This window comes from Gemmatimonadaceae bacterium (assembly GCA_016720905.1).
In the GTDB taxonomy this organism is placed as follows: Bacteria; Gemmatimonadota; Gemmatimonadetes; order Gemmatimonadales; family Gemmatimonadaceae; genus Gemmatimonas.
The window spans coordinates 57,672-173,014 of sequence record JADKJT010000008.1 but is presented as its reverse complement, the minus strand read 5'-3'; the positions used below and the strand labels follow the sequence as shown (position 1 = coordinate 173,014).

Below are 115,343 nucleotides of genomic sequence, written 5' to 3'. Positions count from 1 at the left end.
GGCGCAGAATCCCGACCAGCCGAATCTCCGCCAGGTGCACGTGGTGCATGCCGAGTTGTTCGAGGAACTGGCGGCCAAAGGATTCGTGATTGCCCCTGGAGACATCGGTGAGAATATCACCACCCGCGGCATCGACCTGTTGTCGCTGCCGGTCGACACCGAACTGCAGTTGGGTGCCACCGCGCGTGTTCGTATCACCGGGCTGCGCAATCCGTGTCATCAGCTCAATGACTTTCAGGACGGGCTGACCAAGGCCGTGCTCGAAAAACGTCCCGATGGCTCACTGATCCGCAAGTCGGGGATCATGGGTGTGGTGCTCGCCGGCGGCGAGGTGACCGCCGGCGACGCCATCACGGTGTACCTGCCTCCCGAACCGCATCGGCCGCTGGATCGCGTGTAAGCCGGCCGGGCGGAGAACGGCCGTTCGGCTACGGCTTGATCGTCGCGATCGCCGCCGCCGCTACCTGCTCGTCCTGCGCGCTGGTGGCTCCACTCACGCCCACCGCACCAATCACGCGCCCTCCGACCGCAATGGGCAGCCCGCCCTGCAACGCATACAGTCCTTCCACCGACAGGAAGGTCAGCGTGTCGCTCAATATCCGATCAGCATAGACCTTGGTGGGTCGACCGAATCGCGCCGCCGTGCGCGCCTTGCCCTGCGAAATCTGCACGGTCCCGACGCTGGCGCCGTCGAGCTTGAGAAACCCCACCAGATCGCCGCCGGCGTCGACGATGGCGATGGACACGTTCCACCCGTTCGACTTCGCCGTGACCTCCGCGGCGGCCAGCATCGATTTCACGGCCGCAACGGTAAGCACCTTGGTATCCGCCAGCTGAGCACCGGACTCGCGCGGCGCGACCGCCAGCAAGAGGGCGGCGACGAATGTCATGATGTGAACGACGCGCGATGGGAGCAAAGTCATGGTGTGGGGACCGGGGGGAGGTTGGGCGCGACCAGCGAGTCAGAACGTGCGGACCTTGGTGGACGACGTCAACATCGACGCGGTCCTGATCACGCCCCACCTAGCCGTCGCGATGCAGGCCCTGCTCCCGCGCCAGGTCGCCGAGCGCGGTGCGGTCCCGAATGCCGACCTTGTCGAAGACATTTGCCAGGTGCGTGCCAACCGTCCGTGCGGAGATGTCGAGCCGCACGCCGATTTCCTTGTTGCTCAGGCGTCGCGCAATCAGCCGCACGATCTCCTGCTCGCGTCCGGTCAGTCCGTCAATTCCCGGCGTGATGCGTCGTGTCGGCAGGCGCGCGCCCATCGTGCGAAGGAGCGCGCGGGCTTCGTCGACGGCCGGCCGCGCACCGAGACTCTCGAACACCTGCAACGCCGCGCGTGCCTCCTGTGCGGCCTCATCGGGTTCACCGTGCGCCTGCAGCACGCGCGACAGCCGTAACCGCGCCCGCGCGGCATCGAAGGGAAATGGCACCGCCTCCAGTATCGCAATCGCCTGCTGGAACGCTGCGATCGCGGCGTCCAGTGATCCGGCGCGATGCGCGAGGTCGCCCTCGACGACACTCGCCCAGCCACGACCGACGGTATGCGCGAGTAGTGCGGAGTCCCGCGTCAGGCGCGTTCCCATTTCCGCAATCGTGTCGCGGTCGTCCAGTGCCAGCGCGGCCTCCGCAATGGCGGGGATCAGTCGATAGACCGCCCACGCCACATAGCCCGTGCGATCCGCTACCGCGAGCGCCGCGCGTCCGACCGACAGGGCGCGCGCATGGTCACCGATCGCACCCAGCCACATGACGCGCGCGCTGTACGCCGGCAGCACACCGTGCACCTCGAATGGTTGGTCCAGATCGACGGCATCCGCGCCCGAGACAATCCACGCCTCATCGAACAGGCGCTGCGCCTCTGCCGTTTCGCCACGGTACAGATACACGCTGCCCACCCAGTACAGCAGGCGCGCCAGCAGGGTGGTCTGGTCGAGGGCCCGGGCGTTGGCTATGGCGAGTTCTCCCTCCACCAGCGCGCGATCCCAGTTGCTGGTGCCCGAGTGAAACTCGATTGATATCTCCACCGTCCGCAGCTGCAACAACGGTGAGCGCAGCTCGTCGGCCAGCGACGTGGCCCGCGCCAGATGATGCTGCAGTGCCGAGATATTGGACGTGAATCCGCCCAATACCGCTGCGGTCCAGTGTGCCGACCACGCGAGGTTGCGCGCGCCGCTTCGCTCGGCCAGTTCAACCGCGCTGCGCGCATGCGCCCAGGCCCGGTGTGCCGGACCCGACCACGTATGCAACTTGAGCAGCGACCGATGCGCCCGCGCAAGCAGTTCCACGTCGCCGCGCTGCTCCGCCAATTCAAGCGCCTGGGCAATCTCGCGACGCGCGTCGTGCGGTTGTCCCAGGGCTTGCAGTGAATCGCCCTTGGCCAATCGCAAACGCGCCAACAGCATCGTGTCGCTCGCCGCCCGCGCGATCCCGGCGTCAAAGTGCTGGACTGCTTCGCGCCGACGTCCCAGCCCTTCATTGGCGAGGCCCAGACGCCGCTCGGCGATTGCCACCCCGATGTCATCGTGACGACGCGTCGCCAGATCCCGTGCGCGAGTGCACATGGCGATCACGTGATGATACTCGCCAAGACGTCGGTACAGTCGCGCCAGTTCATCAAGCAGTACCGGCACGATGTCGGCGTCGACGGCCTCAGGGTATTCGTCGGCGCGGTCGAGGGCGGCCTGCAGCGCGGCGGCCGCCTCGCGTCGTGCAAGGCGCTCCATCGCCTGCCGACCCGCCAGGAGCAGCCAACGCACCGCATTACGCGTGTTGGCCGCCGGGTCGGCCAGACGCCAGTGCGCCGCGATCTGTTCGGCGTAACGGTCGGCGTGCTCCGCGTGCGCCGACTCGAGTGCGGTCGCAATGCGCGCGTGCATCGTGCGTTCACGAGCCAGCCCCACGGCGTCGATGAGTGCCTGCCGAAGCATGGGGTGCGCGACGTCGTAGGTGATGGCCCCCTGCACGACCTGTTCGACGACAATCCCGTGCAGCCGAAGCTCGTCCAGAGCGGCCAACAGTCGCGTGTCGTCCATCCCGTCGGTTGGTGACTCGAGATCGCGCACCGCGACCCGCAGCACCTCATGCCCGATGGCCGTGCCGCTGACGGCGATGACATCGGCGAGTCCGCGCGCATCCGCACGCAGGCGTTCAAGGCGTGCCTGCAGCACATCGCGCACTGAGTGCGGCAACGCCATGTGTTCGAGGTGCCATCCAACCCACACACTACCGGAGTGCTTCAACGTGCCACGCGAAATCAGCTCTTCGAGCATCTGTTCCACGAAGAACGGATTGCCGCGCGTTGCATCGTGCAGGGCGCCGACAAAAGGGGCAACCGACTCGAGACTGACGTCAAAGCGCTGCGTGACGAGCTGGCCGAGCGCGGCAGCGGTGAGCGGTTCGAGTCGCAGGTCGCGGGCGACGCCCAGCGCGCGCACCGATCGCACCATGGTGCGCAGCGAGTCGGGGAGAGGCCGCTCGGTCTCGTTCCAGGTCCCGACCAGCAGCAGGCGATGCGGCGCGACCTGCCGCGCAAGGAAATGCAGCAGTTCCACCGACGAGTCGTCGGCCCACTGGAGATTCTCCAGGACCAGCAACAGCGGCTGTCGTTCCGACAGGCGCGTGAACAGTTGGAGGATGCCCGCATGGAGGCGCAGGCGCTGCTCCGCGGCACTGGCACCACTGGCACGCGCCTCTGCTGTTGCGCTGCCGCCGCGCGATGGCGCCAACGCGGTCAGCACCGCGCGGTCGCCGCGGGTCAGGCGAAGCAACAGGTTGCCGTCCATGGCCGTCAGCGCTGGCTCGCAGGCATCGGCAAACGGCGCGTACGGTATGGACGCTTCCAGCGCGTAGGCCCGGCCAACCATGACGTGCCACCCGCTTTGCGCGGCGGAGCGGGCGAGCTCGGAAACGAGTCGAGTCTTTCCGATGCCTCCGTCGCCGCTGACCAGCAGTACGACACCTTCACCGCGCGCGGCCTGCAGGCGCAGTTGTTCGAGCGTCTCGAGTTCGCGCTCGCGGCCAACGATGGGTGTTGCGCGCGGCGCGCCGGGGTGCATGACTGGACTCATATTCGCGCTAGGGTTTCTAAAACGCCTGATTGAATCCGATGTACAGTCCCGACGCCGCAGACCGTCCCCGACCATAGTCAACGCGTATGCCGGTGCGCTGGCGTTGATCAATCTGCACGCGGACGCCGGCGCCGTATGTGGGAAGCAGTCGGCGACCACCAAGGGCATCGATTGCGGGTGCCGACAGGCCGGCCCCCGCGAATACCACGCCTCCCACCCGGCGACGAATTGGCGAGCGATACTCGCTTTGCGCGGCGACGAGCCAGCGATCGCGATAGCGCCCGCGCGCGTAACCGCGCAGGATGTCGCTGTTGCCCACCAACGCCAGCTGATCGAACGGGGCGACGCCGTCGATGCCAATGAGCTGCACCTGGGTGGCAACGACATGTTCCGTGGCCACTGTTGCATAGGCGCGCGCGTCGACGCGCACGGTGCCATAGGCATAGTCTGACCACGCGCCGTCCACGCTGCGCGCGTAACTGAGTTGCATCCAGTGACCCGAGCGCGGCGCAAAGAGATTGTCGCGCGTGTCGGTCAGAATACCGGTCGTCCACTCGGTGATCATGCCGCCGGCACTGCCCGGAATGCGCCCGGCGCGCAAGACGCCACTGGTATCGGCGACGATGCGTTGATCGACATGGCGCACACCACCCGTGGCGTACCACGTGCCGGTCAGGCGTTGCTGCAGGGTGAGCGTCATTTCCGTGCCGGTCGGTGTGAAGATCTCCTTCGCCGTCTCGGGCGACCGGTCGCCGATGCCATAGAAAGGCAGTGGAAACTCCTGCCACTGCAGAGTCCCGGCGATCCGGCGTGTGTTACCGCGAGCCCAGTGCTCAGCCTCCATCCGCACGCGTGTCTGGTGCTTTCCCGTGCGTAACGCCGAGGCGAGCAACGACGACGGCCGCGTGGATAGACGCGCCGCCGGTTCCCAGACCGCGAGCACCGTGGCACCGTACTGGAGACCGGTCTCGGGCGCGGACGCCAATGCCGGCAACGGCTGGATTCGACGACGGCCGATCGAATCGACTCGGCCCTCACGGTCGGCGGTGTTCGAGCTCTGACCGCGGGCCAGACCGGTGGTCAGCGAGAGAGCCATGACAAAGCGAACAGCGCGAAGGCCGGCGTAGACAAGGCGAGACATGGTGGCACCTCTGGGAAGAACGTCAGAATCATCTGCCTCATCATGTCCACTAGTCGTATACGTCAGACATACGTCGCATGACGTAGATATTCAACAAGAATGACTCAAGCGTGGGTCCGCTACGTCGCCCGACCTGTCGCGCGGTCGCTACCGGCAGGCTTTCTTTCGCCCGCCATGTCAGTCACGCTTGTCCCGATCATCATCCGTTGGATCAGCCGGAGGGCCCTTCGCTGGTGCTATCGGGAAATCCGGTACATCGGCCGCGAGCGCGTACCCGCCGAGGGCGCGACGCTGATGTTCGGGAACCACCCCAATGACCTGCCAGATGTTCTGGCCGGCTTCTTCACCACGGAACGGCCGCTGCGCTACGTGGCCACGATCTCAGCTGTCACGCTTCCGCTGGCGCGGGCGACCTATCAAGGGATGGGAGTCATCCCGGTCACGCGGGTTCGTGATGCCCGGAAAATGCGCGCGAAAGGTGTCGATACCGCCGCCGTGAACCGCTCGGCGTTCGCGTCAGTTCAAGACGCGTTCGCCGCCGGCGACCTGGTGGGCGTTTTCCCGGAAGGTGGAGTACACGATTCGAGTCACATCGGAAAACCGCGCTCAGGTGTCGCTAGAATGGCGCTTGAGGGAATCGATGATGCTTCGAAAAGCGACGTAACGCTTATTGGATTCGGTCTTCAGTATGAAGCCGCTCAAACGCCCAGAAGTGACCTGATCGTTGTGCTTGGAGTTCCCTTCTCGCTCCGGGCCTGGGTCGAATCGCAGAGCGACTCGTCGGCGGTCGAGCTGTCTGTTCGCCTTCACCAGGAGTTGATGGACGTCGCGCGATCAAGCAGCAGCTGGTCGCATGCTGACGCGCGAGATCGACTGGTAGCGGCGGTTTCGGCCAACCAGGCCAGCGCGTCGATACCGATCCTTGAGACGGCGGCCTCGGTGCAAGGGCGCTGCGGTCGGCTGGTGGAGGAGGGTGAACATCGTCATTCGGGAGTATCTGATGAAGTTCACTGGCGAACGATCGCCGACGACTTCGCCGGTTGGATGCGCAGGGTCGGCGGCACGCCAACCTCAGCCCGGGACGCGGTCAGAGTTTTGGATGCGGCTGGTCGAAAGAACGCACAGGCGTCTTGGCCGACCTGGACGTGGATGGGCGCACTGGCCATCCCGGCTGTCGTTGGCCTCGCGCTGCACGCGCCACTGATGTGGGGCGTGTGGCAGTTCGCCAAACGAACGGCCAAGGTGCGCACGGATGTGATCGCGAGGGCAATTATGCCGGGCCTACACCTTATCTTGTTGGGGTACGTGGTCCTGGGCGGCCTGATCGCGCTGGGCTTTCGCGCGGCATCAGTCTCTGGGTGGTGGGCCGTGCCCGTGGTCATGCTCTTTCCTCGACTTGGCGACCTGGGCCTCGCGTGGCGCGATGGCGCACGTGCTCTTCGCCTCCGTGCGCGCGTTCGGCGGTTGTCCGAGGCCGAGCGCGCCACCGTGCTGGCCGCCGCCGAACGCGTGCGGTCGGCGTGGCTGACCGTCACCACTCTTCCTTCTCCGTCGTCGTGATCGTTTCGCTATGCCACTCGCTTCGCGCAGCACCCTGAGGTTTGCATGACCCTGATTTCGATCGGCAACGCCGTGGTCGAATTCGGTGCCAGTGAGATTTTTCGTGATGTGTCAATCACCATTGGCGAAAACGATCGGTGGGCGGTCGTGGGGCGCAACGGTACCGGAAAAACCACGCTGGTCCGTCTGCTGACGGGCGATCTGCAGCCGACGCGCGGCTCCGTGGCGCGGACGCCGGGATTGCGAGTGGCGCTGATGGATCAACATCGGCGCTTTCCGGAAGACCAAACGCTGTGGGACATCGTCGCCGATGCGTTCGGACCGCTGCGCGTGTTGGAACGTTCGCTGGCCGAACAGGCCGCCAATCTCGAGCATGATCATGGCGAGATCGCCATGGAAAAGTACGGTCGTGATCTGGAGCGTTTCGAGCGCGATGGCGGCTATCAGATGGCCGCGCAGGTGGACAGCGTGCTGATGGGCGTCGGATTCGACCCGGATGCGGCACGCGTCACCCGCATTGGCACGCTCAGCGGTGGTGAGCGCGGTCGCGTGGCGCTCGCCCGTCAACTGGCCACGCCCGCTGACCTGATGATTCTCGACGAACCGACCAACCACCTCGATCTCGACACAACGGCGTGGCTGGAGCAGCACCTCAAGGTCATTGATCGCGCCGTGTTGTGCATCAGTCACGACCGGGCGTTTCTGGACGCGTTCGCCGATCACGTGATGCATTTCGAGGGCGGCAGCGCGTTCACCTATACCGGCGGGTACGCCTCGTTCATCACGCAGCGCGAAGAACGCCGCCTCACCTTGCAGCGTCAGTTCGATCAGCAGCAACGAAAGATCGCGTCGGAGTCCGACTACATCGCGCGCAACCTGGCCGGCCAGAATACGCGTCAGGCCAAGGGACGACGCAAACTGCTGGCGCGCATGCCGCGCCTCTCGGCGCCCATTGGCTCCGATGGCGTGATGGCTATCCGGCTCAGCGCCGGCAATCGCAGCGGCGATCGTGTGATTGAAGCCGAGCATGTGACCGTGGCCGTGCCGTCACATGATCATGGACACACCGTGACGCGCGAACTGGTGCGCGACTGCACCGTGGTGCTCGAGCGCGGCGAAGTGGTGGCACTGCTGGGGCCCAACGGATCCGGCAAGAGCACGCTCATCAAGACCTTGCTGGGCGAGCATCCCCCGGCCAGTGGCGAGGTGAAAGTGGGCCCGTCCACGACGGTGGCGTACTATCGACAGGATCTCGCGCACCTGCCGCTGGAGATGTCGATCTACGAGGCGATCGCCACGCAGCGTCCACTGTGGGAACGGCGCATGGTGCAGGGGCATCTGGGGCGCTTCGGTTTTTCCGGCGATGAAGTGCAGCGCACGGTGGGGACGCTGTCGGGCGGCGAGCGCGCGCGTGTGGCGCTCGCGTTGCTCACGTTGTCCACGGCCAACCTGTTGATTCTCGACGAACCGACGAATCATCTTGACGTCGAGTCGATTGAGGCGATCGAAGACGCCATCGAGGATTTCGAGGGGAGCGTGCTGATCGTGAGTCACGATCGCGCCGTCCTGCGCGGCCTGGCCACATTGGTGTGGGAGTTGCGCGATCAGCAACTGCTGCAGTTTGCCGGCACGTTCGTGGAGTGGGAAGCCGTGCGGGCGGAAACGAAAACCAAGGCGGAACGCGACGCGCGGGCCGTGACCGTTGCGGCGTCGGAGAAGGCCACCGCGGCGCGTGTTGCCTCACAGAAGGCGCAGAAGGCGAACGAGGCGAAGAGTGGCCAGTCAGGGCGCGCTGGCAAGGCCGATGCCAAAGCGTCTGGTAAGTCCGATGGCAGGAAACCGGCGACAGACCCTGACGTACGGAAAGCCGCTCGTCAGGCCGACAAGGCGTTGGCGGACGCTGAACTGCGCGTGAACACCCTGGAAGCACGCATCGCGGAACTCAGCGGAATGCTCGAGGACACGACGCTGTATGAAACGCCCGATGGCGTGCAGCGCGCACAGCAGATGGGCAGGCAGTTGGATGAGGCGCGCGATCGGCTCGATGAGGCGATGCACGAGTGGGGACAGGCGGCGGAGCGCCGGCAAGCGGTCAACTGAGAAGACGGGAGACGGGAGAATGGAGACGGGAGACGCGCGGGTGACCCGACCGTGGTCAGTTGACTGGACGTCTCCCGTCTCCCGTCTCCTGTCTCCCGTCGTCTGCGCAACGATGTTCCTCGCGTCGCTTCACGTCCCGCTTCCTGCGCAGACTCCGCCGCGCGACAGCACAGTGTCCGTTCCCCTCCGCGCGTTGGCCGAACTGCTGGCCGACGCGAGCACACGCAACGCGTTGCCGGCGGACCTCATCGCCTACAAGTCACGGGTCGAAACCGAGATTGCCGTGCTGTTGCGGCGAGAAGAAGGGACCGAGGCCGTCGCGGCGGTTGAGCAGGTGGCCAGCACCATGCGATGGACGCGCAGCGGCGCCTACGATCAGCATGTGATTGGCTATCGTGCGCAGCAATCGGGACCGAATGTCTCGATGCTCTCCGTCTTCCAGACCGGCTGGCTCAATCCCACCTTGTATGGCAATCGATTGCGCATCCGCACGCGCAGCTCGCGATCGGTGGCCCGTTCCACCCTGCGGGGTGATGGCGCCGATACGCTGCCGGCCGTGCATCCACTCGCTGCCGATCGCGAGCGCTACTACACGTACTCGGGTGGTGACACCATTGTCACCATCCGCGTTGGCGATCGCACGATCCCCATTGCGCAGGTCCGGGTCACGCCGCGTTCGGACATCACGTCCCCGGTGGTGTTGTTCGATGGCGAGCTCGATCTCGATGCGTCGCGTGGCACACTGGTGCGTATGCGGGGCACGTTCCTGCGCGCCGGCGGTTCGCCTCGCCGGTTTGGCGGCGCCTTGGGCGAGGCCGTGGCGTTCATAGAATACGAGCAGGGTGAACGACTGGGACGTTTCTGGCTGCCAGCCCGGCAGCGCATCGAATTGCAGGCCACCCTTCCGGTCATCGGTGATGGCCGTGCGGTCGTCCGCATCGTGTCGCGTTTCAATGACATGATGGTGAACGATACGGTGCTCAGCGAGGCGACCCTGGCGGCGGCCGACTCCCTGCGCGCGATGAGCCGTCGCAAGCTGACATTCGCCCCAACGGATTCCGTCAATCGCTATGACGCCTGGATTGCCGCGGTCGGGGCGTTGTCGGACGGCATGCATTCCGACGACTTCCTGGATGTCGCTCCGGATCGCTGGCGTCCATACGGGTTGCCACGACTCGATTGGGTCGCGCCGCGGGCAGCCGATATCTTTCACTTCAATCGCGTCGAAGGCGCGTACACGGGATTGGGTCTCAAGTGGTCATTGCGCGATGCGGCGCCCGGGGTGGTGGTGCGCGCCAATGCCGGCTGGGCGTGGAATGAGCAGACCGTGCGTGGTCGGCTGTCTGTGGATCGCACGCGCGGCCTGTGGACCATGGAAGCGCGCGGCGGTCGCGCATTGGACAACACCAACGACTTTCGCGTGCCGTTCGACTCGGGCAACTCGATGGGCGCGCTGTTGGCCTCACAGGACCCATACGACTATGTCGATCGGCGTAGTGCGACATTGGCGGCGGTTCGTACGACGGCCAAACGCGGTGTGTTGCTGCGCACCGAATTCGGTGTCGCCGATGATCGATATCGACCCGCGACGTACCTGCGGGGGCCGCTCAAGGGCGGCAAGGCGTATCGGCCCAATCGCGGGGTCGATGAAGGACGCTATGTGCGCACCGCCGCACTCATCGAATGGCACCCAGACGTGAGCGCGGAATTCGTGAAGCCGGGCGTAAGCGCCCGATTCTCGTATGAGCGGGGCGATGGGACGCTGGCCTTTCAGCGTGTGGAAGCACGCGTCGTGGCGCGCCGTCCATTGGGGCCATTCGTGGCCATCGGCCGCGGCGACATCGGCACGGTGCTGGGGGGACATCCACCGGCGCAGCAGCTGTTCGAACTGGGGGAGCAGCAAAACCTGCCTGGCTATCTGGACAAGGAGTTTGCCGGGACGCGCGCGGCGGTGCTGCGCGGTTCGCTGCAGTACACCAGTCCGTTCCTGCGACAGCCCATTCGCGTGCGACGGTTCTTTCTGCCCGCCGTGGCACCGGGCCTGAGCGTTGGTGTGCAGAGTGGATGGACCGAAGCGCCCACCGCGGCGGCGCGCGCGGCCATTGACCGCCTGGCCGTGATCGACCCGTCGTCGTTGGCGCTGTGGGCCCCCGTATCGCGGCCCAGCGCCGGTATTCGCGCGTCGGTTACCGCCGGATTGCGATTGTTCTCGGGCGGCGCGTTCCTTGGGGTCACCCGCCCCGTGGACCAGTCAGCCCGGTGGAAAGCGCTGATCACGTTCGGTCAGCAGTGGTAGGAATTCGCGCGCGCACTTGACGAACCCTCCAGACCCGTCGTTCTCATGATGCCTCCGTCGATACTCAGTGCCGCCATCATTCGGTGGGTGGTGGCCGCTGTTTCCGGCACCATTGTCGCGTCGAACATGGATGCGCACTCGGTGAGTATCGTTGATGTCGCGAGCGGGGCCACCATCGCCACACTGCAAACCGGTGAAGGCCCGCATGAGGTGGCCGTGTCGCACGATGGCCGACGCGCCGTCGTCTCCATCTATGGCAATCGCAGTGCGGTGGGCAGTTCACTCATGGTGATCGATCTCACGAATCCAAACGCGCCGCCGCGCATGGTCGAGCTGGGCGCCGGCAACCAGCGTCCGCACGGCATGGCATTCCTTCCTGACGACAAACGCCTGTTGGTGACCGGTGAACGCGCGCAGCGGGTGCTGGTGGTGGACCTTGAGAGCGGCATCATCGATTCGTCGGTGACCACCGGACAGGCCACCACGCACATGGTGGCGTTGACACGCAATGGCACGCGGGCGTTCACCACCAACATTGCGGCGATGAGTGTCAGCGCGATCGATGTCGCAACGCGATCAATCCGCGCCACGTTTCCGGTGGGCGCGCGCATTGAAGGCATCGCGGTCACTCCAGACGGTCGGGAAGTCTGGGTGGGCGGAAATGAGTCGAAGAAGGTGTACGTGCTCAACGGCGAAACGGGCGTCATCATGCACACCCTCGACGGATTCGGCATGGCCTACCGTATTGGCATCACGCCAGACGGGAAAACCGCCGTGGTGTCAGATCCTGGCGACGAGAAGATCCATCTGGTCGATATCGCCTCTCACTCCGTGCGACGTGTCATTGCGGTGCCGGCGATGGCGCCGGCCGAGGGCGCGGCCTTGGTGGCGGCCTCACCGCAAGGCGTGACCGTGTCGCGCGACGGGAAGAACGCATTTGTGACGCTCAAAGCCGTGGGGCGCGTGGCGCTGGTGGATATTGCTGCCGGGAGCATTGTCGGGACACTGCAAGTCGGCGCCGGTTCGGACGGCGTGGGGTACTCGCCCCTCGTGATCAAGCGATAGAGGAGAACGCCCACCTCTTCTATCGTTTCGGCACCGCCACCTCAACCGGCACCGCGCCAGTCTGGTCGTACATCGCCAGCGTCAACCGGCCCTCCACCAACGCGCGACGTTCCGTTCCGCCAAGCAGCATCGAGCCGCTCGCGGCGCGCATGCCGGGTCCGAGCAGTCGCGCCACCACGCGACGCGTCGGCGCGGGAGTGGTCCCGCCCAGGTCTTCCGTGGTACGACGAAGCACGACGGCCACCACCTCATCAGGCGATGCGCCGGTGAGCGCCACGGACCAACGCAACACACTGCGTGGTGCATCGTAGGTGAGTCGAGCCGTGGCGGTCGCGCGTGATGAGATGGCGCGCACCGTCATGGGCAACGCGACTGGCACCGCGCCGCGCACAAGCGCGGGCGTGGTGGACGGTGCGCGACGACGCGGTCCCGACTGCTCGAACGCGTACGCCAGCGCCACCAGCCGGACATCCGTCAACGCGCGACCCATCAGTTCAATACCCACCGGCAATCCCTCCGCCATGAAACCGGCGGGGATGCTGATGGCCGGCAAGCCGGACTGCGCACTCAGGTTGCAGGTGCCGCCAAGTTGCGGTTCGCCCACCAGTGTGGGTTTCTGGCGCATCGTGGGATAGGCGAGTGCGTCGAGCGACAAACTGTCCATGATGCGCTCCATGCGCGAGCGCAACAGGGTCTGACGACGCAACGTGGTGCGGTAGCGATCGGTGTCGAGTGACTGCACGGTGTCGATAGAGCGGAAACGCGCTTCCAGCGCCCGGTCGAACAATCCCTGGTCGAGAATCTCGCGCATGGAGTGCACAGGCGCGTTCGGCACACCGCGCAGGTAGTTGATCAGGTCGAACTTCGTTTCATACGGAATGACCCCGGTGTTCGCGATCAGCGAATCGAAATCAACCACGGGCACTTCGACAATCGTGGCACCCAGCGCCTTCATGGCGGCAATGGCCGCGCGCACCGTGTCGGCGATTTCGGCGTCGGTGTCGCGAAAGTACGGCTGGAACACGCCAATGCGCGCACCGCGCAGTGCGTTCTTGTCCAGTGCCGCTTCAAAGTGCGGGAGCGGTTTGTCACGCAGGACAACGGTGACGGAGTCGGCCGCATCGTATCCAACACTGACATCGAGCGCGATCGCCAGATCGGTGGCGGTGCGCGCCAAAGGCCCGCCGATATCCTGCGTATGCGAAAGCGGGATGATTCCCGAGCGACTGATCAGTCCCTGCGTCGGACGCAACCCGAACAGGCTCCCGTACGCACTCGGAATGCGAATCGACCCGCAGGTGTCCGATCCCCAACCCACCGTCGCAAAACTCGCCGCAATGGCGGCGCCCGTGCCGCCACTGGAACCACCAGGGCACCGCGTCGGATCGTACGGATTGCGTGTCTGTCCGCCCAGCGAGCTGATGCTCGTGATGCCGGCGGCAAACTCGTGCAGGTTGGACTTGGCCAGAATAACCGCCCCCGCGTCGCGCAGCTTCTTCACCACGAACGCATCCTGCGCCGGCTGACTGTTCGCCAACGCCAGTGAGCCGGCGCTGGTGGGCATGTCGCCGGTGTCATAATTGTCCTTGATGATGATGGGAATGCCGTGCAACGCGCCTCGCAGGCGACCCTGACGACGTTCCGCGTCGCGTTGAGCGGCCTCGGCGCGCGCCTTGGGATTGAGCCGAATGAGCGCATTGAGACTGGGGCCCGCATGCTCGTAGGCCGCAATGCGCGCCAGATAGGCGTCAACCAGTTGCACGGAGCTCACGCGTCCGCTGGCCATGGCGGTGCGCAACTCGGCGATCGTGGCTTCCGTGACTTCGACGGTGCCACGGCTCGCGGGCGCCACAGGCTGCGCCGTCGTCGTGGATGCCAGCGTCGCCGACGCCAGCAACAGCACCCCGACCTGCACATGCCGTCTCATGCCGGCATCTCCCACTGCGCCGGCGCCGGAAACGCCGCGCGGTACTTGGTGCTCCGACGAGGCTCGGCCATCATCGCTTCCACCGTCTCGCGCCAACGGGCGTAGTGTGCGGTGGCTTTGTGTTCGGCGGGAGCGTCAGCCGAGCGATAGATCTCGATCAGCTGAAAGCGGGTTGCATCGTCATCTTGCTGCAGTACGTCAAAACGCACGACGCCCGGTTCCTGCACGCTGTGTCGCGCGTTGTCGAGCGTGGCGGCGCGAAAGGCGTCGATAGCGTCGGGAAACACGTGCACAAACACCTGAACGATGAGCATAGGTCAACCGTGTAAGCGTGAACTGCGCCGGGAATGCCGATCCTGCCCCATCATAGCGCCTCGCGCGTCCTCTTGCCGATGGGGCGAGTCGACGACAGCGTTGGAGATGCCAACAATCAGGAGTCCGATACCGCGCCGCATCGTTGGCCGGCTCACCAGCCTGTTGATCCTGTCCATGCCCGTGCATGGTCAGGCCGCACCCGCATCGTTCTCGCTCCGGACGTGCTGTACGTGAACGGCCGCATATGGACGGGCGACGCCGCGCGCCCTTCGGCGCAGGCGATGGCCATTCGCGCGGACCGCCTGGTGGCGGTTGGCACCGATTCGGCAATACGCGCCCTGCGCGGACCGAATACGCGCGTGGTGGACCTGACCGGTCAGCGCGTGGTGCCGGGATTCATCGATGGCCACTGGCACCTGCCAACGTCGGCGCGGGCCGATCTCACCGATGCCGGGTCACCGGCGGTGATTGTGCGACGGTTGCAGGAGTGGGCGCGCACCCTGCCACCCGGAGCGTGGATTGTTGGACGCGGATGGACACCGTCCGATTTTCCGGGCAATGCACCGGACAAGCGATTCCTCGACGCCGCTTTTCCCGATCGTCCGGTGCTGCTCACCGATCGCGACGGACATCAGTCATTGGTGAACACGGTCGCGCTGGCCAGGGCGAGCGTTACCCGGACCACAGCGGATCCGGCACAGGGGCGCATCGAACGCGGCGCCGACGGCTCGCCCACAGGCCTGCTTAAGGAAGCGGCGTCTGGACTGGTATCGAAACTGGTGCCGGCCCCGACGGCCGCCGATATCGTGCAGCGACTGAATGAACAAACGCGCCGCGCGGCCTCGTTTGGCTTGACCATGCTGCAGGAAGCCTCGGCGCGCGAGCCATCGGGGGCGGTGTTCGACGCGCTCGAGCAGGCGAACACCACGGGTGGGCTGCGGGTGCGGTTCTACGTATCGGTGCCCTTCAATCCCAACGCCACCACCGACGCGCTGCGGCGATATCTCACGGTGCGAGACGCGCATACCGGCACCATGCTGCGCTATGGTATCGCCAAAGGCATGCTGGATGGCACGGTGGACGCGAAGACCGCCGCGATGTTGGCACCCTATGCGGGCACCGATGACACCGGGCTTCCCTTCTGGCCAGCGAATGTGCTCAATCGCGGCGTTGCCAAATACGACTCGGCCGGACTGCAAGTGGAGCTCCACGCCATTGGAGACAAAGCTGTGCGCATGGCGCTGGATGCGTATCAGGCGGCGGCCCGTGCCAACGGGACGTCAGGACGCCGGCATCGCGTGGAACATATCGAAGTGCCCGACGCTGCCGACCTGCCGCGTTTCAAGCAATTGGGTGTGATCGCTTCTACGCAGGCGATCTTCGCGTCGCCCGACGAGACCACGCTCAACAATTACGCGCCGCTGCTGGGTCCAGCCCGCGCGGCGCGGTCCAACGCCTTCAAGTATTTCGACGACGCGGGCGCGGTGCAGGCGTTTGGCAGTGACTACCCGGTGTTTCCCATGGACGTGCTGCGTGGGATCTACACGGCCGTCACGCGACAGATGCCCGACGGAACGCCGCGCGGCGGCTGGTATCCGGCCAGTCGCATTACCGTGGAGGCAGCGGTGCGCCACTACACCCGTGACGCCGCGTACGCGGCGTTCATGGAGAAGGAAACGGGCACGATCTCCGCGGGCAAACTGGCGGATTTTGTGGTATTGTCGAAGGACATATTTAGTGTGCCGCCCGCCGAACTCCTGCGCACGAAGGTGATGCGCACGGTAGTGGGCGGCCGTGAGGTATTTCAGCAGGTGGTTTCTCCCACAACCCCCAAGGACCCGTGAACCGTTCATCCTTTCTCGCTGCCGCCGTCGTTCTGGCGCTCGCCGAGCCGACGATACTCTCCGCGCAGGGCCGAGGTGGTCGCGGTGGCGGTGGCGCCCAATCCGCCGACACCAGCTTTGGCGTGTCCTGGCGCAACATTGGCCCCAATCAGGCCGGTCGCATGGTCGCCGTGGCCGGTTCGACGGCGCGCCCGGATGAGTACTACATGGGCACCACCGGCGGTGGCGTGTTCAAAACCACCGACGGCGGCAAGACCACGTTGCCTATGACGGACAAGTACTTCGGGGGCACGATTGGTGCACTTGCGGTGCAGCAATCCAATCCCGATGTCGTGTGGTCGGGCGGTGGCGAGACCCCCATTCGCGGCAACGTGTCGCATGGCGACGGCGTGTGGAAGAGCACCGATGCCGGCAAGACGTGGGCCTACATGGGACTCAAGGAAACCCAGTACATCGCCCGCATTCGCATCAACCCCGACAATCCCGATGTCGTGTACGTGGGCGCGCTGGGCCATGTGTTCGGGCCCAACAAGGAACGCGGTGTGTTTCGCACCACCGACGGCGGCAAGACGTGGAAGAATATTCTCTTCCGCAACGACTCCACCGGTGTGGCGGACATGATCATGGATCCGTCCAATCCAAAGATCATCTACGTCTCATTTTGGCAGGCGGGTCGCACGCCATGGATGCTGGTGAGCGGTGGTATGGGCAGCGGCATCTTCAAGACCACCGACGGTGGTGACACGTGGACGGAGATTTCACGCAATCCCGGTCTCCCGCAAAGCGGGCCGCTGGGCGCGATCGGGATTACCGTGTCGCCGGCCAAGCCGAGTCGTTTGTGGGCGATTATCGAGCATGAGCCCAATGGCGGCGTGTATCGCAGCGATGATGCGGGCGCGACGTGGACGTTCATGTCGGGTGATCGCAATCTGCGGCAGCGTTCGTGGTATTACTCCAAGCTGTACGCCGATCCGAAAGACACGAACCTGGTGTATGCGCCGCAAGTCGGGCCCATGGTGTCAAAGGATGGCGGCAAGACGTTCGGACGCGGTTTTGGCGGTGGTGACAATCACGACATGTGGATTGACCCGACCAACCCCAAGCGCATTGCCGTCGCGCATGACAACGGCGTGATCATCACTACCGACGGCGGGACGACGTCCACGCGAGTCGTTGCGCCCACAGGGCAGTACTACCACGTACACCTCACGAACGCATTTCCGTATCATGTGTGCGGCGCGAAGCAGGACGCGGGATCGTCGTGTGGACCGGTGCGGGCCGCGACGAACTTTGGCGGTCGTGGTGGTGGCGGCGGGTTTGGCGGCCCCGGGGGCGCGCCAGCGGCGCCGGCGTCTCCGTACGCCGAGTTCTACGGCGTGGCCGGTGGCGAGTCGGGATACATCTCGTCCAATCCGAAGGACCCTGACATCATGTTCGGCGCGAACTATGGTGGCAGCCTCGATCGGTTGAATCGGCGCACCGGCAAGTCGGAAGCGCTCGATCCGTGGCCGCTCAATCCTATGGGCCATGACGCCAAGGATTCGTATTATCGATTCCAATGGACGTACCCCATCGTGCACTCGCCGCATGATGCGAATACCATCTACGTCGGTTCGAACGTGGTATTCCGGAGCACCAACGGCGGCAACACATGGACGCCCATCTCGCGCGATCTCACGCGCAACGATCCGCGCACGCTGGGTGCATCGGGCGGACCGATTACCAAGGACCAGACCAGTGTCGAGTACTACGGCACCGTGTTCACGATTGCCGAGTCGAAGATCACGAAGGGTGTGATCTGGACGGGGTCTGATGACGGCCTCATTCACGTGACGCGCGACAACGGTGTGACGTGGAAGAACGTGACGCCCAAGGGACTGCCGGAGTGGATGCGCTGGTCGATCATCGATGCCGGTCAGCATGCCGCCGGTACCGCATGGGCCGCCGGCAACCGCTATCAGATGGACGATTTCACGCCGTATCTCTATCGCACCACCGACTACGGGGTGACGTGGACCAAGATCACCAGTGGCATTCCGGCTGACTATTTCACACGCGCCATCCGTGAAGATCTGCATCGTCCCGGCATGGTGTACGCGGCGACCGAACGCGGGGTGTTTGTGTCGTACAACGCCGGTGACACCTGGCAGAGCCTGCAGAAGAACCTGCCGCCGGTGCCGGTAAGCGACATGATGTTGCGCGATGACGATCTGGCCATCTCCACGCATGGTCGCGCGTTCTGGGTGATGGAGAATCTGACGCCCCTGCGCTGGGCGCCCGAGCAGGAGAAGGCGGCCAACGCCCCGTATCTGTACAAGCCGGTACCGGTGCTGCGATTGAACGGACAGGCGGCGCCGACCTTTGTGTATCGCCTGCCGGCCGACTCGATGGTAGTGAAGTTCGAGTTCATGGACAAAGCTGGTAAACTGCTGGCGACGGTCGCCTCAACTGACACCGCGCCGACGCCGGAAGCAGGGCGTGGCGGCGGCGGTTTTGGCGGCGGTGCGCCTCCGGTGTCCAAGCCTACCAATCGGAAGGGCATCAACCGCTACACCTGGAACATGCGACACGAGAGTGCGACGGTGTTTCGCGGCATGATCAACTGGGCGGGACGTGGTGGCGCGCCGGCCATGGCGCCGGGCACGTACACGGTAAAGATGACTGTCGGCAGTAACGCGCCGGTGTCGTACCAGTATGTGGTGAAGCCCGATCCGCGCAGCGAGGCTACGGAAGCCGACCTGGTGGAGCAGACGCGTTTCGCGCTGCAGGTGCGCGATCGCGTGACCCAGGCGAATGAAGGTGTGATCGAGATCCGCAACCTCAAGAAGGATCTCACCGACCGCACGCCCAAGATGACGGCGAACGCCTCGTTTGGTCCGCTGGTGAAGAAGTTCGCCGACTCGTTGAGTGCGGTGGAAGACTCGTTGTACCAGACGAAGAACCAGAGCGGTCAGGATCCGCTGAACTATCCGATTCGCCTGAACGATCAGATTGGCGGCCTGATGAGTTTCATCGCCAGTGGTGAACGGCGACCGCCCAAGCAGGCGTACGAGGTGTACGGTGTGCTGGGACCCAAGCTGGACGTGCAGATGGCGCGCATGGAACGCATCATCATGAACGACCTGCCGAAAGTGAATGCGGCCCTCAAGGCGGCGGGACAACCGCAGATCACGCGGTCGAAGAAGGAAGTGGGAGGATCGGGACCGGCAGCGCCGGCGTTCGTGCCGTAGCGCCGTCCAGCTTGGCGAGATGACATCGGTTGCCTGAACAATCGCTCGGCCAACAGAACCCGTTGGCCGGGCGATTGTGTTTGGGGGTGGCAGGGTTGACAACTAACGTGAGTAGCGGTAGTTATCGGCATGCCACTCTTTCACACGGCCGATGCGGACGCGATACTCGAGCAATTCCGCCACCAGCACTCCGCCTTGGGGCGGGCGCTGGGGTGCGCGGAAAACGCCGCCGAGCCGTCTGACGCTGCCGCGAGCCCGCTGCACCGCGACCTGATGCGGCTGATCGGCGTGGCCAACGGGTCCTATGACCGCACCGACACCAACGTCCGCCGCGCAGAAGTGGCGCTGCAGCGCGTGACGACGCTGCTGCGAGCCGGTGCGCCGACACCCGAGGCCGTGCTTTCGGCGGAGTTCTGGTCCACGCCGTTGGGTGTGTTGATGGCGCGCACCCGGTGGTGGGTGTCGGTGGACGATCTCATCACCATCAGCAACGCGGCCGCGCTGGCGTTTGGTGACAACACGCAAGCCAATCGCATGAAGATCACGCGCGCGGTGGAGCGCGGCGAACTGGAGTGGGTGCCCGATCCATCCATGGCCAATCCACAGCACAACACGCGCGTGCTGCGCCCGCAGGTCGAGCGACTGCGCCTGCTCCGCGGGAAACCCGAGTCCAAACGATGACCGAAAACTCCCTGGCGTTGGACACTGAGCCGCAGACTGCGCCATTCGCCACGTTTCCCGACGCCATTCGAGCGCCAGCCAACGATGCGATTCGTCATGCGTTTCCCGACGGGGTGCTCCAGTCGGTTGACCGCGTGAACAACGGCATGTCTGGCGCGCTGGTGTATCGGCTGCGCGTGGACGATCGCGCGCTGGTGCTACGTATTCCGCAGCCGGGATCGTCGTCCCGCGACGTGCATCGGCAACTCCTATGCATGCAGGTTGCGGCTGGCAGCGACGTCGCGCCACCCGTGTTCTACGCCAATGCCGACACCGGTGTCAGTCTCAGCGCCTTCGTCGCGCCGCCCGTGCGTCCGGTGCCACGCGACGCCGCGCAGCTGGGGCAGCTGTTGCGTGCGTTGCACGGTGGTCCGCCATTTCCGGTGCACCGCACCGCCTTCGAGGCCATCGACGGCGCCGTGATTCACCTCGCGCAGTCGGGCATCGTGCTGCCATCGTTGCTGCAGGAGGTGCTGGCGGCGTACGAGCAGATCAAGCGGGTTATCACGCCGCATCTGACGCTGGCACCGTGCCACAACGATCTCAATCCGGGCAACGTCTTGCAGGACGGCACGCGCCAATGGCTGGTGGACTGGGACAGCGCCTGCATGAACGATCCGATGTTCGACGTGGCCAGCACCATCCACTGGTTTCGCCTGGATGATTCGCGAGAGCGCGACTTGTTGCGGGCATACTTCGATCGCACGCCAGCCGCCCATGAGCTGGCGAAGCTGGAACTCATGAAGCAGGTGGCGTGGTGCTATTACATGCTGGTCTTCCTGCTCATTTCCCTGCCGGACGGCGGCGTGGGCGCGATGCATGCGGTCGATCGCGACCGCCTGATGAGTTTCGCAGACTTTGTTGACGGCATCGGTCGCGGTGAACAGCATCTGCACCAGGCAGACACTCGACGGCATTTGAGTCTGGTGCTCGGCCACTCGGCGCTCAAGGCAATGCGCCGCAAGGAATTCACGGAGGCATTGGCGCGACTCAGTTCGTGAGCACCGGCGCTGCGCCTGATGCCGGCGCGGTGTTCCGGTCTGAGCGCTGATAGTGTACGATGTCGAACTCGGGCGTGGTGATCAGCGTGGTCCCAGGCGAAAAGCGCGCTTCAAACGGCGGAAAGAACACATCGCCCTCAACCACACGCTTCACATGCGTGAGATACAAGTCCGAGCAGTGCGGCAAGGCCAGCGCATAGATCTGCGCACCCCCACAAATGAATACGTCACGCTCATCCGCGTTCACGTCGATGGTGTCGAGACTCGACACGGTGCGCACGCCAGGGTACGTGTAGCCGCTACGACTCACAATGATGGTCTCGCGATTGGGCAGCGGGCGCCCGATCGACTCGAATGTCGTGCGCCCCATGACGACCACATGGCCGGTGGTCATCGCCTTGAAGAACTTGAAGTCCTCTGGCAGGTGCCACGGAATCTTCGGCCCGTTGCCGATGACGCGATTCTCCGACATCGCGGCAATCGCCTTGAACTGCTTCATGGGGTCCTAAACCGCGATGGGCGCCGAGATGGCTGGATGCGGATCGTAACCCACGAGTGCGAAATCCTCGAACACGAAATCGTGGATGTTCGTCACCGCGGGGTTGATGTGCATCTGCGGGAGCGCGCGCGGCGCACGGCCAAGCTGCAGCCGAGCCTGTTCCAGGTGATTGCTGTACAGGTGCAAATCGCCAAATGTGTGTACGAACGTGCCGGGCGTGAGGCCTGTCACCTGCGCCACCATCATCGTCAGCAGCGCGTACGACGCGATGTTGAACGGCACACCCAGAAACAAATCGGCGCTGCGCTGATACAACTGACAGCTCAACGTGCCGTCCTGCACGAAGAACTGGAACATGGCGTGACAGGGCGGCAACGCCATGTCGTCCACTTCGCCCGGGTTCCACGCGGTCACGATGTGGCGACGACTGTCGGGCTTGGTGCGAATCTGCTGGATGACCTTGTCGATCTGATTGATGGAGCGACCGTCGGCGGTGCGCCAGTCACTCCACTGCGCGCCGTACACACGACCCAGGTTCCCCTGGGCGTCGGCCCACTCGTTCCAGATGCTCACCCCGTGATCGGTGAGGTACTTGATGTTCGTGTCACCCTTCAAAAACCACAGCAGCTCGTAGATGATGGACTTGAGATGGAGCTTCTTGGTGGTGACCATCGGAAAGCCGTCGGCCAGCGGATAGCGGGCCTGCGCGCCGAACACGGCGTACGTGCCGGTGCCGGTGCGATCGGGCTTGAAGGTGCCCTGATCGAGGACGAGGCGTAACAGCTGCTGATACTGGATCATGATAGGTCGAATTGTAACGCCTCGCGTATCGCGAGCGCGATTGGCGCCGTGACCCCTCGACCGGACTCGTCCTTTGCGCCCACGGCCGGCGGCGGACTAAGTTGGTCCATGGCCAACATCCTCCAGAATCTCCCCGTCGGCGAAAAAGTCGGCATCGCGTTTTCCGGCGGTTTGGACACCAGCGCCGCCCTGCATTGGATGCGGGCGAAAGGCGCGGTGCCATACGCCTACACCGCCAATCTTGGTCAGCCCGACGAGACGGACTACGACGAGATCCCGCGCAAGGCGATGGGTTATGGCGCCGAGAAGGCCCGATTGATTGAATGTCGCGCGCAGCTGGTGGCCGAGGGACTGGCCGCGCTGCAGTGCGGCGCCTTTCACATCACCACAGCGGGCCAGACATACTTCAATACCACGCCGCTGGGTCGCGCCGTTACCGGCACCATGCTGGTGGCCGCCATGCGCGAAGACGACGTGAACATCTGGGGCGATGGCAGCACGTTCAAGGGCAATGATATCGAACGGTTCTACCGCTACGGACTGCTCACGAATCCCAACTTGCGTGTGTACAAGCCGTGGCTGGACCAGCAGTTCATCGACGAGCTGGGCGGTCGCACGGAAATGTCGGAGTACCTGATTGCGAACGGTTTCGACTACAAGATGAGCACGGAGAAGGCGTACAGCACCGACTCCAATATCCTGGGCGCAACGCACGAAGCGAAAGACCTGGAGTTCCTGAACAAGGGCATGATGATCGTGCAGCCCATCATGGGCGTCGCGGCATGGCGCGATGACGTTGCGGTGGCGCGCGAAACGGTGTCCATCCGTTTTGACGAAGGGATGCCGGTGGCGCTCAACGGCCAGACGTTTGCGTCGGCGCTGGACCTGTTCATGGAAGCGAACGCCATTGGTGGTCGACATGGACTGGGGATGTCGGACCAGATCGAGAATCGCATTATCGAAGCAAAGAGCCGCGGCATTTACGAAGCGCCGGGGCTGGCGCTGCTGTACATCGCTTACGAACGACTGGTCACGGGCATCCACAACGAAGACACGATTGAGCAGTACCGCACGAACGGTCGTCGGCTGGGTCGACTGCTGTACCAGGGTCGCTGGCTTGATTCGCAGTCCCTGATGCTGCGTGACTCGGCGCAGCGCTGGGTGGCGCGCGCGATCACTGGTGAGGTCACTGTGGAACTGCGTCGTGGTAATGACTACACGATCATGGATACGTCGAGTGCGAATCTCACGTACAAGCCGGAGCGTCTGACGATGGAACGGGGGGAGGCGTTTTTTACGCCGCTCGATCGCATTGGGCAGCTGACGATGCGGAACCTCGACATCATGGACACGCGCGAGAAGCTGATGCTGTACACGGAGACGGGGTTGCTGAAGGCGGGAGGAGGGAGCGGGGTGCCCCAACTGCCGTCTGGGGACTGAGGCCGGATCGGCGTTCGAACGGCGGAGCACTAGCCGCGGCACAAGGATTCCCGGTAGGTTCGTCCGCATGCGAATCGCAATTGTCGGTGTTGGCGGCGTGGGTGGCGCGTTCGGCGCACGCCTCGCGCACGCGGGTCACGAGGTTACGTTCATCGCGCGCGGCGCCACGCTGGCGGCCCTGCGTTCCTCGGGACTCATCCTTGAGAGCGTGGATGGGGATCTCCACCTGCCCAGCGTGTCGGCCACCGATGACCCGTCCACCGTTGGCCCGGTGGATGTGGTGCTGGTGTGCGTGAAATCCACGCAGATCGAGGCCATCGCGCCCAAACTGCGTCCCCTGATTGGGCCGGGCACGGCGGTCATCCCGTTACAAAACGGTGTCGAGGCCAGCGCGCTTCTCGCGGCGGTGCTGGGCGATGGACATGTACTGGAGGGACTGGCGCGACTTATCGCCGAGCAGTCGGCACCCGGTCGCATCTCCCACACGGCGGTGACGCCAGTGATGGAGTTTGGCGCACGCAGCGCTACGCCCGCCAATGCGCCAGCGCGGGCGCAAATCGCGCCGTTCGCCGCCGCGCTTGAGGAAGCTGGTCTGCACGCCGTCACGCCGGAGCACATGGACCTGGCGCTCTGGGAGAAGTTCTTGTTCATCGATCCGTTCGGCACCGTGGGAGCGGCCACCCGCGTGCCCATTGGTGTGATGCGCTCGGTGCCGGAGACCCGCGCGCTTTTGGACGCGTGCGTGCGCGAGGTCCGCGCCATCGGCATCGGGGCGGGCGTGGCCTTGGGTGACGACGCAGAGGCGCGCACCTGGAAACGCTACGACACGTTGCCCCCGGACAGCACGGCGTCGATGCAGCGCGACATCATGGCCCAACGGCCCTCGGAGCTGGAGCGGCAGACTGGAGCCGTAATTCGGCTTGGAAAGCAACACGGGGTCCCGACGCCGGTGCATGACGTTCTGTACGCGGTGCTGCGGCCCTCCACCATGCGACCTACCTGATCAACCTCTGCGCGGCTTCGTGCATGTGGCGGTATGACGCTTCGGCCGGGGCCGCAGTGTTGGTGGTGTTGAACACGGCGATCACGGTGGCGCTGGTGACCGGGTTGAAGTAAAAGAACGCCCGGAACCCGGCCTGGGACCCTGTGTGGCCGATGATTCGGTGATCGCCAGCGCCCTTCACAAAGAACGACAATCCCATATGCTGGTCGGCCGCCGCCTCGTAGCCAGCCGCCATGGGAACCACGGGCTTCCACATCTCTTCGAGGCTGCTGCGCGATAGCACGTGATGGTAGTTCGTTTGAGAACTACCATTCTGGATATTCGTCAGAAAAGCAGAGTAAATAGCCAGGTCGCTCAGTGGAGCGTTCCAGCCACCGTTCGGTGTGGTGATACCGGGGTCGAAATCGGCGCCGTTATCCACCGTGCGGATGGCGCCTGAGGCGCTGTCCCGCTGGACGGCGAAGTTGTGTGACCGAAAGGCGGCCAGATAGTACGGGGTGGTGCGAAAGTAGCTGTGGTGCATGCCCAAGGGGGCGAAGATGTTCTTCTGCACGTAGGCATCCCAAGGGTCTCCCGACAGCTGTTCCACCACGCGCGCCAGGTATACGAAGGCCGGGTTGGAGTAGCTGTATCGCGAGCCGGGGCGAAACAGCAGTTCCTGGTATGGCATCATGGCTACCAATTGATTCCATGACGTCGGCTCGAACGGCTCCCAGGGCTTGCCGTCACCGTATGGCCACGTGCCATTTCGAAAACCCGCCGAATGCGACAGCAGCATGCGGATGGTAATACTGTCAAGTGCACCGAACGGGTCATGTAATTGTCGTAGTTCGGGTACGAAGCGTACGATCTTGTCGTCGAGTGACAGCTTGCCCCGATCACGCAGTTGCATGATCGCAATAGCCGTGAGGGTCTTGGTGATCGAGCCCCAGTGAAAAATGGTCTGGTCGGTCACCGGCCGGTGCGCCGACCGATCCTGGTCGCCGACGTCGAGGCGGGCGCTGATGCGACCATCGCGCATGACCAACACGCTGGCGCCGACAATGCCGTCGCTGGCGACGTAACTGCGGAATTCACTCGCGAACGCGTCCCACCCGGAGGGGGGCTGCGCGCGAACCGGCGCGGGGAGAGCCGCCATGGTCAAGACCGGAAGGGCGAATACGGTGAGGTGAAGGCGCATGTCGGGATCGCCGGGGACGGGGTTACGAAGTCTCGCGAATCGAGGACTTGCTCGCCTTCACGACTCCGCCGAAAAAACCCGCCACGTCGTTGCAGCGTTCGGCATGATTCCCGCGTAATTTAATCGTCAGCAACTATATAGGCCCGATCCGGTCTCCTTCCCACCGGATACGGAACGTGCGGCAACCCGTGGCGTGGTCCAGCGCCTCATTCCCTGCGGAGTGACCGGTAGCATGAAGCGTCTGCTTGCGTGTCTCAGCGTGTTTGGTGCAGCCTCGATGGCGAACTCGCTTTCGCCGAGTCTGGTCTCATCGCAATCGTCGACGCGACTGTCGCCGTGGCGTGCGACCACGACGTATGCGAGTCATGCGGTGAACACACCCGCCGCTCCCCGATCGGCCAACTCCGTCATTGGTGCGCGCGGTATCAGCACGACGGCGCTCACTGAGGTGGTGCAGAAGTACTGCGTGAACTGTCACAGCCCCACGATGCGCCGCGGCAATCTCAACCTGAAGAGCTTTGTCGTCGACAGCGCGACTGAAGACGGCGAGGTCACGGAAAAGATCATCCGCAAGATGCGCGCGCAGATGATGCCGCCGCCAGGTTCCCGGAAGCCCGCCGGTGACACGCTGCTTGCGCTGACGGAAACGCTCGAGAAAGTCATGGACGGGGCGCCCATCAATCCGGGCAACCGCACGTTCCAGCGACTCAATCGCGCCGAATACGAGCGGGTGGTGCGAGATCTCTTCGGTTTGCAAATCAACGCCGGCGATTGGCTGCCGCTCGATACCAAGAGCGCCAACTTCGACAACATTTCCGACGTGCAATCGCTGTCGCCGATGCTGCTGGACGGGTATCTCAATGCGGCCGCCTCCATCAGTCGCATGGCGATCGGTGACCGTTCCGCCGGCGCGGTACAGGCGCTGTACAAGACGTCTCCGTTTGGTTCGCAGCATCCGTGGGATCATGTGGAAGGCACCCCCTACGGCACGCGTGGTGGCATGGTGTTCACCAACAACTTCTCGGCCGATGGTGAATACCAGTTCCGCCTGAACGTGGGTGGTGGCGTGGGTCGCCCTATCGAGGATCTTGACGTGTCGGTAGACGGCGTGCGGGTCGCGCTGCTGCATTATGACCGCGGCGTATCCCGCAATGGCGAGTCGGCCGACTTGCCCGCTGGCGCCGACTATATCAGTACGGAGCCCATCCGCATCAAGGCGGGACAGCGCAAGGTGTCGGTGGCGTTCGTGCGCCAGGCGGAAGGGCCCTATGAGGATCTGATCAAGCCACACGATTGGTCGCGCGCGTCGGGTGGCACCGGTTCCGCCGGCACCACCGAACCGCCGCCGCTGATGGAGGTGTTGATCACCGGCCCGAAGAATGTCACCGGATTGTCCAGTTCCCCCAGCCGTGATCGCATCTTCACCTGCCATCCCACCGCGAAGGCCGCCCAGCGTGCCTGCGCCGATCAGATCCTGTCGCGTCTGGCGGCTCGCGCGTATCGCCGCCCGGTGACCGCCCGCGACCGGGAGAGCTTGATGAAGTTCTACGATCAAGCGGCGGCCGATGGATCATCCGATGGTTTCGAGACCGGCGTCCGCATGGGTGTCCAGGCGATGCTGGCCAGTCCGTACTTCGTGTTCCGGTTTGAGAAGGAGCCGGCGAATGCCGCGGAAGGAACGGATTTCCGCATCAACGATTTCGAACTCGCTTCCCGCCTCTCGTTCTTCCTGTGGAGCACCATCCCCGACGAGCGCCTGCAGTCACTCGCAGAGCGCAAGCGCCTGTCCGATCCCGCCGTGTTCAACGCCGAAGTCAAGCGCATGCTCGCCGATCCGCGCGCTGAAGCGATGTCCACCCGGTTCGCGGCGCAGTGGTTGCGGTTGCAGGATCTTGAAAAGGTGCATCCGGATGCCTTCCTGTTCCCCGACTTCAATTCGGCGTTGGCCGAGTCCATGCAGCGGGAAACGGAACTGTTCTTCCAGGATATTGTGCGGAACGATCGCAACATCCTGAGCATGTTCACCGCCGATTCGACGTATGTGAACGAGCGGTTGGCGAAGCACTATGGGATTCCGAATGTCGCCGGCCCGCAATTCCGCAAGGTGGCGTACGCCGATGCGGCGCGCCGCGGCTTGCTGGGGCACGGCAGCGTGCTGGTGCAGACGTCGCTGGGCAATCGCACGTCGCCGGTGTTGCGCGGCAAGTGGGTAATGGAGGTGCTGCTGGGCACGCCGCCGCCCGCGCCACCGCCAAACGTGCCCGATCTGGAGCAGACGGCTGGTGCGAAGGACGGCAAGCAGCTGACCACGCGCGAGCGCATGGAGATGCACCGCGCCAATCCCGCCTGCAAGAGCTGTCATCTATTCATGGATCCGATCGGGCTGGCGCTCGACAACTTCGATGTGACCGGCAAGCTGCGCTATCGCGAGAACGGCGCGCTGCTGGACACCCGCGGCGAGTTGTACGACGGCACGCAACTGCTCACCACCGCCGACCTGACCAAGGCGTTGCTGGCGCGGCCGATTCCGCTGGTGCGCAATTTCACGGAGAACTTGATGGCGTACGCGCTGGGTCGTCGTGTCGAGGCGTATGATCAAACCACGGTCCGCGCGATCTCGCGTGATGCCGCGGCCAAAGACTACCGGTTTTCGACGTTTGTGATGGGCGTGGTGAACAGCAAGGCCTTCCGTAGCAAGCGCGCTGAGCCGGTGTCGGCTGACGCGTCTCACAACTGACCTTTCGAGGAGCTCGCCCGATGGAGTTTCTGACCCAGAAGAGCCTGCACCGCCGGACGTTTCTGCGCGGACTGTCGGCCACGATCGCACTGCCGTATCTCGACGCCATGGAACCGGCCGGCCGATTCATCGCCAAGGTCGGTGGCGCCGCCGAGGCGGCCAAGCGGACGCGGCTGGTGTGCATCGAGTCGGTGCACGGTGCGGCCGGCTCGAATGCGTGGGGCGCGTCCAAGTACCTGTGGGCGCCACAGGGGCTCGGCCGCGACTTCACGCTCAATCCCGAGGGGGCACTCAGCTCGCTCGAGCCGTGGCGCAAGTACGTCAACATCATCAGCAACACCGACGTGCGCATGGCCGAAGCGTTCGACGCGCCGGAAATCGGCGGTGATCACTTCCGGTCGAGCGCGGTGTTCCTGACGCAGTCGCACCCCAAGCAAACGCAGGGGTCCGATCTGTTTGTCGGCAACTCGTTCGACCAGATCGTGGCGCGCCATATCGGGCAGGACACGCCGATCCCGTCGATGCAGCTGTGCATCGAGAATCTCGATCAGGCCGGCGGCTGCACGTACAACTACGCCTGCGCCTATACCGACACCATCAGTTGGGCGTCGCCGACGCAGCCGCTGCCGATGATTCGCAATCCCCGCGCGGCGTTCGACCTGCTGTTTGGCGCCGGCAACAACAACGCCGATCGCAATGCACGCCGCCGCGACAACGGCAGCATTCTCGACTGGGTGATGGGCGAGATGTCGTCGCTCAAGCGCGATCTGGGCGCGACCGATCGCAAACGCGTCGAGCAGTATCTCGAGAATGTGCGTGAACTCGAGCGGCGCATCCAGCAGGTGGAAGCGAAGAACAAGAGCGGCGAAGAGCGGCTGTTGCCCGAGGCACCGTCGGGTGTGCCCGATTCGTTCTCCGAACACATGAAGCTCATGTTCGACATTCAGGTGCTGGCGTTCCAGTCGGATATGACGCGCGTGTTCTCGTTCAAGACCGGACGCGATGCGTCCAGCCGCACTTTCCCGGAGAGCGGCACGAACAAGGGATTCCATCCGGCGTCGCATCACGGCGGTCGCGAGTCGGCCATTCTTGAATTCAACAAGATCAATCAGTATCACGTGAGCATGCTGCCGTACTTCCTGCAGCGGCTCAAGGATACCACCGACGGCGACAGCAACCTGCTTGATGAAACGCTGATCGTGTACGGTTCGCCGATGGCCGATGGCAACATCCACAATCACCGTCGTTGCCCGTTGGTGCTGATGGGCGGTGCCAGCGGCATGCTGCCGGGCAACGTGCATCTCAAGGCACCGGATGGCACGCCGATGGCCGACGTCATGTTGTCGCTGTTGCACAAGTTCGGCGTCGATGCACCGGTGTTCGGTGACAGCGTCAGCCCGTTCGCGCTCACGGTGTAAGGAGATCAACGTCATGACGTCACGTCTGGGAATCCTCGCGGCCGCCCTCGTGGTCGGACCGTGGAGTGTGTTGGCCGCGCAGAACACGCCACAGAATGCCCCCCGTCCGGCGACGGGTGATCGTGCGCGGTCGACCACGACGCGGGTGGCGAACACGCGCACGAATCTCGGCACGGCCATGGTGGAGGCCGCCGAGCGTGGGGATCTCGCCACGGTGAAGTCGTTGTTGGCGCAGGGCGCTGACGCGACGGTGGCCCGTGGCGATGGCATGACGGCGCTGCATTGGGCGGCCGATCGTGGCGACGCCGCAATGGCGACGGCGTTGCTGCGCGCCGGTGCGAAGCTGGATGCGAAGACCAACGTTGGCGGTTACACCCCATTGCACGTGGCCAGCAAGTCGGGTCGCGGAGCGGTGGTGAAGGCGTTGCTGGAGGGTGGCGCTGACGCCGGCACGATCACCGGGACCGGTGCCACGGCGCTGCATCTGGCCGCGGCTTCGGGAAGCGCCGAAGCGGTGGATGCCCTGCTCAAGCACAAAGCCAATCCCAACGCGCAGGAGACCGCGTGGGGTCAGACCCCGCTGATGTTTGCGGCGGAGAACAACCGGGCCGATGCGATTCGCGTGCTGGTGAAAGCGGGCGCCGATCCGTCAGTCAAGACACGGTCGGTGAATCTCAACGAGGAACTGGCCCGCACGCAGGCGGCGGCGAAGAAGCGCAATGAAGTGCTGTTGGCCTCGCTCCCCGAGAAGCAGCGGGATTCGATCAAGGCCGTGATGGCGAAAGCCGCTGCGGATGCGGCGGCGCGCAACTCGTTTGCGCCCGCCGCGCCAGCGGCAGCACCTGGTGTCGCGGCAGCCCCGGATACGAACCGCGGCGGCGGTGCCGGTGCGGGCGCGCAATTCGTGGCACGGGGCGGCAGTCCGACGCCGCCAACCGACCTCTTGAAGCCGTCGCAGATTCAGGACGCGATTCTGGCTGGCCGTGCGGTGTTCAGCGCGCCGGTGGCGGCCAAGGCACCAGAGCAGGGCGAGCTGTTGGAAGGCAACGTGGCCGGTTATGAAGGCACCGTGGGCAGCATGGGTGGCATGACGGCGCTGCACCATGCGGCGCGACAGGGGAACATCGCGGCGGCCATGGCACTGGTGGATGGCGGTGCGGCGATCAATGCGCCCACCTCCACCGACAGCACGACGCCGTTGGTGATGGCGGCCATCAACGGGCAGTTCGACCTTGCCATGCAGCTGGTGAAGCGCGGCGCCGACGTGAAGCTGGCCACGACGGCCGGCCTCACCCCGTTGTACGCGGTCCTCAACACGCAGTGGGCGCCGCGGTCGCGGTATCCGCAGCCGCAGGCCGTACAGACGCAACAGGTCACGCACATCGAGTTGATGCAGGCGATGCTCAAGGGCGGCGCCGACGTCAATGTGCGACTCAAGAAGAATCTGTGGTTCTTTGCCTACAACAATTGCGGCAACGCGAACTGCGGCCTGGAAATGCTGGATGGCACGACCCCGTTCTGGCGCGCGGCGTACGCGGTCGACTTGGACGCCATGCGGATGCTCAAAGCGGCGGGGGCCGATGATACCATGCCGTCATTCCGCGCGGCGGGCGCTGGCGGTCGCGGCGGTCGCGCTGGCGGCGGAGGGGCAGTTCCTGGTGCGGGCGGCCAGGTGACCGGTGCGGCCGGTGCGGCGGCGTTCGCGCGCGGCGGTGGCGCCGGTGGTGCGGACGGTCCTGGTAACGCGGGTGTCGGCCCTATCGATGCGGCGACGGACTCGGCGATGAAGGCGGTGCCACCTGGTACTGGCACGTACCCTATCCATTCCGCGGCCGGGGTGGGATATGGCAACGGCTTCGCGGGCAACTCCCATCGTCATGCGCCCGACGGATGGATGCCCGCCCTCAAGTATCTCGTTGAGGAGCTGCATCACGACGTCAACAAACGCGATCTCACCGGCTACACGCCCTTGCACCACGCGGCAGCGCGCGGTGACAACGAGATGATCCTCTATCTTGTCAGCAAGGGAGCAGATGTGAAGGCGGTGGCGCGCAATGGACGGACCACGGTCGATATGGCCAACGGACCGGTGCAGCGTCTCCGGCCGTTCCCGGAGACGATTCTGTTACTCGAGAAGTTGGGTGCGAAAAACAGCCATCGGTGTGTGAGCTGCTAACAGCTCACGAGCACTGCTTCAGGGCTTCTTCTCACCGGCGAGCAGCAGGTTCATGTGGTCCTGAGCCTGCTGCAGCCCGCCCTCTCCGTCGCCCCATCCAATCTTGCCGTCGGCATTGAGATCGATGCCGGCAACGAGTTCATTGCACAGCGACGTGAGCTGACCCACCAAGGCGGCGGCAGCGGTGGCCGTGGTCGCTGATTGGATCTTGCGGGCGATGGCGATGACCTGATCGGCGCGCTTCGACGTACTGCGGGCAGCGGCGATGATGTGCGGCGTGTGGGCCTTCACATTGGCCGACGCCCCCACCGTGGCCGCGGCCAGATCGGAATACGCGATCACGCCGTCGAGGGCACGCTTCACTCCATAGCCTTTGCCGGGTGCGGTGGCGGTTGGCATCGTGCCGGGATCTATCGCGTGCAGCACGTGGCCGGCATGCATCTGCAGTGTTTGCAGATTGTCCAGCGCTCGCGCCATGAAGCCGGCGTGCTGCACGGCCACACCGGCCTCGGTGCGCGCCATGGCCAACAATCCCGCCTTGCCGGGCGTGTCGAGGTAATTGGCGGCCACGTACCCCACGGCGATGCCGACCAGCCCGGCCGGAAGCGCGATGACCGGCGCGGCAGCTGCGGCGACGACCGTACCGGGCAACGCCTGCCCGGTGAGTCCGGCCACGATCGAGTCGAACTGGAAGCGCATCGCCGTGTTGTTGCTCACCAGATAACGCCGACGCTCGAACTCGTCGACGCTCATGCCCTTCTTGGTCAAGGCGTCGGCCACCAGCTTCTTCCGCTTGGCCTGCATCTCGACCTGCGCCTGCGGCGTCTTGTTGCGCACCTGTGCCAGTTCGGCGCCGCTGGAATCGAGCACGACCGCGATGGCCACCTGCGCTTCGGCCAGTATGCGCAGTTCGGCGAGTGACAGTCGCTGCCCTGCGGCGGCTGGTGGTGTGGCAGACGCGGGTGGCGTGGGCGGTTGCTGCGCAGCCAGCGGGCCGGCAATCAGCAGCGCGAACAACGGGGCGACAGCGAAACGGGCGGGGAAAGCCATGGCGGTACACGGGAGAAAAGTGAACAACGACGCACTACCACAAGTACGTCGCACCCCGGGGGAAACGCTGCGCGGCGGTGCCGACGACTCTCCGTACAGTCGTGCCAACGCCGCAAGAATGCAAATGCATAAGTCGGATTGTGGTCGATACTGGCGCCTCGCGCGCCGAGACGGCAACGTCCACGGGTCCCATCCCACCGCCCACCACACCTGGAGATCCATCCATGACGTCCCCCTTCTCGATTTGCACCGCGTTGTCGTGGAGGACCGTCGCCGCCGGCCTCGCGTTCGCGCTGGTCGCCTCACCACTGGGTGCCCAGGGTGCGCCGCCCGCCGCCGCCGGCCGGAACATGGGTGGCGGCAACTGTGCCAACAATCCGTACAACTGCGCCGACGCGGTGAATCCGATTCCGTCGCCCAATACGGTGTGGCTGGAAGAGATGACCTGGATGGACGTGCGCGATGCCATGAAGGCGGGTAAGACCACGGTCATCATCTCCACCGGTGGTATTGAGCCGAATGGCCCGTGGATTGCGCTGGGCAAACACAACTTTGTGTTGCATCAGAATTGCGAAGCGATCGCGCGCAAGCTGGGCAACGCGTTGTGCGCACCCATCGTGAAATTCGTGCCGGAGGGCGGCGTGGAACCGCCCAGCAGTCACATGACGTCGCCCGGCACCTTGAGCATGCGTCAAAGCACGTTCAACGACATCCTTACCGACCTCGTGACGAGCCTCAAGGCCCACGGATTCACGCAGATGTTTCTGATCGGCGACAGCGGCGGGAATCAATCCGGTCAGCGTTCCGTCGCCGATTCGCTGAACAAGCTGTGGGGCGGGATGCCGCTGGTCGCGCACATCCAGGAGTACTACGACTACGCGGGAGTCGCCGCCTATATGAAGAACCATGGCATCGTCGACGGTGCCTCGGATGGTCTGCACGACGATCCGATCATCGCGTTGAACATCTATGCCGACGACCCCAAGGCCATCCGGTTGGATGAACGTATCAAGGTGGGCAAGGCGTCGATCAACGGCGTGTCGTTGGCCGACAAGAAGAAGAACACGGCGTTGGCGAAAGAGATCATTGAGTTCCGCGCCGCCACCACCGTCGACGCGATCCGGAAAGCCATTGCCAACAAGGGCACCTTGCCGGCACCGCCGCGCGCGGGTCGGGGCGGCTGATGCGCGTCTGGACGCGGACGGCGTGTGGCGCCACACTGCTGGCACTGCCGGTCATGGTGGCGCAGGCACAAGCGACCGATGTGACGGCGATTGCCGACCGCGTCTTTGCGGCCTGGAACAACACCCATGGTCCGGGCTGCGCCGTTGGCGTATCGCGTGGCGGTCGCACCCTGCTTACGCGCGGCTACGGCATGGCCGATCTGGCCGGTGAGCGGCCCATCACGCCGAGCACGATTCTCGAGTCGGGCTCGGTGGCCAAGCAGTTCACCGCCACAGCGGTGTTGTTGCTGATGCAGGATGGCAAGTTGTCACTGGACGACGACGCCCGGAAATACCTGCCCGAACTGCCGGTGTACGGACGCCCCATCACGGTGCGCCATTTGCTCACGCACACCAGCGGGCTGCGCGAATGGAGCAACCTGGTGGAGTGGCAAGGGTGGCCGCGCGGCACGCGGGCCCACACGCAAACCGATGTGTTCGAACTGATCACGCACCAGAAGTCCCTCAATTATCCGGTGGGCGACTATTACTCGTACACCAATTCCGGATTCCTGTTGCTGCGCAGCATCGTGGAGCGGGTGAGCGGAATGCCGCTGGCGCGCTTCACGGCGGAACGAATCTTCACGCCGCTGGGCATGACGCATACCCAGTGGCGCGACGATTTCACGAAACTGGTACCGGGTCTCGCTCAGGCGTATTCGCGAAAGGTCGATGGATGGCATCTCGACATGCCATTCGACAACATCATCGGCGCGGGTGGGTTGCTGACCACGGTGGGAGACTGGTTGCTGTGGAACGAGGCGCTGACGAAGAAGTCGCTGGGCAGCGCCGCGGGGGATTCCATCACCCGACAGATGAAGCTCACCAGTGGCATGGAAATTCAGTACGCGCTGGGGCTCACGGTCACCCGTTATCGCGGCACGCGTGAAATCGGGCATTCGGGCTCAACGGCCGGATACAGCACGTTCCTGGCGCGCTATCCCGATCAGGACAATCTGTCCATCGCGGTGATGTGCAATGCGGCCGGCGCGGCCGCGACCGCGTACACGCATGCGTTGGTGGATGCGCTCGTGCCCGGACTGGCGCGGGCGGCGGTGCCCGATACCATCGTCGCCGATGTCGCGGCGAACGCGCGACTGCGCGGTGTCTATCGCGATACGCGCACCAACACGGTGATGCAACTGGACACCGCGAAGGGACAGTTGCAGCGCATTGGCGCCGGCGTGCTGCGGCCGTTGCGTGATGGGACGTACCTGATGGGTGCGTCGCGGGTGCGGTTCACGCTGGGCAGCGACGGTCGGCCAACCGGTCTGCGTCAGCCCACGGCCGACGGGGACACGGTGGTGTTCGCGTACATGGCGGAGTCGGTCTGGGTGCCGACCGCGGCCGAGCTGGCGTCGGTTGTGGGGCGATATCGCAACGACGAGATCGGCGTGACGTTTTCCGTTGCGGCGGCCAATGGCACGCTCACGGTGAGTCCGCGCGTTGGCGCGGTGGATACGCTGACGGCGACCTATCGCGATGCGTTTGCGAATGGCGGTGGGACGGCGTGGTTTACGCGCGACGGCAAGGGCCGCGTAACGGCCATGCACTTTGGCAGCGCGCGGGTGTGGGATTTTGTGTCGGTGCGAGTGCCGTAACCGCCACTTTTGAACCGCAAAGGACGCGAAGGACGCGAAGTACCACCTATGTCCTTGGCGCCCTTCGCGCACTTGGCGGTTCAAAGTCACGGCCAGGGGTGACGCCGGAGTCGTTGAATGTCGTCGTCGTCCTTGAAGGCGATGTAGATGGAGCGCGGACCAAAGCCGATGATATCCGCGCGCGCGCTTACGACAATTTCGCCGTCGATGGTGCCGGCGCGATTGATGACGAGATAGCGCACCGCCGGATCGGCCTCGCTGGTGCTGCGGCGAATGAGCAGTCGGCCATCCGGTGTTTCGCGCAACACCACCGAAATTGCCATCACCGGAATCGACGTGGGCAACGGCGGAAATTGACGTTCCGGCATGCCCATCTTCCGCGTTTCTTCCCGAGACTGCGCGCGACGTGCTTCAATAGCCTTCCGTTCGCGGGCATCTACCGCCATCGGCCGGAGCGGAAAGGGCGCGCCCTGCGTCCAACGCCTATCCGGCGAACGCCAATCCACACGCAGCGGTTCAAGGCGGACCACCGCAATCCATCCATCGGCAAAGAGGCGCGCAATCTCCTCCTGCGCGTTTGGTTCGCTCGGCTCTAGTACCCGGCCGCGGGCTTTCCCGTCCGACCCGAGTATGACATTCACGCGACGTGGTCGCTGTCGCAGTTTCGCGACGGTATCGAGGCGGCCTGTGGACAGTGCCACCAGCACCAACGCGCTGGAATCGGCACGCGTGAACTCCAGTTTGGCGGCGTCGGCGGGGTCTTCTTTGCGACCGAGCAGATGTCCGAACCGATCCGCGCCCGACATCGATGACAATGATATCATCGCAGACGGATGATCCGGCGGCACCAGTCCGACAATACGCGCTCCGTCGAACAACAGCATGCGCCCGTTGCCAAAGTCACCCATGATGGATGAATCACCTGACAGTGCCTGCACAAAGCCGACATTGAGCCACTCACCCGGCCCCTTGCCCTTGCGCCCCAGAACTGACGCGCTGTTGCCCTTGAAATCCGCCAGATACAACTGCTGATCGCGCCCATCCGTGACGATCACGCGTCCATCGGCGACCTCGCGCAACGATGTGATGCCAACGAACTCGGCGTCGAGCGTGGCGTTCGCCGGCTTAAGCGGCATACGCCGCACCGGTTGCGCTGATGCCGTCGCTGCACCGATCGCCAGCAACACCACGGACGCCACATCGCGAACACGTGCACGCATAACCGCCTCCACATATCAGCCATCGGGTGACTTACCTCGCGCCCGCCTTGCCTCCAACGTGCGCCCACAACGCACGTTCCACCATCGGCGGGGTCCAGCCATTCGGCAGTTGCAACGCCCGCTCGCGAAGCGCCTTCGCGTACTTGGCGTAGTAGCCGAGTGTCCATTCAATCTTGCCGAGCGTTGGAATCTGTGCGGCCACCAGCTCATCAAAGAACGGATAGACCGCTGGGTGATACGCGGCGACCACGGCTGACGCGGTGGCGGGACCGACACCCGCCAGGGTGGCGACGGTGGCGACCGGATACGTGGGATGCGGCACCAGCGCCAGTGCCGCGGTGCTCACCTCGACCACGCGCTCCGGCGCATTCCCGCGCACCAGCACCAGGTTCGGCGCGCGCCACACGCCGCGCGCCATTTTCCATTCGGTGAGCTGGACCAGTTCGACGTGTGTGAGGTGCGGTGCAAGACGCGAAGAATATCGCGTCCGGAAGTTCCTCGTGATACCATCGGTCCAGCGCTGGTAGTCGTGCGACCTTTTGTCGATTGATCACGTCATCGTAGCGCGCAAGGTCGCGATGCCAGTCCTCGGGGACGGCAGAAGTCCAGAGCGCAGTTGTCACGAGAGGCCTAGGGGTTACCTGACCCGCGCGCGCTCGAGGCGTGTCGATGTCCCCTCCACGCGCGCCAGGATCACCACGCCGCCGGGCCCAAAGCCGGCAATGGAGCGACCCACCGGGATCTGCACCCGATCGATCACGTCGCCGTTACCGTTGATCACGTCGTAGATCGCGCCACCAGGAATCATCCTGGTGTTGATGGTGCGGATCCACACATTGCCGTCGGCATCCGGTTTGGACGACGTCGCAAAAAACGGGGGCTGATAGTCCGGCAATTCACTTGCCAGCACCGATGTGATCTGGATGGATACCTGTGGCATGCCACCGCCACCGCCGCCCGCACCGCGTCCGCCACCCGCGCCTGGCCCGCCGCCAAATCCCGCTCCCATGCTTGCCATCATGGGCGCTGCGGTCGCGGCGCTCCCGCCAAAGATGGTGCTGAACGCCTGTGCGATCTGACTGGCCTGACTGGGATTCGCTGCGGCGAATCGTTCGCGCTGCACCTTCACGGAATCGAGGAACGTCGCCTTGTCGTCATCACTCATGCGCTTCCAGTCAAACGGCATCTTGGGCGAAGTCTTCCGTGTGCCATCTGGCGACATCCAATCCACGTGATAGTCCTTGCCGCGAATGATCGCGATCTGGCCGGTGGATGTGACGGCCCATTCGTCGATGACGGGCAGCGGGTTCGTTTCGATGGACACGCTGAACTTGCCATCGACATTGCCGATGCTGGTATTCACCTTGGGAATCCTGACGAAACCCACCGTATCCATCACACGCGTGCTCAGATTGACGCGCACCACCGCCATGGTATCCGCCACCGAGGGCATGCCGGGCGAACCGTTGGCGCCCATGCGCATCTGGAAACGCGGTGCTGCCCGATACACGAGATGATTGCCACTATAAAACGCGCCAGCGCCCAGGCCGCCCGCCACCAACATGCCGGCGTCCTGCGTTCGCGGCACCGACATCACGCGCGCGATCTTGCCCGACGGATCGATCACCAGCATCGAGAGCGACGCCGCGTCGATGAACAGCGTGGAGTCTCCGCGAAATGGGATCAGGCTGGCACTGCTGGGTCCATAGGCATTGGCCGTGCTGCTGGTGGAATCGGCCACGATGGCGAGCACGGTGAACGTGCTGTCCACCAACAGGACCCGACGACTCATCACGTCATTGATGAGCAGGCGGCCGTTGGGCAACGCGCGCACGTTCATGGTCGCGCCAAGCGAGTCGGTGCTGGAGGACTGCACGGGACCAAGCGGACGAATGGGGGGACGGTCTTGCGCCCGGAGTGCGAGCGGGGCGGAGCACGACAGCAGCAACACGGTGCGAAGTGATCGCATGAATTCGCCGAAGAAGGAGATGAGAGGGCTAGCGCGCAGACGCACTGTTTCCGCCGGCCGTCCCGGAACGAATATTCGAGAGGTAACGTCGGTCGAGCGCGCTGGCGACGTATGGGGGCAGCTTGCGCCGCTGTTCCCTGGTGAGCAGCGCCTTTACCGTGGGTGCCACACTGATGAGCAGGTCGATGGACGCCTCACGCGCCTCCCGGTACAGCGCATACGCTTCGTCGTGGCGGTAGTTGTCCGGCAGCGCGGCGAGTCGCTTGGCCACCGGTGCCCAGATCGAATCGATGCGCACAATGAATCGCCGGTTGAGCGACGCCAGCGAGTCGGCCTGTGCGGCCGACAGCTTGAGTGTGTCCTGGTCGCGCAGAATGGTAGCCAGCGGATTCGGGATGCCGGCGCTGCTGAACTGCGCCTTGACTATCGACTCGATAGCCTTGACGCCATCGGTGCGGCGTCCGCGGTCGAGCGATTGGGTGAGCACCTGCCGCTCACGCGTCGGTGCGATGTCGTAGCGCAACATCATGGTGAGCGTGACCGGCGTACGAAATGTGTTGAAGGCCGGATTCGTGTTGCCGAACCGCTGGTTCACTTCGTACGTGTAACGTCCCGTGGCCGGATCGAAGCCACGCACATACAGCAGCGACGGATCGGCGAACACGGTCTGCCCCCAGCCCTTGCGCTTGTTTTCACCGTGCAACATCAGGTCGGCCGCACCCAGCGGGTTGGAGATGTTGAACGACAAGGTGGCGCGCTGTGGCATGCGCACCTTGAGCGGGTTGAGCGAAATGCTGAGGTTGGCCGTGGTGGTCCATGGTCCCTGACAACTATTCCGACCGGCCAGGCGACCGAGTTGCGACTCGAGGCACTCGCGGGCGCCGCGCGAACCGCCTTGCAGCAGGGAGCGCATGCCCGCTGCGACGGCGCCGTCGGTCGCCACCGCCGGATTGAACACGAACGCCCGATCATTGCCGAAACCATCGCCGTTCACGTCGCCGCCCACCACCGGCGTGTACGGCGTGCCGGAGCGCACCGTGCCGAACCAGTTGATGCGAATCAGGTCGAATGCATTGTAGCCGAGGTTGTAGGTAATCTGATGACGCGAGTCGAAGGTGGAGCGACCCCAATCGATACCCCTGGGATCGCCCGCCGTGCTGTTGAATCCGCGAAACTGCTCGCGGACGTTTGCATAGGTGTAACTCCCTCCCCAGCTCAATCCCGAACTGAAGTTGAGCGGCGAGATCCGCACGCTGATTTGCCGACTCACGGAATTGAGATCGGCCCGCTGTTCCGTGACGCGGGCGAACTGCCTGGCCACACGCGCATCGCCGCTGGCGATACCGCCAGTGAATGGAAAGATGCTGGACGGCAGCACGTACACGGGTCGATTGGCTTCATCAGCGAGCACGAATCGCTGCACGCCGGCGAAGTTGCGATCGACGAAGCTGCTTTGGTTGGTGTTGTACGAGTACGTGGCGTCGATTGTCGCCAACAGCCGGTTGTTCAGCACGGCGCCGCCCCACTGCAGGTTGGAGCGGATACTGCGTGGCGCGCGGTAGTCCTTCGCGAACAACACCACGTTGGGCGCACCGTTGGCGAACACGGTCCCCGTGCTGCCGTCGGCGCATCGATCGGGAATGGCGCTGGGATTGGTGTACGCGCTCCAATTGGGAACCGGGGTGGCTGGACCCGCACACACGAGCTGCTGCACGGCGCCGGGCAAGCCGGAGTTGTCGATGGCACTTCCCACCAGCGTGGCCTGCGGGGTGCTCTGGAACACGCCGATCCCACCACGCACCACGGCTCGCGGCCCGCGAAATGCGCCCGCGAAGGCGCCAATCTGTGTTGAGGTGCCGTAGGCCCAGGAGAACCCCGCCCTCGGGCTGACGAACACTCGATTGGGCACCAGATCGTTGCGCACACCAAGCAACTGCTCGACGCTGACATTGCGGGCGGGTGCGTCGGAAAACGCGTTGCCGTCGAGTCGTACGCCGTACTGAAATTGCACGGTGCTGGTACGTCGATACGAATCGCCCAACGACAGCGCACCCACCACAATACCCGCATCGCGCCGCCGGGGCACCAGCGAGCGCGTGTACGACAGCGGCAGCCCGGCCTGCAGGTCGGCCAGCGAGTTGTACGAAAAGGTGCCCAGTCGGTTGACGGTCTGATCCTGCGTGTTGCCGTCGCGACGCAGTTCACTGGTAAGCTTGAGCCGATGTTTGTTGTTGGCGCTGAACCAGGACAGCTGATTCATGCCACTGAAGCTCGTGGCCGACTGCGAGAGCCCCAGGAACTGATTGCCACCGAAGGCCAGTGTTTGCACGCCCGTGGTGCCATCGGCGAATGACGAATTCACCCGAACACGCCCCCCGGGCAGTGCCACGTACGGGGTTCCGTCGTTGTGCGAGGCGTTCACGCCAACTGATGTCTCGGTGAGAATGCCGATGCCGCGCACGGTGAGATAGGCACTCTGACGACCCTGCACACCGCCATTCCATCCGGTGCGCTCACCACTGGCCGTGGGAAGCGACGTGTTAAGTCCGGTGGCTGGATTCGCGCGATTCCAGCTGCCGTTGAAGGCGACGTTGAACGACTGGCCGCTGGTGGACGACGGCGGCGTGATGTCGACGGCGCCAAAGAGCGATCCCTGATCACCAATTCGGCTGCCGGGCAACGCCGAGTACGTGGTGGGCACATTGGCGGCTTGCAGCAACGACACCAGGCGACGCACCGAGTCGGCCGCGATGCCTGAGGCTTGCAGCCCCGTGGCATCGGTATTGAGCAGCGTCTGCAAATCGTTGCTGCGGCGACCCAACTGATAGGCCACGTTGTAGAAAGCCTTGTCATACACGAGTGGACCCGACACCGAGCCGCCCAGCGACAGGTTGGTGTACTCCTGGCCCAGCGAACGGGCGGCACGATCGGCCCACTGCATTTGCGGGGCATCGACGGTGCTGCTCAATCCCCGCACACTGAAGTTCGAGCCTGGGCGCGTGCGCAGGCTGAACTGCCCGCCACTGAATCCGCCGCGCGACACATCGTAGGGCGAGGTGATGAGCGAACTGATCACGCTGGCATCGCGTGGCAGGCCCGCGCCGCCAAAACTCATGCCGTTCAGGGTGGTGTTGTTCTGATCGGCACCAAGTCCCAGCACCGAAAACCCATTGGCGCCACCATCCTGTCCCGGCACCAGTTGCACCCCTGGCAACGTGGCCGCCATCGCGGCAAGATCGCCAAGCTGGTCCGGTGGCAACGCCAAATTGTTGCTGATCCGCTGCTCGGTGCCACTGACGTCGGGCTGCGTCTGATCATTGCGGCTCACCTTGTCGCGCGCGGCGGTCACCTTCAGCGCATCGAGCACCGTGCCCACTTTCGACAGTTTCGCGTCGGCGATGAGAATGTCCTCGTCGGCGGCGCGCTTCACCTCGAATCGCTTGAGTCCGTATCCCAGCGCGGTGAGGGTGACGAGGTAGTCGCCATCCCCGCCGGGGAAGGTGACGGTGAAGCGCCCCTGTTTGTCGCTGCGCGCGGTGCGATTGACGTTGCCGGAGATGGAGGTCACCACGACGGTAACATTTTCCAGCGGGGCGTTGTCGGGGCCGGTGATGCGGCCGCGGATGACGTCGACCTGCTGCGCCTGCACTACGTGCGGCGAGGCAACGAGTGAAAGCGCGAGCAGCAACCGGAAGGGAACAAGACGGCGAAGGGTCACAACGACAGATTCGGGTGGAAGGGCGCTCGATCGATATACGCCTGACCCGTCATACCCGTTTCGACCACAATCGCTCTAGAACTCGCCGATGAATCCGATTTCCGGTTCCAGATGATATCCGAAGCGCTCCAAAACCGCCCGTTGGGCGTGCGCAATAAGTGCCCGCACATCCGCCGCCGTGGCCTGGCCCAGATTCACGAGGATATTGGCGTGGATGTGGGAGATCTGCGCGTCACCCACGCGAAAGCCCTTCAGCCCGCACTGATCAATGAGTCGGCCCGCCCCCACGCCCTCGATCTTCTTGAAGATCGAGCCGGCACTGGGGTGAATGGCCAGCCACGGATGCCGGGACCCGCGCCACGAGAGGTTTTCCTGCAACACGCGGTGCAGATCGGCGGGATCACGCGGTTCCAATTGGAAGCGCGCCGACAACACCACGTCGCGACGATGATGAAACACGGACTCGTCGTATCCGAATTGCACGTAGTCGGCACCCACGTCGCGACGCGACTCGTCCTCACCAAGGATTTCGCACGACACAAATCGTTCGGCGATGAACATGGTGCGATCGCGCTCGGGGGCCGGCGAAAGAAAATGCAGGTTCTGCCACAGCGCACCACCAACCGTACTTGGAATGCCCACATAGTGCTCAAGCCCCGACCATCCCTGACGCACGGTCTCAAGCACCAGATCCTGCACAACGGCCCCACTCTCTGACCACAGCAGGCCATCGGTGCCCAGGGAATGGGCCACGGCGCGGTTGCGGATTACCAGACCGCGCACGCCCTGGTCACCCACCAGGATGTTGGCCCCAAGTCCCAGCACGAACCACGGAATCCCAATGGCCCGCGCCTGCGTCACCGCGGTCGCGAGGTCATCGGCCGATGTCGCTTCATAGAACACGTCCGCCGGCCCCCCGATGCGAAACGTGGTGTAGGGAGCGAGCGGCTCGCGGATGTATAGCCGGCTATCGTCGAGCGGTGCGCTGAGGGCGTCGGCGATCTGTTCCGGGGTCACTTTCGCTTATTGATGGTGGTCACTTCGATCACACCCAGTTCATGACCTGGGCCGCGCATTTGAATGGCACGATTCTGGTCGAGAAACTTCATTTCGACGATGGTGGCCGCCTTCACCGTCTTCAAGTCTTCGGTCGACGGCTGTCTGATGTCGTCGATATACACCACGACCTCAGTGGCGCCACCGCCAGCGCTTGAGGCGTTCGAAGACGCCGTGCGGCCCATCATCGGAGTGAGCCAATGTGCGCGCATCGTGCGAATGGCGTCGAACGCGGTATTGACGCTCGACGGTGCCTCGGCCAGATCATCCCGGGTAATGCGGGCACGGTCACCCCGCTGCTTCTTCGCCTGCGCCTGGAGCGCCTCCGGAAAGACACAGCAGACGAGGGCAAGCAGCAGCACGACAAATGTCGATCGGCGCATCGGAAGCCTCAGCTCAGGCAGGTCGGGAGGGAAAGTGGTGTCGGTCACGGCACAGGAAGCGCGCGCAGTGGTTGCGCGGTAATGAACTGCTGGAGCTTGGCGTTCACTATCGCCGCTTGCTCAATATGAGGCAGGTGTCCGGACGAATCGACCGGGAAGAAGTCCACCAACGGAACGTTCGTGCGGACCACCTCGGACAGCGCGATGGGAACGGTCTGATCCTGCTTACCCCAGATCAGGAGCACCGGCACGCTGGTCTTGGCGACACCGGCGAACAGCGCTCCGAAATCCGTGTGACTCATGGTGACGGCACTGCGCAGCAACGATCGACCGAAACCGTTGTACCGCATCTGGGGACGGTATTGATCCGCCCAGGTGGGATAGTGTTCGGGGTGCAAGAAGTCCGAGTACTGACCCTCGGCCTTGCCGGGAATCTGGGTGACTTGCCAGATCCAGGGACCGAGAACCGGCAGGGTCAGGAATCCCGGCAATGGCGAAGAGGACGCGGCAGGATCAACCAGCGTGAGCGTACGTACACGCCGCGCATGGCCCGCGACATAGTGCGCTGTCACGAATCCACCGAACGAGAGGCCCACCAAATTGACGGGCTGCGTGACGTGCAATGAATCGAGCAACTCATCGATCTGGGCATCGTACATCGGGCCGTCATACGCGGCATCGGGACGGTCGGACCACCCACGGCCATAGAGATCGTAGCGAATGACCCGATAGCCCGCTGCTCCAAGGGCCGAAAAGGTGGAGTCCCAGATGTACATGGGAACCGAGAAGCCGTGCACCAGCAAGACGACGCGCCCGGTGTCCGGCCCGGACACGTCGTAGTGTGTCGCACCGCGTGAGAGCGTGACGAAGTGTCCGGGCACGCCTGCGCGGGCGGTGGCGTCCATGGCACCCCGTTCGGGATTCTTCCACGCACCGTACCCAATGACACCGACGCCGAGGAGCGCGAGGGCAAACGCGGTGATACGGAGGGTACGGGGCATTGCGGGTCTCGTCGTCGGAAGAACAGAGATGGGACTTCCACAATATCGCGTACGCTGGCGGCATCGTCCATCATGGTGTCATCCTACAGGATGCCGACCGGACCCCGACTGCCTGCTACGGGGTATCGAGCCCACGCCCGTAGCTGTCGCCACTCACCCACTCGTCCTCGAATGTCCGCTTTCGCACGCGTCCGTACGCGACGTCTCCCGATCCGAGCACGGCATCTCTGGTTGGCCGCTTTGATGATCGCCGCCGTTTCAGCCGCCCTGCCGCGTATGCTACCGGCCCAGTCTCGCGCCGAGCTCGACAAAGTGCTGCGCCGCAGGGTGCTGGTGAACGGCCTGGAGGTCATTGTCGTGGAGAATCACGGCGTGCCGATTGCCACGCTGGAGATTGACGTGCGCAATGGGGCGTTCACCCAGGCGCCCGAGTACGCCGGGCTGGCACACATGTACGAGCACATGTTTTTCAAGGCCAACAAGGACCTGCCCGAACCGGACATGTTCACCGATCGCGCGGCAGAACTGGGCGCGGTGTTCAACGGCAGTACGCGAGAAGAGGTGGTGAACTACTACCTCACCCTGCCGGCTGACTCGCTCGAAGGCGGCCTGCGCTTTTTAGCCAGTGCGCTCCGCAATCCGCTGTTTCGCGAGGATGAACTCAAGCGCGAAAAGGTGGTGGTTCTGGGCGAGTATGACCGTAACGAGGCTGAGCCGGGGTTCGAGCTGATCCAGAAGTCCACCGAGTTTCTGTATCCCGGCCAGTCGAGTCGCAAGAACACCATCGGGGATCGCGACGTGATTGCCAACGTCACGCCGGAAAAGATGCGCTACATCCAGAAGAAGTACTACGTTCCCAACAACAGCACGCTGATTGTCACGGGCGATGTCGATCCCGACAAAGTCTTTGCGCTGGCCGAGCGGATCTATGGCGACTGGCCGCGTGGCGCCGACCCCTTTGTGGCCGACCCGATTCCGCCTATTCCGGCGCTGGAGGGCAACAAGGCGCTGATTATTGAGCAGCCCATCAATGCCGTGGCGGTGCTCATCCAGTGGCAAGGGCCAAGCGTCGGCAAAGATCCGGCCTCCACGTATGCGGCCGACGTGTTCAGCGACGCGCTCAACACCCCGGGTTCAACATTCCAGAAGAATCTGGTCGATACGGGCCTCTGGCAGGGCATCGGCGTGAACTACTACACACTCAATCAGGTGGGGCCGATCTCCATCAGCGGGCAGACCACGCCTGACAAGTTGCGACCAGCGCTGGCCGCCTTGGAGCGCGAGATTGCGCGCTTCACCGATCCCACCTACGTCACGCCGCGTGAGCTTGAGGCCGTGAAAGCGCAGCGCACCACCACCAGCGCCTTTGGCATCGAGAAGGCGTCGGAGATTGCGCACACCATCGGGTTCTGGTGGAGCGTGGCCAGTCTCAACTACTTCATGGGTTACACCGACCAAATGGCGCAGCAACGCATAACCGATCTCATGCGCTACACGACCACGTATGTCAAAGGCAAGCCGCGCGTGACGAGCATCTTGCTGTCGCCCGAAGCACGGAAATCCATCAAGCTGACCGAACAGGAATTGCTGACGCCGGCGACCCGCCCCGTGGTGCGCCCGTGAACCGCGCCCACAGGCTGGTGACGATGCTGACATTCTTGCCGACGGCGCTTGTCGCGCAGGCCACGGCAACACGCCCCGCACCCGCTCGGCCCATCGCGGCCCCGGCGGTTTCCGTGGCAACCGGAGCAGAGGATACGCTCACGACACGCTTCGATGTCGCCGGGATCCCGGTCATCCTGCGTCGCGTGTCGGCCAACAATGTGGTGGCCGCCAATCTGTATTTGCTGGGCGGCGTGCGACAGTTGACGCCAGCCACCCAAGGCATCGAGAACTTCCTGCTCGAGGCCACCGAGCACGGCACGGCCAAGTACTCGCGTGATGTGCTGCGCGGCAAGATGGCGTTGCTGGGCAGCGCGATTGGCGTCAGCCCGGGTGTCGACTGGACGGCCATCGGGCTGCGGTCAACCGTGACCAACTTCGATTCCACCTGGGCCATTCTCGCCGATCGGTTGCTCGCGCCAACGTTGGACCCTGCCGAGGTGGAGTTGGTGCGCGAGCAGTACGTCACCGGGGTGCGGCAGCGGAAGGACAGCCCCGACGCGCTGCTCGACTACCTGGCCGACAGCATTGCGTTTTCGGGGCATCCGTATGCGTTGGACGCGGTGGGTACCGAGGCGTCGCTGACCAAACTCACCGTGGCCGATCTCAAAGCGTATCGTACGGAACAGCTGGTGACGTCGCGCATGCTGCTGGTGGTGGTGGGCAATGTGTCGCGCACGCGTGTGGAGAAACTGGTGCGCGAGAGCATCGGTCGCCTGCCGCGAGGCGGCTATGTCTGGTCGCTCCCGCCGGCACCAAAGGAACAGAAAGGCGCCTACGTAATCGAGAAGCGTCCCCTGCCCACCAACTACCTGCAAGGGTATTTCCTGGGGCCACCGGCCAATTCAAAGGACTACGCGGCGTTGCGCCTGGCCTGCGCGGTGGTCTCAGGGCGCCTGTTCGCCGAAGTCCGTTCCAAGCGGAACCTGACCTATTCGGTGAACGCGCCGTTCGTGGAGCGCGCGTTGTCGATGGGCGGTTTGTATGTGACCACCACGTCGCCCGACGAAGTGCTGAACATCATGCTGGAGCAGGTGCAGGCGATGAAGAACGGCGAGATCACCGAAGACGGTCTTGAGCGTTTGGTGCAACAATTCATCGTCACGTACTTTCTGGACAACGAAACGAATGCCGACCAGGCCAACATGCTGGCTCGTGCGGAGTTGTATCAGGGCGACTTCCGGCGTGCCGGCAAGTTTGTCGAGGAATTGCGCGCGGTCACACCGGCGGACATCCGGAATGCGGCGCGCACCTATATGGTGAACGTCCGCTGGGCGTATGTGGGTGACCCATCGCGTGTGACGCCGGCCCGCCTGCTGCGCTTCTGACGCTGGCGGGAGGGGCTGACTGGGCGTAGAGTAGGGGGCGAATCTCTCCCCCTTTCTCCGCGATCCCATGTCCTCTCCCGTCTCGCGTCGCGATTTTGTTGCCGGTTCGACCACCCTCGCGTTGGGCGCCATGATTGTGCCGCGCTCAGTGCTGGGTGGCGTCGGCTACCGCGCTCCCAGCGCCAAACTGAACATCGCCATGGTTGGCATCGGCGGCATGGGCATGAGCAACATGTCGCAGTTGCTGTCCGAGAATATTGTGGCCATCTGCGATGTGGACTTTCCCTACGTCGAGCGATCGCTGCAGGGGCGCATCAAGCCGCGTACTGGAGAGCCGACACCGCAGAACGTGCAGCTGGGTGAGGCCTATACCAAGGCCACGAAGTACGACGACTACCGCAAGATGCTTGAGCAGAAGGACATCGATGCGGTGCTGATCGCCACACCAGACCATATGCATGCCACCATCGCGCTGGCCGCGATGCAGCTGGGCAAGCATGTGTACGTGCAGAAGCCGTTGGCCTATTCGGTGCACGAAACCCGACTGCTGTCCAAGGCGGCGGCGGCCAATCCGAATCTGGCCACGCAGATGGGCAATCAAGGTCACTCCATGGAGGGGTCGCACCGCATCAGCGAGATCATCAATTCGGGATTGCTGGGCAAGATTCACGAGGTGCACGTCTGGACTGACCGCCCGGTGCGCTACTGGGCGCAGGGCATCCCGCGTCCGCGGGCGGCCAATGCGCCCGCACCAACCACGCCACCGAATCCGCGTCCGCAGTGGAACATGGGTACCGTGGACAACGCGGTGCGTGCAGCCATGGCCGCCAACGATCAAACGCCACCGCCGGGACTGAACTGGGATTTGTTTCTGGGATGCGCCCCGGAGATTGCCTACCATCCGTCGTATCATCCGTTCGCCTGGCGCGGGTGGCTGGACTTCGGCGTCGGGGCCATCGGCGATATGGGTGCCCATCTCATCGATCAGCCGTATACGTCGCTGGGACTCACCACGCCCACCAGCATCGTCGCGTCATCGAGCCCCTGGGGCGGCGGCGAAAAGACGCCGGCGACATACCCGATGGCCACCTTCGTCCAATACGACTATCCGGCGGTTGGCAAACGCGGACCGGTGAAGCTCTACTGGTATGACGGCGGTCTCATGCCCCCGCGTCCGGCGCTGTTGCCCGATGATGCGCCGATGGCCAACCCCGGCAGTGATGGCGGCGGCGGGGTTTTTATTGGCGAGAAGGGCATCATGTTCTACGAGACCTATGGCAATAAGCCGCGCATCTATCCGGAGTCGCTGGCACAGAAAGCCGAGAAGTTGGCCGTGACGCTGCCCCGCATTACGGTCTCGCACGAAATGAACTGGGTGGCTGCGGCCAAGGGCGAGGCCAAGTCCAGTTCGCCGTTCTCGCTCGCTGCACCACTCACGGAAACCATGCTGCTGGGTATCGCGGCACTGCGAGCCGGTCAGGGTCGCAAGGTGTTGTACGATGGCCCCGCGATGAACATCACCAACATCCCCGAGGCCAATCAGTTCCTCACGCGCCAGTACCGCAAAGGATGGGAACTGTAGCGCGCGCCTAAGGCGCTTGGATATCCCGCTCGAGGCGCGTCACCCGCGCCTCGAGCGCGGTGATCCGTGCGTCTGCTGTCACGCCCGGCGCCATGGGCGCGGGAGCGGCCACACGGCGGGCCGGGTTCGATATCGCCACTGCACCCGATATGCCAAGAATCCGCCGTCCGACTGGTCCGAGCCATATGCGTCGGAAGAACCGTTCGTCGGCTGGCGCCTTGAGTGGATTGCGCACGAATAGCACCATGCCGAAGCCGAAACTGATAATGCCCGAGAAGATCAGGACGATGCCCAATGGCGGCGTGATGTCCCGACCGTCCACGACGTAGCGAGTGGCGAGTCCGCCGACAAACATCCCAACGGCACCCAGAAGCAACACGATGGCCATGCGCGCCGTGTAGCGACGCTGGCGCACCACGATCGCATTGGCGCGCAATTGCTGACGGCGTGCCTCCCGCTCGGCGAGTACTGCCACCAATCCGCGGTGGATCTCCTGAGACGTGAAGCCATCGGCGCGAATTCGACGGATCTCGGAGCGGGACTGCAACACACGGCCCGCCAGAACCGCCATCATCGCCAGACTTGGCAGGAGTGGCGTGAGATTTCGCTGCGCACGCGACAGCACGCCCAGCGAGGTCAAGCCGAACAGTGTTGCAAAGAGCAGCACTAAGAGCAGCATGTTGAGATCATTGGCGAACAGACGAATCGCGAGCGGGATCTCGGGGGCGGCGGCCTGCGCCGCATCGAGCGCCTCGATGAGCGCAGCCGCACTGGCGTATCGTTGAGTGCGTTCCTTCGTGAGACAACGATCAATCGCCGTGGCCAGCGCCGGTGGCAAATCACCACGCACCGAGACCATCGGTGGCAAGGCCTCGGTGAGTTGGCGCACCAGCACGCGGGCCGCGCTCTCACCACCAAACGCCACCGTGCCGGTCACGCCAAAATGCGCCACCAATCCCAGCGAATACAGATCGCTGCGACCGTCCAGCTCCTCGCCAGTGGCCTGCTCGGGGCTCATGTACTCCGGGGTGCCGACCACTTCACCCACGCGTGTCATTCCGGGTTGCGAAGCGGGCGCGGCGCCGATCGATCTCGCTACGCCAAAATCCATGAGGAGCGCGCGCCCCGTTGCGCGCTCGATCATGATGTTATCGGGCTTGATGTCGCGATGGACCACGCCGCGTCCGTGCGCATACGCCAGCGCGTACGCGACGTCCAGCAACAGCCGAACCGTCTCCCGCACGGACAACGGTCCGGCGCGCCGGACGCGCTCCGCCAGACTTTCCCCCTCCACAAATCCCATCACGAAGGCCAACGACTGCCCGTGCTCCTCGACCGCATACACGGGCACAATATTCGGATGCGAAAAGCTCGCCGCCACCTTCACTTCGCGCAGGAACCGCTCGCGCAGCGCGGGATCGTTGGCGAACTCCTCCGGCAGTTCCTTGATCGCCACCAGTCGATCAAGCTGCAGGTCGCGGGCCAGATACACGGCACCCATGCCGCCCCGTCCCAGCAATCGTTCAACCCGATAGCGACCGGACAGTCGGGTTTCCAGTTCCGAGGGGGCGGGAGATCCGGGCATGGCGCCTATCTTACGGCATGATGCCGTGCCCCGCGAGGCACCTGCCCCAACCACATGATTCGTGGCCGCCCATGATTCCCACGGAGTTCCCGTCACTGCACCTCAGGTCGCCCGATGGCGCCCACGCCACCATTGCGCTCGACGGCGGACATGTCACCTCGTGGGTTCCCGCCACTGAACACGAAAACCGCTTGTTCGTCAGCGCGCGCTCCACCTATGGTCCCGGCAAGGCCATTCGCGGCGGAATCCCTGTGATCTTTCCGCAGTTCGGGGCATTCGGATCGCTGCGCCAGCATGGCTTCGCTCGGCTGTGCCGATGGACGGTGGATGGGTCCAGGACCTTCGCTGGTGCCGGTCGCGGTCAGCTGCATTTGTCAGACTCCGACGACACGCGGACACAGTGGCCGCACGCGTTTTCTGCCGACCTGTCTATCGTGGTCGAGGGCGTCGCACTGGCCGTGGCGATGACCATTCGCAACACGGATACCTCACCCATCGCGTTTACGGCCGCCTTTCATCCCTACTTCGCCGTCCGCGATGCGTTCACAACGCGCGTTGAGGGGCTCTCAGGCTGTCGCTATCGCGACAGCCTGTTGGAAGGACAAATGGTCGTGGAGGCGGCACCAGTGCTTCAGATCACCGGTCCGCTGGACCGCATTTACTCCAACGCACCAGACCGACTGGTCATTCGCGATGGAGCGCGGTCCATCATCATTGAGAAGAGCGGATTCCCCGAAGCGGTCGTGTGGAATCCGGGTATTGAAGGTACTCGCTCGCGTGCCGACTTCGCCGAGGGCGAGGAACAGGGGATGCTGTGTGTCGAAGCCGCCGCTATTCAGCATCCGATTGTCCTCGCCCCGGACGAGTCGTGGACGGGCACGCAGCGAATGACTACGGCGTGATCGGAGTCTTGCGCGGAAACAACCCCGCGCGATTCGCCGCGTGATACACAAATGAGGCGATGACCGCCGAGTTGAGTTTCATGTCGGCCTCCTGCACGCGCTCGTAGGTGTCCATGTTGGAGTGGTGTGTCCGGGTGCCGTATTCCACTTCATCCTGAATGAACTGGAAGCCGGGCAGACCAATGCCGTCAAAAGACAGGTGATCGGTACCACCGGTGTTGGACAACGTCACGGTTGTCACGCCCTTGTCTTCGAACGGCTTCATCCAGGCGTTGAAGATGGGAGCCGCCGCCGCGTTGCCTTGCTCGAACACGCCGCGAATGGCGCCGGTGCCGTTGTCGAGGTTGAAGTACGCCGAGAACTTCGCAGCGTCGGCCTTCAGCGAGTCGCGAACCCCATAGTGCTCCCTGACCCACGCACGCGACCCCAGCAGGCCCTGCTCCTCGCCGGTCCAGAGTGCGATGCGAATGGTGCGTTTCGGCTTGAGGCCGCTGGCCGTGAGAATGCGCACGGCTTCGAGCATGGCGGCCGAGCCGGCGGCGTTGTCCGTGGCTCCGGTGCCGGCGTGCCATGAATCAAAATGCGCGCCCAGCATCACGACTTCGTTCTTGAGCACCGGATCGGTGCCGGGAATCTCGGCGATGATGTTAAACGACGTCAGATCGGCATCGTAGAACGTGTTCTTGATGTCGAGTTCGATGGCCACCGGAATGTTCTTCTCGAGCGTGCGCAGCATACGCCCATAGTGTTCGATGGCCACGGTGATCACCGGCGTCGTGGCCGGCTTGAGCGGATCGCGCGACGCGCCGTTGGGCGTGAACACCGTGCCTCCGTCTCCGCGACCCGGCTCGAGAATAGCTCCGACATGTTCGTCGTCAATGAATGCGCGACGTCGCACGGCGATGGCCTGTTGTGCCTGCAACTGGCGTTGCGCCAGACTATCGGCCGCTGTGCGCGGTCCGGACTGCCGTGGGCCCTGGGCATTGGGCGTCGGCACGGGCGCCGCCGCCATGCGCGCCAGGTCATCGTCGCTGCGACGGGACGCGAGCGGCACGAATCGCGGATCGACCGCCCGCATGGGGGCGAGCATCACGACCTTGCCGGCCAGCTGTCCTCGGTACCGCGCGAAATCTGCTTCGCTGTCAATACGAACGTACACCACGTTCCCCTTCAGCAGCCCATTGGTGCCTGGTGTCCAGGCCTGTGGGTAGCCGATGACCGAGAACGCGACGGGGCCGGTGACCTGTGCGTAAAACTTGTCGTTGGTCCAGCCGCGTCCAAACGGAAAATTCTCGAGATGGGTGTTGGCAAGTCCCCACCCTTTGAGTTGTGACATCGTATAGTCGGCGGCACGGCGCGCCGTCGGCGAACCTGTCAGTCGCGGCCCATGCACGTCAGTGAGATACGACATGAGCGACATCACTTGCGAGCGATTGAACGCCTCGTCACGGATTCTGGCGACGGCTGCAGCGTCGACGGGTTCGCCCTGCGCCGACAGGGGCACAGCAGACAGTGCGCTCAGCGCGCACAGCAGAGACAGCGTCGCGCGCCGTCGGACCATGAGACGGAAGACTGCAGACGACATGTGAACTCCGGTGGGAAGGCGCCGGCCGGTGGCGCGTGGGAAAGCCTGTCGTGAAATTAACGGTGAGGGGCACCCGCTCGCTGTGCCAGCACCCGCCGAACGTCGTCCAGCGATACGCCCAATGCGCGCACGGCCACGAGCGTGTGGTAGATCAGATCTGCCGCCTCTTCCGCGCCACGGGCGGAGTCGCCGTCTACACAGGCCACAGCTAGCTCGACGGCCTCTTCACCCAGCTTCTTGAGGCGGAGGTTGCGGTCGGTCAACAGCCTGCTGGTGTAACTCGCGCCGACATTGTCGGGTGCCGCGGCCAGGGAGGCCGCCCGCGCGGCGAGCGTGCGATCGAGCACCGAGAGCGCATCGGCCTTGAGCGCGTCGTCGCGGAAACAGGAGACGGTTCCTTCATGGCAAGCGGGTCCGGCGGGACGCACGCGGGCCAGCACGGCGTCGTGATCACAATCGGCAGTGAGCGACACGACCCATTGCACGTGGCCGCTGGTCCCACCCTTGTGCCACAGTCCACGCGTGCGCGAGGTGTAGTGCATCTGGCCGGAGGCGATTGTGCGCTCCAGAGCCTGGCGATCTGCGTGCGCCACCATCAGCACAACGCCTGTGTCCGCATCCTGGGATACGATGGTCACCAGGCCGCCGCTCTTGGTGAAATCCAACCGGTCCAGATCAAAGGCGATGGTCATGGGCGCGCCGCACCGAGCGCGCCGCTCGAACGCTCATGCAGCAGCGAACGTGTGGCGTCGGCAACACCTGCGTTGGTGGCGATGGCGCTGCCCCCGAATGCCGTGACGTTGCCGTTCCAGGCGGTGAATCGCCCGCCGGCTTCCGTGATGATCGGCAGCATCGCGGCGATGTCCCAGGCATTCACGATGTCGTCCACCATGATCTCCGCGCGTCCGGTGGCGACGAGCAGGTAGCCGTAACAGTCGCCCCACGTGCGCGCAACGTTGACCTGTGACGCCAACGCGCGCCACTGTCCCCCGCGTGACGGATGCTCCATGAAACAATCATCGGTGATGAGCGCGGTTGCGTCTTCGAGTCGGTCGACGTGTGACACGCGAGCGCGCGAGCCGTTCCACCAGCAACCCTCTCCGGGCGCCGCCACGATCAGCTCGTCAACCGCCGGAAAGCATGCCGCGCCCGCGAGCACCGTCTCACCCTCGCAACAGGCCACCAGTGTGCCCCAGAGCGGCACACCACGCACAAACGCTTTGGTACCGTCAATCGGATCGAGAATCCAGCGACGGCGCGCGTCCGGCCGCTCGATGCCGAATTCCTCACCATGCAATCCATCGGATGGGAAGCGCGCGGTCAGCCAGTCGCGCGCGACGCGTTCCGCTTCACGGTCCGCAATGGTGACCGGGGAGCCATCACCCTTTGTTTCCACGGTGACGCCGGTGCGATACCATTGCATCGCGGTGCGCGCCGCCAAGTGCGCCACTTCAGCGGCCGCCTGCATCACCGACGCGGGCTTCTCGACCTGGCTCATGCGGCCACCTCGCTGGTGATATCGACATCGCGCACAGACAACCCGGCCACGCGCATGTCGTGCTTGAGCGCGCGCACCGTGGTGACCCCGTCGTGCAGGATTCCCGCCACGAGCACGGCATCAGCGTGCCCCAACACAATGGCATCCACCAGGTGTGACGCGCGTCCGGCGCCACCACTGGCAATCACCGGCACCGGTACCGCATCGGCGACCGCGCGAGTCAGCGCAAGATCGTACCCCGTGCGCGCCCCATCCCTGTCGATCGAGGTGAGGAGCACCTCACCCGCGCCCCGCGCGACGCACTCCTGTGCCCACGCGACCGGCTCCAGCGGCGTTTCCTCGCGTCCGCCCTTCACCCACACACGCCACGCTCCATTGGCGCCCCGCTTTGCATCAATACTGGCCACCACGCATTGCGCGCCAAATCGATCGGCCGCTTCCGTGAGCAGCTGGGGGCGCAGGACGGCGGCAGAGTTCAGTGCCACCTTGTCGGCGCCGGCCCGCAAGACGCGCGCGACATCGTCGGCCGATCGGACGCCACCGCCGATGGTGAGCGGGATGAACAGGCGCTCGGCGGTTCGCCGCGCCACATCCAGTAGCGTGGAACGCGCCTCGGCGCTGGCCGAGATATCGAGAAACGTGATCTCATCAGCCCCTTCGCGCTCATATCGCGCGGAAAGGGCGACCGGGTCGCCGACGTCCCGCAGATCTTCGAACTGCGCGCCCTTGACCACGCGCCCACCTTGCACATCGAGACACACGATGACTCGTTGCGTCAGCACGGTGCTATCCCTCCCCTATTTCGAGGTGTACCGATCCCTTCGTGCTGAACACCGCGCCGGTTTCCGCCAGCGCATCACGCAATGCCATGCCAAGCGCCTTGATGGCCGCCTCGACGACATGATGCCGGTCGCGACCGCGCAGTACGCGCACATGCAGCGTGGCACGCGCGTTGTCGGCAAATGACCGGAGGAAGTGATCGTACATCGAGGACGGCAGCGGTCCACGGTAGTATGGGCGCCCTCCGATATCGAGCACCACGTGCACGAGCGCGTCGTCCATGGGAATCGTGCGCTCGCCGTACCGTGCGCAGCCGACCGGTGCAAAAGCGAACACGGCCTGCCCCAATACGATCGCCACATCCTCGATGAGGTGATGACGCAGGTCGCCGGTGGCCTGCAGGTCCAGGTCGATCCCGGCATAGCGTGCAAACGTGACCAGCATGTGATCGAGGAACGGCTCGCCGGTGCTCACCGTGGCGGCCCCGGTTCCCCGGCGCAGTGCGAGTCGAATCTGTGTTTCCCTGGACGAGCGTGTCACGACGGTCATGCTCCGAACTCCTCGACAATGCGGCGTGCATCCAGCGCGCCTGTGTACAGCGCCATCCCCAGCACCGCGCCCGCTAGGCCGCGGTGCTCGAGGGCGCGAAGGTCCTCCAAGCTCGAAATACCACCGGAGGCAAACACCGGCCACGCGCTCGATTCCGCGACCGCCTCCATCAACGGCAGGTCGGTTCCCTCCATGCGGCCTTCCTTATGCACGGCGGTGACCAGAAGTCCGCCTAACTCCAGGGTCCCCAACGATTCGACAAAGTCCATTACGTCGACGTGGGACGTTTCGGACCATCCCGCTGTCACCACGCGGCGTTCGCGAACGTCCGCCGCCACAATCAGGCGCCCCGGAAATCGTCCGGTCATCTCGCTTAGCCAATACTCGTCGCGCACGGCGCGCGTGCCTACCACCACCCACGTGGCGCCGTCATCCAGGAGCCGTTCGATCTGCATGTCGTCGCGGATTCCACCACCCACCTGCGCAGGCACCGTCGCGTCGCGAAGGATCTCGCGAATCACGCTGGCATTCGAACCACGCGCTGTCGCGGCGTCGAGATCAACGACGTGGAGCCGGGCGAAGCCCAGACGCGCCCATTCACGTGCCACCGCGGATGGATCCTCCAGGCGGACACGTTCATCGGCGTAATCTCCGCCCACCAGCTGCACGCAGTGGCCGCCGCGCACATCGACTGCGGGTATCACGATCATGGCTGCTCCCCTGTGGCTCGGTTGCGGAAATCGGCATGAGCGGCCGCGTCGAGAAATGCGTGCACGAAGCGCACACCCGGGGCGGACGATTTCTCCGGATGAAACTGGGTGCCAACAACCGCGCCGCGTCTCACCACCGACGGATACCGATCGCGCTCGTGCGTACTCCACGAGACCACCTGGGTGAGCGATGCCCCGGTCGGCCGGCAGACGAAACTGTTGGCAAAGTAGGCGACACCGAGTTCGGCGCGTGCGGCCAGCGGATCATGGACATCCTCCAGTTGATTCCAACCAATCTGCGGCACGCGGTGCGCGTGAAGTCTCGTGACATGTCCCGCGAAGATGGAAAGGCCCGCTCCAGGTCCTTCCTCGCTGGAGTCAAACAACAGTTGCATACCCAGACAGATGCCAAGACAGGGCAACCCGCCCAGCAGCGCCTCCCGCATGGCGTCGCGCCCCGACGCCAGACGTTCCGCCGCTGGTGCGAATGCGCCCACCCCAGGGAGCACCAGGGCGTCGGTGTGCTGCACGGCTCGCGCAGGATCTGTTTCCACCCGCACGATGGTCGATGCGGTTTCGAGGGTCTTGATCAGCGAGTGCAGATTGCCGGCACCGTAATCGAACACGGTTACGTAAACTCGCTGCGGTCTCACTGCGACCGTCACGGGTTCACCTCGCGCATCGCGGATCCCAAGACCGACAGGAATTGTTCCAACATGGGCCACGGACCCACGCTGATGCGCAACACATCGCCGACATGAGGAAGTGCCGGGAATGGTCGGGCGGCTACACCCCGGGCCCGCAGCGCCTCACCGACGGCGACCGCGTTGGACATCGGCACACACAGGAAATTGGCCGCCGATGGTAGTGGCGCGAGGCCCATCGCCCGAAGGGAATCGGCAAGCCGTTCCCGCAGCTCAACGGCAAGGGCCACGTGGGTATCGATCCACTCGCGGTCATGACGCAGCGCGGCAAGTGCCACCCGCTCGGCGATTGCGCTGACCTTGTACGGTCCACGCGATTTTTCCACCTCGGCCACGAGCGATGGATGCCCGACCGCATAACCAATACGGAGACCGGCCAGACCAAACGCCTTCGACAACGTGCGAATGACCAGCACGTTGGCGAATCGCGCGACCAGATCGACCGATGACACCCCGGCAAACTCCGCATACGCTTCATCGATGAACACCACGCCGGTCGCCTCGCGCACCACCCGTTCGATGTCAGCGCGCGCGATCAGCGCACCGGTCGGGTTGTTGGGTGAGCACAGGTAGGTGATTCGCGCGCGCGTGGCGAGTAGCGCGCTGATGTCGGGCCGGGCCATCGCACCACCGATGGATTCGGAAACGGGCAGTTCCGCGACCGACGTCCATCGCAGCGCATTCATCCGAGCAAAAATCGGAATCATTGCAAACGATGGATCTGAACCGGCCACCAGATCACCCGGCTCGCCGAAGGCCCGCATGGCCGAATCGAGGAGATCGTCCGATCCACACCCCGTGACGATCATGTCGGGTGTCACGCTCATATAGTCAGCCAGCGCCTGCTTCAATTCACCGCCGTACAGCGACGGGTAGCGCGTCACGGCCTGTACCGGCACGTCGCGCAACGCGCGCTCGGCCGTTGGCGGGAGCCCCCACAGATTGGTGTTGTCGGTCAGGTCGAGGGCAACCGGCGCGCGGTGCGGATCGTAGAGCGACACGGCGTCGTACGCCGCGCGGGAAAAAACAAGTCGTGGTGTCATGATGACGTACCGTTCGCGCTCCACGCGCGCGCGGCCGCGGCATGCGCGGGCAGGCCCTCGGCATCGGCAAACAGGCCCACATCGTCAGCCATCGCGGCTGCGGCAACCGGAGTCACGGACTGCCAGGTGGTCCAGCGAATGAAATCGAGCGTTGAGAGTCCTGAATAGCGACGGGCCGCTCCCGCAGTCGGCAGCACATGATTCGCACCGGTCATGTAGTCACCGAACGCCACGGAACTGCTGGCGCCCACGAAAACCGTGCCGGCGCTGCGCAACGCCGCGAGGGTCGTCTCCTGCATCTCGTCCGCGACGAGGAGCAGCAGGTGTTCCGCCGCCCACCCGTTGGCAATGGCAATCCCACGAGCAAGCGACGGCGCCGACACGATCGCCCCGCGTGCCTTGAGTGCCGCGCGCGCGATGTCGGCACGCGGGGCAACTACCAGCAAGTTCACGAGCTGCCACTCGATGTCTGCCGTCAGCTGCGCGGTATTCGGGCCGCAGAGTACCGCGATCACCGCAGCATCGGGATCATGTTCAGCCTGGGCCAACAACTCGCGCGCGATGACCGACGGATCGGCGCGGTCATCAGCCAGCACCAGCAGTTCGCTCGGCCCCGCCGGCGCGTCGATCGTGACGCGCGTAACGAGTTGCAGCTTGGCCTCCGCGACATAGGCATTCCCGGGACCGACGACGCGTTCGACGGGTGGTACCGTTGCTGTACCGAAGGCCATGGCGGCAATTGCTCCCGCGCCGCCTATGGCAAAGACCCGGTCGACGTTTGCCAGTGCTGCCGCGGCCAGCACCACCGCGGAGGGGAGTCCGTCCGGCCCTGGCGGTGAGCACACGATCACCTCGGCCACGCCCGCCACGCGAGCCGGGATGGCCCCCATGAGCAGCGAACTCGGATACGCGGCGCGGCCACCGGGAGCGTACACCCCCACGCGCGTCAGCGCGTCGGGTCGTCGCGCCACCATGATGCCAGGTTCGGGCGAGACGTACGTTGCGGTGGGCAGAAACGCCGTGTGGACGGCTGTGATGTTGCGCGCCGCGCGCTCAAGCGAGGCTCGAAGCATCGGCTCCAGCGTCGCCAGCGCCTGTTCCCAGCGCGCCCGTGGGACTTCGATATTGGTGAGCGTGACGCCATCGAACTCCTGCGCCAGTGCGCACAATGCATCATCGCCGCCGGTGCGCACGCGTTCGATGATGGCTGCGGTGCGGGTTCGCACGGCGGCGTCCAGGGTGGAGGCCCGATCGGTGATCGCCTGGTGCGTGACCGCATCGAGTGCATCGAATGGGCCACGCGCGCGCAGCGCCAGCGGCGCCGAGTCCATCTCGGATGGATTGCTCACGGCACAAGTCGCTCGATGCGCGTCACCAGAATGCCCTCGCCGCCCAGCGCGCGAAGTTGCGAGATGGTGCGATAGATGGTGTCCGCACTTACGACCGCGTGCACGGCGACGAACGTGCCGTGATCGGCGATCTCGATGACGGTGGGGCCGTTGAGGCCGGGCAGGACAGCCCGCACGGCGTCGAGCGCCGTGCGCGGTACGTTCACCATCAGGTACCGTTGTCCGCGCGCGCGAACAACCGAACCCAGCGCTGTCACCAGATCGCCAAACTCGCGCGCGCGGTCCGGATCGCTGTCACGCGGTCCGTTGACGGCCGTGACGAGATGCGCGCTGGATTGCAACACCGTCTCGACTTCCCGCAAGCCGTTCATGCGAAGCGTTGATCCGGTGGACGTGATGTCGACGACGATGTCGGCGATCCCGAGGTGAGGTGCGATTTCCGCCGCGCCGGACACGGGCACGATCTCCACCGGACGTCCGCGCGAAGCAAAGAACCGTGCGGCAATGCGCGGAAAAACTGTGGCCACCCGCGCCGGCTTGTCCGGGGTGCCAATCGCATCGACCGATCCGATTCCAGCGTCGTCACGCGCCGCAACCACCAATCGGCACCTTCCGAAGCCTAGATCGAGGTGCGAAGTGAGCGGCCGCTCCGATTCAGACACCAGGTCCCAGCCGGTCACGCCAGCGTCAGCGGCGCCGTCGGCCACGAACTCGGGGATGTCTTGGGCGCGAACGAAAATCGCCTCGAACTCGCCGCCGAGTGACGCCCGCAAGGCCCGATCGCTTACCGAGCGCACTTCGAGTCCGGCATCGTTGAACAGCTCACGGGTATCCTCGCTGAGGCGGCCCTTATTAGGTAACGCTATACGGAGCATGATGTTATGAATTGTTATCGGTCTGGGTGGCGGGCGACGCCCGGCATTTTGCGACAAAAAAAGGCCCGTCCAAATGGGACGGGCCTGAGTACGCTTGGTGCTTCCGGTTGCGCCTAGATCACGCGCTCCGACACGCACAAAACGCCCCGACCCGTGAGGTCGTGGCCGTGATGGGCATGATGGTGGCAGGATTTCGGACAGCGCATGACAGGGAGCGTAGCCGAATACGAAAGCCGAGTCAAGCGGTGGCAATTGCGACTGAGACGGCTTGTGAATAACTTCACAAGATCCGCAGGGCCCTGCGGATCCAGGGGTTCCCCTGTGGACTAGCTACACAATTTCGCGAAAGGCTCTGGAGGCTTCTCGACATGCGGTTTCTCGGATTAGCAGTAGCAGCGGGCGCGGCGATCGTGCTCGGCGCGTGTGGTGGTGGTGAAAAGGCCGCGACGGATTCGGCGGCAGCTGGCGCATCGGCGGCGGCGGCTCCTGTGGCCGAGCCGGCAGCCCCGGCAGCGGCAGGCGTGATGTCCCCGATCACGGGCACGACGCATGAAGTGAAGATGCGTGGTGACGCGACCGGTTATCGTTTCGAGCCAGCCGAGATTACGGTCAAGGCCGGCGACGGCATCAAGTTCACGTTCATTGATGGTGGCCCGCACAACGTCGCGTTCGATCCGGCACTGTTCCCGGCGGCCGCCAAGGCGCAGATGATGGCCAACATGCCCGAGCAGGTGGGTGAACTGTCCGGCAAGATGATGATGGCCGCTGGCGAATCGTACACGATCTCGCTGGGCGGTATCCCGGCTGGCACGTACGATTTCTTCTGCACGCCGCATCTGGCCATGAACATGAAGGGCAAGATCATCGTTCAGTAAGCCTGATCACGGCTTGAATTTCACGGGGGCTGGCGCAACGCGCCGGCCCCCGTCTTTCATGCCCCTATGATCGGACACCGACACGCGTGGATGGCGGCGCGCGCGCGCAACGCGGCGCGGAAAGGCGTATGGATCGCCCTTTTGGGAGGCGTCGCCGCCGTTGCCATGCTGATCGCGCTCGAGCTGGTGCCTCGGCAACTTGAGCGCCAGCTGCGTCGACGAGTTGCCGAACTGCCTGTGGCGACCGATTCCACGCCGATCATGCGGCGTCTGGATAGCCTGCACGGCGATCTGCGCGCGCTGGAAGTGGCACGGCTTCGCGCCCTGCCTCGTGACACGGCGGCGCGTATCGACTCCACCCGTCGGGACTCCGCCCGTGCGACAGTGGCCGCTGAGTCCACACTGGCTGCCGGTGGATTCCGAACGAAGCCTGATAGCGCCGCCATCGATCTGATGGCCCGCGTCACGCGAGCGCGCAACGCGCCGCTACCCGAGAGCTATCGCGCACTCGCTGAGTCGCCGTTGATGAAGGGTGAGCCGCGCGTGCGTGTGCTGATCGACAGTATCGAACTGGTCGATCGGGAACGCGAGGCGCACGCGGCGCTTGCCGGGCCCGGTGCGCGATACGCGGCGCTCACCGCGCGACTGACCACACTGGGCCTGGGACTCGTGCGACTGGCGGAGCAACGACTGGCGCGTGCGGTACTCTCGTCCATCGCTGCCATGCGCACAACTCCCATCAGCGGGGCGGACAGTGCGCAGGGGAATACGCTCATCGACAGCGCGGCGCTGGCGGAGCGTGACGCTTTCCGCACTGCTGAGCGAATGGCCCGCCGGGATTCGTTGCTTCGGCACGTGGCGCAGGAAGAGTCTGCACTGGTTTCGGCGCGCCGGATCTCTGCCACGCGAGAGGCACGACGCACGGCGCTGGAACAGCGGCTTCGTATCGACATTCCTCCGTTGGCAATGCTCCTCGCGGCGCTTGTGATCGGCGTGGCGTTCGGCTACGGGATGGCATTGCTCCGTGAGATTCACCGACCGACCGTGGGTGATGTGTCGGAGCTTGAGCGACTCACCGCCGCGCCCGTTGTGCTGCACTCACGCGACACCGCCGCGGCGCGCGCCGAGCGGCGCGAGCGGCGCGACCTACCTCGCATCATCGATCGCGAGAGCGATACGTTTGTCGTGCTGCATCTCGCCCTGAGTGGCGTCGGGGACATCGCGGAGCGCGTGGACGTGCTTGCTGCCGATCCCGTCGTGGCGGCCGCCGTGGCACTGGGTACGGCGGCTGCCGCCAGTCGTGAGTCTCGCGCCGTGCTGGTGGTGGAACAGGCAGGTCGCTCACCGGTCCTTGCGCGCTTGCTGCGCGTGAAGTCCCGATCCGGATCGTCCCTTTCGGCCGACGGGAACGCCACTGCCGCGAACCCGGTGCACGTGGTCACACTCGACCCCGATACGCAGATCCATGTGCAGTGCGCCGGGCGGGACCCTTTCCCCCACGGTAGATCGACCGAACCGGCATTGCCGGGAGCGGAGCAGTACGACCTCCGGCTCAACCTTCTGGAGCTTGAGGACGAGGTGTCGCCCGTCGCGCCGGATGTGATTCTCTGCGTCCGTCAATGTGCGACGCCGTTGGCCTGGCTTGCCCGCGCGACACGGCAGGCGCGTCACCGCCAGCAGCGTGTCCGCGCGGTAGTGCTTTGGAGTCGAAACGTTCCGACGGGCTCGTGATTCCCCCCATACCCCGCTAGTCTCCGCGCCATGTGGGCTGATTCGCTTCTGGTACTCGAACGCGGACATCTGCTGCGCCTGATGGTTTGGGGTGCGGGCAGTGTGCTGCTCGGGACGTTGATCCTCATCGTCCTGTCATGGCGTCAGGTGCGCGCGCCGCTGGTGACGCACTTTGCCATTCAGACGGCCCTGTGGGGTGTCGTCGATGCGTCGATTGCGCTCTGGGGATGGCGAGGGTTGGGGCTCCGCGACTTTGCCGGCGCGCAGCAACTGGTGAACTTCCTGTGGCTCAATACCGGGCTCGACGCCGGCTACGTGATGCTGGGTATCACTCTCGCGCTGGCCAGTTGGCGTCTGGGACCACGGCCGGCGGGCGTTGGAGCGGGTATTGGAATCATTGTTCAGGGTCTGGCGCTGCTCCTGCTCGATGTGCGGTTGATCGCCCTGATCGGTCCGATGCAATAACCGACACCTCGTCTCGTGATGGTCATGCGGGGCCCTACGCTAAATTTTCCGGAGTGCCGATGGAACCCGTCATACCCGATTTGCGCGACGTGCCACGACGAGACGCGTACGTCCAGCTGCTCGACCTGCAGCGACTGCTCCTGGACGGGTCAAACGATCCGATTGCCGCCATGGCGACCACCAGCGCGTTGCTCCACCATGCATTTGGTCACCTGTGGACCGGTTTCTATCGGGTGGTGGAACCTGGCACCCTGCTCCGGGTCGGTCCCTACCAGGGCTCGCTGGGCTGTCTTGAGATTACCTTCGGCCGTGGCGTTTGCGGCACGGCGGCGGCAGAACGACGCACGATAGTCGTACCGGATGTGCATGCGTTTCCGGGCCACATTACGTGCGATCCGCGCTCCCGGAGCGCAATCGTGGTCCCGGTGTTCGATACGCATGCACGGCTGCTGGCGGTTCTCGATATCGACTCGTCTGTGTCCAACGCGTTCGGTGACGCCGACCGCGAAGGCTTGGAGGCACTGGTGGCTTGGTTCGCGCGCATGACGTATGTTCCCGTTCTCTCCTGACCCTTTCAGATGCCGACACCGGTAATGACCGGCTACTCTGACCGCATCAACCATGCATTCGCCTTTGCGGCGAAGCATCACGATCAACAGGTGCGCAAGGGGACGCGTCTCCCGTACCTCACGCATCCGGCGAACGTGGCGGTCATTCTCACCCGCTACGGCTGCAACGACGACACGGTGGTGGCGGGCATTCTGCACGACGTGGTGGAAGACTGCGTGCGCGAAGGCTGGACGCGCGAGATGCTCGAAGAGCGCATCGGCCACAAGTTCGGCAGCTCGGTGTTGAGTACCGTCTTGACCGTCACTGAACGGCGTACCGACGACGACGGCATCGAGATGTCGTACGACGACCGCAAGAGCGATTACCTCGAGCGGCTGGTCCTGGCGAGCGACGAGGCGCGATGGGTGTGCGCGGCGGACAAGGTCCACAACGCCAACTCCATCCTCTCCGACCTGCGCCGCACCGCGTTTCCGGAAACCGTCTGGGGACGCTTCTCGGTTGGCCGCGAGGGCACGGTGCGATGGTACGCGCGGGTGGCCGAACGGCTGCGCGCCATCGGCTTCACCGCGTCGATCGTCGACGAACTGTCGGCCGCCGCGGACGAGCTCAATCGACGCTGAGCGTAGTGTAGTTTCGCTCGATGTACGACTCAAGAATGACGAGAAATTCCTCGACAATCTTGTCACCCTTGAGCGTCGTGAACAGCGCGCCATCGACATAGACGGGCGCCTTCGGCTCCTCAAACGTGCCCGGCAACGAAATGCCGATATTGGCGTGCTTGGATTCGCCAGGCCCGTTCACCACGCACCCCATCACCGCGACCTTCATCTCCACCACACCGGGACGCGTCTCGCGCCAACGGGGCATGTGCTCACGTAAATAGCCCTGAATGTCTTCCGCCATATGCTGGAAGAACGTGCTCGTGGTGCGGCCGCAGCCGGGGCAGGCTGTGACCTGCGGGGCGAACGAGCGCAGCCCCAATGACTGCAGGATCTGTTGCGCCACGAATACTTCTTCGCGCCGGTCGCCGTTGGGCTTGGGTGTCAGTGACACGCGTATGGTATCGCCGATCCCTTCCGCCAACAGGATTGCCAACGCGGCACTCGACGCCACAACGCCCTTGTGGCCCATCCCGGCTTCCGTCAGTCCCAGATGCAACGGATAGTCGCAGCGTGCCGCCAGCCGCCGATAGCATTCCACCAGGTCGGGGACCACTGAGATCTTGGCACTGACGATGATCTTGTCATGCCCCAGTCCAACCTCCTCGGCCAACGCGGCCGACCGCAAGGCGCTTTCCAGCATCGCGTCCATGTACACGTCTTTCGCATCGCGTGGTTCCAGCGACGACGCATTGGCGTCCATCATCTGGGTAAGCAGATCCTGATCGAGTGACCCCCAGTTGACCCCGATGCGCACGGGTTTGTCGTGGTCGATCGCTGCCTGAACAATGGTGGTGAAATTCGCGTCGCGTCGCTTGGAACCCACGTTGCCCGGGTTGATGCGATACTTGTCCAGCGCGGCAGCGCACTGCGGGTACTTGGCCAGCAGCAGGTGGCCGTTGTAGTGAAAATCGCCGATCAGCGGAACGTCGAGGCCGCGGTCGGTGAGTCGCTGCCGAATTTCGGGGACGGACTGCGCCGCTTCATCGTTGTTGACGGTGATGCGGACTTTCTGCGAACCCGCCTCGAACAACGCCGCAACCTGATCGGCGGTGGCTGCGGCATCGGCCGTGTCGGTATTGGTCATGGACTGCACCACAACCGGATGGCCGGAACCGACTGGGACACCGCGGACCATCGCGGTCACGGTGGGGCGACGAGGGGCAAACGGCACGATGTGAGCTCTTGGAAATGGACCTCGGTAAGGTAGCGAGATGAGGGGCGGGAGCCCAATTTCCGGCCATGGACGAAATCCCTGATCAAGCAGCGGCCGAAGCCGCCGCGCCCGCCGCGCCGAAGCCCTCGTTCAAGCGCCGCCATTGGGGCAAGCTGACAGTGCTCACCCTGCTGGGTGTGCCCATCACGGCCTTTGCGCTGTGGGCCTTCATTTCGCTGAGCTGGAGCTATTCCAGCGGCCAACGGGCCGGGTATGTGCAGAAGATTTCCCATAAGGGATTTGTCTGCAAGACCTGGGAAGGCACGCTATACACCGATATCGCCAAGGGCTTCCGGTCCGACAGCTTCTCATTCACCGTGCGAAGCGACTCACTGGCCCATGTCATCGAGGGGCTGAGCGGGAAGCGCGTGACCATGCATTATGAACAGCATATCTATGTCCCCACATCGTGCTTCGGGGAGACCGAGTATTTCGTGACCAAAGTGCAGGCGATTCCGGAGTAGCAGTCCAAACTCACCCGAATGGGTGAGTTCGAAATCGCGACCACTCGTGTAAGCTCCATGGGTCCGACTGAACGTGATCGTGTCGGTTCTTGTTCATTCACTTGATGGGAGACGCAATGAAAATATCCATGAAGGTTTTCGGCATGCTCGGCCTCCTGGCGTCGCCGTTTGCGATGCAGGCCCAGACCACGCGGACGCTCTCGCTGGGTGTCAGTGGCGGGTTGTCACTGCCAATGGGCAACCTGGGCGACAATGCCGACGCGGGCTACAATGTGACCGGCCACGTGTACTTCAAGCCGTCCACAATGAAGTTCGCCCTGCGCGGCGACGTGGGATATGACAGCTGGAAATCCAAGTCCAGCAACAGCGTGGTAAGCGCCGACGTGAGCAGCCTGTCGTTTACCGGAAACGGCATCTTCTATCTTGGTGAGTCCACGGCAGCGATGCGCCCGTATCTGCTCGTAGGTGGCGGCATGTATCGCACCAAGTCGTCGGCGTCCGTGAGTGGTGTTTCTGCCTCGTCGACTTCAACTGATCCTGGTATCCAGGGCGGTCTGGGCATGTCGTTCAATCTGAACGGTTTCAACACGTTCCTTGAAGCCAAATATGTCAATGTCTTCGGCGACGGCGACAGCATGAACTACGTGCCGATCACGTTCGGTATTCGCTTCTAGCAGGTTGCCCTGGGCGGGCAATTCGCGTGCGCCTCCGCTTTCGGAGGCGCGCGCGTGAGGGCAAATTTGAACGTCTGGCCGTTCTTGCCAGGCGATCTCACTTTCTCCATCGCATCGGAGCCCTCCACTATGACTCGTTCGCTGCCTGTCGCCGTTCTCGTCTTCGTCTGTGCGCTGCCCGCTGCGCTCGGCGCGCAGGTCACCAGATCCGTGTCGGTCGGCGCCAGCGGTGGCCTCTCGCTCCCCGTGAGCGATCTCGGTGAGACAGCCCAATCCGGATACAGCGTGGCCGGACACATGTTTCTCAAACCGGCCGGCCGCGAGAGACTGTTGTTTCGGGGAGACGTGACCTACGATCGATGGAGCGCAAAACCAGCACCCGGCAATAATGTGCAGGACGCGAATTTTACCGGAATGGGATTTGTCGCGAATGCCATCGCTTCGGCCGGTACCGCGAAATCGAGCCGTCGACCGTACCTGTTGGCTGGCGCCGGGTTCTTTCGCACAAATCTGGCGGGAAAGGGCTCAGGCGCCGGATTCACGTCGGAGAGTTCGGATATGGGTATTCAGGTAGGCGGTGGCATGACCTTCGCCCTTTCCGGCATGTCCACGTTCCTCGAGGCCAAGTACGTCAACGTGTTTCGCAGCCCGACGTCGTGGACGTATGTCCCCATCACTTTCGGCGTGCGATTCTAGCGGATCGGTTGGGGTTTTCGGCGCATCCGCACACTATTCGGGATGTCCGCACACGAATCTCCGCGTTCAGTCATTGTCGTCGGCGCCGGCATCGCGGGTCTGATTTGCGCCATTGAGTTGCACCGTGCCGGTCGCTCGGTGGTACTCTTGGAGCGCGCGAACGACGTGGGTGGTCGCGTGCGATCCACGCGCCTGAACGACATGGTGATCGATCACGGATTCCAGGTGCTGTTCACGGCCTATCCCACGCTTGGCGCGTATCTCGATCTCGATGCGCTGAGCCTGCGGGCGTTCCAGCCCGCAGCGCGCATCGTTCGTGACGGACGTGCATCGCTCGTGGGCGACGCATGGCGCGACCCGACGCTGTTGCTCGAAACCGTGTTCGCGTCGTCGGTCTCGATTGGCGACAAGCTGCGGCTGCTGGGTCTGCGGCGCTTCGCACAGCAGTTGTCGATTGACGAGTGTCTCGCCACCCGGTTTGATCGCGTGTCGACGCGCGAGTTTCTCGCCACTCGCGGCTTCAGTTCGGCCGTCATCGATGGCTTCTTTGCACCATTCTATGGTGGGATCCTGCTGGACCGGACGCTTTCCACCAGCGCGTCCGTGCTGCTGTTCACGTTCAAGATGCTCGCCGACGGCACCACGGCGGTGCCCGCGCGCGGCATGGGCGCCATCACGGCGCAGCTGGCGGCGCAATTGCCGCGGGGCGCGGTGCGCATTGGTGTCGGCGTCCGTCACATTGATGTGGCCGATGGGCGGGTGTGCGGAGTCACCCTTGACGATGACAGTCGTTTCGAGGCAGCACAGGTGGTACTGGCCACCGAGCCGCTGGCGGCCGCCGCTCTCGCGGAAACGGCCGGGGTTCGCATTGATGTTCCGGTAGGCGCCCACGCCTGTGCCACCGTGTACTACCACACGAACCGCTCGCCATTGCCAGGCAAGGCGCTGTGGTTGAATGCCGACTCGGACGCTGTCATCAGTCATGCCGTCACCCTGACTGACGTGGCGCCGGAATATGCGCCGGTCGGAACCGCCTTGCTGGCGGCGACCGCGGTGGGAGCCGCCGCCGCTCTGGACGACGCCACACTGGACTCGTCAGCGCGACGGGACATCGCGCGGATGGCGATCGCCGGTGGCACCAGCGGCGGCGAACTGAACCGATTGGCGATCTGGCGAGTACCATATGCGCAGTTCTCGCAGCCGCCTGGATGGAGGGATCACCGTCCCACCATCGCGTGTGGTATTCCGGGACTGTGGCGGGCCAGCGAGTTCCTGCATTCCAGTTCGCTCGAGGGCGCGGCGCGCGGTGGTCAGAGTGCCGCGCGCGCCCTGCTGCAGGCCACCTGATAACTCGTATCCATCGTCATGACTCCCCGATTGCGAATCTCACGATCAACGCACTTCATGCGCCACACGATCCTGCTGTTCGCCGTATTGGCGTGGCCAGCGGCGCACGCGTCGGCGCAGACGCTGGCGCAGCAGACGCGTCGCGTTGGCGGCACCATCGACGGGCCCGGCCACGTGCTCTCGGCCAACCCGTTCCTTCCGCTGCTCGGCTATTTCGCGGCGGAGTATGAGCAGCGCGTGTCACCATCGGTGGCGCTGGCCCTTGCCGGCTCGCACATCAAGCCCGATCGCACGCGCTACTCCAATCTCGACGCCAAGGCCCGACTCTATCCCAGTGAGACGGCGTTGCGCGGATTCAATATCGCAGCGTCGCTGGGCATAGCCCGCATCGACCCAAACGACGAATTCGATTGCGCGATCTTCCTTGAGGGTGATCCGAACTTCACATCGTGTCAGTCGCCCAAGCCATTCACCACTGGCAGTTTCGCCATCGAAGTGGGCTACCAGTGGTTGCTGGGCCCCAGTCGCGTTACGGCGGTCACGGTCGGGGGCGGCGCAAAGCGGTATTTGGGAGCCGAGTCGAAGTTCACGCAGGTGGACCGAGTCATTCCAACTCTGCGCCTGTCAATCGGATACGCATTCTGAGCAGTGCCAGTGGAATAGCCAAGGGGGGACGACGCAGCGCGTCGTCCCCCCTTGGCATTCGACCCAGTGAAGCGGACTACTTCAGCTTGAACGTGAGGCCGATGTTGACGGCCGCGCCACCCGCACCAACATCCGCGTATGCCGCCACCTTGTCATTCAGGAAATAGCGACCGCCGGCACGTCCGACAAAATAGAGGCCGCTGTTGTAGTTACAACCGAAACTGATGTTGATACCGCTCTTATCATCGCACGTGATAATCTGGTAGCCAAGTCCCGCCCCGAGAAACGCGTCGATTTTCTTGTTTTCCAACTTGAAGTGGTAGTTCGCCGTGGCACCGATTGGCAGATAGCTGACGCTATAGTACGGTGATGACCAGGAGTAACGCGTAACACCGATACCGATGCCGAGTGTACCGCCGCCCAGATCCGGCAGCTCCTTGAATACATGCTCGAATCGACCGCCCAGTGCCAGGCTGGACTCACCGATGCTGCCGAGGCCCGCGACAACACCAATATCGGTGTAGCCCTTGGCCAGCTGCGCGGCGGCCTGCTGCGCCGGTGCCGCAATCAGCAGGGCAACCGCCATCGTTCCAATGAATTTCTTCAGCATCTCCGCTATCCTCGCACTTCGGGTGAACGTCGGGTGAAATCCACGATACGGGAACCACACCTGCACCATGAGCTGTTGTGCTTTGGGAAGCACGGAACGCCCTGGGATTCGCGAGACATTAGCGCTCCACCTCACGAGCCGCAAGCATTTGCAGCATACCCGTTTCCGGTTCAAGACCAAGAAACGATCCGGCGTGTGACAGGTGCGCAACAACTGCCTGCGCACCGGCCGCCCGCAGACGTTCTGCCGGCATGAGATCGGCATAGCCGATAACCGTCATGCCAGCCGCACAGGCACCCTGAATACCCAGCGGACTGTCCTCGATCACCACGCATCGCGTCGGCGCGACGCCCATTTGTCCCGCGGCGTGCAGAAACAGATCCGGAGCGGGTTTCGGGCGGGCCACGTCCATCGAGGAAAACCGACGGCCTTCGAAACGCGGCAGGAGCCCGGTAACGCCCAGAGTGGTCTGCATCTTGGCGTGTTCGCCATTCGAGGCGACGGCGTAGGGGAGGCCGACCCTGTCGAGTCGGTCGAGCAGTGCATCGATGCCGGGTACCGGCCGGAGTTCCCGCGCCAGAGCGGCCTGAGTCACGACGGCATAGCGATCCAGCAGATCATCCGGGGGCGCATGCCCCAGTCGCTCGGTGATGATTTCCACGCAGCGCGGCATCGAATTGCCGACAAACGTGTCGAACATCTCGGGTAGTGTGAAATGCAGGCCGATCTCTTTCAGCAGTAAGGCAAACTCGCGATTGGCGATGCGTTCACTATCCACGAGCACGCCATCGCAATCAAAGATGACGAGATCGAACGGACGCGAGGTCACGCGAGGCTGGCGTGCGCCGCCACCAGCTGTGCGGCGACCGCCTGCGATCCTGTGCCACCGTGAATCTCGCGTGCTGCGAGCGACGCCTCTGCGCCAAGCGCGTCGCGCGCATCAGCACCGAACAGCGCATGGGCGGCGCTGAATCGCTCGACCGACAGAGCCGCGAGCTCCACGCCGGCCTCTTCCGCTTCACGGACGAGCACGCCGACAGCCCCGTGGGCCTCGCGGAATGTCGCGCCCTTCTTCACGAGGTAGTCCGCCAAGTCGGTGGCCATCATGGCACTCGACACAGCGGCGTGCATGCGCGCCCGGTCAAACCGCAATTCCGCAATCGCCCCCGCCATGGCGGGCAGCACCAGCAATAGCAGGTCAACCGCGTTGAACAGCGCGCGCTTGTCGTCCTGCAGATCCTTGCTGTAGCCACTGGGCAGTCCCTTGATGGCGCCCACCATCGATACCAGATCACCCAGCACGCGGGCGCCCGATCCCCGGGCCAGTTCGAAAACATCCGGATTACGCTTCTGCGGCATCATGCTGGAGCCGGTGGAAAAGCCGTCTCCGAACTTCACGAAGCCGAATTCACTGGTGCCGTAGATAATCAGGTCTTCGGCAATGCGCGAGCAGTGCACGGCGGTCATGGTGCACGCGAAGATCGTTTCGGCGACAAAATCGCGGTCGCCGGTGGCATCAATGCTGTTGGGCGAGATGGCGGCAAAGCCCAGCGATTCCTGCAACTGCACGCGCGACACCGGGAACGCGCTGCCGGCAATGGCACCCGATCCCAGCGGCAACACGGACGCGCCGCGCGCGGCATTGGCCAGGCGCGTGCGATCGCGATCGAGCGGCCAGAAATGCGCCAGCAGCCAGTGTGCGCCACTCACTGGCTGGGCGCGTTGCAAGTGGGTGTACGCAGGCAGAATGGCGTCGGTGAGTGACTCGGCCTGCTTGAGCAGCGACTGCTGCAGTTCACGAATGGCGATATCGAGTCGCCGACAGGCGTCCATGGTCCACAGTCGAGTGCCGGTGGCCACCTGATCATTGCGCGACCGGCCCGTATGCAGTTTGGAGGCGACGGCCCCGGCCTCTTCATGCAGCAATCGGTCGATCATGGTGTGAATGTCTTCGTCGGTAGCGATCGGCTGGGCGCCCTCGGCAAGCCGTGCGCCCACCCGATCGAGCCCGACCACCAGCGCGTCGCTCTCGTCGAGGGTGAGAACGCCGGCCCGACCCAGCGCCTGCGCCCAGGCTTGCGACAGCCGCACGTCATGCGGCCAGAGGCGAAAGTCGGTGCCGATGGAGCGATTGATCGCGTCCAGCAGCGGTGACGGCCCGCCGGCGAATCGACCGCCCCAGAGTTTATGCGTGGGCGCGGGGGTACTTCCGTCTATGCTGGTCACGTGGGCGTCTCGCGGTCGCGCGGTGCTGTTGAGAAACTATGCAGGGATTGTGCATACGCGGTACATCGCTGCGGTGTTTGGGAGAAACCTAGTTGTGGTCTCACAGAAATTCCTGCGAAAAACGGATACCGACGCCGTGTCTCCCGTCTTCCGTCTCCCGTCTCCCGTCTTCACTTCAAATACCCCTTCAGCCGCTTGACCACCCGCTCCCGCCCCGGCACCGAGCGACAGATGATCAACACCGTGTCGTCGCCGGCAATCGTCCCCGCGATATCCGGCCATTCCAGCTGATCGAGCGCCTCCGCCACCGGCTGCGCCCCCGACTTCATGGTGCGCGCCACGGCCAGCACCTGCACGCCCTCTACATGCACCAGCAGCTGCGGCAGCATCGCCTCCAGCTGCCGTCCGTCATCGTCCGCGTGGCCGGCCTCGGAAAACGCATAGCGCACCCGTCCCCGTTCGTCGGGGATGCGCGCCAGCCGCAGCTCGCGCAGGTCACGCGACAGTGTCGACTGCGTCACGTCCCAGCCGCGCCGCACCATCTGCTTGCGCAGCTCCTCCTGATTCGCCACCACGCGCGCGGTCACGATCTCGCGAATCGCCTGGTGCCGGTCGGTCTTGTCGGCCACGAATTGGTCCTCGAAAACGGATTGACACACCCCTGATGCAAAATTATGCATTCGGTGTGCATAATAATCAGTCTATCCGCGTGGGGGTCCTCGGCGCCAGCGGCTACTCCGGACGCGAACTGTGCGCCCTGATTGCCGGCCACCCGCAGTTCACGCTCGCCTTCGCCACCGCCAACGCCCAGCGCGGCACCACGCTGCGTGTGCGGGCCGCCGGCGGCGTGCATGACATTCCGTTGGTGGGCGCGGAAGATGCCGACCTGGCGTCCGCCGATCTGGTGTTCGCGGCGCTGCCACACGGCGCATCGGCCGAATGGGTGGCCAGGGTCATCGCCGCCGGCGCCCGCGTGGTGGACCTGTCCAGCGACTTGCGCCCCGGACATGGCGGGATGGCTCATGCGCTGCCGGTTGGCGTGCCCGCCGACGCGCCATACGGCCTGCCGGAACTCTTTCGCGATGCCATTCGACACGCCCGCGTGGTGGCCAATCCCGGCTGCTACGCCACCAGCGTCCTCGTGGCGCTTGCGCCGTTGGCTCGCGCCGGACTCATCGCGCCGGGCGCCACCATCAATATCGCCGCCGCCAGTGGCGTGAGCGGCGCCGGTGCGTCGCCCAAGCTGGAACTGCTCTTCGCCGAAGTCACCGACGACTATCGCGCCTATGGCGTGGGCAACTCGCATCGCCACCTGTTTGAGATGCGTGCCACCATGCGGCACCTGGGGGCCGACTGCGACCTGCTGTTCACGCCGCATCTGCTCCCGGTCGACCGCGGGATCCTGTCCACCATCTCCGTGCCCCTCACCGCGCCGCTGGATGATGCACTGGCGCCCTATCGCGCCGCCTACGCCAACGAACCGTTCGTGGAGCTCACCACGGGGTTGCCGTCACTGGCCGACGTCCAGCATCGCAACGTGGTGCGCATTGGCGCGCGCATCCCCACCGGGGTGCGCACGCCCACACTGCTGGTGTTCAGCGCCATCGACAATCTCGTGAAGGGCGCCGCGGGTCAGGCCATCCAGAACGCCAACCTCATGTGCGGGCTCGACGAAGCGGCGGGGCTGCATCTGTGATTGGAGAGTACCAAGTACCAAGTACCCAGTACCAGGTACCCAGTACCAGGTACCCAGTACCTCGTCTGAGGGCGGAACGGTGATTGTGGTCAAGCTCGGTGGGCGGACGCAATCCGATCCGGCGCTCCCGGCGGCGCTCGCGGCACTGTGGGCCGCGAGTGGCGGCCGACTCGTCATCGTGCACGGTGGCGGCGACCAAATCAGTGCGCTGCAACGCCTGCGCGGCGAAGAACCGGTTTTTGTGGGTGGACGTCGTGTGACCACGGAAGGTGCGCTCGAACTGGTGCGGATGGTGCTCTCGGGTCTCGCCAACAAGCAGCTCGTGTCGGCGCTGAACCACGCCGGCGCACCGGCCGTGGGCATCTCGGGTGAAGATGGTGCCCTGCTGCGGGCGATACCTATCGATGTGTCCACGTTCGGGTTTGCCGGCACGCCCACGCGAGTCGATCGGCGGGTGATCGATGCGCTCCTCGCTCAGGGCTTTCTGCCGGTCATCTCTCCGGTCGCCACGCACGACGACCAATCCGTTGGCGGCGCGCTCAACGTGAATGGTGATGACGCGGCGGCGGCCATCGCAGCCGCACTCGATGCGGCCGAGTTGTTCCTGCTGGCCGATGTCCCCGGCGTGCTGGACGGCGACCGCCAGCGCATTCCCGTCCTCTCGCTTGACGCCGCGCATGCGCTGGTGGCGTCGGGTGTGGCCGGTGGCGGCATGGCCGCCAAGCTCGACGCCTGTGCGCAGGCGTTGGCCGGTGGCGTGGCCCGTGTCCGCATTGGCGATCTGGCGGCGCTGTCCGTTCCCGACGCTGGCACGTCAATCGTTGCATCAACACCTGTTGCTGTCTCTCACTGAATACCGACATGACGCCCACCACCATGCCCTCACCTGTCGCGCCCATCGCCTTCACGCCAACGGCGGCGTCCACCTCATCGCCGGCGTCCGACGCGATCCTCGGCACGTACAAGCGTCAGGCCCCGCTGTTCGTCCGCGGTCAGGGCGTGTACATGTTCGATGCCGACGGCACACGTTATCTCGATTTCGTGGCAGGCATCGCGGTCACCTCGCTGGGGCACGCCGACGCCGGCGTCATGCAGGCCATGCAGGAGGCCATGGCTACCGGGCTGCTGCACACGTCCAACCTGTATCGCACCGCGCCGGGCGAGGCGCTGGCGGAGTGGCTGGTCGCGCACTCGTTCGCCTCGAACGTGTTCTTTTGCAACTCGGGCGCCGAAGCCAATGAAGGGGCCTTCAAGTTCGCACGGCGCTGGGCGCGCGCTGGCGGCATCGAGGACAAGTACGAGATCGTCGCGGTGCGCGGGTCGTTTCACGGCCGCATGCCTGGCACGCTGGCCGCCACCGATCGTCCCGCGTATCGCCTGCCGTTCCGTCCGCTCATGGGCGGCGTGAGCATTGTCGAGCGCGACCTCGACGAACTGCGCACCGTGCTCGACGCGCAAAAGACAGCCGCCGTGATTGTCGAGCCCATTCAGGGCGAAGGCGGCGTGCGCATCCTCGATCCGGAATTCCTGCGCGGCCTGCGGGCCCTGACGAAGGAACGGAACGTGTTGCTCATTCTCGATGAGATCCAGTGCGGACTGGGTCGCACTGGTTCATTGTTTGCCTACGAGCAATTGGGCTTCGAGCCCGACATCCTCACGCTGGCCAAGCCATTGGCTGGCGGATTGCCCATGGGTGCAATCCTGGTGACCGGCGAGGTCGCGCGCACGATCCAGGCGGGCGATCATGGCACCACGTTCGGGGGTGGACCGCTGCTGGCGCACGTCGCGCATCATGTGGTGCAGCGCCTGGCCGATCCGGCGCTCCTGGCCCATGTGCGGGAAACCGGTGCGTGGTTGGGCGAGCAGCTGCAAGGCATCGCCGACCGCACCGGCAAGGTGCGCGCCATTCGCGGCAAGGGTCTCATGTGGGGCATGGACGTGCACGAGACGGCCGGTGCGATCATTGGCCGAGCGTTCTCCGGTGGACTGCTGATGGTCAGCGCCGGCGAGCATACGCTGCGCTTCCTGCCGCCACTGGTCATTACGCGCGATGAACTGGCAGCCGGGCTGGCCATCCTCGAAGCGTCGTTGCTCGGCTGATCGGATGTACATTCCCGCGTCGTTCGCTGAGCCGGATCATACGGTTCTCCTGGACTTCATGGAGGCGAATCCGCTGGGCGCGCTGGTAACCAGTTCACCCGCACACGGCCTGTACGCCACGCACCTGCCACTGGTGATTGATCGGCAGCGTGGCCCGCACGGGGTGCTGCAAGGACACATCGCGCGGGCCAATCCGCATTGCCGCATGGCCGCCGACACCAGCGACGCCATGGTGATCTTCACCGGACCCGAAGCGTACATCACGCCGGCGTGGTACGCCTCAAAGGCGCGCGACGGGAAGGTGGTGCCCACCTGGAATTACGTGGCGGTGCATGTGACCGGCACCATGAAATTCATCAGCGAGCCGGAATTCCTGTTGGCGCATCTCACTCAGCTCACCGACACGCACGAGGCCGGACGTGCGCTCCCGTGGTCGATTTCCGACGCGCCGGCCGAATACGTGAAGCAACTCGCGGGTGCGATTGTGGGTGTCGAAATTGAGATCCGATCGCTCGAGGGAAAGTGGAAGCTGAGTCAGAATCGCCCCGATGATGACATTGATGGCGTGATAAACGGACTGCGTGTTTCGACGTCCACGACCGATCATACGGTCGCTGATCTTGTTGCCGCGCGGCGACCGGTACGCACAGACCCCGACGCGAAACAAAACTCGCACTAGTGCGCTGGCAGGAAATGCGCAATATTGTCGCTGCCTTCACGTGCCTCCGTGAACGGTGCGGGTTCGTCACGCGGTGACTTCGCGTGCGTCGGCCGTGATCGTCACCGGCCCCGCGTGGCTTGCACACCGGCGGTTTGGCACCTGTCCTGGCGCGTCGATCCGGCGACGTGCTCGAGGCCGGACAGGTGCCGCCGGTAGTGCCGAGCGCGTCGTCAGGATCGCGCGTTAGCTTTCGGTGCATGCGCCTGCGCACCTCTCTCCACATCATCTCCGCGACACTTGGCATTGTCGCGTCGAGCGCTCCAGTCCACCTCGCGGCGCAGACGCCATTGCCGCCGACACTCGTCGTCCAGATCACCGTCGACCAGCTGCGCCCCGACTACCTGGACCGGTTCGCATCTCAGCTCACCGGCGGGCTCGGGCGTCTGCTTCGGCAGGGCGCATTCTTCACCAACGCCACGCACGACCACGCGACCACGGAAACCGCGCCAGGACACGCGACGCTTTGGTCAGGGCGCTTTCCCTCGCACACGGGCGTCGTGCTCAACGAGATCGGTGTGGCGGATCCGCAAATGCCGCTGCTGTTCGGACGGGGCGGCGGTGCGTCGCCCTACCGTTTTCGCGGGTCGTCATACTTTGACTGGGTGCGAAGCCGAGACCAGTTCAGCCGGGCGCTTTCGGTGTCACGCAAGGATCGCGGCGCCATCCTGCCGCTGGGCCGCGCGCGACAGAGTGTGTTCTGGTACTCGCTGGACGGACGGTTCACCACGAGTCGCTACTATGGCGACACGATTCCCACGTGGGTGCAGCGATTCAATGCCCTGAATTTCACCGCCAAGTACCTCGGGGCCGAGTGGACCACGCTGCTCGATGCGTCGATGTATCCCGAACGGGATTCGGTGTCGTTTGAGAATCAGGGTAAGGACTTCGTCTTCCCCCATAGACTGGCAGCCGATCAGCGCACCGGCACGAATGATTTCGTCGAGTTCCCCTGGATGGACGATGTGACGGTGAATTTTGCGCTGGCCGGCGTCAACGCCCTCGAACTCGGTAAGGGCCCGACGCTTGATGTGCTGGCCGTGTCGCTCTCCACCACGGATGCCGTCGGCCATCGGTACGGTCCGGACTCGCGCGAGCTGCACGATCAGGTGCTGCGAGTGGATCGGGCGCTTGGACGCCTTATCGACTCGCTGTACAAGCTGCGGGATTCCACACGCATTGTCTTCGCATTGGGGGCCGATCATGGCGTCGCCCCCTTTCCGGAATCACACTTCGATGGCGCCGATCCCGATCGCGGCCGCGTCGATCCGCGACCCGTCATCGACGCGGCACGGAGCGCATTGGCGGCTCGGGGGGTGGAAGGAGACGCGCTGCTGCTGCAGTCGGGGATCGTATCGCTTGACCGCGCGCGACTGCAGGCCAAGGGCATCAGTAGTGATTCCGTGGTGACGGCACTGCGCAATGCATTGCTGAAATTGCCCGGGATGCAACGGGTCGATCGCGTGCGCACCCTGGCCGCCGCGGCCGCCCGCGGTGACAGGATCGGCCGACGCTGGTTGCATTCCATACCGCCCGACCTCATGGCCGAGCTCACGGTGACGCTCCAGCCCTTCTATTACTGGTTCACCACGCGCTATGCGACGCATGGCACGCCGCACGACTACGACGCGCGCATTCCCATCCTCTTCATGGGGCCGATGTTCAGGCCGGGCCGCTACACGACGCCCGTTCGATCGGTGGATATTGCTCCTACGATTGCAGCGGTCACCGATGTCACGCCGATTGAGCCGGTGGATGGACGCGTGTTGACCGAAGCGTTGCGTGACCGTGCTGCGCCGCGGACGGTGCCGCCGAAACGATGAGTCGCGACGAGTCGGGATCCGCGTCCCTCGGTCGCGCATTCGATGCTGCCCGGTTCGGACCGACGCGCACACTGAATCTGCGCGCCCAGCAACCGACGGCCGCGCAGGCCGCAACGCAAACGGAGGCCTGGCTTCGAACGCTGCAGGTGCAGGGCGCCAACGAGGCGCTCGTGGTGACGGGTCGGGGCAACCAGAGCATCGACGGGTATTCGCCGGTGCGAGAGGCGATCGTGCGGCTGTTGCCGTCGTTGCGACGGCGGAATGTGATCAGCGGGTTCGCGGAGCACACACCGGGATCATTTGTCGTCACGATGGCACCGGTACGGGCGCTGTTTGAGGCCCCGTCGCGTCGGCGCGAGAAGGCACCTCGTACCGAGCGCGCGGCACCGGCGGAACTGGCGGCGCTGGATGACGAGACCGTTCGGCAACTGCGAGATCTGGCGCGGCTTGCGCTGGCCCAGCTGGGGCTCAAGGCACCGACACACGCGCAGCTTCAGGACGAAATGCACCGTCAGTTCGCTGCGCTGACCACCGCGCTACCGGCCGACGGCGATCGCGAGGCCCTGCTTCAGCAGGCAATGCAACGGGCCGCTGAAGAGTACGAAGCGGACTGACCGCCCTTGCCCCGCCGCCGCCCGTGCGGCAGAGTCCGAGATCTGCCCGCGCGGATCACCGCGCGCCCTTCTCGCCTCGGACCCGGAACTCCTCTCGTGCGCTCTCTCCTGCGCTGTTCACCGATTCGCACTGCGGTCCTGTCGTTGCCACTCGTGGCCGCGCAATCGTTCTCGCAAGTCACACCAGGATACTCCGCCACCTCGGCGGTGGCCCAGCGGCGTCTCGAACAGGAAGCCATTCGGGGACCCGTACCGGCGCGCGCGAGGACGCTCTCCGCCGCGTTGTCAAAAGAACCGCATGTGGCCGGCACCCCGGCGCAGAAGCGCACGGCCGACTATGTCATCGCGCAGATGAAGGCGATGGGGCTTGAGACGGAACTTCGTCAATACGACGTGTGGTTGCCGCATGCCACCAGTGTGAAGATCACTCGCCTCGGCCGCACGCCGCTGTCCCTCGACTTGAGCGAGCCGCCCGTGCCGGGCGATCCGGCCACCGCACTGAAGCAGTATCCCACGGTGAACGGCTCGAGTGGCGCCGGGGTCGGCGACGGCGAGTTGGTGTTCGTGAACTATGGGTTGATTGAAGACTACGCGACCCTCGATTCCCTGGGCGTTTCGGTGAAGGGGAAGGTGGTGCTCGCCCGCTATGGTCGCAGCTTCCGCGGCATCAAGGCCCGTGAAGCGGAGAAGCGTGGCGCGGTGGCGGCGCTGATCTATACCGATCCGGCAGATGATGGATTCGCGCGCGGCGACGTCTATCCGGAAGGACCCATGCGTCCCATGCGTGGCGTGCAGCGGGGCAGTGTGTACAACGGCGCTGGCGATCCGCTCACACCGGGATATGCCAGCAAGCCTGGCGCGCCACGCATTCCGCTCGATCAGGCGGTGCTTCCCATGATTCCCGTCGTGCCGATCAGTGCGGCCAACGCGCAGGTGCTGCTGGCGCAGGTTCGTGGCACGGCAATTCCAGCGGGTTGGCAAGGTGGGATGGCGCTGCGCTACCACGTGGGCCCTGGCCCGACGCGGGTACGCGTGGAGGTCACGACCGACGCCGCCACCAACGGCACCAAAGCCATCTATAACACGCTGGGCTATCTGCGCGGCACCGACTTCCCTGATGAATACGTCTACATTGGCGGGCATCGCGATGGTTGGGGACCCGGCGCAGCCGACAACATCAGCGGTACAGTCAGTATTCTCGAAGCTGCGCGCGCATTGTCGGACATGGCCAGGAATGGCACGCGCCCACGTCGAACGATTGTGTTCGCCACATGGGACGCCGAGGAATGGGGGCTGGTGGGGAGTTCCGAGTACGTCGAGGACGATTCGTTGCGGTTGCAGAAGGGCGCAGTCGCGTACTTCAATCAGGATGTCGCGGCACAGGGTTCATCGTTCGGTGGTGGTGGCACGCCGTCATTGCGCGCCGTGCTGCGCGATGTGGTGAAAAGTGTTCCCGATCCGAAGAGCAAAGGCACCGTGTACGATGCGTGGCGCGCGGCCAGTGGATTGCGCGCGGACACGCTGGAACCGGCCATGGGTGATCCCGGCGGCGGCAGCGACTTCGCGGGATTCTACAATCACCTCGGTATTCCGATTGCCGAATGGGGGTTTGGTGGACCCGCGGGAACGTACCACTCGGCCTATGACACGCATGCGTGGATGGAGCGATTTGGTGACCCGGGCTTTCTCTATCACGCCACGGCGGCGCGCATTGGCGCGGCCATGGCGCTGCGCGTGGCCAACGCGGACATCCTGCCGTACGACTACGTCGAGTTCGCGCGCACCATGCGCCGCTATGTCGCGCCGCTTGCGCGAGGCCTGGCGGCAAAAGGATGGGACAGCACCGCTGCGACACCGCTCGCCGCTGCCATTGGCAGACTCGAGCGCTCGGCGCAGGCATTCGCGACTGCGCGTGACGCCGAACTTGCCCGCGGGGTCGCGCGTCAGACGCAGCTGGCCACCAATACCATTCTCCTCAAGGTGGAACGCGCGTTTGCTCGATCGAGCGGACTGAAAGGTCGACCGTGGTACCGTTCGCTGATCTATGTGGCGGACATCGACAACGGCTACGCCAACATGAACTTCCCTGGCGTGAATGAAGCGATTCGCGCCGGTGATCGGGCGACGACGACGGCCGAATTGGCCGACCTGATACAGCGCTTCGGCGTCGCTGCCGATCTCATGGATCAGGCCGCGAAGCTCGTGGCCACCAGATAGCGACGCAGTCATGCACTCGGACGCGCGGTACGCCCGCCAGGTGATCCTCAAGGGCTTTGGCCCCGAGTCGCAACAGCGACTTGGGGCGGCTCGCGTGCTCATTGTCGGGGCCGGGGGCCTCGGCTCGCCGGCAAGCATGTATCTGGCCGCGGCGGGTGTCGGCACGTTGACGCTGGTCGATCGCGACGCGGTCGATATCACCAATCTCCATCGGCAACTTCTGTACGTGACCTCGGATGTCGGTCGCAGCAAGGTGGTGGTTGCAGCGGAGCGGCTGCGCGCCATCAATCCTTCCGTGACGGTACATATCCACGACACGCGCCTGACGGCGCAGAATGCAGCGGAACTGATTGCGGGGCACGACGTCGTGATCGACGCCACGGATAACTTTCCGGCACGCTACGCCATCAACGATGCCTGCGTGCGCGCGGGGGTGCCGTTCGTCTATGGAAGCGTGGCGCGCTTTGAGGGGCAGATCAGCGTTTTTGCCGCGGCCGATGGTCCCTGTTATCGCTGCCTGTTTCCGGCGGCACCGCTTCCCGGTTCAGTGCCAACCTGCGCCGAAGAGGGCGTGTTGGGCGTCGTGCCGGGTGTACTGGGATTGTATCAGGCCACCGAGGCGCTCAAATGGATTGCCGGCATCGGTACACCGTTGGTTGGCCGCATGCTGCTGCTGGACCTGCTGGAACACGAAAGCCGAACCATTCGCGTCACCCGTCGCGCCGAGTGCACCACCTGCGGCGTCGTCGCAACCGTGTCGCGTGCCCAATCACCCGCTGAGCCAGATGAGCACCACGCCATGACCGACGCGCATGCCGATATAGACGTTGTCGCCCTTGCCGCTCGCCTTACCGGTGGCGATGCGCTGGTAGTGCTCGATGTGCGTGAACCGTGGGAGTTTGACCTGGCGAGCGTGCCAAACAGTACGCTTGTGCCACTCTCGACGCTCCCATCGGCCATCAATCGTCTTGAACGAGACATGGAGTACGTGGTGCTCTGTCATCATGGCATGCGCAGCGAGATGGCCGCCAACTACATGCGCGCGCAGGGGTTTCCGACAGTGCACAATCTCGTGGGCGGTATCGACGCCTGGAGTCTGCAGGTTGACCCGACGGTGCCTCGGTACTGATCGGTGACGGCGCTGGTCGATCTGCTGACGCGCGTCGCGGATTGGCTGCCGTTTCGCCGGGAGTCGCGGGCCCGAATTGAACGGTGGCATGCGCGACGGCTGACCATCGGTCCCGACGGCCTCGTGATCGGGGCACAGAGTATTCGTCTGACCGGCGCAGGAACGCACGCCGCGCTGCTGTTGCACGGCTTCAACGACACGCCACAGTCGATGTCGTATCTGGCGATGGCGTTGCACCGCGCCGGTTGGACGGTGTCGGTGCCGCGTCTCCCCGGGCACGGCGTGAGCCTGGCCGACATGGCCCGCGATGCTCGCGCGACACGCTGGCGCGTGGCGGTTGACCAGGCGTATGCGGACCTGGATGCATCGCATCACCACGTGGTAGTGTGTGGTCAGTCGATGGGTGGCGCACTGGCCGTGTTGTTGGCGGCGCACCAACCCAAACTCCCGGCGCTGGTGTTGCTTGCCCCATATCTCGGCATGCCGATGCGCATACAGTTTCAGGTGATCACGTCGTGGTTGTGGGACGTTGCCATCCCGTACCGTATCGGCACCGGCGGCGAGAGGTCCCTGCACGATCCGGAGGCCAAGGCACAGGCCTTGGGTGCCGGTGTCATCACGTCACGGACAATGAGCGCATTGCGCCAGGTGGCCCGAGCGGCCGAACACGCGCTTGCCGCTGTGAAGGCGCCCACCTTGTATCTCCAGTCACGTGAGGACAACCGGATCACACGCCGAGACGCTGAACGGCATTTCGCAATGCTCGGCAGTGTTGTCAAAGACCAGCGATGGGTTTCCGGGAGCGGCCACATCATTTCGGCCGACTACTGCAAGGACACCGTGGCGCAGCAGGTGATCGCGTGGTTCGCACAACATGCGACCGCACCGTCGGAGTGAACGCGGTGTCGCGCCTGGCCCTCCTCGGCCTTCAGACCCGTTGGCGCTCCACCAGCACAGGGCTAGCTTTCACGGTTCGCTGATCGCACATCAAACGGCTTTCACCCGTGGGACCATGACCGATGTTGCATGCACGCGCTGTGGACAAACGCGCGAAGGATTTGAGCGGCCACCGTTCCCGGGCGCGATCGGCGCCCGAATCGTCACGGAGATCTGCAAGGACTGCTGGGGGCTTTGGCTCAAGCAGCAAACCATGCTGATCAACCACTACGGGCTGAACGTGATGGACCCCCAGGCGCGGACATTTCTGACGCGCAACATGGATGCCTTTCTGTTCAAGGCCGGCCAGGCGGAAGATGTCGACACCACCAAGCAGGGTTCCATCAACTGGTAGGGTGCGACACCCTTCAGTTCACGCCCGCGATGTAGCGCGCCAGTCTGCCACAGCCGCTGCACTTGAGTGTCACGTGCGAATGCGGCGGCGGCGGACTGGAGACCGGATCACGATCAATCTGTCCGGAACAGGAGGGGCAGCTAAGGGGAAGACCCGTGCGGTCGGCAGCGATGAGGTGAAGCGCCTGAGCCGGGTTGTACGTGTTGGGGCGTGGCTTACGCATACGACCTGAATCCTCGCGTAAAGGGCGCCGACCTAGGGACCTGTGGCCGACTCGCGAAAGGTAATCCGACCTGGAATAGATGTGCAGCGTCGGACCAAAGAATCGGGAATGCGAAGTAACCCTCTAAGTAAGTTTACCTAGTGATGCCAGTCCGGAATTGCCTCAATCCCAGGCGACGGGGCGCCGCCACAGCCGGCGACCCAGCCGCCACGAGCGCTTGGCGGACAACTCGCCAGTGCCTCCCAGCGGAAACAGTTCGGGGTCGGCGAACTCGTCCAGCATGTCGGTGGCCTTGGCCGACGCCTCGTCTGCCCAATGCACGATTTCTGCTTCCGGCGTCATAGGCTGAACTGGGCTGCCGAATTCAAGGGCACCGTGATGCGACAAGATGAGATGAAGCAGTTCATCGCGCTGCGCCGAGGTCAGCGCGATTCCCGACGCAGTCACGCGACGATCGAACATCAGCGCGCCCAATGTCACGTGACCTAGCAGCATGCCGGAGGCAGTGTGGGCAAATCCCTCGGGTCCGACCGCGTACGCCTCGACCTTGCCGATGTCGTGCAGCAGCGCGCCGGCGACCACCAGATCAGCGTTCACGTGTCGAACAGTGCGTGCGATGTGCCGCGCGATGGACGCGACCTCGAGCACGTGAAGCAACAGCCCGCCGAGTTGTGCATGGTGCCCGTTCACCGAGGCTGGCGAGCGCTCAAACACCACCCGAAACGCATCGTCCGCGAAGAAGAGGTCGACCGATCGGCGCACCGACGGCGCGACGATTCCCCCACGGAGTTTGTCGATGCCGTCCCAGAGGCGTTCGAAATCCATATCGACGCGCGGCAGGAACTCCGATGGGTCGAACTGATCGCCCTGCAGGACGCGAAGGGGCGCGCTCAACTGGAGCTGACGTCGACGCGCCCCCTCGTCCCCGAACGCTCCGATGTCGCCTATAACCTGAACGACCTTGCCCTTCTCAGCACCGGCGGCCCATTCGATCTTCTCGGACCAGATCGGGGCCGTGTCGATGATCCCGCTGCGATTGGCCAGCGTGAGAACGACAAAGGGAAGCCCGGCTCGCGTGGTCTTCTCGGACCGATCACGGATCAGGAATTCATGCTCAACCCGGTCACCCACCGAGGCTTTACGAAGATCGAAAAGAGACATGGTCGAAAGGTCGACCACCAGGAGTGTCCATTCAATCCCTTGCGCAGATGGTACAGTCCTGAGAGGCTTCTACTCATGACAATCCGCCGTCCGCGTGCCGAGTCCACTCCCATCCAGTCGCACCAGTCCGAATCCTCGTCCGGCGCGCACGCGCTGAAGGCCACGCCGGAACAGGCAGCCGCGCTGCGACTCTGGGTCATCATGTCCCGAGCCCATTCGGCTATCGCCGAGCACGCCGCTGCCGACATCGCTCGTCACGGTTTGACGCTCGCCGAGTTCGCGATCCTCGAGGCGCTCTATCATGGCGGGCCCATGCTGCTGGGGGAGGTTCAGCGACGCATCCTCGTCTCCAGCGGCGGAATCACCTTCCTGGTTGATCGACTGACTGCCAAAGGGCTCGTGGAGCGCCGGAACTGCCCAACCGATAGGCGGGCGCGCTATGCGTCACTGACCCAGCGTGGCGACGAGCTCACGGCCGCGATTTTCGAGGAACACGCCGAGACCCTGACACAGGCGATGTCTGGTTTGTCGACGCAAGAGCAGGTGCACGCCGCTGACCTGCTGCGTACCCTTGGCCTGAGCGCGGCTTCCCTGCCCAAGCCGGTCGTTCGGCCGGAATCGAAGGCCGCCTCGGCCTGAACCGCAACGGGTTGACAGATGGTGTTTGATTGCTAAGTTTCTCAGTTATGAGATATCCGCAGGCGTTTCAATGCTTGCGTACGTAGCATCAAACGAGCCGCCCGAACGGGCAGGAGCAGACAATGCGGTGGGAAATCGACACGACACACAGCCAGGTCCAGTTCTCGGTGAAGCACCTTGGCATTTCGACCGTGCGGGGCACGTTCGGACGGTTCGCCGGAATGATTGACGAGGAGAACGGTGCCGTCACGGGGGCCACCGTAGAGATCGATGTGGCGTCGCTCTTTTCAGGGAACGAGCAGCGAGACGGTCATCTCAAGGGCGCCGACTTTTTCGATGTCGAGACCTATCCCACGGCGACGTTCGCGCTGAAGCGATTCACCAGGAATGGCGAGGACGCGACGGCCGAAGGCGAGCTGACGTTGCGCGGCATAACGCGCCCGATCACGCTGACCGGAGAAATCGGCGGACCGGCCACCGACCCGTGGGGCAACAAAAAGGTGTCTGCTTCGCTGAACGGAAAAATCTCGCGCAAGGAGTGGGGACTGGTGTGGAACGTCGCACTTGAAGCGGGCGGCCTGCTGGTGAGTGACGAGGTCAAACTGAGCATCGAGGTGCAGGCGGCGCCGGCCGCGTCGGCCGCAATCGCGGTTGCAGCCTGAAGGTGCGTTAAGACGGGAGACTGGAGACTGGAGACGGGAGACATCGGGTCGGCTGGATGTCTCCCGTCTCCCCGTCTCCCGTCTCCCGTCTTCTAACGCTCCAACCGCCCTGCATACGTCAGCGTCCCCGTAGGTGGCGACGCAGCGAAGTAGGCCGCCCCGACAAGCGTCCCTGTTCCCGTGGTATTGGCGTAGACACCGGTTCCCTTCTCGACAGTCCAACTTCCCGCCAGCGTCGCCGCTGTCTGGCTGGTGAAGGTCAGTGTCGCACTGCCGCGCACCGTCAGCGTGCCTTGTTTTCCGGTCAGGGTGCGAACATATGTCAGCGGTACCGGCGATTGCGTCAGCGGACCGCCAAAGGTGAGTTCTTCGGTCGTGCTGCCGCTATCGGCGCGCGCGCCGGTCATGGAGAACACGCCGGCCGATGTCGTCTGACCGGTCAGCGATTGCGTGATGGCAATAGACACCGGTCCGCTGACATCGGGCGCCGTAGTGTCATCGTTGCAGGCGGCGACAATCGTGGTGGCAGAGAGCATGAGCAGCATCCGGGCGGTGGTGGACAGTGGAAAGCGCATGAGATCCTCGCGGTAAGGGCTCGAGCGTGAGCCGTGTGGCCAGAACCTCGCCTGCCCGCCAGGTGGCATGCACCACCCGATTGCGTGGTGAATACCGGGTGGAATTCAGTCCACCAGTGCCCACGTAGCCGAAGGCGGCGCGTCGGCATCTCCGGCCGCCACGGAATGCACCGCCACTTTGACATCGGCGCCGGCAAGGATGTCGCGCAACATGCCGGTGAGAACGATCTCTCCGGGTTTGGTCGCGGCCGCAGTCTCCATGGCGCGTGTGAACGCCGCGCCCACTGGTATGCCGTCGGTCACGGAGCACGCTCCGACATGCAGTGACATGCCACCCGCTCGACCGGTTCCCAGATCGCGCAGTTGCCGGGCGCAACGCAAGGCGGTGCTCGGTCCTTCAAAGAGGGCGGTCCACGCGGCGTCGGACTGCCGCAGGAAACGCGCGCCGTTCGACTCCAGCACCGCACGTTTGGTCTCGTCAAGCCGAGCGCCAGCTCCGGCCATGCACAGGATGATGGCGATCCACGTACGCACATCAGGCGCGGCATCCGGTTCCCGCAGATACGCGGTGACTGTGCGAGCCAGGAGCTCTCCGTCCACGAAATACACATGATCATTGCCTGGCAACTCCACCAATCGCGCATGGGGCAACCGCGTTGCGAAGTAGTGCCCCGCCGACAGTGGCACCAATCGGTCGCCCACGCGATGCACAACCAGTGTGCGTGTGGCAATAGACGGCAAGAGTGCGCGTATGTCCACCGCGCGCGCGTTCGTCAGGACTGTTTCGACAACCGAAGGACTCGTGGCGGCGCGGAGCAGGCGCGACCACCATTCGCGAAACACAAGACTCTCCGCGCGCGATGGTGCGAAGCGGTCAAGCGCCCACGGTTCGCCCCATCGATGGGGGACCGGTTCCAGCGGCGCGAACTGAGTGGCCGCACTTGTTGTCCATGGAAACTCGGTGCCATGCCCGCCAATGAACGGCGAGGCACTGGAGAGAATCAGCCCATGCACGCGCTCCGGATACATGGAGGCCAGCAGCACCGCCGCCGCGCCGCCCTCCGAGGTGCCCATGATAAAGGCGCGTTTCGCGCCGGCCGCGTCCAGCACGCATCGCGCGTCGGCCACTGTCTGCTCCAGCGTAGACGGACCGACATGCCGGTCGGACACTCCCACGCCGCGTTTGTCGAACAGGATGACTCGCGCCGATCGGCCAATGTGTTCAAAGAACGCCGTGTACTCTGGCTCTTCCCACGCCAAGTCGAGATGTGACACGAAGCCGTGCATGAACAACAGATCCACCGGACCGTCGCCGACGATCTGAAAGGCAATATGAACGCCGGCATTGTTGGCGTAGCGAATCGTCGATCGCGTAACGGCCACCGCGGCCGCTGCCTGCACCGGTGCATCGAGCAGTCCGCGCGTCATTGCCACGCGAATCGCCTCGGCGCGCGACGACACGTCCAGGTCGCGATACAGTTGCTTGATGTACCAACGGACGGTGTCGGGCGACAGGGACAGGCGCGCGGCGATGCCGGGTGCGGACAGGCCGTCGGCGAGCAGCGTCAGTATCTGGCGTTCACGGAGCTTCAGGGTGGGCGGCATCCGGAAGACCTTGGGCGACGACGTGCCGGTGACGCAGACAGCCCTACGGCTTCCACTCCGCAATAAACAGGTTCGTTTCGCCTGGCTTCGTATCATGCCGGTTCGATGCCCAGATCAGTTTCTTGCCATCGGGACTGAACATCGGAAAGCCGTCGAAGTCTTCGTGTGTCGTGATGCGCTCCAACCCCGTGCCGTCCATGCCTACAAGGAACAGATCGAAATTACGGCTGCGCGGATTCCGGTGATTGGACGAGAAGATGATTCGCTTGCCATCAGGCGTCCACGACGGACCGAAGTTCGCGCCACCAAGATTGGTGATCTGCTTCTGATCGGATCCGTCGGCGTTCATCACGAACAGTTCCATCCGGTTCGGACGGATCATCCGCTGCTTGAGCAAATCGCGATAGGCCTTCAGCGAATCGGGATTGGTGGGATGCCAGGCGCGATACACGATTTTCTTCCCGTCGGGTGACCACCATGGTCCGCCGTCGTAGCCCGGCGTGGTGGTGAGCTGCTTCACGTCGGTCCCATCGACATTCATCGTATAGATATCCAGGTCGCCGCCCTTGAGGGACGTGAATACGATGCGCTTACCGTCGGGTGAAAGCACGCCTTCGGCGGTATACACGCCGTAGTTGGTGAGCCGTTTGAGATCCTTGCCATCACGACCCACCGTGTAGATGTCGAACGGGTCGATGCCCCATACATAGCCTTTCGAGGGGTCGGGCTTGACCGGACAGGCGGAGTCGGCGGCGTGCGTGGCGCCAAAGAACAGTCGTTTCGCACCGGGCAGGAACCAGCCGCACGTGGTCTTGCCACCGACCGACACCTTGGTCAGTTCCGACCCGTCGGCGCGCATGGTGTACTGCTGATCACAGGTCCGGCCGTCACGTGTGGACTGGAATGTGATCCACTGGCCGTCGGCGCTCCAATACGCTTCGGCGTTCTCACCGCCATCGGTGATGCGGCGGATATTGGTCAGATGCACCTCGCCGCTATCGGCCGCAAATGCCGTGCGGGCGGCGGGAGTGGCAGCGGTCGTTGACGGGGACCGACCGCAGGCAGCCAGTGCAACGAGCGAGCCGGAAACCACGAACGCCGCGAAAGCGCGGCGTTCGGTATGGAATGGGGCAAATTTGCGCATGCGCCTATGCTAGGTGGGGTTCGCGCGAGGGGCAATCCGGACGATTACCCAACTCGTCCGGATTTCTCCCTATTGACTGCGAAATGCCAAGCGGTCTAATTCGAGCCGCGTGAGCTCTTGGCCAGCGTCGGGCGGCTGTTGGATGGCTCCGCCGCCGCCGCGGCAAAGACCTCCTTCTGCGTGGAGCTCTTCCGCAGCATATCCATCGCCTTGCGCAGCTGATTGTCATCCTTGAGCTCATGACGCTTGGCCGTGGAGTCGCCAAATGCCACCCGGGCCACGCGGCTTTCGATGTAGCGGTCAGCCCACGTACCGCCGGCATCATACACGGCCTTGTCGATCTTCACGGAGTCGGCCGTGAGGCGACGATACAGATCTTCGCGCCACGCCGCGTTCGCCGTGAAGTCGGGCTTGATCTTGCCTTTCTGGTCCTGGGCCAGCATGCCCACCGCGTTGAAGAACTTGGTGAAGTGCGGTGCCATGAGACGGGCCAGCGCCTGCTCTTTGCTGGAGATCGTGTCAGCCGGCACAACGAGATCGGGTGTGATTGCGCCGCCACCATACACCGTCCGTCCCGACGCCGACTTGAATATCGGACGCGCTTTACGCGCCGAGTCGCTTTCGACCGAATCCGAGATCACTTCCACGAACTGCCCGTCGGCGTTGAACTTGCGCTCTTTCTGGATGGAGCGTCCCGAAGGCGTATACCACTTGCCAGTGGTGATCTTGAGGGCATAACCGCCGTCGAGATTGTACACGCTTTGCACAAGACCTTTGCCATACGACGTCGTGCCCAACACCAGTGCGCGATCGTAGTCCTGCAGCGCACCCGCGACAATCTCGGACGCTGATGCCGAACCGCCATCAACCAGCACGACCAACGGGATATCCGATGCAAGGGGCTCCTGTTCAGCGACGAACTTCTGATACTCGCCTCGTCCCCGCACCGAGAGAAGTTCCTTGCCCTTGGGGAGGAACAGGTTCGACATCGCGAACGCCTCTTCCAGAATGCCGCCCGGGTTGCCGCGCAGATCGATCACGAGGCCTTTTGCACCCTTCTTGCGCAACTCGACCACAGACTCCGCGATGTCCGAGGTGGTCTGTTCGCTGAATCGGGTGAGCGGGATGTACCCAACGCGGTCGTCGAGCATCATGCGAAACGCCACGGCCGGCACATGAATTTCCGCGCGCTTGAAATCCAGCTTGAGCGGCTGCGCCATGCCGGGCCGTGCGAACGTCACGGTGACCGCCGTACCCACTTCCCCCAGCAGTTTGTCCTGCGCCTGTTCCGTTGACCATCCAGCTGCCTGGAACGTGTCGATGGCGACAATGCGGTCGCCTTCCTGCACACCCCGCGACTCGGCGGGCGTGTTGGGGAACACCTTGTCGATGGTGACATAGCCGCCCTGTTTGACGATCTGCATGCCAATGCCGGCGTATCGTCCGCCCGTGTTGCGCGAAAACGCGGCCATCTGCTTGGGCGTGAAGAGCTCGGTGTACGGATCGGCGAGTTCCTTCACGAGGCCACGCGCGGCCTTTTCGTACAGCGCCTGCGCGTCGAGGGTGTCGACGTAGCGCAGGGCCACGAAGGTGAGGACCTGATCGAGCAGCTGCGCGCCGCCACGGGTGGCTCTCGCCTGAAGGGCGAAGCCTCCGGCGAGGAGCGGGAGGAGCAACAGGCTGGCGACAGCGGCCTTACGGGTGCGTGTCATGCGGCGGCTTGAAGGAGGGAAAAGCGAAGAGTGCTGCTAGAGAGACACTTGGGCGGCCGTCAGGTTTCATCCCGAGGCCGAGTCCCCAACACGTAATCCACATGCCAGATCCGATCGTACTGCCGGATCCCTATGTCACGGACCAATCCGGCGCTGAGCAGCATCTCGTGCGCCGGCTGCAGGACCCGCTGCAGGTGTGATGGATAACGTTGAGTGAGCGGCAATTGTTCGGCCAGTCGTTCCAGCGTCAGCCGCCATGATAATCGCCCGTCTGCCCTGGCAACCTCAAGGATCCGGTACAGGCGGCGTGCCACCGGGGACGAAAGTGCGTGATACCGGACCGATGACAGGGATACCGTATGACGCGCGGCCAGATTGGCGCGCAGCGTTGGTGATAGGATAACCCGGGCATCCCCCGGTTCTCCGGCGGCCAGGTTGCCGAACAAGTGCAGTTGCTCCCGATCGGCCACGCGGCGGCGCTGCACCGCGACGGAACTCAGGATCGTGAAGCTGATATCGCCATGGCCGGTGGAGGCCGACCAATAGGCGCCAACCGACTCAAGTGTCGTACGCTCCAGCCGGGCGAGGGCTCCGCGCAGCTGTTCGTAGGTGCGCCCGTCAGCGCGTCGACCCATGGAGCGGAGAAAGGAATGCAGCGTGAACGACACCGCACCATCGGCCGGCGATCCCGCTTCGTTGTACCGATGCAACAGCTCGACGTACACGTCCTGATCGAACGTACCGGGAAGCCGGTCGCCGGGAGCGGGGATAACGCGCCAGCGACCGCCGTTGTCGGCCGTGAACGACACGGGCGTGTCGTCGGCGGAATCACTGAGACGGAAGAGCGGTAGTTCCTCGAGCGAGCGATCGAGGAATACTCCGCGGATGGCAGGTCGACGACGCGCAGCGAGAGTCATCAAGTGCTAAAGGTGAGCGAGCACGAGGTGATTCGCCAGCCGGAGGGGGCACCCAGAGGGGTGCAGAAGCGTGGTCGCCGCGGCTGGCTACGGCATCAGCTGCCCTCGGAACGTCGCGGTATACGCGAAGAAAATGGCATCGCTTGGGCACGTGCGCTCTTCCATGGTGATCGTGCCGGCCATGGTATTACCGGTCTTGGTGGCCTGGATGGTGTACCGGTACGAGGCGCGGTTCTGATTGATTGGCGAGGAGGCGCCGGATACGGTGCCGGTGCTGCTCGTGCCGGTCCAGCTGAAAGCGTTCTGCACCGTACGCCCTCCGCACTGTTGACTGGTGATCGTGTTGCCGAACGACTCGGTGAAAAAGGCGGTGGTCGGTGACCACTTGGTGAGCGACGCGCCTTGTCCCCGAGGCGCGACGGACAGATATACCCCCGGCGTCGGATACAACACACCAAGCGATGGCGTGACCCCTAATGGGAACGCGAAGATGACCCCCTCGCCGGGTGTGATGGCGAGCTGCTCGAACGGTGAGAACGACACTTCGGAGCAGGCGCCCGGACAGGTGCGTTGGGTGATCGTGAACTGATCGAGTCGCCACATCGGGGGGCTGGACAAGACCACGGGAAATTCGTCGACGAATCCGAGCGACAGCGATTCCCCGTTCGCCGCGATGATTGAAACCCCAAGGATCACGTTGTATGTCCCGCCGGTGGGAAACGTGTGCTGAATGGACGGCGACGGACCGGTCACGTCGACGGATGGGCTTGGGCCCTCGATGGACCAGGAATACCTGACCGAGGGCGCATCGACGGGACGAATGACGCCCTGCACGACCGCCGTGAATGTGACCGGACTCCCGGGAGTCGCATTGCCAGGCGACTGTGTGATGGTCACCTTCACACCGATGAACACGATCTTCGACGCGCGGGCAATCACCTTGCCCTTGTCGTCCTTGAGCGTCACCCGCACTCTGTTTTGACCAACCTTGAGGTATGTGTGCGTGAACGTCTTGCTGGTGCCGGTCACGGCGGGCGTGTCATCGTCGACCGTCCAGGTGAAGGTCGAACCGGCCGGCGCCAGGTTTCCGGCATTGGCGGTCACGGTCACGACATCCCCGAGAGTGGAGTTGAGCGGCGGGTCGTCGATCGTGAACGGACGGTATACCACCGTGAACGGAATCGCGTCGACGAACCCCAGCGATGAAGGATCGGAGGCGGTATATGCCGACAGGACCGCGTAATATTTGGTGGTCCCTTCGTTGTTCGTGGTGAGGCCGTCCGAGCCCAGTGAGTTCTCGCCAGTGCCATCCCACAGTTCGACGCGATGCATTTCCGGCGGGGTGCCCGTGGTCTTGGTGGGGCAGCTGGTGCAGATGTGCCGAAGTTCGAGCTGCGCGTCTGTCGTGAGCAGCGTGCTGGGAAGCGGCAGCCACGATTCGGTGAGGTTGTCGTAGTACTCCGCACGATACGATGCCGGATATCGATCGGCCCCGGCCTTCTGCTGTTTGAACTCAGCAAAGCGCGCATCGATCTCCACCAACGGCACCTCGGCGGTGACCGAGAGTGCGTACGCCTTGTCATAGAACTCATCGGGCTTGCCGGCCTTGACCGACATCGACACCGGCGTCAGGCGGCCCGACTCGAACACCATGGTCCGGCTGATTTCGGGATAATTGGGATCGGCAAAGGACACGTTGGTGCGCACGCCGTTGAAAGTGGCTGCGTACGCCACCACGGCGTGTCCAGCGTCGGCATTTTGTATTGCCAGCAGCACCGGACGACTGCTCAACTTGAGGGTCATCAAAATCCACGTCGATGTGAGGTCCTCGACCTTGGTGCCATTCGCCACCCCCAGATCGATCAGGCGCCGGAGCTGATTGATGCCCTTTTTGAATCGCGCCGAGTAGTCGCCCTGGACGGACCCGGAGAACCGAATGCCCTGCACATTGTCCAGCACGTTGGCCAGCGTGAGGTCGAACTGCCGATAGAGCGGTGGCTTACCTCCGAGTTTCTGGAAGAAGTGATAGTACATGGCCGAGATACTCATGCCTTCGCAGATGCCGCCCGGCGAGATGTATTCGCCGTTGTTCACGAATTCCCAGTTGTCGACGGCCGGCCGGAATGTGCTGTTGAAGGTGCCGATGAGTTTCAGTTTTGGCGCCTTCACCCAGACGATTTTCACTGCGCCGAACCCCAACGCCATCGCGGTGCGCAGCGCGCTGGTTTCCGACACATTGCCGGGCAGTCCCAACAGATCGCGGGAGAAATGTCGTGTGGCGAGTGTGACCGTGGTCGGGCTGCGGTCCACGAGCGGGATGCCTTCGAGTGTGTTGCTGGCCGAGTCGTAGTAGAACGGCACGATCGCGACGTCGTCCGGGAGTGGCATCGGCATGGTGAGCGTCATGACGCTGTCCGCATACCCCTGCGTGTTGTTGATCACCAGCACCGGCCCCACCTGCGTGAAGTCAGCGGGCAGTGGCACCTTGATGGTGGAGTCGGCGACAATCGTCCACGGCGTGCTGGTTGGATACGCGCCTGATGGCACCACGATCTGCAGTCCGTCCAACGGATCACCTGTGCGGCGATAGACGAGCGTGCCGCCACTGGTGCCGACCGGCACCTTGTCAAACAGTATCTGCGGAAGTGGACCGATGGCCTGCGCGCGGAACTTGACGGGTGACAGTGCGCTGACGCGTGCGCTCACGACCTGTGCGCCAGCGGCACTTCCGAGGGTCCAATCGCCAGCGACCGCCACGCCATTACTGCCTGTCGAGGCTGCGGTCGTGGCGAGCACGCCGCCACCGGAATCGACACTGAACTGGACCGCGATACCCGCGAGTGCGGTGCCGGCTGCATCCTTCACCAGCACCGACAGCTTCACGGGCAGCACGCTGCCGATGGTCGCCGACTGCGCGTCACCCGAAACGAGGGTGAGCGAGGCCGGTGGTCCGGGCTGCGTGACTACTGGCGGTGCAACAACTGGCGTTATCGGGTCACCGCCACCGCCGCACCCCGTGAGCAGGAGCAGGAGACCGATGGACCGGACGGTCCGTGGGGCGAGCTGGAGGACTGTCATACCAACTACGCGCAATCGGCGGCCCAATCAGCTCATCGGGCATCCGAGCAGCGTTCAGGCCATCGTGATGACCTGACCGGAGATGTTGCGGGCCAACGGACTGGCCAGAAACGCCACGACATCGGCTACGGAATCGCGGTCGACGTAGTCCTTGTCGGCACCGATCGCCGTGATATTGGCGGCGGTGCGCACCTGTGTGGGGGCGATGGCATTGGAGCGCACCCCGTGTTGGCGCTCATCGGCCGCCACGGCGCGCATGAGGGCCAGCACACCGCTCTTGGCGGCCGCGTAGGCCGCGAGTCCGGCAGGTTTGGCTCCGGGGAGCGCGGCGACACTGCCGAAGTACGTGAACGATCCTTTCGCGGCGCGAACCGCGGGAAGGAAGGCGCGGGTCGTGTTGTAGGCGGTGTCGAGATTGATCGTGAATTGCGTGTGCCATGCCGAGGGGTCAGTGCTGTCGAGTGGCCCAGTCATGCCGAAACCACCGGCGACGCAGATCACGGCATGCACGGCGCCATTGCACTGTTCGTTCGTCGCGGCGATGACCTCGGCGGCGGCCTGCTCGGCGGCGGCGCTATCGGCCAGATTCACCGTGTGCGCGGTAGCGGTGAAGCCCTGCGCGGTAAGCGTTGCGGCGCGGGCTTGTGCTTCGGCCGGTTGGACATCGAGCAATGCCAGCGTGGCGCCGCGTTGCGCGAAGCCGAGCGCAATGGCCTCTCCCACCTGGCCAGCGCGACCGACACCCGTGATGACGACCAGACGGCCTGAGAAATCGAGATCGAGCATCTTAACCGGGCTCCGTTGAAAGCAACTCGTGCACGGCATCGGTGCATGCGGCGAGGCATCGCGACAGGCCGTCTACCGTATGATCACCCATGTGCCCAATGCGGAACGTGCGCGACTTGAGCTGTCCATAGCCTCCGCCAATGACAAAGCCGCGCCTGGCAACGGCCTTCACGACCGCGTCACCGGTGAGTACGTCGGGCAACCCAATGGCGGTCACGGTACTTGAGCGCTGCCCCGGCGCGGCGAACACCGAGAACGGCAGGTCGGTCTCGGTGGCCAGGTCGTTCACCCACGCATGAGTCATCGCCGCCATGTCGGCATGCCGTTGCCAGCGTGCCTCGACCGTTTCCGCCGCGATGTGCGCGCACTGTTCGGCGGTGGCGTACAACAGCGACAGGGCGGGTGTATTGGGCGTCTGGTTCTTGTGGACGTACTGCTCGAACTCCAGCAGGTCGAAATACAGTCCACGGGAGACGCCCTCTGCTGCCTGCGCGATGAAGCGTTCCGATGCCACGCCGAACGCCAGTCCCGGTGGCAGCGCCAGCGCTTTCTGTGATCCGGTGAGGACGAAATCGATGTCCCAGGCGTCCGTTTCCACCGGTACACCGGCGATGCCGGTGACGGAGTCCACCAGCAGGGCGGCATCGTACTGATGCGCCAGTTCGACCAGCGGCGGCAGCGTGGTCAGGGCTCCGGTCGATGTCTCCGAATGCACCACGGTGACGGCCGCGAAAGATCGCGTCTTGAGTGCGCTCTCCACCATATCGAGGTCGGCAACCTGGCCCCACGGCGAGACCAGCAAATGGGTCTCACGCCCACACGCTCTCGCAATCTGGGCAAAGCGTTCGCTGAACGCCCCGTTGACGAGCGCCAGAATGTGACCGGGCGGCGTGCCGCGAATGGCGGCCTCCATGAGTCCCGTCGCTGAGGAACTGGACACGTACACGGGTCGCGACGTCCGAAAGATGGGACGCAGCCCATCCTGAATGCGCGCAAAGAGCGCCTCGAAAACCGCACCGCGGTGCGGCAGCATCGGCGCCAGCATGGATTCGAGAATCGGGCGCCGCACTTCCGTGGGGCCCGGAAGGAAGAATGTGCCGAATGTGGATGGAACGGTCATGGCATCACCTTGAAGAGCAGAAGGGCCAGCGCCGCGAAACTTGATGCTTCCGCATCGGCGACCGCCACCACGCTGGGACGTCGCGCGACACCGGTGTAAGCAATGAACCCCTCGGTGACTCCGCGCGCGGCGGCGTCGGTAGAGCCATCCCCAATCATCACCACCGGGCGCTCGAGTTGCAGCGAGGCGAGCACCTTGGCCTTGCCCAGCTGCGTGGCCAACGGCTGATCTCCATCAAGCGCGACATATCGACCCGACGCATCGGTCGCCAAGGTCACGGCATGCACCTGATCGGACGGGACCCCCAGATCGTGTGCCAACGGCAGCAAGGCGGCCCGGAGCCCACCGCTCAGCACGTGCACGGCGCAGCCTGCGTCGCGCAACGCCGCAATCAACTCCACGGCACCGGGCTGCACGGCCTCGCGATAGGCGTCGGACAGCGCCCCGATTTCTGCGGCCGTGGGGGCGATGGCCTGCACCCTCCACAGGTACACGTCCTCAAGAGGCATCTCACCGGCCATGGCCCGTGCCGTCAGGTCGGTGCACGCTCGCGCCACTTCCGGGCTGCGCTGTTCCGCCAGCCAATCAATGCCTTCGAGTGCCGCCAACGTGGAGTCGACATCAAACACCACCGTGGCGTAGCGCAGGCCATTCGCGAGGCGTCTCACAGCACGTTTCCCGGCGCCAGAATGCCCAGCGGATCGAGTTCGCGCTTCAGGGCGTGCATGACGCGCACCTGCCATGCACTCGCCTGCATCGGCAGCCAGCGTCGTTTGAGTTTTCCGATCCCGTGTTCCGCCGCCACCGTTCCGCCCATCGCCAGCACGTCGCGCAGCGTGGCCTCCACCACTGCCTCGATGCGCGTCAACTCCACCGCATCATGGGCAATGAAGTTCTGGTGCGGATGTCCATTGCCAGCGTGTCCATAGGCGACCGCCTGCTCGACCCCGTGCGCGTCGGCAATTGCCCGTGCGCGATGCAACGCGTCGGCCAAACGTGGATACGGCACTGCCCAGTCGGTGGACACTTTGCGACCACCGGCTGCACGGCAGGCGGCGCCACGCTCGTTCATCGTGGCGGGGATTGCATGGCGAATACGGCGCGCCTCGCGCAACGCGGCAGGCGCATCATACACGCGGATCTCGCCCGTGTCGGCATGGTATGCTTCCGCCAGCGACAACCACGCGTCCAATGGCAGTTCGGCCTCGTCCGCCTCGTGCGCACCGGTTTCTTCCACGTACACCATGGCCCGCGAGTCGGGTGCCCACGTCGAGCCGCCACCGGCTTGTCGGGCGATATCGAACGCCAGCGCATCGAAGTATTCCAGGCACCGCGCGTGCACCGCGTCATCGCGCCGCGCGGCGACCACAAAGGCCAGTGCCTCAGCTTCCGTGGCGAAGGGTATCGCAAGCCCCAGCACCTGCATCGGCAATGGTTGCAATGCGAACTCGGCGGCCACAATCACGCCAAGCGTCCCCTCGCTTCCGACAAACCACTCCACCTCATCGTGGGCAATCGGATACCCGACGGTGTTCTTCTCAAGCGCCGGGCGTCGAATCTCGCGGGTCTCGCCGTTCGCCAGCACGACCGTGAGCGCACGCACGTGCGGTCCTGTCGCGCCATAGCGCAGTGAACGGGCGCCAGAGGCGTTGCAGGTAACGGCGCCGCCCACCGTGCACTCCTCCTCGCTGGTCGGGTCCGGTGTGAAGAGCAGCCCCTCGGCTTCCGCCGCGCGACGCACGTCCGCCACCAGCACCCCGGCCTCGACACGAATCGTACGCGCGGTGTGGTCGAGATCGATCAGTTTATCAAGTCGGCGCAATGACAGGAGTACGCCGTGGTCAACAATCGATGCGCCCGTGGTACTCGATTGCGCACCAGCGGGTGTGACGGCCGTCCGTGTGGCGGAGGCGTCACGCAATAGTTCCTCCACTTCCCCGCGTTCGGCGGGGCGTGCCACGGCATCGGCCACCATCTCAAGTCCCGACGCATCGCGCGCGTACGCGCGACGCACATCCAGATCGCGCGATGCGCGTGCCAGAACATCACCCACCGGTCACTCGGCGCGGAACTGCACGATACTGGCGGAAACGATATCCGGCAGGCCGAGCAGCGCCTGTCGCGTCGCCTCGTCCACCGCGCCATCCACCGAGATCGCCGCCAGCGCATCGCCACCCTGCGCCAGTCGGGCCTGATGGTATTCGGCGATGTTCACCCGACGCTCGCCAAGCAGCGTACCCACCCGACCAATCACTCCAGGCACGTCCTTGTTGGTCAGGATGAGCAGCGTCTGCCGCGGGTTGACGTCAACATGGAATGAGCCGATACGCGTCAGACGCGGCGTACTCCCTTCGGGCGCGATGCCGGATACAGCCAGCTGCTGCATACCACCGGACACTGCGACCTCGATCGCGCGGGGATGCCCGAGATCGTTGGATTCACCAACCGACAACTCCAGCCCGCGCGATTCCGCGAGACTACGCGCGTTGATCAGGTTGAGGCGATCAGTCTCGATGACGCCCTCCAGTACACCTGCCGCCGCTGCGGCCAGCAACGCACTGGTCCCGTGCGCGAGGTCGGGACCCACGCGCAGCGCCACACGCCGCACCGCCCGCATTCCCTGATCGGCAAGCACCGCCCGCGCCACCGCCGCCGCGCGGCGGGCCACCAGCAGCGCGCCCTGCAGCTCACCCCATTCGGCACTCGCTCCCGCGACATTGATCGAGCGCGACAGGTCCTTGTGCAGCAACGCATCGCGCACCGCCAGACAGACATCGCGCGACACGTTGCGCTGCGCCTCGACGGTGTTTGCGCCGAGGTGGGGCGTCAACACCAGATTGGGTGCGTGACGCAATGGCGAATCTGCGGCCAGCGGCTCGGCCGCAAACACGTCGAGCGCGGCTCCCCGCAGTTGATCGGTCTCGAGCGCCGCTACGAGTGCCGCTTCGTCAACGATCCCGCCCCGCGCCATGTTGACCACCACCGATCGCGACGGGAGCCGCCCTAGTTCACGTTTGCCGATCATGCCGCGCGTTTCATCCGTGAGCGGCACATGGACCGTGAGGATATTGCATTCGGCGAGCAGCGCGTCGAGCGACACGGCGCGACGCACGCGCAACGCGGTGAACCGTTCGTCGGCGATGTACGGGTCGTAGGCGACCACCTGCATCCCGAACGCATGGGCGCGCGACGCCACCTCCCCGCCAATACGCCCGAGTCCCACGATGCCCAGCGTCTTGGCCTTGAGTTCGCGTCCCATGAACGAGGTGCGATCCCAACCGCCGTCGGCCATGATGCGCGCCGCCTTGGGCAGTTCGCGCAGCAAACCGATCACCGCCCCGAAGAACAGCTCTGCCACGGCCACCGTGTTGCCGGCGGGCGCGTTGATGATGGCGATGCCGAGCGCTGTGGCGTCATCGAGCGCAATATTGTCGACGCCCACGCCGGCACGTCCCACGACCTTCAATCGTGTCGCGTGCTGCAGCAGTTCCGGCGAAATGCGGGTGGCACTGCGGCCGACAATAGCGTCATAGTCGCCAATGCGTCGCAGCAATTCATCGCGCGGGAGCGTGGGGACTTCATCGACAAGCAGTTCCGGCTCGGCGAGCAGCAACGCCACGCCTTCCGGATCGACATCGTCGGTGACCAGTACTCGAAACGTCATGAGTGTCGCGTTGTGAAAGGGCCAGGTGCCGCGGTGACACGGCTGGTGTCAGGCAGCGGACCAAAGGGCGTGGCGCGCGCTCAGCCGCCGAGATCAAAGCGACCAAGCGCGTGGCGCAAGGCGTCGCGCATCGCCACGAGCACATCGTCGCGCGCGGCCGGCGAGTCGTCACGCACGTGGATCTCGATGCCGTCAGCTATCGGAAGGCGTCGCCACATGGCGACGCCTTCACGGGGCACGATCGGATCCATCTGCAACGACAAGGCGGGTGCCAGTGACTGCGCGACGCGCCGCTCGAGCGAATCACCCGTGACCTCGCGCATTTCCAGGCGAATCGCGTCCAGCGTCTGGCCTTCGCGTTGCCGGATCTTGATGGCCAACAGCTGCAGGAGATGGCGATATCCGTAGGTCGCTGCCGTACCGGCACCCTCGGGTCGATCCAGCAGGCCGTTGGCAACATAGAATCGCACCGCGCGCGCACTTGGTGTGGCGCGCGCTGACGCATTGGTGGGCTTCATGCCGGCCGCGTCAGCGAGGGCGGCCGCATGGGCGGCGAGCCCACGGGCATTCCATGGAGCGTGACGCGCGTGCGCGCGCAGAAGTGGGACTGGGGATTCGGCCATCGGACGCGGAATATACGGGCACGGCGATCCACACGGCGAGCGGAACGGACAGTCGAGTGCGAAGTGACGCGCCGCTTGGTATCGGCGAACGCGAATCGCTACTCGCGCCCGTCCACCGTCAGCGCGGTACGGACGCCAGCCGTCATGGCGTGCTCAGCGATGATCGCCAGATCCACCGGCTTTTCGAGAAAATGCAGGGCGCCCAGGCGGAAGGAGGCCTGGCGGTTTGAATCGTCCGGGTAGGCCGTCAACGCGAGGACGGTTGCATCGGGTGACAGCATCCCCGCCAGCGCCATCACCTGCAGGCCGCCATCCCGCTTGCCGCCCAGCCGCAGGTCGGTGACCACCAGGTCAAAGCGCTGAACACGAAGCTTCTCCAGCGCTTCCGGGAGGTACTCGGCCGCGACGACGGTATTGCTGTCGACCTCGAATAGTTCGACGAGAATGTCGCGGATCGATGGCTCGTCTTCCACGACGAGCACGAACTTCTTGCCTTGAGTGTCTGAGACCATGGCAAAACGGTTTGCGAGAACCAGGCCACAACCAGGAAAAAATCGCAATCTGTTGTCAGTCAATCGTTTAGTGATGTCTCAATGCGATCATTAAAGGGCCGAAATGTCTGAATGTCGGTCGATATTCGTTTGCAGTGAGCGAAAATCGGTCACCGGAAGTCGGTCACAGGCCAAAGCGCTTGATCTTCTCCAGCAGCGTTGATCGCGCAATCCCAAGTCGAAGTGCGGCCTTCGATCGATTGCCCCCGGTCACTGACAACGCGTGGCGAATCGCTCCTCGCTCGACGTCCCGCATCGATTCGCTCGCCATTTCACGCTGACTTAACGGTTCTGGCGCCGGTAGTGGTTCGCTTACGAACAACCCAAGATGCCCGGAATGAATTTCTGCGCCATCAGCGAGGATTGCCGCTCGCCAGATGGTATTCTTGAGCTCGCGAACGTTGCCCGGCCAATCGTAGCGTCGAAGGATATCCTCTGCACTTTGGCCCAATCTCGCACCACGCGGGAGAAACGCCCTCGCCAGCGGCAGGATGTCGCCGACCCGCTCCCGCAACGGAGGCACCGTCAAGGTCAGTACCTGGAGTCGGTAAAAGAGATCGGCCCGGAAGCGGCCGTTCGCGACCGCCTGCGGCAGCGGCTGATTGGTGGCCACGATGATCCGTGCCCCTGCATGAAGCACAGTCGTGCCACCCAGGCGGCGAAAAGTCCGATCCTCCAGTACCTTGAGGAATCGAGGCTGCACGTCTGGCGCCATCTCCGCGACTTCATCAAGGAAGATCGAACCGTCGCCGGCAATTTCCAACAATCCGCGCTTGGCTGCGCGCGCATCAGTAAAAGCACCTCGTTCGTGACCAAACAACTCGCTTTCAAAAAATGTCGAGGAAAGTGAGGCGCAATTGATCTCGATAAATGGCAATGCGTTCTTAGACGAACGATCATGAATCAATCTGGCGATATGCCCCTTACCCGTGCCGGTCTCGCCCTGCAGCAGGACAGGAGCATCAGAATTCCGGGCCGCCAGTTCGACCAGTTGCTCGATTGTCGGATCGAACACCGTCGGATCTGATACGCCAGATGGCGGTCGCGATTGCGCGCGAAGTATTGAGACCTCCTGCCGCAGGCGTCCGGGCTCGGCTGACCGGAGTACCGCTGCCGCCAGGGTCTGAAGATCGATCGGTTTTTCGAGGACGTCAGAGGCCCCTTCATGCATGGCTTGCACGGCCGTTCGAACGTCGGCGAAGCCGGTCAACAGGATCACGGCGACGTCGGGATCATCCGCTTTGAACGCCGTCATCGCCACCAGACCGTTGGCGTCTGGCAAGCGTAAGTCGAGAAGGACGACGTCCGGAGCATGCTCCTGAGCCAGGCGCCGCCCCTCCGACGCCGTGCCCGCGCCGCGCACGGTGTGACCAAGACTGACAAAGAACTCAACGAGTGTCGTACGAATCGACTCGTCGTCGTCCACCACCAGGACGGACAGGGTCATGACGCGGGAGCCGGTGGCAGCGTGAGGGTGAGAGTCGTGCCGGACTCAGGCACGCTCTCAATGCCGATGGTACCTCCGTGTTCCTCCATGATGCGTTGGCACAGCGCGAGTCCGATTCCGGTACCGCCGCTTTTGGTCGAGTAGAAGAACTCAAATACGTGCGGGAGCACATCAAGGGCGATCGAAGGTCCGCCGTTGTTCAAACGGCACCTCCACCCTCCGCTCGGGGAGAGCTGTGAAGCGAGTGTCAGCTGGGAGCCCTCCGGCGCGGCATCGCAGGCGTTGGCGAGGATGTTGCGAAACACCTGTCCCAACTGCTCGGCGTCGAGAAAGCAGCGAACCGATGGCGAGGATCGGCTCCGGCGCAATTCAAGGCGCTTCGCGTCGAGGCGGGCCCGTTCGCCCTCGAGGATCTCGTCCCAGACGCGCTCAGGATCTGCGGATATCAGGTGTGCGGCGTTCGGTCTTCCGAACTCGAGCAGAGAGGTGACCATGCGATTGAGACGTTCGACCTCCCGCAGAATGCGACCGACGTTCTTCTCGACCACGGGGTCTTCGCGCGCTCGAAATCGCAACAGCTGGGCCGCCGAGGAAATTCCAAACAGCGGGTTCCGCAACTCATGCGCGATACCGGCCGCCACTTCTCCGATTGCCTCCAGTCGGCGCTTCTGTTCGACCCGGCGAACCAGCCAGGCTCGTTCGATTGCCACCGCAGTTTGTGCGGCGATGACGGACAGAACGCGCTCGGCCTCCTCGAGCATCTGCGCTGACTCGATGGGTTCCGCGCACAGGGTGATTGCGCCCAGCACACCCTCAGAGCTCAAGAGGGGCGCGGTGATCTCAAGACCGACAGCGGAGTGTGCTCGCACGACATGTCCAGTGGCGAGCGCTTCAAGCCATGTGCGTCTGAGGCGATGCGCCAGCGACGGGACAGTGGGGCTGGACTCCGCGTAGCCCTGTTGATGACTGATGCAAAACTCGGCCGTCTCGTCGTCGGCCAGCGCAATGACGAAACCGGTAGACGGAACTGCCCGGCGCAATTGCAGCGCGACTTCTTCGTAGACCTGATCCAGCGCGATGGCTTCAGCCAGCGCGATCCCCGTGTTGATGAGCGCTTCGCGCGACCGATGACTCTGGGTGATATCCACCGTACAGAAGACGAATCCGGAGACTTCGCTGCCCTCCCGGAGCGCGGTGACCTGCATGAGAAAGACGCGCTCCTCGTCGGGCGAACTGCACGGGAATTCCCAGCGCACCACCCGCACGCGGTGTGTGCGAAGCAGGGTCATCGCGCGCTCGATCTGGCTGCGCGACTCGCCGTCGGCGACACTTTCAAATACGGAGCGGCCCAGTACGGCCGACTCCTCCGCGAGGCCCGGGGCGCCGTTCTCGAACGCGAATTGCGACCACGACCGATTCGTCGCGGTGATCCGGCCATCCAGATCCACCGACCAGATGGTCATCGGCAACGCGTCCAGCACCCGCCGAGCGAGGGGTGGGCTGTTCAGCATCGCGGTTTGCGAATCGGGGTGACGCACCTCTGCAACTTACGCCGGCTGGCAGATGCGAACAGGGGCGCGGTAGACCGCGCCCCTGTTCGAACCGCACGCCAGGCACACCCTGCTATCGACGTCCGCTCTTCTTGCTGGGCTTCTTTGGTGCAGCCTTCTTTGGTGCGGCCTTCTTCGCTGCGGCCTTTTGGGGAGGCGCCTTCTTGGCCGGAGCCGCCTTCTTGGCCGGAGCCGCCTTCTTCGCCGGAGCCGCCTTCTTGGCCGGAGCCGCCTTCTTGGCCGGTGCCGCCTTCTTGGCCGGTGCCGCCTTCTTCGCTGGAGCGGCCTTCGTGGGCGTCATCGGTTTCTTGGCCGGGGCCGCCTTCTTTGCCGTAGTGGCCTTCTTTGCGGGAGCGGCCGCCTTCTTGACTGGAGCGGATGACTTGGACGGCGCACTCACCTTTGGAGCAGCTGCTTTCGGTGCGGCCGCTTTCGGTGCGGCCGCCACGGGCGCTGCCATCGGTGCCTTCTTCGCTGCCGGTGCTTTGGGCGCGACCACCGGTTTCGGCGCTGGAGCAGGAGCGGCAGGTGCTGGTGGTGGCGGCGCGGGGGCCTCGACCTTCGGCATGGGCGGCGCCTTTGGCTTGGGTGCCGGCTTCGGTGCGCCAGGATTCTTGGGAGGACGTCCGGGACCGCGGCGCGGCATCGAACCGCCAAACATGTCTTCCTCGTCCTCTTCGTCGTCGATTACCTCGTCTTCGAAGCCATCCGAATCGTCGTCATCGTCATCGTCGTCGTCATCGTCAGCGCTGTCCCACAGGCTGTCGCTGTCGTCCGAGGGCAACCCGTACCCATCATCCTCTTCGTCATCGTCATAGGACGATCCGCCGTAGCCGCCGCGCAGATCACCCATGTCTTCGTCGATGAACTGCAGTTCCTCGGACTTTTCATCGCCTCGCGGCATGACTGCCTCCTCCACTGGTGTAGATCTGGATTCCAACGGCGATCGCCGCGGATGGCACGTCACACACAGTCCCCGAGGGTGCTGCGATTCCGGCCGGTTTCGTTCGGGTGCCGAGTCCAATACGAATGGCACCTGTATATGGGTACACCTAGTACATAGAGACGCTCTCCACGTCAAGCGTCGAACAGATTCTCCAGCGAATCAGTTGGCCGGCGGGCCCATCAGTCGGGTCGACGCGCGTCGGCGACCGCCTGGTCGATCTCAGCACGATGATTGTCGTAATCGGCGTTTTGTGTCGCGAGCTCCCGGTCGAGCGCGGCGAGCAATCGCCGATCGAATGCCTTGGCGGCGACCGCATCGCCGTTGAGCCGTGCGGCGCGGGCGGCCAGCACCAGCCCCAGGAGTGACGAAGGATTGTCCCTGAGAATCGTGTCCGCCTGCGCCGAGGCGATTTCGCGAGTCCCGACGACCTCGGCGACTCGTCCAAAGTGGTAGCGCTCGTCGACGGTCGGCACGGGCAGCATTTGGTGCGCAGCGAGCACCATCGGCGCGAATCTGGCAACGGAGTCGTTCTTGCCCGCCTCCGCGTATTGCATCACGCGGACATAGAGACGATTGGCTCGTTCGGAGGGCGTCAGGGTGCCGATGTCGGGCGGCTGTCCCCCGGCCGGGCTTCCGGTCGTCCCTGAGCCCGCCAATGGAGGCGAGGCCATACCGGGTTGGTTGGCTGGAGTGTCACCCCCGGTTGGCGCACGATTCGCCAACAGCGCGACGAGCACCACCAGTCCGACGCCAGCGAGTGTCCAAGGCAGTGCGGCCGCCACTGTCACCGGGCGCGCGAGAAGGTCGGTCGGCCCCTGCGCTGTAGGTGTGCCGCAGCGATGGCAGAAATGTGCGCCCGCCGACAGGGCGGCACCGCATTCGGCACAGAAGCGGGCAACGGAGTGCGGGGCGCCCGGTCCAGGAAGATTCGATGGCGTCATGACGAGCGAATAGTACCGGTCCGAGCCTCCCGACGGGATTGCCCGTGCGGGACGCGCCGCGGCCACGCTACAATTCCACATTCCTTCTCTCCAGCCCACGCGTCTGTGCCAGCCCCCAGCCGTTCCCTCGTTCCATCCAATCTCATCGGCGCGTCCGCGAGCGACATCCTCGAACTCGCGGAGGCGCAGCAGGTCCGGTATCTGCGCCTGCAGTTCACGGACATTCTTGGCGTCATCAAGAATGTCGAGATTCCGTCGTCGCAATTCAGAAAGGCCTTGCACGGCGACATCATGTTCGACGGGTCGAGCATCGAGGGTTTTGTGCGGGTCGAGGAATCGGACATGCTGTTGGTGCCCGATCTGGGCACGTTTCAGATCTTTCCGTGGGGCGATCCATCGGCGCGCGTGGCGCGTGTGATTTGCGATGTGACGATGCCTGACGGGACGCCGTTTGCCGGTGATCCGCGCGGTGTGCTGAAGCGACAGGTGGCGCGAGCGGCCGAGCAGGGATTCGTGATGAACGCCGGCATGGAGGCGGAGTTCTTCCTGTTCAAGCCAGCCCCTGATGGTCGTCCGGCGACGGACACCCACGACGTGGGCGGCTATTTCGATCTCGCGCCCATGGATCAGGGTGAAGACGCCCGCCGCGCGATTGTCGATACGCTGGAGCAGATGGGGTTCGAGGTGGAAGCGGCCCATCATGAAGTGGCGCATGGTCAGCACGAGATTGACTTCCGGTACGCGGATGCGCTGCGCACGGCCGACAACATTGCCACGTTTCGATTCGTTGTGAAGCAGGTGGCCCGGCAGTTCGACTTGGTGGCGTCGTTCATGCCGAAGCCCGTGTTTGGACAAAACGGCAGTGGCATGCACGCGCATCAATCGCTGTTTCGCAACGGCCAGAATGCGTTTTGGGATCCGCAGCGCGACTGGGAATTGTCCAGGACGGCGCTGCACTATATCGGCGGCTTGCTCAAGCACGCCCGCGCCATGTGCGCGGTGACGAATCCGTTGGTGAATTCGTACAAGCGGCTGGTACCGGGTTTCGAGGCGCCGGTGAATGTGGCGTGGAGCATGCGCAATCGCTCGCCGATGATTCGCGTGCCTGAACGACGAGGCGCGGGCACGCGGCTTGAACTCCGCACACCCGATCCAAGCGCGAATCCCTATCTGGCGCTGACGGTGATGCTTGCCGCCGGTCTCGATGGTGTGGCCACGGAAGCGGACTGGCGAGAACCGATCAACACCAACATCTGGGAGATGTCGTATCGCGAGCGCCGCCGGCTGCGAGTGGACGACCTGCCGCACGACCTGAATGAGGCGTGCGACGAGTTGGAGCGAGACGACGTCTTGACCGCCGCGCTTGGCGAGCATATCGCGCAGCACTTCCTGGCGGCCAAGCGGGCGGAGTGGAGCGAGTACAACCAGCAGGTGACGACGTGGGAGCTGGAACGGTATCTGGCGAAATACTGATTACGACCGCGCCGGTGCGGTTTGGGTGGTGGCACTCCGCGGCCGCCTGGTGAGCACCACGCCCACCACGATGGCACAGGCAGCGGCGAGCATGTGCGAGAGGTGGTCGGTCATGCTTGCCGCGACCAGACCGCTGCCCACCTGCGAGAGCGTACCCGACACCAACGCACCAATGAACCACGCCTCCATTGACGAGCGCCCGAATTTCCAGAACACCAATGCCATGAGCAGCATCGACGTGGCGTGGACGGCGGCGTGGGCGAGCCACGTGCTCGTCAGAAGGGCTCCCGCCGACGCCGACACCAGGCCGAGCGCACCTGCGGCCACGATCAGCGCCGCGACACGCGCGACAGGCACTTTGATGACCAGCAGGGCCCCGGCGATCAGCACGAACAACGGCGCCTGAAACAGGGCGCTGGAAATGGCGTCCGTGAGGCGACCGATGATCGGGATGAATTGATCGAGGACGGTGCCGACCGGTGACGGCGTGTGCGGGAGGAGCAACGCGGGAATCACGTCGGGCAGCCGGGGGCCCAGTGCGAGCGCAGCACCCACCAGCCATGCATCGCGGGCGCTGACCGCACGTACTGGCACACCCATGCGTCGACGGGCTGCATCGGTGGCTAACCACATGCCCCACGCGGCCGCCGCACCAAGGGTGCCCCCAAGCAGTGTCAGCATCGAGGTCCATTGATGCCGATTGAACGGTGATGCGGTGTCCCACCCGTGCATCATGGCCGGCCAATCGTTGGCCGAGAGGACGGCCATACTCACGCCGACCAGCGACACCAGCGTGATCATGGTCCGTCGTGACGGCCATTTCATCGCGGCCAGGTGTGGCGGGCGGCGCATGAATCGCACCAACCCGACAATGCCCAGCAGTACGAGTGCGAGCACGGGACCGGCCGCCATGATACTGCGCGTTGATGATCGAGCGGCATCTTCGCGCTTCCACGTTTCTGGCAGGAACAGGAGATGGCCGAGGCGCGTGACTTTGTCACCGCTTACGGTGGCGGAGCGCCGCAGCGACGCGTTCGCCGGCAGCAGGATGGATGTATCGGTGAAGTCGAACTCCACGTCGTGACGCGCCGGTCGCGCGGTTTCAGTGGCGGACAGCAGCACCAGCGCGGTGGGTGATGCACCGGCGGCGATGAGCGCCGCGCGCGCGGCGCGTTCCGCGCTGTCACGCGAGATCGTTGGCGCAGGCGCGCTGTCGGCCAGCACATGGCTCCAGGTATGCGGCCGTCCGTCTGCGCCCAGCACCACGTTCCACGACTCCGTGCGCTCGGCGACGGTGCCGGTGGTGTGTACGTAACGCACATCCCATGAACCACCATGCAGCCAGTTGCGCGACACGCGTGACGCGAGCTGCTTGGTGGAATCATGCTGCGCGAGAAATCGTCGTTCGGTGGGCCAACTTTCCGACGACGCGTCCACGAGTCGGGTCCACTCGGTTGGTATCGCGTCAAGTGTGCGCAGCACGGAGTCGGCGGTGGCGACGGCTTGCGCGCGCGTGGCGGTGAAACGCGGCGGCGCGGGTTGCGCGGTGGGCCAGAGTCCGGCAACAAGTGCGGCCACCGCGGCCAGTGCCGCGATCCATCCGGGACCCGTGATGGGCGCGGCCGTTGCGATCGGCATTTCCGCCGTGACCAGCATGGGCATTGGCTGCCACGCGCTGAAGCGCGCGCTGTCTGGTGCGGCGGTCACCAGGCCGCGCGTGCGCCATGCCTTGCGCGCCACAAGCAGCGCGGGGATCGCGGCCACCACGATCACCACGGCCAACGTGACGCGATAGGCGGGTGCATCACCGGCGGCGGCAAACAGTCCGAACAGCGTGAGATCGTAGGTGAAGTGTCCGACGACGGTGGGCACGAGTCCCACGCGCAGATACAGCACAGCCCAAAGCACTGCTTCGGCGAACAGTTCCACGCCGCGCGCGTACGCCGGGAACGACGGATAGTTGGCGTGGGCAAATCCAAACACCAACGCGGTGAGCACGACACCAGCGGTCAGCGCCTGCATGCGCCACGACTTGTTGGCGACGGCGCGCGCAATCAATGCGAGCGGAATCGCGCGGAATAACACTTCTTCCAGTACGCCGGCTTGCAGGGATGTGGCCACAGCCGACAGCCACGGAAACGGGGAGGCGATCTGGTTGGGATCATCGAGCAGCGAACTCGGGGACCACCAACCCAGGCCACGTTCCACCGTGAGATAAAAGATGGAGACGTAGGCGAGACCGAAGGCGGCGAGTGTGTAGCCGCCAAGCAGACGCAAGGCAATTGGACGCGTCCCGGCGTGTCGCGCGGTTTGCCACCAGTCGAACTGTTCCGGGAAGGCCTCGCGCGTAAGCAGTTCACCGGTGGCCAGCAGGATCGTGCTCACCACGCACATGCCGATTCCAATCACGAGGGCGGCGAGCCATTGCTGGGCGAGAAACGTTCCCGGAGGGAGCGCGGTGTCGTATTGGAAGTAGCTGCCGGGGATCTCGTTCAACTGGGCCAATGCCATCACCAGGCCCATCACGCTCCCGACAATGAGCGCCGGACGCCAACGTATGAGTCCACGCTTGCGAGCACCAACCAATGCCGCGATGCCGAACAGCGCGAAGATCGGGACGAACAGCGACGCGATCAACGCATACAGGTCGTTGTCCGCTCGTCGTTCCGCATAGCGGCGCCGGAACGGCTCGGGGATCTTCACATACTGCCGAGCACCACCGGCGAGGTCACCGCGCACCACGACATCAAGGCGAAGCGGTGCCGCGCCGAGTGTACGATCGGTGCGCTCCCAGGTGATGGTCCGATCGAGACGTTTGCTGGGTTGTACCGTTTCCACCGACGTGGCCACTGGCTTCCACGCGGTGGCGGAGAGACCGAGCCAGGCGATGCGGAGCGAATCGGCGTAGGCGTACGCGCCCGCGGAGTCGAGTGCCGCGCGCGTGTCCGCCTGGGCCAGCGTGTTGCGGAAGCCTATGACGTGCCCGTCAGGCGAGAGGGTGACTCGCACCTCGCGCGGATCGCCGTGCCGAAAGAATCGTACCGTCCAGGTGAACAGCGCCACATCGCGGCGATTGACCTCGACGTTGACCGTGTCCTTCCCGCCCGCCTCGAGCTCGATGAAGGTCTGTGCCTCACCATCCTGAGAAAAACGCACCGCCACTTCGGCGTTGGCAATCGGGAGCGCATGTGCGGTCGCAAAGGTGCGCGCACGCTCGATGGCCGATTCGCGCGTCAGCTCCTGCTTGAGCGCGATGGTGGGCTGGGCCTTGGGGAACAGCCACAGCGCGAGCGCGACGCAGACCGCCGTGACGACGGCAAGCACCGCGCCGATGGGGCGCGGGGGTGGTGCATTGTCGAGTTTGCTCAAGGCTCCTCACTGGTGCGGGGCGGGCAATTCTGGCGAGGAGACAGTACGGTGTTACACTTCGAGGTGCAACCGGACATTCCTGACTCAGCCTTGAGTCGGTCGCCCTTCAATTCAGAGGTCGTTGCTCACATGGATCGTCGTCGATTTCTTCGCACCTCGGCGGGTGCTGCGGCCGGACTGACGGTGCTGTCAGGGCTTGATGCGCACCCGGGGTTCGCGTCGCCGATTGCGTCGCCGTTGACGCTGGCGGATGATGTGCTGGCGCAGAAGTATCCCTTTGTCTTGCCGCCGCTGGGCTACGCGGAGAATGCGGTCGAGCCAACGGTTGATGCGCAGACCATGTCCATTCATCACGACAAGCACCACGCGACGTACGTGACGAATCTCAACAAGGCACTCGAAACGCAACCGGCGCTGCAAGGGCGCACGTTGCGCGAGTTGCTGGCCGGGCTCGCGGCGCTGCCCGACGGCGTGCGAACGGCCGTGCGCAACAACGGTGGTGGTCACGCGAATCACGCGTTGTACTGGACGCTGCTGGCACCGGGTGGCGCGAAGGCGCCGAGCGGCGCGCTGGCGGCAGCAATCATCCGTGACTTCGGGTCACTCGCGGCGTGCACGGCGGCGCTCAAGGCGGCCGGGTTGGGACAGTTCGGATCGGGCTGGTCGTGGCTCATGCGTGACGGCGGTGGCAAGCTGAGTGTGCGAGGCAGTGCCAATCAGGACTGTCCGTTGTTTGACGGTCAGCGACCGGTGGTTGGCGTGGATGTGTGGGAGCATGCCTACTACCTCAAGTATCAGAACCGTCGCGCGGATTATCTGGATGCGGTGCTGGGCGCGCTCAACTGGGACGCCGCCGGCGCTGCGTTCGCGTGACCTGGCTGGTGCCGTTCACGCCGGTTCCGGTTACGCTGGAGGGACGGCATGTGCGACTCGAACCGCTGGGCGTCGCGCATGCCGCAGGATTGTTGGCGGCGGGTCATCACGAAAGTCTGTGGCGGGTGACGGCGCAGGTGCCGCTCGATTCTGAGGCGGTCGTGACGGCGTATCTCGCGCAGGCCGCCGAGTTGCTGGCGGCGGGGTTGCAGGTGCCGTTCGCTATTGTGGATCGCGCGAGTGGTGCGGTGGTGGGGTCGACGCGCTGGATGGATATCGAGCGTGCGCACCGTCGCGTGGAAATTGGCGCGACGTGGGTGACGCCGTCGTTTCAGCGTTCGCCGGTGAACACCGAGGCGAAGCTGTTGCAGATGACGCACCTGTTTGACGTGCTTGGCGCGTTGCGCGTGCAGTACAAAACCGATTTGCGCAATACGCAGTCGCAGCGCGCACTGGAGGGGATCGGCGCGGTGCGCGAAGGGGTGCTGCGTCGACACATGCTGGTGCGCGATGGGTATGTGCGCGATTCGGTGTACTACGGTATCACGGATGACGATTGGCCGCGTGTGCGGCGTTTGCTGGAAGACCGGTTGATTCCCCGAGGTGGATGATGACGGTGAT

96 protein-coding genes and 1 pseudogene (2 of these 97 cut by a window edge) are annotated in these 115,343 nt (G+C 64.3%); 46 read left to right on the top strand and 51 right to left on the bottom strand.

All coding sequences use genetic code 11. The features are described 5' to 3' along the window. A protein-coding gene (locus IPP90_09310) for an MOSC domain-containing protein (protein ID MBL0170913.1) crosses the window boundary here: on the top strand, window positions 1-400 show its 3' portion. Its footprint begins 149 nt before the window's first position; only the last 400 of its 549 coding nucleotides appear in the window; its start codon lies beyond the left edge, outside the window; it ends in the stop codon at window positions 398-400. Between the two features lie 28 nt (window positions 401-428). On the opposite strand, the gene IPP90_09305 is transcribed toward IPP90_09310, so the two are convergent. The 3 genes from IPP90_09305 to IPP90_09295 all read right to left on the bottom strand — a co-directional run bounded on the left by IPP90_09305 (window position 429) and on the right by IPP90_09295 (window position 5,212). Continuing rightward, window positions 429-890, bottom strand: coding sequence for a heme-binding protein (locus IPP90_09305; GenBank protein MBL0170912.1), 462 nt, complete (start codon window positions 888-890; stop codon window positions 429-431). 133 nt (window positions 891-1,023) lie between these two features. Continuing rightward, the gene (locus IPP90_09300) at window positions 1,024-4,059 is read right to left on the bottom strand and encodes an AAA family ATPase (protein ID MBL0170911.1); all 3,036 of its coding nucleotides are present in this window, start codon (window positions 4,057-4,059) and stop codon (window positions 1,024-1,026) included. Between the two features lie 28 nt (window positions 4,060-4,087). Beyond that, on the bottom strand, window positions 4,088-5,212 hold the full coding sequence (locus IPP90_09295) for a BamA/TamA family outer membrane protein (protein MBL0170910.1): 1,125 nt from the start codon (window positions 5,210-5,212) through the stop codon (window positions 4,088-4,090). Between the two features lie 174 nt (window positions 5,213-5,386). Here IPP90_09295 and IPP90_09290 point away from each other — a divergent pair, with 174 nt between their 5' ends. From IPP90_09290 to IPP90_09275, 4 genes are all read left to right on the top strand, one after another. Then, entirely contained in the window at window positions 5,387-6,772 is a 1,386-nt protein-coding gene (locus IPP90_09290) for a 1-acyl-sn-glycerol-3-phosphate acyltransferase (GenBank protein MBL0170909.1), read from the top strand. A 45-nt stretch (window positions 6,773-6,817) separates the two neighbouring features. Continuing rightward, window positions 6,818-8,872 carry an ATP-binding cassette domain-containing protein gene (locus IPP90_09285; GenBank protein MBL0170908.1) on the top strand — a complete coding sequence of 685 codons (2,055 nt, stop codon included), beginning with the start codon at window positions 6,818-6,820 and terminating at the stop codon, window positions 8,870-8,872. Window positions 8,873-9,044: 172 nt separating this feature from the next. Then, entirely contained in the window at window positions 9,045-11,168 is a 2,124-nt protein-coding gene (locus IPP90_09280; GenBank protein ID MBL0170907.1) for a hypothetical protein, read from the top strand. Between the two features lie 45 nt (window positions 11,169-11,213). Next, entirely contained in the window at window positions 11,214-12,233 is a 1,020-nt protein-coding gene (locus IPP90_09275; GenBank protein ID MBL0170906.1) for a YncE family protein, read from the top strand. 19 nt (window positions 12,234-12,252) lie between these two features. Here IPP90_09275 and IPP90_09270 read toward each other — a convergent pair whose 3' ends face one another. Both IPP90_09270 and IPP90_09265 read right to left on the bottom strand, forming a co-directional pair. Further along, window positions 12,253-14,160, bottom strand: a complete 1,908-nt coding sequence (locus IPP90_09270) for an amidase (protein ID MBL0170905.1) — start codon at window positions 14,158-14,160, stop codon at window positions 12,253-12,255. Beyond that, a complete protein-coding gene (locus IPP90_09265; GenBank protein MBL0170904.1) occupies window positions 14,157-14,474 on the bottom strand; it encodes an antibiotic biosynthesis monooxygenase in 318 nt (105 codons plus the stop codon). The genes IPP90_09270 and IPP90_09265 overlap by 4 nt, the downstream gene beginning before the upstream one ends. A 231-nt stretch (window positions 14,475-14,705) precedes the next feature. Here IPP90_09265 and IPP90_09260 point away from each other — a divergent pair, with 231 nt between their 5' ends. The 4 genes from IPP90_09260 (at window position 14,706) to IPP90_09245 (ending at window position 21,270) form a co-directional block, all read left to right on the top strand. Then, on the top strand, window positions 14,706-16,319 hold the full coding sequence (locus tag IPP90_09260) for an amidohydrolase (GenBank protein MBL0170903.1): 1,614 nt from the start codon (window positions 14,706-14,708) through the stop codon (window positions 16,317-16,319). Further along, window positions 16,316-19,549, top strand: coding sequence for a glycosyl hydrolase (locus IPP90_09255; GenBank protein MBL0170902.1), 3,234 nt, complete (start codon window positions 16,316-16,318; stop codon window positions 19,547-19,549). Before IPP90_09260 ends, IPP90_09255 begins: the two co-directional genes overlap by 4 nt. A 129-nt stretch (window positions 19,550-19,678) precedes the next feature. Beyond that, entirely contained in the window at window positions 19,679-20,230 is a 552-nt protein-coding gene (locus IPP90_09250) for a hypothetical protein (protein MBL0170901.1), read from the top strand. After that, entirely contained in the window at window positions 20,227-21,270 is a 1,044-nt protein-coding gene (locus IPP90_09245; protein MBL0170900.1) for a phosphotransferase, read from the top strand. The genes IPP90_09250 and IPP90_09245 overlap by 4 nt, the downstream gene beginning before the upstream one ends. On the opposite strand, the gene IPP90_09240 is transcribed toward IPP90_09245, so the two are convergent. Both IPP90_09240 and IPP90_09235 read right to left on the bottom strand, forming a co-directional pair. Next, window positions 21,260-21,769, bottom strand: a complete 510-nt coding sequence (locus tag IPP90_09240) for a dihydrofolate reductase (GenBank protein ID MBL0170899.1) — start codon at window positions 21,767-21,769, stop codon at window positions 21,260-21,262. The two genes, IPP90_09245 and IPP90_09240, sit on opposite strands and share 11 nt — an antisense overlap. Before the next feature lie 6 nt (window positions 21,770-21,775). Then, window positions 21,776-22,570, bottom strand: coding sequence for a thymidylate synthase (locus IPP90_09235; GenBank protein ID MBL0170898.1), 795 nt, complete (start codon window positions 22,568-22,570; stop codon window positions 21,776-21,778). A 108-nt stretch (window positions 22,571-22,678) separates the two neighbouring features. Here IPP90_09235 and argG point away from each other — a divergent pair, with 108 nt between their 5' ends. Together argG and IPP90_09225 are read left to right on the top strand one after the other, a co-directional pair. Then, entirely contained in the window at window positions 22,679-24,010 is a 1,332-nt protein-coding gene (gene argG / locus IPP90_09230; GenBank protein MBL0170897.1) for an argininosuccinate synthase, read from the top strand. 67 nt (window positions 24,011-24,077) lie between these two features. Continuing rightward, window positions 24,078-25,013, top strand: coding sequence for a 2-dehydropantoate 2-reductase (locus tag IPP90_09225; protein MBL0170896.1), 936 nt, complete (start codon window positions 24,078-24,080; stop codon window positions 25,011-25,013). Here IPP90_09225 and IPP90_09220 read toward each other — a convergent pair. Next, a complete protein-coding gene (locus IPP90_09220; GenBank protein ID MBL0170895.1) occupies window positions 25,006-26,193 on the bottom strand; it encodes a beta-lactamase family protein in 1,188 nt (395 codons plus the stop codon). The genes IPP90_09225 and IPP90_09220 overlap by 8 nt on opposite strands. Before the next feature lie 277 nt (window positions 26,194-26,470). On the opposite strand from IPP90_09220, the gene IPP90_09215 reads away from it, so the two are divergent. The 3 genes from IPP90_09215 to IPP90_09205 are packed head-to-tail and all read left to right on the top strand — an operon-like array spanning window position 26,471 to window position 32,524. Beyond that, window positions 26,471-28,930, top strand: a complete 2,460-nt coding sequence (locus tag IPP90_09215; GenBank protein ID MBL0170894.1) for a DUF1592 domain-containing protein — start codon at window positions 26,471-26,473, stop codon at window positions 28,928-28,930. Between the two features lie 20 nt (window positions 28,931-28,950). Next, a complete protein-coding gene (locus IPP90_09210; protein MBL0170893.1) occupies window positions 28,951-30,348 on the top strand; it encodes a DUF1552 domain-containing protein in 1,398 nt (465 codons plus the stop codon). Window positions 30,349-30,361: 13 nt separating this feature from the next. Next, on the top strand, window positions 30,362-32,524 hold the full coding sequence (locus tag IPP90_09205; protein MBL0170892.1) for an ankyrin repeat domain-containing protein: 2,163 nt from the start codon (window positions 30,362-30,364) through the stop codon (window positions 32,522-32,524). Window positions 32,525-32,542: 18 nt separating this feature from the next. Here IPP90_09205 and IPP90_09200 read toward each other — a convergent pair whose 3' ends face one another. Then, window positions 32,543-33,574, bottom strand: coding sequence for a hypothetical protein (locus IPP90_09200; protein MBL0170891.1), 1,032 nt, complete (start codon window positions 33,572-33,574; stop codon window positions 32,543-32,545). A gap of 224 nt (window positions 33,575-33,798) precedes the next feature. Between IPP90_09200 and IPP90_09195 the strand changes: the two genes are divergently transcribed. Further along, window positions 33,799-34,758, top strand: a complete 960-nt coding sequence (locus tag IPP90_09195) for a creatininase family protein (GenBank protein ID MBL0170890.1) — start codon at window positions 33,799-33,801, stop codon at window positions 34,756-34,758. Beyond that, window positions 34,758-36,398: a beta-lactamase family protein gene (locus IPP90_09190; GenBank protein ID MBL0170889.1), complete on the top strand. Its 1,641-nt coding sequence runs from the start codon at window positions 34,758-34,760 to the stop codon at window positions 36,396-36,398. The genes IPP90_09195 and IPP90_09190 overlap by 1 nt, the downstream gene beginning before the upstream one ends. A gap of 86 nt (window positions 36,399-36,484) precedes the next feature. On the opposite strand, the gene IPP90_09185 is transcribed toward IPP90_09190, so the two are convergent. The 7 genes from IPP90_09185 to IPP90_09155 all read right to left on the bottom strand — a co-directional run bounded on the left by IPP90_09185 (window position 36,485) and on the right by IPP90_09155 (window position 45,745). Continuing rightward, entirely contained in the window at window positions 36,485-37,618 is a 1,134-nt protein-coding gene (locus tag IPP90_09185) for a hypothetical protein (protein ID MBL0170888.1), read from the bottom strand. A 31-nt stretch (window positions 37,619-37,649) separates the two neighbouring features. Continuing rightward, window positions 37,650-38,036: a hypothetical protein gene (locus tag IPP90_09180; protein MBL0170887.1), complete on the bottom strand. Its 387-nt coding sequence runs from the start codon at window positions 38,034-38,036 to the stop codon at window positions 37,650-37,652. A gap of 219 nt (window positions 38,037-38,255) precedes the next feature. Next, entirely contained in the window at window positions 38,256-39,587 is a 1,332-nt protein-coding gene (locus tag IPP90_09175) for a hypothetical protein (protein MBL0170886.1), read from the bottom strand. A gap of 28 nt (window positions 39,588-39,615) precedes the next feature. Further along, window positions 39,616-43,305 (bottom strand): TonB-dependent receptor, encoded by a 3,690-nt coding sequence (locus tag IPP90_09170; protein ID MBL0170885.1) that lies wholly within the window; start codon window positions 43,303-43,305, stop codon window positions 39,616-39,618. Between the two features lie 75 nt (window positions 43,306-43,380). Beyond that, window positions 43,381-44,322, bottom strand: coding sequence for a UDP-N-acetylmuramate dehydrogenase (gene murB, locus IPP90_09165; GenBank protein MBL0170884.1), 942 nt, complete (start codon window positions 44,320-44,322; stop codon window positions 43,381-43,383). After that, window positions 44,319-44,744: a hypothetical protein gene (locus tag IPP90_09160; protein ID MBL0170883.1), complete on the bottom strand. Its 426-nt coding sequence runs from the start codon at window positions 44,742-44,744 to the stop codon at window positions 44,319-44,321. Before IPP90_09160 ends, murB begins: the two co-directional genes overlap by 4 nt. A 44-nt stretch (window positions 44,745-44,788) precedes the next feature. Further along, window positions 44,789-45,745 carry an alpha/beta hydrolase gene (locus IPP90_09155; protein ID MBL0170882.1) on the bottom strand — a complete coding sequence of 319 codons (957 nt, stop codon included), beginning with the start codon at window positions 45,743-45,745 and terminating at the stop codon, window positions 44,789-44,791. 312 nt (window positions 45,746-46,057) lie between these two features. On the opposite strand from IPP90_09155, the gene IPP90_09150 reads away from it, so the two are divergent. The 3 genes from IPP90_09150 (at window position 46,058) to IPP90_09140 (ending at window position 50,317) form a co-directional block, all read left to right on the top strand. Beyond that, window positions 46,058-47,368: an insulinase family protein gene (locus IPP90_09150; GenBank protein MBL0170881.1), complete on the top strand. Its 1,311-nt coding sequence runs from the start codon at window positions 46,058-46,060 to the stop codon at window positions 47,366-47,368. Window positions 47,369-47,391: 23 nt separating this feature from the next. Further along, on the top strand, window positions 47,392-48,735 hold the full coding sequence (locus tag IPP90_09145; GenBank protein MBL0170880.1) for an insulinase family protein: 1,344 nt from the start codon (window positions 47,392-47,394) through the stop codon (window positions 48,733-48,735). Window positions 48,736-48,802: 67 nt separating this feature from the next. Beyond that, a complete protein-coding gene (locus IPP90_09140) occupies window positions 48,803-50,317 on the top strand; it encodes a Gfo/Idh/MocA family oxidoreductase (protein MBL0170879.1) in 1,515 nt (504 codons plus the stop codon). 7 nt (window positions 50,318-50,324) lie between these two features. On the opposite strand, the gene IPP90_09135 is transcribed toward IPP90_09140, so the two are convergent. Next, window positions 50,325-51,902 carry a serine/threonine protein kinase gene (locus IPP90_09135; GenBank protein MBL0170878.1) on the bottom strand — a complete coding sequence of 526 codons (1,578 nt, stop codon included), beginning with the start codon at window positions 51,900-51,902 and terminating at the stop codon, window positions 50,325-50,327. A 71-nt stretch (window positions 51,903-51,973) separates the two neighbouring features. On the opposite strand from IPP90_09135, the gene IPP90_09130 reads away from it, so the two are divergent. Then, window positions 51,974-52,804, top strand: coding sequence for a D-hexose-6-phosphate mutarotase (locus IPP90_09130; GenBank protein MBL0170877.1), 831 nt, complete (start codon window positions 51,974-51,976; stop codon window positions 52,802-52,804). Here the strand turns inward: IPP90_09130 and IPP90_09125 are convergent. From IPP90_09125 to IPP90_09080, 10 genes are read right to left on the bottom strand one after another with little or no spacing between them, the layout of a single operon-like run. Beyond that, on the bottom strand, window positions 52,794-54,389 hold the full coding sequence (locus IPP90_09125; GenBank protein ID MBL0170876.1) for a M20/M25/M40 family metallo-hydrolase: 1,596 nt from the start codon (window positions 54,387-54,389) through the stop codon (window positions 52,794-52,796). The two genes, IPP90_09130 and IPP90_09125, sit on opposite strands and share 11 nt — an antisense overlap. 56 nt (window positions 54,390-54,445) lie before the next feature. Further along, window positions 54,446-55,081, bottom strand: a complete 636-nt coding sequence (locus tag IPP90_09120) for a bifunctional phosphoribosyl-AMP cyclohydrolase/phosphoribosyl-ATP diphosphatase HisIE (protein ID MBL0170875.1) — start codon at window positions 55,079-55,081, stop codon at window positions 54,446-54,448. Beyond that, window positions 55,078-55,887, bottom strand: coding sequence for a histidinol-phosphatase (gene hisN, locus IPP90_09115; GenBank protein MBL0170874.1), 810 nt, complete (start codon window positions 55,885-55,887; stop codon window positions 55,078-55,080). The genes IPP90_09120 and hisN overlap by 4 nt, the downstream gene beginning before the upstream one ends. Then, window positions 55,884-56,669 (bottom strand): imidazole glycerol phosphate synthase subunit HisF, encoded by a 786-nt coding sequence (gene hisF, locus IPP90_09110; protein ID MBL0170873.1) that lies wholly within the window; start codon window positions 56,667-56,669, stop codon window positions 55,884-55,886. The genes hisN and hisF overlap by 4 nt, the downstream gene beginning before the upstream one ends. Before the next feature lie 4 nt (window positions 56,670-56,673). Continuing rightward, window positions 56,674-57,216, bottom strand: coding sequence for an imidazoleglycerol-phosphate dehydratase (locus tag IPP90_09105; GenBank protein MBL0170872.1), 543 nt, complete (start codon window positions 57,214-57,216; stop codon window positions 56,674-56,676). Continuing rightward, complete coding sequence (locus IPP90_09100; GenBank protein ID MBL0170871.1) at window positions 57,213-57,926, bottom strand: 1-(5-phosphoribosyl)-5-[(5-phosphoribosylamino)methylideneamino] imidazole-4-carboxamide isomerase; 714 nt, start codon at window positions 57,924-57,926, stop codon at window positions 57,213-57,215. Before IPP90_09100 ends, IPP90_09105 begins: the two co-directional genes overlap by 4 nt. Beyond that, a complete protein-coding gene (gene hisH / locus IPP90_09095) occupies window positions 57,923-58,552 on the bottom strand; it encodes an imidazole glycerol phosphate synthase subunit HisH (protein ID MBL0170870.1) in 630 nt (209 codons plus the stop codon). The genes IPP90_09100 and hisH overlap by 4 nt, the downstream gene beginning before the upstream one ends. Before the next feature lie 35 nt (window positions 58,553-58,587). Continuing rightward, window positions 58,588-59,673 carry a histidinol-phosphate aminotransferase family protein gene (locus tag IPP90_09090; protein MBL0170869.1) on the bottom strand — a complete coding sequence of 362 codons (1,086 nt, stop codon included), beginning with the start codon at window positions 59,671-59,673 and terminating at the stop codon, window positions 58,588-58,590. After that, window positions 59,670-61,004, bottom strand: a complete 1,335-nt coding sequence (gene hisD / locus IPP90_09085) for a histidinol dehydrogenase (protein MBL0170868.1) — start codon at window positions 61,002-61,004, stop codon at window positions 59,670-59,672. Before hisD ends, IPP90_09090 begins: the two co-directional genes overlap by 4 nt. Before the next feature lie 14 nt (window positions 61,005-61,018). Continuing rightward, a complete protein-coding gene (locus tag IPP90_09080) occupies window positions 61,019-61,897 on the bottom strand; it encodes an ATP phosphoribosyltransferase (GenBank protein ID MBL0170867.1) in 879 nt (292 codons plus the stop codon). A 368-nt stretch (window positions 61,898-62,265) separates the two neighbouring features. Between IPP90_09080 and IPP90_09075 the strand changes: the two genes are divergently transcribed. From IPP90_09075 to IPP90_09055, 5 genes are all read left to right on the top strand, one after another. After that, complete coding sequence (locus tag IPP90_09075; protein ID MBL0170866.1) at window positions 62,266-62,772, top strand: cupredoxin domain-containing protein; 507 nt, start codon at window positions 62,266-62,268, stop codon at window positions 62,770-62,772. A 66-nt stretch (window positions 62,773-62,838) separates the two neighbouring features. Further along, complete coding sequence (locus IPP90_09070; GenBank protein ID MBL0170865.1) at window positions 62,839-64,503, top strand: hypothetical protein; 1,665 nt, start codon at window positions 62,839-62,841, stop codon at window positions 64,501-64,503. Window positions 64,504-64,533: 30 nt separating this feature from the next. After that, entirely contained in the window at window positions 64,534-64,968 is a 435-nt protein-coding gene (locus IPP90_09065; protein ID MBL0170864.1) for a hypothetical protein, read from the top strand. A gap of 59 nt (window positions 64,969-65,027) precedes the next feature. Then, window positions 65,028-65,537: a GAF domain-containing protein gene (locus IPP90_09060; protein ID MBL0170863.1), complete on the top strand. Its 510-nt coding sequence runs from the start codon at window positions 65,028-65,030 to the stop codon at window positions 65,535-65,537. Between the two features lie 24 nt (window positions 65,538-65,561). After that, window positions 65,562-66,158 carry an HD domain-containing protein gene (locus IPP90_09055; protein MBL0170862.1) on the top strand — a complete coding sequence of 199 codons (597 nt, stop codon included), beginning with the start codon at window positions 65,562-65,564 and terminating at the stop codon, window positions 66,156-66,158. Here the strand turns inward: IPP90_09055 and ispG are convergent. Beyond that, the gene (ispG, locus tag IPP90_09050) at window positions 66,145-67,371 is read right to left on the bottom strand and encodes a flavodoxin-dependent (E)-4-hydroxy-3-methylbut-2-enyl-diphosphate synthase (protein ID MBL0170861.1); all 1,227 of its coding nucleotides are present in this window, start codon (window positions 67,369-67,371) and stop codon (window positions 66,145-66,147) included. The two genes, IPP90_09055 and ispG, sit on opposite strands and share 14 nt — an antisense overlap. A gap of 155 nt (window positions 67,372-67,526) precedes the next feature. Here ispG and IPP90_09045 point away from each other — a divergent pair, with 155 nt between their 5' ends. The 5 genes from IPP90_09045 to IPP90_09025 all read left to right on the top strand — a co-directional run bounded on the left by IPP90_09045 (window position 67,527) and on the right by IPP90_09025 (window position 71,239). Next, window positions 67,527-67,877 (top strand): hypothetical protein, encoded by a 351-nt coding sequence (locus IPP90_09045; protein ID MBL0170860.1) that lies wholly within the window; start codon window positions 67,527-67,529, stop codon window positions 67,875-67,877. Between the two features lie 116 nt (window positions 67,878-67,993). Next, on the top strand, window positions 67,994-68,551 hold the full coding sequence (locus tag IPP90_09040) for an outer membrane beta-barrel protein (protein ID MBL0170859.1): 558 nt from the start codon (window positions 67,994-67,996) through the stop codon (window positions 68,549-68,551). A 129-nt stretch (window positions 68,552-68,680) separates the two neighbouring features. After that, complete coding sequence (locus tag IPP90_09035) at window positions 68,681-69,247, top strand: hypothetical protein (GenBank protein MBL0170858.1); 567 nt, start codon at window positions 68,681-68,683, stop codon at window positions 69,245-69,247. A gap of 42 nt (window positions 69,248-69,289) precedes the next feature. Continuing rightward, the gene (locus tag IPP90_09030; GenBank protein ID MBL0170857.1) at window positions 69,290-70,594 is read left to right on the top strand and encodes an FAD-dependent oxidoreductase; all 1,305 of its coding nucleotides are present in this window, start codon (window positions 69,290-69,292) and stop codon (window positions 70,592-70,594) included. A gap of 57 nt (window positions 70,595-70,651) precedes the next feature. Next, entirely contained in the window at window positions 70,652-71,239 is a 588-nt protein-coding gene (locus tag IPP90_09025) for a hypothetical protein (protein ID MBL0170856.1), read from the top strand. A 76-nt stretch (window positions 71,240-71,315) separates the two neighbouring features. On the opposite strand, the gene IPP90_09020 is transcribed toward IPP90_09025, so the two are convergent. The 4 genes from IPP90_09020 to IPP90_09005 form a co-directional block, all read right to left on the bottom strand. Continuing rightward, a complete protein-coding gene (locus tag IPP90_09020) occupies window positions 71,316-71,849 on the bottom strand; it encodes a hypothetical protein (protein MBL0170855.1) in 534 nt (177 codons plus the stop codon). Between the two features lie 118 nt (window positions 71,850-71,967). Next, window positions 71,968-72,678 carry an HAD family phosphatase gene (locus IPP90_09015; protein MBL0170854.1) on the bottom strand — a complete coding sequence of 237 codons (711 nt, stop codon included), beginning with the start codon at window positions 72,676-72,678 and terminating at the stop codon, window positions 71,968-71,970. Then, window positions 72,675-74,075 carry an argininosuccinate lyase gene (gene argH / locus IPP90_09010; protein MBL0170853.1) on the bottom strand — a complete coding sequence of 467 codons (1,401 nt, stop codon included), beginning with the start codon at window positions 74,073-74,075 and terminating at the stop codon, window positions 72,675-72,677. Before argH ends, IPP90_09015 begins: the two co-directional genes overlap by 4 nt. A 170-nt stretch (window positions 74,076-74,245) precedes the next feature. Beyond that, a complete protein-coding gene (locus tag IPP90_09005) occupies window positions 74,246-74,704 on the bottom strand; it encodes a hypothetical protein (protein MBL0170852.1) in 459 nt (152 codons plus the stop codon). Window positions 74,705-74,784: 80 nt separating this feature from the next. On the opposite strand from IPP90_09005, the gene IPP90_09000 reads away from it, so the two are divergent. From IPP90_09000 to IPP90_08955, 10 genes are all read left to right on the top strand, one after another. Continuing rightward, window positions 74,785-75,771 (top strand): N-acetyl-gamma-glutamyl-phosphate reductase, encoded by a 987-nt coding sequence (locus IPP90_09000; GenBank protein ID MBL0170851.1) that lies wholly within the window; start codon window positions 74,785-74,787, stop codon window positions 75,769-75,771. A 79-nt stretch (window positions 75,772-75,850) separates the two neighbouring features. Beyond that, window positions 75,851-76,624 (top strand): acetylglutamate kinase, encoded by a 774-nt coding sequence (gene argB / locus IPP90_08995; protein ID MBL0170850.1) that lies wholly within the window; start codon window positions 75,851-75,853, stop codon window positions 76,622-76,624. Window positions 76,625-76,632: 8 nt separating this feature from the next. Then, window positions 76,633-77,871, top strand: coding sequence for an acetylornithine transaminase (locus IPP90_08990; GenBank protein MBL0170849.1), 1,239 nt, complete (start codon window positions 76,633-76,635; stop codon window positions 77,869-77,871). A gap of 4 nt (window positions 77,872-77,875) precedes the next feature. Continuing rightward, window positions 77,876-78,550 carry an FMN-binding negative transcriptional regulator gene (locus tag IPP90_08985; protein ID MBL0170848.1) on the top strand — a complete coding sequence of 225 codons (675 nt, stop codon included), beginning with the start codon at window positions 77,876-77,878 and terminating at the stop codon, window positions 78,548-78,550. 239 nt (window positions 78,551-78,789) lie between these two features. Next, the gene (locus tag IPP90_08980) at window positions 78,790-80,412 is read left to right on the top strand and encodes an alkaline phosphatase family protein (GenBank protein MBL0170847.1); all 1,623 of its coding nucleotides are present in this window, start codon (window positions 78,790-78,792) and stop codon (window positions 80,410-80,412) included. Next, entirely contained in the window at window positions 80,409-81,026 is a 618-nt protein-coding gene (locus tag IPP90_08975; GenBank protein MBL0170846.1) for a hypothetical protein, read from the top strand. The genes IPP90_08980 and IPP90_08975 overlap by 4 nt, the downstream gene beginning before the upstream one ends. 96 nt (window positions 81,027-81,122) lie before the next feature. Then, window positions 81,123-83,243, top strand: a complete 2,121-nt coding sequence (locus tag IPP90_08970; protein MBL0170845.1) for a M20/M25/M40 family metallo-hydrolase — start codon at window positions 81,123-81,125, stop codon at window positions 83,241-83,243. 10 nt (window positions 83,244-83,253) lie between these two features. Further along, window positions 83,254-84,372, top strand: a complete 1,119-nt coding sequence (locus IPP90_08965; GenBank protein MBL0170844.1) for a HesA/MoeB/ThiF family protein — start codon at window positions 83,254-83,256, stop codon at window positions 84,370-84,372. A gap of 3 nt (window positions 84,373-84,375) precedes the next feature. Then, window positions 84,376-85,269, top strand: coding sequence for an alpha/beta fold hydrolase (locus IPP90_08960; GenBank protein MBL0170843.1), 894 nt, complete (start codon window positions 84,376-84,378; stop codon window positions 85,267-85,269). Window positions 85,270-85,384: 115 nt separating this feature from the next. Then, window positions 85,385-85,663, top strand: a complete 279-nt coding sequence (locus tag IPP90_08955) for an oxidative damage protection protein (GenBank protein ID MBL0170842.1) — start codon at window positions 85,385-85,387, stop codon at window positions 85,661-85,663. 385 nt (window positions 85,664-86,048) lie between these two features. Here the strand turns inward: IPP90_08955 and IPP90_08950 are convergent, their stop codons facing one another. Further along, the gene (locus IPP90_08950; GenBank protein ID MBL0170841.1) at window positions 86,049-87,047 is read right to left on the bottom strand and encodes an HD domain-containing protein; all 999 of its coding nucleotides are present in this window, start codon (window positions 87,045-87,047) and stop codon (window positions 86,049-86,051) included. A gap of 75 nt (window positions 87,048-87,122) precedes the next feature. Between IPP90_08950 and IPP90_08945 the strand changes: the two genes are divergently transcribed. After that, the gene (locus tag IPP90_08945) at window positions 87,123-87,686 is read left to right on the top strand and encodes a MarR family transcriptional regulator (GenBank protein ID MBL0170840.1); all 564 of its coding nucleotides are present in this window, start codon (window positions 87,123-87,125) and stop codon (window positions 87,684-87,686) included. Window positions 87,687-87,808: 122 nt separating this feature from the next. Next, on the top strand, window positions 87,809-88,348 hold the full coding sequence (locus tag IPP90_08940; protein MBL0170839.1) for a YceI family protein: 540 nt from the start codon (window positions 87,809-87,811) through the stop codon (window positions 88,346-88,348). A 92-nt stretch (window positions 88,349-88,440) separates the two neighbouring features. Here the strand turns inward: IPP90_08940 and IPP90_08935 are convergent, their stop codons facing one another. The 17 genes and pseudogenes from IPP90_08935 to IPP90_08855 form a co-directional block, all read right to left on the bottom strand. Continuing rightward, the gene (locus IPP90_08935) at window positions 88,441-88,923 is read right to left on the bottom strand and encodes a hypothetical protein (protein ID MBL0170838.1); all 483 of its coding nucleotides are present in this window, start codon (window positions 88,921-88,923) and stop codon (window positions 88,441-88,443) included. A gap of 105 nt (window positions 88,924-89,028) precedes the next feature. Further along, entirely contained in the window at window positions 89,029-90,528 is a 1,500-nt protein-coding gene (locus tag IPP90_08930) for an alpha/beta fold hydrolase (GenBank protein MBL0170837.1), read from the bottom strand. A 43-nt stretch (window positions 90,529-90,571) separates the two neighbouring features. After that, window positions 90,572-91,531 (bottom strand): annotated as a pseudogene (locus IPP90_08925) (PD40 domain-containing protein). Window positions 91,532-91,767: 236 nt separating this feature from the next. After that, window positions 91,768-93,384, bottom strand: a complete 1,617-nt coding sequence (locus IPP90_08920) for a S41 family peptidase (GenBank protein ID MBL0170836.1) — start codon at window positions 93,382-93,384, stop codon at window positions 91,768-91,770. A gap of 59 nt (window positions 93,385-93,443) precedes the next feature. After that, window positions 93,444-94,301, bottom strand: coding sequence for a replication initiator protein A (locus tag IPP90_08915; protein ID MBL0170835.1), 858 nt, complete (start codon window positions 94,299-94,301; stop codon window positions 93,444-93,446). 87 nt (window positions 94,302-94,388) lie between these two features. Then, a complete protein-coding gene (locus tag IPP90_08910; protein ID MBL0170834.1) occupies window positions 94,389-97,379 on the bottom strand; it encodes a PKD domain-containing protein in 2,991 nt (996 codons plus the stop codon). Between the two features lie 54 nt (window positions 97,380-97,433). Then, window positions 97,434-98,165 carry an SDR family oxidoreductase gene (locus IPP90_08905; protein MBL0170833.1) on the bottom strand — a complete coding sequence of 244 codons (732 nt, stop codon included), beginning with the start codon at window positions 98,163-98,165 and terminating at the stop codon, window positions 97,434-97,436. A gap of 1 nt (window position 98,166) precedes the next feature. Then, window positions 98,167-99,285, bottom strand: a complete 1,119-nt coding sequence (locus tag IPP90_08900; protein MBL0170832.1) for an alanine--glyoxylate aminotransferase family protein — start codon at window positions 99,283-99,285, stop codon at window positions 98,167-98,169. Next, window positions 99,282-99,953, bottom strand: a complete 672-nt coding sequence (locus IPP90_08895; protein ID MBL0170831.1) for an HAD-IB family phosphatase — start codon at window positions 99,951-99,953, stop codon at window positions 99,282-99,284. Before IPP90_08895 ends, IPP90_08900 begins: the two co-directional genes overlap by 4 nt. Continuing rightward, window positions 99,950-101,338, bottom strand: a complete 1,389-nt coding sequence (locus IPP90_08890; protein MBL0170830.1) for an FAD-binding oxidoreductase — start codon at window positions 101,336-101,338, stop codon at window positions 99,950-99,952. Before IPP90_08890 ends, IPP90_08895 begins: the two co-directional genes overlap by 4 nt. Window positions 101,339-101,341: 3 nt before the next feature. Beyond that, window positions 101,342-102,949 (bottom strand): phosphoglycerate dehydrogenase, encoded by a 1,608-nt coding sequence (locus IPP90_08885; protein ID MBL0170829.1) that lies wholly within the window; start codon window positions 102,947-102,949, stop codon window positions 101,342-101,344. Window positions 102,950-103,029: 80 nt separating this feature from the next. Beyond that, window positions 103,030-103,572, bottom strand: a complete 543-nt coding sequence (locus IPP90_08880; protein MBL0170828.1) for a MerR family transcriptional regulator — start codon at window positions 103,570-103,572, stop codon at window positions 103,030-103,032. Window positions 103,573-103,670: 98 nt separating this feature from the next. After that, window positions 103,671-104,054: a response regulator gene (locus IPP90_08875; protein MBL0170827.1), complete on the bottom strand. Its 384-nt coding sequence runs from the start codon at window positions 104,052-104,054 to the stop codon at window positions 103,671-103,673. A gap of 193 nt (window positions 104,055-104,247) precedes the next feature. Beyond that, the gene (locus IPP90_08870; protein MBL0170826.1) at window positions 104,248-105,570 is read right to left on the bottom strand and encodes a sigma-54-dependent Fis family transcriptional regulator; all 1,323 of its coding nucleotides are present in this window, start codon (window positions 105,568-105,570) and stop codon (window positions 104,248-104,250) included. Further along, on the bottom strand, window positions 105,567-107,081 hold the full coding sequence (locus IPP90_08865; protein ID MBL0170825.1) for a PAS domain-containing protein: 1,515 nt from the start codon (window positions 107,079-107,081) through the stop codon (window positions 105,567-105,569). Before IPP90_08865 ends, IPP90_08870 begins: the two co-directional genes overlap by 4 nt. A 112-nt stretch (window positions 107,082-107,193) precedes the next feature. Then, window positions 107,194-108,024: a hypothetical protein gene (locus IPP90_08860; protein MBL0170824.1), complete on the bottom strand. Its 831-nt coding sequence runs from the start codon at window positions 108,022-108,024 to the stop codon at window positions 107,194-107,196. 221 nt (window positions 108,025-108,245) lie between these two features. Beyond that, the gene (locus IPP90_08855) at window positions 108,246-109,007 is read right to left on the bottom strand and encodes a zinc ribbon domain-containing protein (GenBank protein MBL0170823.1); all 762 of its coding nucleotides are present in this window, start codon (window positions 109,005-109,007) and stop codon (window positions 108,246-108,248) included. A gap of 144 nt (window positions 109,008-109,151) precedes the next feature. Here IPP90_08855 and glnA point away from each other — a divergent pair, with 144 nt between their 5' ends. Then, window positions 109,152-110,480 (top strand): type I glutamate--ammonia ligase, encoded by a 1,329-nt coding sequence (gene glnA, locus IPP90_08850; GenBank protein ID MBL0170822.1) that lies wholly within the window; start codon window positions 109,152-109,154, stop codon window positions 110,478-110,480. On the opposite strand, the gene IPP90_08845 is transcribed toward glnA, so the two are convergent. Next, on the bottom strand, window positions 110,481-113,849 hold the full coding sequence (locus IPP90_08845; protein ID MBL0170821.1) for a CPBP family intramembrane metalloprotease: 3,369 nt from the start codon (window positions 113,847-113,849) through the stop codon (window positions 110,481-110,483). Window positions 113,850-113,978: 129 nt separating this feature from the next. Here IPP90_08845 and IPP90_08840 point away from each other — a divergent pair, with 129 nt between their 5' ends. The 3 genes in view from IPP90_08840 to IPP90_08830 are tightly spaced (at most 5 nt apart) and all read left to right on the top strand, a layout consistent with a single transcriptional unit that may run on beyond the window. Then, window positions 113,979-114,722 (top strand): superoxide dismutase, encoded by a 744-nt coding sequence (locus IPP90_08840; GenBank protein ID MBL0170820.1) that lies wholly within the window; start codon window positions 113,979-113,981, stop codon window positions 114,720-114,722. 5 nt (window positions 114,723-114,727) lie between these two features. After that, window positions 114,728-115,333 carry a GNAT family N-acetyltransferase gene (locus tag IPP90_08835; GenBank protein ID MBL0170819.1) on the top strand — a complete coding sequence of 202 codons (606 nt, stop codon included), beginning with the start codon at window positions 114,728-114,730 and terminating at the stop codon, window positions 115,331-115,333. Beyond that, window positions 115,333-115,343: the 5' end (the start) of a histidine phosphatase family protein gene (locus tag IPP90_08830; protein ID MBL0170818.1), read on the top strand. 580 nt of this gene lie beyond the right edge of the window; the window shows 11 of its 591 coding nt (coding positions 1-11); it begins with the start codon at window positions 115,333-115,335; its stop codon lies beyond the right edge, outside the window. The genes IPP90_08835 and IPP90_08830 overlap by 1 nt, the downstream gene beginning before the upstream one ends.

Coding starts and splice junctions, on each gene's coding strand:
- IPP90_08985 (MBL0170848.1), top strand. CDS start 77,876: ATGTACATTCCCGCGTCGTTCGCTGAGCCGGATCATACGGTTCTCCTG.
- IPP90_09020 (MBL0170855.1), bottom strand. CDS start 71,849: ATGCTGAAGAAATTCATTGGAACGATGGCGGTTGCCCTGCTGATTGCG.
- hisN (MBL0170874.1), bottom strand. CDS start 55,887: ATGAGCCAGGTCGAGAAGCCCGCGTCGGTGATGCAGGCGGCCGCTGAA.
- IPP90_08865 (MBL0170825.1), bottom strand. CDS start 107,081: ATGCTGAACAGCCCACCCCTCGCTCGGCGGGTGCTGGACGCGTTGCCG.
- IPP90_08885 (MBL0170829.1), bottom strand. CDS start 102,949: ATGACGTTTCGAGTACTGGTCACCGACGATGTCGATCCGGAAGGCGTG.
- IPP90_09035 (MBL0170858.1), top strand. CDS start 68,681: ATGACTCGTTCGCTGCCTGTCGCCGTTCTCGTCTTCGTCTGTGCGCTG.
- IPP90_09040 (MBL0170859.1), top strand. CDS start 67,994: ATGAAAATATCCATGAAGGTTTTCGGCATGCTCGGCCTCCTGGCGTCG.
- IPP90_09075 (MBL0170866.1), top strand. CDS start 62,266: ATGCGGTTTCTCGGATTAGCAGTAGCAGCGGGCGCGGCGATCGTGCTC.
- IPP90_09070 (MBL0170865.1), top strand. CDS start 62,839: ATGATCGGACACCGACACGCGTGGATGGCGGCGCGCGCGCGCAACGCG.
- IPP90_09245 (MBL0170900.1), top strand. CDS start 20,227: ATGACCGAAAACTCCCTGGCGTTGGACACTGAGCCGCAGACTGCGCCA.
- IPP90_08990 (MBL0170849.1), top strand. CDS start 76,633: ATGACGCCCACCACCATGCCCTCACCTGTCGCGCCCATCGCCTTCACG.
- IPP90_09185 (MBL0170888.1), bottom strand. CDS start 37,618: ATGCGTGCACGTGTTCGCGATGTGGCGTCCGTGGTGTTGCTGGCGATC.
- IPP90_09145 (MBL0170880.1), top strand. CDS start 47,392: ATGCTGACATTCTTGCCGACGGCGCTTGTCGCGCAGGCCACGGCAACA.
- IPP90_09290 (MBL0170909.1), top strand. CDS start 5,387: ATGTCAGTCACGCTTGTCCCGATCATCATCCGTTGGATCAGCCGGAGG.
- IPP90_09305 (MBL0170912.1), bottom strand. CDS start 890: ATGACATTCGTCGCCGCCCTCTTGCTGGCGGTCGCGCCGCGCGAGTCC.
- IPP90_09175 (MBL0170886.1), bottom strand. CDS start 39,587: ATGCGATCACTTCGCACCGTGTTGCTGCTGTCGTGCTCCGCCCCGCTC.
- IPP90_08855 (MBL0170823.1), bottom strand. CDS start 109,007: ATGACGCCATCGAATCTTCCTGGACCGGGCGCCCCGCACTCCGTTGCC.
- IPP90_09285 (MBL0170908.1), top strand. CDS start 6,818: ATGACCCTGATTTCGATCGGCAACGCCGTGGTCGAATTCGGTGCCAGT.
- IPP90_09130 (MBL0170877.1), top strand. CDS start 51,974: ATGATTCCCACGGAGTTCCCGTCACTGCACCTCAGGTCGCCCGATGGC.
- IPP90_08935 (MBL0170838.1), bottom strand. CDS start 88,923: ATGCGCTTTCCACTGTCCACCACCGCCCGGATGCTGCTCATGCTCTCT.
- IPP90_09300 (MBL0170911.1), bottom strand. CDS start 4,059: ATGCACCCCGGCGCGCCGCGCGCAACACCCATCGTTGGCCGCGAGCGC.
- IPP90_09200 (MBL0170891.1), bottom strand. CDS start 33,574: ATGGCTTTCCCCGCCCGTTTCGCTGTCGCCCCGTTGTTCGCGCTGCTG.
- IPP90_09090 (MBL0170869.1), bottom strand. CDS start 59,673: ATGACACCACGACTTGTTTTTTCCCGCGCGGCGTACGACGCCGTGTCG.
- IPP90_08870 (MBL0170826.1), bottom strand. CDS start 105,570: ATGACCCTGTCCGTCCTGGTGGTGGACGACGACGAGTCGATTCGTACG.
- IPP90_09160 (MBL0170883.1), bottom strand. CDS start 44,744: ATGCGCCGATCGACATTTGTCGTGCTGCTGCTTGCCCTCGTCTGCTGT.
- IPP90_09220 (MBL0170895.1), bottom strand. CDS start 26,193: ATGCGCCTTCACCTCACCGTATTCGCCCTTCCGGTCTTGACCATGGCG.
- IPP90_09250 (MBL0170901.1), top strand. CDS start 19,679: ATGCCACTCTTTCACACGGCCGATGCGGACGCGATACTCGAGCAATTC.
- IPP90_09275 (MBL0170906.1), top strand. CDS start 11,214: ATGATGCCTCCGTCGATACTCAGTGCCGCCATCATTCGGTGGGTGGTG.
- IPP90_08980 (MBL0170847.1), top strand. CDS start 78,790: ATGCGCCTGCGCACCTCTCTCCACATCATCTCCGCGACACTTGGCATT.
- IPP90_08860 (MBL0170824.1), bottom strand. CDS start 108,024: ATGCCGCGAGGCGATGAAAAGTCCGAGGAACTGCAGTTCATCGACGAA.
- IPP90_09125 (MBL0170876.1), bottom strand. CDS start 54,389: ATGTCGTCTGCAGTCTTCCGTCTCATGGTCCGACGGCGCGCGACGCTG.
- IPP90_09190 (MBL0170889.1), top strand. CDS start 34,758: ATGCGCGTCTGGACGCGGACGGCGTGTGGCGCCACACTGCTGGCACTG.
- IPP90_09025 (MBL0170856.1), top strand. CDS start 70,652: ATGCGCCACACGATCCTGCTGTTCGCCGTATTGGCGTGGCCAGCGGCG.
- IPP90_09080 (MBL0170867.1), bottom strand. CDS start 61,897: ATGCTCCGTATAGCGTTACCTAATAAGGGCCGCCTCAGCGAGGATACC.
- IPP90_08965 (MBL0170844.1), top strand. CDS start 83,254: ATGCACTCGGACGCGCGGTACGCCCGCCAGGTGATCCTCAAGGGCTTT.
- IPP90_08840 (MBL0170820.1), top strand. CDS start 113,979: ATGGATCGTCGTCGATTTCTTCGCACCTCGGCGGGTGCTGCGGCCGGA.
- IPP90_09205 (MBL0170892.1), top strand. CDS start 30,362: ATGACGTCACGTCTGGGAATCCTCGCGGCCGCCCTCGTGGTCGGACCG.
- IPP90_08945 (MBL0170840.1), top strand. CDS start 87,123: ATGACAATCCGCCGTCCGCGTGCCGAGTCCACTCCCATCCAGTCGCAC.
- IPP90_08915 (MBL0170835.1), bottom strand. CDS start 94,301: ATGACTCTCGCTGCGCGTCGTCGACCTGCCATCCGCGGAGTATTCCTC.
- IPP90_09140 (MBL0170879.1), top strand. CDS start 48,803: ATGTCCTCTCCCGTCTCGCGTCGCGATTTTGTTGCCGGTTCGACCACC.
- IPP90_09265 (MBL0170904.1), bottom strand. CDS start 14,474: ATGCTCATCGTTCAGGTGTTTGTGCACGTGTTTCCCGACGCTATCGAC.
- IPP90_09180 (MBL0170887.1), bottom strand. CDS start 38,036: ATGGCGCGCGGCGTGTGGCGCGCGCCGAACCTGGTGCTGGTGCGCGGG.
- IPP90_08910 (MBL0170834.1), bottom strand. CDS start 97,379: ATGACAGTCCTCCAGCTCGCCCCACGGACCGTCCGGTCCATCGGTCTC.
- IPP90_09195 (MBL0170890.1), top strand. CDS start 33,799: ATGACGTCCCCCTTCTCGATTTGCACCGCGTTGTCGTGGAGGACCGTC.
- IPP90_09060 (MBL0170863.1), top strand. CDS start 65,028: ATGGAACCCGTCATACCCGATTTGCGCGACGTGCCACGACGAGACGCG.
- IPP90_08940 (MBL0170839.1), top strand. CDS start 87,809: ATGCGGTGGGAAATCGACACGACACACAGCCAGGTCCAGTTCTCGGTG.
- IPP90_09100 (MBL0170871.1), bottom strand. CDS start 57,926: ATGATCGTGATACCCGCAGTCGATGTGCGCGGCGGCCACTGCGTGCAG.
- IPP90_08930 (MBL0170837.1), bottom strand. CDS start 90,528: ATGCCGCCCACCCTGAAGCTCCGTGAACGCCAGATACTGACGCTGCTC.
- IPP90_09030 (MBL0170857.1), top strand. CDS start 69,290: ATGTCCGCACACGAATCTCCGCGTTCAGTCATTGTCGTCGGCGCCGGC.
- IPP90_08880 (MBL0170828.1), bottom strand. CDS start 103,572: ATGGCCGAATCCCCAGTCCCACTTCTGCGCGCGCACGCGCGTCACGCT.
- IPP90_09055 (MBL0170862.1), top strand. CDS start 65,562: ATGACCGGCTACTCTGACCGCATCAACCATGCATTCGCCTTTGCGGCG.
- IPP90_09240 (MBL0170899.1), bottom strand. CDS start 21,769: ATGAAGCAGTTCAAGGCGATTGCCGCGATGTCGGAGAATCGCGTCATC.
- IPP90_09295 (MBL0170910.1), bottom strand. CDS start 5,212: ATGTCTCGCCTTGTCTACGCCGGCCTTCGCGCTGTTCGCTTTGTCATG.
- IPP90_08900 (MBL0170832.1), bottom strand. CDS start 99,285: ATGACCGTTCCATCCACATTCGGCACATTCTTCCTTCCGGGCCCCACG.
- IPP90_08955 (MBL0170842.1), top strand. CDS start 85,385: ATGACCGATGTTGCATGCACGCGCTGTGGACAAACGCGCGAAGGATTT.
- IPP90_08920 (MBL0170836.1), bottom strand. CDS start 93,384: ATGACACGCACCCGTAAGGCCGCTGTCGCCAGCCTGTTGCTCCTCCCG.
- argG (MBL0170897.1), top strand. CDS start 22,679: ATGGCCAACATCCTCCAGAATCTCCCCGTCGGCGAAAAAGTCGGCATC.
- IPP90_09105 (MBL0170872.1), bottom strand. CDS start 57,216: ATGACCGTCGTGACACGCTCGTCCAGGGAAACACAGATTCGACTCGCA.
- IPP90_09135 (MBL0170878.1), bottom strand. CDS start 51,902: ATGCCCGGATCTCCCGCCCCCTCGGAACTGGAAACCCGACTGTCCGGT.
- IPP90_09215 (MBL0170894.1), top strand. CDS start 26,471: ATGGCGAACTCGCTTTCGCCGAGTCTGGTCTCATCGCAATCGTCGACG.
- IPP90_09120 (MBL0170875.1), bottom strand. CDS start 55,081: ATGACCATCGCCTTTGATCTGGACCGGTTGGATTTCACCAAGAGCGGC.
- hisD (MBL0170868.1), bottom strand. CDS start 61,004: ATGGACTCGGCGCCGCTGGCGCTGCGCGCGCGTGGCCCATTCGATGCA.
- IPP90_09065 (MBL0170864.1), top strand. CDS start 64,534: ATGTGGGCTGATTCGCTTCTGGTACTCGAACGCGGACATCTGCTGCGC.
- IPP90_08975 (MBL0170846.1), top strand. CDS start 80,409: ATGAGTCGCGACGAGTCGGGATCCGCGTCCCTCGGTCGCGCATTCGAT.
- IPP90_08950 (MBL0170841.1), bottom strand. CDS start 87,047: ATGTCTCTTTTCGATCTTCGTAAAGCCTCGGTGGGTGACCGGGTTGAG.
- IPP90_08905 (MBL0170833.1), bottom strand. CDS start 98,165: ATGCTCGATCTCGATTTCTCAGGCCGTCTGGTCGTCATCACGGGTGTC.
- IPP90_09155 (MBL0170882.1), bottom strand. CDS start 45,745: ATGCCCCGTACCCTCCGTATCACCGCGTTTGCCCTCGCGCTCCTCGGC.
- IPP90_09210 (MBL0170893.1), top strand. CDS start 28,951: ATGGAGTTTCTGACCCAGAAGAGCCTGCACCGCCGGACGTTTCTGCGC.
- IPP90_09225 (MBL0170896.1), top strand. CDS start 24,078: ATGCGAATCGCAATTGTCGGTGTTGGCGGCGTGGGTGGCGCGTTCGGC.
- IPP90_09235 (MBL0170898.1), bottom strand. CDS start 22,570: ATGATCCAGTATCAGCAGCTGTTACGCCTCGTCCTCGATCAGGGCACC.
- IPP90_09270 (MBL0170905.1), bottom strand. CDS start 14,160: ATGAGACGGCATGTGCAGGTCGGGGTGCTGTTGCTGGCGTCGGCGACG.